The organism is Parasphingorhabdus sp., assembly GCF_048269865.1.
Lineage (GTDB): Bacteria > Pseudomonadota > Alphaproteobacteria > Sphingomonadales > Sphingomonadaceae > Parasphingorhabdus.
In genome coordinates, this window is record NZ_JBLWUA010000001.1 from 53,879 (window position 1) to 166,913 (window position 113,035).

The following is a 113,035-nucleotide window of genomic DNA, read 5'->3' on the forward strand; positions in this document are numbered from 1 at the left end:
GAATATTCCGTTGTGCAAGCGGGCGGCTTTACTTCGCCGGTCGATGCCTCGCTGGTTCCTTCCCCGACCAATTTCCTATCGGTTCTCGGTGCGGTCGGGATGACGGCCTATTTTGGCATGATCGATGATGCCAAACCGAAAGCGGGAGAAACCCTGCTGGTGACCGGTGCTGCCGGCGCGGTCGGTTCGCTGGTCGGTCAGATCGGCAAGATCAAAGGGTGCCGCGTGGTCGGCATTGCTGGCGGCGCTGACAAATGCGCGCGGCTGGTGGATGATTATGGTTTTGATGCGGCGATTGATTATCGCGGCAAGAGTCAGGCTGATCTGGAAAAGGCAATTGCAGACGCGGCTCCCGACGGGGTCGACATTATCTGGGAAAATGTTGGCGGCGAGATTCTTGATGCCGGTATTACCGCGATCAACGAACATGGCCGGGTCGTATTGTGCGGACTGATCAGCGAGTACAACAGCCCGGAACCGGTCGGCATTCGCAATCTCTGGTATCTTATCTCGCGGCAAGCCACGATCAAGGGATTCCTGGTTCGCGATTATCCACCGCGCTTCGGTGAAGGCATTGCCGAAATGGGCAAGTGGCTCGCCGAGGGCAAGCTCAAGCATGATGAGGATATCGATCGCGGCATTGAAAACAGCTATGCTGCATTCATGAAGCTGTTTTCCGGCGCTAATCAGGGCAAGATGATTCTGGACGTTTCGCCCGAAGAATAGAAGGAGAGATTGATCATGGCAGACAGCAAACAACAGGTTCTCGACTTTATCGATGCCTGGAACCGGCTGGATTATGACGCGATTTACGCGGCCATGACCGACGATATATTCTATCACAATATTCCCATGGAGCCCTGCGTCGGTATCGACGCGGTCAGGGCTTTCTTCGAAGGTTCGGGCATGGGTTCCGATGGCGCTGAATGGATCGTCCATCATATCGTCGCCGAGGGCGATACGGTGCTGACCGAGCGCACGGACAAGTTCCGGATCAACGGTCAGTGGATTGCGATCCGGGTCATGGGCACGTTCGAAATGCGCGACGGAAAGATCGCGAAATGGCGCGACTATTTCGACCTCGCCGAATTCCAGAACCAGATGGCCGCTGCAATGGGCGGCAGTGCCGCCTGATCTCAGGCGGGCTTGTAGAGCGCGCCGTTGTCGACCGGATATTCACCGGCGGTCATGAAACGCGATTCATCGCTCGCCAGATAGACGCATAGGGCTGCCACGTCATTGGGGTGACCCAGATCACCCAGCGAAATCATCCCCGTTGCCGGCGTGGCCGCGCCACCGGCACCGACTGATTCCTGCCGCACCATAGGCGTGTCTATTCCCGCAGGATGAAGGCTATTGCAGCGGATCGGATAATTTTTTTCCTTGCAATGCAAGGCAACGGATTTGGTCATCGATCGCACGCCGCCTTTGGCCGCACTATAGGCGACAAACGGTGAGTAGCCCTGTAAAGCGGCCATGGAGCTGAGGTTGATGATCGAGCTTGGTTGGTCGTTTGATTTCATCGCCTTGACGGCAGCACGGCAGCCTAGAAATACACCTTCGAGCATCACAGAATTCTGTTTGCGAAACAGTTCAAGCGAGCAATCCTCGATCGTACCGGGAATGACCAGACCGGCGTTGTTGACCAGAATATGCGGAGATCCAAAAGCGTCGGTGGTTGCCTCCATGATCTGGTCCCACAATTTCTCATCGGCTACGTCCTGTTGCAAGGCGATTGCGTTGGGGCCTATGGCTTCCGCGACTTTCTTCACACTTTCGAGATCGATGTCAGTCAGCACGAGGCGGGCACCCTCCTCTGCAAAAGCTTCGCTGATTGCTTTTCCGAGGCCGGAGCCTGCTCCCGTCACAATCGCGATTTTTCCTGTAAGGCGACTCATTTTCTCTCTCCTGTGCTCGACCAGTAGATCGCTATAGGCAGGGCGGTCCAGTTCGACGCAATTCCTATTATGGTTAGCGGCCCTGACGATTAACGGCAGGAGCCGACCAAATGTTGCGGGAAGAGCACAGTTTTCGATGGTAGCTATCAAATTGGCTAGCAGAGCCACTAGAAACTCGGGCTTAGGATAATTGCATAACAGGCGGAGAAAACCGCCAAATTTTTATTAGGGTGCGACCAGACCAGTCGGGCCAATTTTGGGAGAGAGCAATGACCAGATATACCTCACGCTACAAATCCGACTTGAAAAGCAAGGCGATCAGATCTCTATTATTGGGGTCTGCTGCGACAATGGCCTTTGCTGGCCTTGCCTCGCCCGCGCTGGCCCAAGAAGCCGATGAAATCAGTGAAGCCGCGATCATTACCGTTATCGCACGTAAACAGACGGAAACGCTGCAGGAAGTCCCGGTGACGGTGACTGCAATTGGCGGCGATACGCTGGATAAATTCCAGGTCAATGAAATTGCCGACGTGGTGAGCCGGGTACCTGCGCTGAATGTGCAGGTTGGTGGTTCCGGATCGGGCGGCCAGATCAGCCTGCGCGGTGTCGGTTCGTCCAACATTTCGGCAGCCTTCGACTCTGCCGTGGCCTTTGACTTCGACGGCGTGCAGGTGAGCACGATGCGCATGGTCCAGGCAGGCTTTTTCGATGTCCAGCAAATCGATGTTCTAAAAGGACCGCAGTCCCTGTTCTTCGGTAAGAGCGCCTCGGCCGGCGTGATCGCCATCCGGTCGGCCAATCCTACCCAGGAATGGGAAGTGGCTGGCAAGGCCTCGTACGAGTTCGAGGAAAAAGGCTATACGATCGGCGGCCATATTTCTGGCCCGATCAGTGATACGCTCGGTATCCGGGTCGCGGCGCAATATCAGGATATCGAAGATTATGTGGACTTGGCGCCTGGTACAGCCGCTTTCAATCCGGATGGTACGATCAGGACCAGCAGGGGCCTGAAAAACTTCATCGGCCGCGTGACTTTGCAATGGGATCCAGCCGATAATTTCAGCGCCAATTTGAAGCTGAACTACGTCAAGAACAAGAATGATGGCGCGATTGGGCATTCCGACATCAACTGCGGCCCAAATGGTGTTGCAGACCCCGTCTATCTGCTCAGCGGCGGTCTGGTGATTCCTTCAAACGCAGATTGTAACGATCGCGATGGCCTGTATCATACGTCAGACGGTGCACCTGCTCTGACAAGCCAGGTTCCTGATGGATCGGCAGGAAAGCCACGATTCCAAAATGGCATCCCCTTCGGCGAAACCGACATTTTCTTCGGCCGCTTGAGATGGGATCTCGACCTGTCTGATACCCTGACCTTGTCCTCGGTCTCCGGCTATCTCAGCCTCGACGCGGTCGACACCGATTGCTACGCCTATGTCGGGCAATTTTCTCCGACCTTGCCAGCGAATTCCGGGTGTAGCGATCCGGCGAACAAGACCGAACAATTTACTCAAGAGCTTCGCATCGCAAGTGATTTTGACGGAATGTTCAATTTCATGGTCGGCGCATTTTATGAAGATCGCGATATTGATTTCAATACGTCCCAGCAGGGTGTCAATATCTCGTTCGTGGGACCGGACCCGGTAACGGGTAACACCTACGACTGGTATAAAAAGCAGAATACGAAAACCGAAGCCTTGTCGTTTTTTGCCAGCGCCACTCTGGACCTGACTGAGCAGTTGGAACTCTCAGGCGGCGTGCGTTGGACGGATGAGAAAAAGGTTTCGCGTATCTCGGTGCCTTATGTTCATACGTTCCTTTCTGCGACCCCGGCGTTTATCAGTAGCGGTTTCTTCTCGGGTCCGATTACCTTCAAGGACTCCAATTTCTCGCCGGAAGTCTCGCTGAAATATCAGGCTACGCCGGATGTCAATATCTATGCTGCGTTCAAGACCGGCTTTAAATCGGGCGGTATCGACAACAGCGCGCTGCCATCCAACAGCTTGCTGGGTTTCAACGATCCTGATCCAGCTGTTCGGCAAGCGGTTGCCGATGCTCTCAAGTTCAAATCGGAAACAGGCCTTGGTGGTGAAGTTGGCGTCAAGGCGCAGTTTGCAGACCGGACAGTGACCCTCAACACCTCGCTCTTCTATTATGTCTTCGATGACCTTCAGGTGCAAAATTTCGACGCTGCCACTGTCCAGTTCCAGACCTTCAACGCCAGCCAGTTGACCAGCCAGGGTGTCGATGTTGAATGGGGATGGCGGACGCCGCTCGACGGTTTGAACTTGTCCGGTTCGTTCGCTTATACGGATGCTAAATTTACCGATCCATTCGTGACAACCTCGGGCGAAGATCTTGACGGTCGAGCGGCAGCGCGGGCGCCAAAATTTGCTGCCAATGCTGCGTTTGACTGGTCCATTCCGATGGGCGATGCCATCGAGCTGGGGCTGAACGGCAACCTGCAATATAGCAGTTCCTATTTCACCAATGAAGACTCGCTGACCGATCTCAAGCAAGACAGTTATGTCTCCGTTGACGGAGCGATCTCGGTTGGTGATCCCGACGGCAAATGGAAATTGTCGCTCATCGGTGTCAACCTGACCGACAAGCTCTGGGTGAACACCAGCGGTGGACGTCCATTTTTGGAGCCCGGTGTCGGTGACGATCTGATCGTGACCCAAAACCGCGGTCGTCAGGTCTTTGTGGAAGCCTCCTTCAAGTTCTGACCAACCTACCGTTGATCAAAAAAGGGCTGGGTTAGGACGCTAACCCGGCCCTTTTTTATGCACCCCCTCTGCGGCGAAAATAGCGAAAGTGACAGTGGCAGCCACTAAATGACCTGCTAATCGCCCCACCATGACGGCGGCAGCAACACCGCATGATTTTGGATGTACCTCGGATTTAACGCTGGGGTATTTTTTTTTGGAGAAAATGATGACTGCACAATCGACATGTCTCGATAATATTCGCCCTCGCAAATCCGTTCGGGGACTGCTGTTGGGAACGGCAGCGAGTTTGGCTTTTGCCGGAATCGCGACCACTGCCCATGCGCAGGACGCGGTTGATGAAATCGATGAAGCCAATGTCATTACCGTTGTCGCTCGCAAGCAGACGGAGACGCTTCAGGAAGTGCCGGTGACAGTTACGGCGATCGGCGGCGACACGCTGGAAAAATTCCAGGTCAATGAAATTGCCGATGTGGTGAGCCGCGTACCTGCGCTGAATGTGCAGGTCGGTGGTTCCGGATCGGGCGGCCAGATCAGCCTGCGCGGCGTCGGCTCTTCCAACATTTCGGCGTCTTTCGATTCCGCTGTCGCCTTTGACTTCGACGGCGTCCAGGTTAGCACTATGCGGATCGTACAGGCCGGCTTTTTTGACGTTGAACAGATTGACGTTCTGAAAGGCCCGCAATCTCTTTTCTTCGGAAAAAGTGCGTCCGCAGGCGTGTTTTCCATTCGGTCTGCCAACCCGACCCGTGATTGGGAAATGGCTGGCAAAGCGTCCTATGAATTTGAAGAAAAAGGGTACACGATTGGCGGGCATATTTCCGGTCCGATCAGCGATACGCTCGGTATCCGGGTCGCGGCGCAATATCAGGACATCGAAGATTATGTGAAGCTCGCGCCGGGCACCCCGGCCTTCAATCCCGATGGCACGATCCGGGATTCGCGGGGCATCAGCAGTTTCGTTAGCCGTGTCACCTTGCAGTGGGATCCCGCTGACAATTTCAATGCCAATCTGAAGCTCAACTATATCAAAAACAAAAATGATGGTGCGATTGGGCATACCGATATCAACTGCGGCGCGAATGGTGTTGCAGACCCAGTATACCTGCTGAGCGGCGCAGTGGTCATCCCGTCCAATGCCGATTGTAAATCCAAGGATGGTCTTTATCACACGTCGGACCCGGCTGCGGCCTTGGCTGCCAACGTTCCGACCGGATCGGGTGGTGATCCGCGGTTTGAAAATGGTGTCCCCTATGGCGATACTGAGATTTTCTTCGGCCGGTTGAAATGGGATCTGGATCTTTCCGATTACCTGACTCTTTCGTCGGTTTCCGGATATCTCAGCCTCGATGCTATCGATACCGACTGTTATGCCTATGTCGGGCAGTTCGCGAACGGTGCTCCCGGCAACGCAGGCTGCAGCGATCCGGTAAACAAGACGGAACAGTTCACGCAGGAACTGCGCGTTACCAGCGACCTGGATGGTATGTTCAACTTCATGGTCGGCGCGTTTTACGAAACCCGGGATATCGATTTCAACACCTCGCAGCAGGGCGTAAACATCTCGTTCCTTGGTGCTGATCCGGTAACCGGCTTCACTTACGACTGGTATAAGAAGCAGAATACCAAGACTGAGGCGCTGTCGTTCTTTGCCAGTGCAACGCTTGCCTTTACGGATCAGCTGGAGCTTTCCGGTGGTTTGCGCTGGACCGACGAAAAGAAGGTATCGAGGATCAGTGTTCCTTATGTTCACACCTTCCTTTCTTCCACCCCGGCGTTCATCAGCAGCGGCTTCTTCTCGGGTCCCATAACCTTCAAGGACTCGAACTTCTCGCCAGAGGTCTCGATCAAATATCAGGCCACACCTGACGTGAATGTCTACGCTGCGTTCAAGACCGGATTCAAATCGGGCGGTATCGACAACAGTGCTCTGCCATCCAACAGCTTGCTGGGTTTCAACGATCCGGATCCAGCGGTGCGCGCAGCAGTCGCTGACTCGCTGAAGTTCAAATCGGAAACTGGTCTTGGCGGCGAAGTGGGCGTCAAGGCGCAGTTTGCGGACCGCAGCTTCACCCTGAACACATCGCTTTTCTACTATGTGTTCGATGATCTGCAGGTGCAGACGTTCGACGCCGCTGCGGTTCAGTTCCTGACCTTCAACGCCAGCCAGCTGACCAGCCAGGGTGTCGATGTCGAATGGGGATGGCGGACTCCGGTAGAGGGTCTGAACCTGTCCGGTTCGGTGGCCTACACGGACGCAGAATTCACGGCACCGTTTGTGACGACGTCCGGCCAGGATCTGAATGGTCGTCAAGCCGCGCGCGCCCCGAAATTTGCGGGCAACGCTGCGTTTGACTGGTCGATCCCGATGGGTGACGCGCTGGAGCTGGGCCTGAACGGCAACGTGCAATATAGCGGGTCCTATTTTACTAATGAGGACTCTCTGAACGACCTGCGGCAGGACAGCTATGTGTCGTTCGATGGTTCCGTTTCGGTTGGAGACCCAGACGGCAAATGGAAATTGTCGCTGATTGGCGTCAACCTGACCGACAAGATCTGGAACAACACCAGCAGTGGTCGTCCGTTCCTGCAGCCAGGCGTTGGCGATGATCTCGTCGTCACCCAGAACCGTGGCCGCCAGGTGTTTGTGGAAGCCGCTTTCAAATTCTAATTATCCTCCCGTGGATTGAACTGGGCCGGACTAGCGCATGCTATGTCCGGCCTTTTTTTTGAACTCACTCTGACACGGGATACCCATAGTGAGAGTAGTGTGCTGCCAGAGGTGGTCTTATATGGGCGATGAACAACAACTAGCTTGAGGAGAAACTTGATGGGACGTCTGGAAGGAAAAAAAGCGGTCATTCTTGGAGCCGCTGGTAAGGACAATATGGGACAGTTGATTGCCCAGAGATTGCACGATGAAGGGGCGGATGTTCTCGTTGCCGGACGGCATGAAGACGAGCTGAAGCGCTTCGCCGAAGAGATCGATGGTCATTATGCGCTGTGCGATCTAACCAAAGAATCAGATATCAAGGCGCTTGCCGAAGCCGCCAAAAGCAAAATGGGCGGAGTCGATATCGCGATCAACGCCACCGGCATCGGTTTTCTGAAACCGTTTCTGGAAAACACCAAAGAAGAGCTGGAAATGATGTCGGCGCTGCAACTGGTCGGCCCGTTTCAATTCTATCAAGAAATGATCAAGGCAATGGAAAATGGCGGATCGATCATCCAGATCAGTTCGGCGACCGCGACGATCATGCTCAATGACCACGCCGCCTATATGGGCACCAAGGCAGCGACGGATCATATCATTCGCTGCGTTGCCCATGAATTTGGCGACAGGGGCATCCGTGCCAACAGCATTTCTCCGGGCCTGACGCGTACGCCGATGACCGCAGGCGTCGATCAGGTGCCGGGCCTGGTCGAATCCTTTGAGGCACGCTACCCGCTTGGCCGGATCGGCACGAGTGAAGATATCGCTGCCGCCGCCGTCTTCCTCGCCAGTGACGAATGTTTCATGACCGGCGAGAATTTGCAGGTCAATGGCGGCCTGTGCCTGCGCGGTAATCCGACCCGCAAGGATCAGGAACTTATGATGGGTGCAGTCGCCGCGGCGTCCTGACTTCAGCCTATCGTTTTAGTCGCTTCTGGATGCGGGGGCGGACCTTGAGGAACTGCAGGTACAGCGCTTCAAGGACCGCCAACGCTCCGGGCATCCGGGCAAGCAGACCGAAGGGTCGCAAGGCCGGGATCGCGCGCCACATCGCGGCAAAGGCCGCTGCGCCTGATAGCAGGCGACCATCTTCCGATGCATAAAACCGGTCGAGCATCAGTTGCCGGTCGATCGGGCAGGATTGCGCCGGCGATGCTATGTCTACGAAGGTGATTGCGCCGCGCCGGTCCAGATTGCGCATCAGGGCGATTTCCCGGATGCACAGCGGGCAGGCACCATCGTACCAGACGGTGACGTCGCTCACTGTGCTTTTCCGGTAGTATCGGTCATGTCCGTTCTGCTTTCATTGCAGCACGGTACTAGCCCACGCCCAGGTGATGATCGATATGGCCGAAAGGCCTAGTCTTCAGCGCCGTGGCAGAGCTTGATCAAACGTCCAGATTGGCCACGTTCAGGGCATTGTCGACAATGAATTCACGCCGGGGTTCAACGACTTCGCCCATCAGCTTGGTGAAGATATCGTCGGTGACGTCTGCCTGTTCGACGGTGACCTGCAGCAGGGAGCGCACTTCCGGATCCAGCGTGGTTTCCCAAAGCTGCTCGGCGTTCATTTCTCCCAGACCTTTATAGCGCGAGATCGCGAGTCCCTTACGCCCGGCAGCCAGCACGGTGTCGAGCAGTTCGGACGGACGGGTGATCAGCGTGCCTTCGGTACCAACGGTCGCATCCTCGCCTTCCTCGGTATCGCCAGAGGCCGATTTGACGAGGCGGCTGCCGCTGCCATAGGTCGCGGTTTCTTCGGATGCGAGGCGGTGGAGCTTGCGGGCTTCCGCGCTTTCCAGAAACTTTGCCTCGATGATATGATGATCGGTCACCCCGCGCCAGAATCGCTGGAAAAGATAGCCGCCTTCTTCCGACACCTGCCCGGACCAGCGACCCTCTTCGTCCACCTGGTCCATCCATTCGGCGGTGGCATCAACGGCGGCTTGCCGTTCTGCCCGGCCATGGTCTGGATTGAGCGCACCGGTGAGCGCCATGCCTTCTACAATGGTGCTGTCATAGCGCCGCGGGACATAGGCCATCAGGCTGCGCATCCGGCGCGCATGTTCGATCAGGCCGCGCAGATCCTCGCCGCTGCGCGCGCCTTCGCCGGTTTGCAGGATCATGCCGGAGAGGCCCGCCTGGACCAGATATTGGTCGAGCGCGTTATCGTCCTTGAGATAGACCTCGCTCTTCCCCTTGCCGACCTTGTAGAGCGGCGGCTGAGCGATATAGAGATGACCATTGAGGATGATCTCTGGCATCTGGCGATAGAAGAAGGTCAGCAGCAGGGTGCGGATATGCGCGCCGTCGACATCAGCGTCGGTCATGATGACGATCTTGTGGTAGCGCAGCTTTTCGAGATTGAAATCCTCGCGGCCGATACCGGTGCCCATAGCCTGGATCAGCGTGCCCACTTCCTTGGAGGACAGCATCCGGTCAAAGCGGGCGCGTTCGACGTTCAGGATCTTGCCCTTGAGCGGCAGAATCGCCTGATACATGCTGTCACGGCCCTGCTTGGCGGAGCCACCAGCGGAGTCCCCTTCGACCAGAAACAGTTCGCACTTGCTTGCATCTTTTTCGCGGCAATCAGCGAGCTTGCCGGGCAGCGAAGCAATATCCATCGCGCCCTTGCGCCGGGTCAGTTCGCGCGCCTTTTTCGCCGCTTCGCGAGCCGCAGCCGCATCGATCACCTTCTGGATCACCATGGCGGCATTTTGCGGATTTTCTTCCAGCCATTCGGCCAGCTTGTCGGCCATCAGGCTTTCCAGCGGCTGGCGCACCTCGGAGGAAACCAGCTTGTCCTTGGTTTGTGAACTGAATTTCGGATCGGGCAGTTTGACCGAGACGATCGCCGAAAGACCTTCACGCATGTCATCGCCGGTCAGCTTGACCTTTTCCTTCTTCAGCGCACCGGAGCTTTCGGCATAATTGTTCAGCGTCCGGGTCAGTGCCGAGCGGAAGGCCGCGAGATGGGTGCCGCCGTCGCGCTGCGGGATATTGTTGGTGAAGCAGAGGACATTTTCATAATAGCTGTCATTCCACTCCAGCGCGACGTCGATAATCACATCGTCGCGTTCGCCGTGAATGGCGATGGGCTCCGGCACCAGCGCTGTCTTGTTGCGGTCGAGATACTGGACGAAAGCGGCGATCCCGCCTTCGTAGAACAGGTCGATTTCCTTGACTTCCTCGTGCCGCGCATCGCGCAGGATGATGTGGACGCCGCTGTTGAGGAAGGCGAGTTCGCGGTAGCGGTGCTCGAGCTTTTCGAAATCGAACTCGGTGATCTTGAACGTCGCAGGAGACGGGAAGAATGTAACTCTTGTACCCTTTTTTACACCGCTTTCATTGTCGGCTGGAGGGGCATCGCCAATCACTTCCAGAGGGCGCACGGCATTGCCGAATTCGAAGCGCATATTATGCTCTTTACCGTCTCGCCAGATGTTGAGTTCCAGCCATTCCGACAGGGCGTTAACCACCGAGACACCGACCCCGTGCAGACCGCCTGAGACCTTGTAGGCATTGTCATTGGAGGTGTTCTCGAACTTGCCGCCCGCGTGGAGCTGGGTCATGATGACCTCGGCGGCAGAGACGCCTTCCTCTGTGTGCATGCCGGTCGGGATGCCGCGGCCATTGTCCTCGACCGAGACGCTGCCGTCCGAGTTGAGGGTGATCAGGATCAGGTCGCAATGACCGGCGAGGGCTTCGTCGATTGCATTGTCCGATACCTCGAACACCATATGATGCAGGCCGCTGCCGTCATCGGTGTCGCCGATATACATGCCGGGCCGCTTGCGGACGGCATCCAAGCCTTTGAGAACCTTGATCGAATCTGCGCCATATTCGTTTTGATTGGAAGATTTGGAAGCATCTTCCGGCATTTCGTTTTGATTGCTGTCATTCATGCCGCGACCATAGCCGCTGGCGCCCGCAAACCCAAGAAAAATGTCGGATTTGCGTATAATATTATATCAATATATCAACGACTTAACATATTGGGACAAGTGCGGATATTTTCTCGCGCGAAGCCGCGAAGAATGCGAAGAATATGGTGTGGAAAATTCTGTTGAACAGTTATCGGCGATCGCTGTGGAATACGGCTACAGGCTACACGCCAATCTCGGACCCGGGCTGCTGGAGAGCGTGTATGAAGCGCTGCTTGCCAAGGCGCTTTCCGATCGAAGCCTGAAAGTCGCTCGGCAGAAACCGATCAAGATCAGATATCTGGATATTGTGCTGGAAGAAGGGTTCCGCGCGGATTTGCTTGTCGAAGACAAATTGCTGATTGAATTGAAATCGACGGAACGGCATATGCCGGTGCACGCAAAACAGGTGCTTACCTATCTTCGCTTGATGGATTTACCGCTCGGCCTGTTGATGAACTTCGGTGCGCCGACCTTCAAGATGGGATGCAGGCGTATCGTCAATAACCACACCGACTTCGCTGCTTCGCGCCTTCGCGTGCATCAAGCCGGAAAAGGATCCCCTTTATGACCAATCCCGCCGATATGGTGCCCTTTGCCAAGACCATGGGCATTGTCATTACCGCAATCGACAAGGACAAGGTGCGCGGGGAAATGCTAGTGCGGCCGGAGATCTGCACCGCCGGCAATGGCCGCGGTAGCCCCAGTATCCACGGCGGCGCGGTGATGACCTTTGCCGATGTGCTGGGGGCCTTTGGCGGATTTGCCAATCTGCCCGAGGGATCGAACGGCACCACCACCTCGGAAAGCAAGACCAATTTCCTCAATGCGGCGCCGGAGGGCAGCACGGTCTATGGCGAGGCTACCCCGTTCAAGATTGGTCGGCGGCAGTCAGTGTGGCAGACCAAAATCACGCTCAAGGACGGCACGCTGGTGGCGGTGGTGACCCAGACCCAGATTATGCTGTGACCGATCGCGGGACCTGCCGAGCTAAGCCCCAACCGCCGGTCGTCAAGGCCCCCCACCGTTTGTCCTGAGCCGGTCGAAGGACGCTGGGGAGCGCTAAGGGTGCTTCGACAAGCTCAGCACGAACGGAAGTGGGTTGCTTCAATAGGCTCAGCACGAACGGTATGGTAAAGCTCGCGGGCGAACTTGACGGCGATGGGCCTCGGCAGCCCCGCACAGCTCGCCCACCGCTCCAATATATTCGCAGCTTCCCAAGCGCCCCGTTTTTGCGCTAAACCGCCCGCCATGAACAGAATCCTGCTCGCCGCTTCCCTGTTGTGCCTGGCCAGCACCGCCTGCTCCGAATCCACCAAGGTCAGCGATGACCTGCGCGAGAGCAGCGCCAATCTGGAGAATCAGACCGGCCGGACCGAGCGGGTCGAGGCCGGACCGACCGCCAAGCCGGTGCGGATCGGCGAGGGCGGTCCGCGCTTCGATGCCTGTCAGTCCGTCGGCGAAGTCGGCCGCCACGACAACGGTGCGCTGCCGGTGCTGAGTGCCCCGTTTGATGCCGCGGAAAAAACCGACAGTCTCGCCCCCGGCCAGCGCGTCTATATCTGCACCCGCAGCATCGACCAGCAATGGTTCGGCATCGTCTATGACAAGGCCCCGCCCGCCGAAGACGGCGCATCGGGACCGCGCGGCCCCGGCGACTGCGGCGTCTCCTCTCCGGTCCGCGCCAAGCGCAATTATGACGGCCCGTGCAAAAGCGGCTGGGTTGAAAGCATCTATGTGGTGCTGGTGGCGGGGTAGGGGGTTGCGGCTGTTGCAACAGTCGCCGATTTTTTGAGAGTTACTGTGAGGTTGAACCAATTCGTGTTAGCGCCAAGGATAATGTGCACTATCACTGTAGTCCTAGGGAATTAGTGCAATGTCAGCGTAATTCGTAATTCCACTGTCACCGTAATTTATTTCAGCATCGCCAGGTTTCGGGCGTCCAGCACTTTAGCGGCAGCCTGGGGGCTGATCTCGATCTGAAAGCCACGTTGGCCGGCGTTGATGAACACCGTTTCTTGCGCCATTGCACTTTCTTCGATGAATACAGGGACGCGTTTGCGCTGAGCGAACGGACTAATGCCGCCCACCTTGTAGCCTGTGATCCTCTCTGCATCTTCCACGCTGAGCATCTCTGCTTTCTTGCCGTCCATCACTCTTGCCACCGCCTTCATCGACAATTCTCTGTCCGATGGGATAAGCGCGCAGCAGGGTTTTCCAGTCACGTCCACCATAAGACATTTAAGCAGTTTTCCCGGAGCAACGCCTATAGACTGCGCAGCATGCTCACCGATCCGCGTTGCATTTGCATCATATTCGTAGGGGACGACGCGATGGCTTATCCCTTTTTTCATAAGCAGATGAGTGGCGCGCGTAGTTTTCATTCCAGAGGACCTTTCGTTTAACTTAGCGCTGCAAAAATAGACTGCTCCCCCTGCATTGCCGTGTCCGCCTCACTGTGGGATCACCGTGACAGTCTACTAAATGCGTCTATTAATTTCTATTCTGAATATGCTTCGGGCCGCGCTTTCAGGGTCCCGGCCCGTCTGGATTTCCAATTGCTTGATCTCATCATCGCTTCCGAACGGCTGGAAAGCCATTGCTTTCCCAATCGATATGCGGAATTAATCGGTTGATGAAACATATAGACCCCGCCCGCTATCTCGAGCAGCCGTTTGGCCAACTCGCCGATCTGATCAACGCGCATGCGGTCAATCAGCCCGACCGGATCGCGCTGGATGATGGCGCGGAGAAGCTCACTTGGGCGGAGACTGCCGCGCTGGTCAACCGGATCGCGGCGCAGCTACAGGCGGACGGGCTGCAAAAGGGGCAGGCGGTGGCTATTCTCGGGACGACGACGGTGCGCTATGCGCTGGCCTATCTCGGGGCGATTGCCGCTGGGGGTTGTGCGGCGCCGCTGACCACTTCGGCGACGCCGACACAGCTGGTCAATATGATGCGCGACAGCGGCGCGATGCATTTGTTTATCGACAGCGCCAAGCGGGCGGAGCTTCTGGAGAGCGGCGACGAATTGCCGCCGTTGAACCATATCATGATGGACGACGCTACGGACGACGCGCCGCTGATGGATGACTGGATGGCGGAAGAGGGCGCGATCCCTGCCGATCCCGGCGTGGGACCGAAGGACCCCTATAATATCATCTATTCCAGCGGCACCACCGGCACCCCCAAGGGCATTGTTCATAGCCGCCAGATGCGCTGGTATCACGCTGCAGTCGGCGAGGGCACCGGCTATGGCAAGCCGGGCCAGGTGACCTTGCTGTCGACGCCGCTCTATTCGAACACGACGCTGGCGCTGTTCACCCCGACCATTGCTTATGGCGGCACGGTGGTGCTGATGGGCAAGTTCGACTGTCAGCGCTGGCTGGAACTGGCGCAGAAGCATCGCGCCAGCCACACGATGCTGGTGCCGGTGCAATATCAGCGGCTGATGGATTTCGAGGGCTTCGACGATTATGATCTGGGCAGTCTGACCCACAAATATTGCACCAGCGCGCCTTTCTCGGCGGAGCTCAAGGCGGAAGTGCTGAAGCGCATGCCGGGTGGGTTGATCGAGATCTATTCGATGACCGAGGGCGGCGTGGTCTGTATCCTGCTGTGCCACGAGCATCCCGACAAGCTGCACACCGTCGGGATCGCCTGGGGCGGCAGCGAGGTGATCACGGTGGATGATCAGCTCAACCGGCTGCCCGCTGGCGAAATGGGCGAGCTGGTCGGGCGCTCGCAGACGATGATGTCGGGCTACAAAAACCAGCCGGAAAAAACCGAGGAAGCCAGCTGGTATGACGAGAAGGGCGAGCGCTGGCAGCGGATGGGCGATGTCGGCCGGGTTGACGCAGACGGCTTTATCACGCTGATGGGCCGGACCAAGGACATGATCATCTCAGGCGGCTTTAATATTTATCCGCGCGATCTCGAGGAAGCGCTGATGGCACAGCCCGGTGTTGCCGATGCGGCGGTGATCGGCGTGGCCTCGCGGCAATGGGGCGAGACGCCGGTCGGTTTTGTCGTGGCCGAGGCCGGGGTGACTCTCGATCCGGAAGCGCTGATGGCGGCGACCAATGCCAATCTCGGCAAGACCCAGCGGCTCTCCGAACTGCGCCTGATCGATGAGCTGCCGCGCAGCCATATCGGCAAGATATTGAAGACCGAGCTTCGGGATATGGTTGAGGCGTGAGTGCCCCCGCGCAGGCGGGGGCCCATCTCCCGGCGTTGCGCCTTGTTGCAATGGGTTGTTCGTCGCGCGCTGGGCAAACTGCGCGCACTGCCATTCCCATGGTGCTGAAAACAGCGTTCGGGAGATGGGCCCCTGCCTGCGCAGGGGTACGGGGAACCTGATTTGCCTTCGCGGGTAACAGCTTGATGATGATGACCATTCTCGTTGTGGCCGTTGTGTCGGCCGCCCTGATCGCCGGGGCGGTGTGGGGCATTTACGGGAAACTTTCGACAAAGACGCAGGGCTTTGTCATCGCCCTTGCAGGAGGCGCGCTGATCGTCTCGCTGGTTAGCGAGTTAATCCAGCCTTCGCTCGAACAGAGCAATATGTGGGTCGGGCTGGGATCGGTGGCTGCCGGGGCGGTGGTCTTTACCGTGATCGATTACTGGATCGATGAAAAATGGGACGCGGACGGCGGTGGCGGGTTGCTGGCCGCGATCACGCTGGACGGTGTGCCGGAAAATCTGGCGCTTGGCGTGGCGCTGATCGGCGCGGCACCGATTGAAGTCGCGGCGCTGGCCGGATCAATCCTGCTGTCCAATCTGCCGGAAGCAGCGGGCGGTGCCAAGCAGATGGTGAAGGGCGGGCTGTCCAAGGGCAAGACGCTGGGACTGTGGGTGCTGACCGCCGCGATATTGTCCGCCGCAGCCATCATCGGCAATATCGCGCTGGAAGGTGTGTCGCCGCATGTGCTCGCCGGAACGCGCTGCTTTGCGGCTGGTGCCGTGGTTGCCTCGCTGGCGACGGAAGTATTTCCGCAGGCCTACAAGGAGGATCATCATATGGCCGGAATCGCAACCGCGATTGGCGTCGTGCTCGCTGTATTTCTTGGCGACCTGAGCGGCGGCTAGAACGGACGGGTTTTTCGAGGGCCGCAGGACAAAGGCACTGGACTCAAAACGGGCGGCCCACTAAGCGGCTAAGCCATGTCCATAGCCCATGAAGAAACCATCCTGATCGTCGATTTCGGCTCTCAGGTCACGCAGCTTATCGCCCGCCGGGTACGCGAATCGGGGGTCTATTCGGAGATCGCGCCGTTTAACAGCGCAGAGGAGGCCTTTCACCGGCTGAAACCGAAGGGGATCATCCTGTCGGGGTCACCGGCCAGCGTGCCAGAGGACGGCAGCCCGCGCGCGCCGCAGATCCTGTTCGACAGTGGCCTGCCGATCCTCGGCATTTGCTATGGCCAGCAGGTGATGACGCACCAGCTTGGCGGCGAAGTGCGGCCGGGGCATGAGACCGGCGAAGGCGGCGAATTCGGCCGCGCCTTTATCGAAGTCTCAGAAGAATGCGTCTTGTTCGACGGCCTGTGGGAAGTCGGCGAGCGCCATCAGGTGTGGATGAGCCATGGCGACAAGGTCACCGAATTTGCGCCGGGCTTCCGGATCGTTGCGACCACCGAGGGAGCACCGTTCGCGCTGATCGCCGATGACGAGCGGCGCTATTATGGCACCCAGTTCCACCCCGAGGTCGTGCACACGCCCGATGGCGGCAAGCTGATCGGCAATTTTGTCCGCCATGTCTGCGGCTGTGCTGGCGACTGGACGATGGCGGAATATAAGGACGCCAAGATCGCCGAAATCCGCAAGCAGGTCGGTGACAAGAAGGTGATCTGCGGCCTGTCCGGCGGCGTCGACAGCTCGGTTGCGGCGATCCTGATCCACGAAGCGATCGGCGACCAGCTGACCTGTGTCTTCGTCGACCATGGGCTGTTGCGGCTGAACGAGCGCGAGCAGGTCGAGACCCTGTTCCGCGACCATTATAATATCCCGCTGGTGGTGGTCGATGCCGAGGCGCGCTTCATGAAGGGACTGGCCGGCGAGACCGACCCGGAGAAAAAGCGCAAGTTCATCGGCGGCGAATTTATCGAAGTGTTCGATGAGGAAGCCGCCCGGGTCGGCGGTGCCGATTTCCTCGCCCAGGGCACGCTCTATCCCGATGTGATCGAGAGCGTTTCCTTCACCGGTGGTCCGAGCGTGACGATCAAGTCGCATCATAATGTTGGCGGGCTTCCCGAACGGATGAACATGAAGCTGGTCGAGCCGCTGCGCGAATTGTTCAAGGATGAAGTCCGCGATCTCGGGCGCGAACTGGGCCTGAACGACCAGTTTGTCGGCCGCCACCCGTTCCCCGGTCCCGGTCTGGCGATCCGCATTCCCGGCGAGGTGACCAAGGAACGCTGCGATATCCTGCGCAAGGCCGACGCGATCTATCTCGAGGAAATCCGGAGCGCCGGACTGTATGATGCGATCTGGCAGGCCTTTGCCGTGCTGCTCCCGGTCAAGACGGTCGGCGTGATGGGCGACAGCCGCACCTATGACAATGTCTGCGGCCTGCGCGCCGTCACCAGTACCGACGGCATGACCGCCGATGTCTACCCCTTCGACGCCGCTTTCCTGACCCGCGTGTCGACGCGGATCGTCAACGAGGTGAAGGGAATCAACCGGGTGGTCTATGACTATACCAGCAAGCCGCCCGGGACGATCGAGTGGGAATGAATCGGAAATAGCGGGCATCCGGGGGATGCACGCCCGATTTATTCGGCATCGCAAGATGCCGCAAGGTGGTGAACGATGGTCCGAATTGTTCGGCGACGTGAGGAGCCGCTGACCAGTGCAAGGTGAAATGGACTTGAGCCTGTCGAAAGACTTTGCGCGAACGATCGTCGAAGCAAGTGGTCGCACACTTTCCGTGGACATGAAATCCGATAGGATCTTTCCGAACGCCGGAATTGGTCCCCAATCAGTCATCGCGTCAACTTGACCAACCTGCTTGGTCAAGTTATATTGGCCAAGCAATGACCATCCATGTCAATATCGGCGAGGCCAAGACCCGGCTTTCGGAACTTGTCGCAGCGGCGCTGCGCGGGGAGGAGGTTATCCTGCAAAAAGCGGGCGTGCCGAAGTTGAAGCTGGTTCCGATTGAAATCGCCGACCGAGCGGAGCGTGAAGAAATTGCGCGGCGACGGGTGCAGGCGGTGGGGGCGTTCAAAGAGGAGTTCAATGGCTTTGATCTTGGTCTCGAAGCGCTGAAAGCCGACCGGGGCGATCCCGCGGAGCGGTTCCGGAGGAAATTTGGATCTCCTGCTTGATACTCATGTGCTGGCTTGGATCGGAGATGACGACCCGCGGCTGAGCCACAAGTTTCTCGCCGAATTACCAAATGTCGACAACAGGCTGTTCGTCAGTGCGGTGACAGCCTATGAATATAGTGATCTGCTGGGGCGAGGGCGTTTTCCGGCCAGCGTTCCGCTTTCCAGATTTCAGGAAAAACTGGGTTTTCACCTGCTCGATTTTCCGGCCGATCTGTGGGAGATTGCGACCGAATTGCCCGACATTCATCGCGATCCCGTTGACCGGATGCTGATCGCTCATGCTATTGTGCTGGGCCTGACGCTGGTCACCGCCGACGAGAATATTCACCGTTATCCCGTTAAAACACTCTGGTAAGGAAAACATCATGAAAGCCATCCAACTCCAAGCTCCGGCCTCGCTCGACAATCTCAAGCTGGTCGATCTGCCGGATCCGGTGGCTCCCGGACCCGGTGAAATTGCGGTGCGGGTGCGGGCGTCCAGTCTGAACTATCATGACTATGCGGTGGTCAAGGGGATGATCCCGACGGAGGAAAATCGCATTCCGATGTCCGACGGTGCCGGCGAGGTCACTGCGGTGGGCGAGGGCGTCAGCGATTTTGCGGTGGGTGATCTGGTGGTCTCTACCTTCTTCCCAGACTGGATTGACGGTGAGCCGCCCGAAGGCGGTTTCAAGCGCGTGCCCGGTGACGGGATCGATGGCTATGCGGTCGAGCAGGTGGTCGGGCCTGAAACAGCGTGGACCACGGCGCCAAAGGATTATAGCGCCGCCGAAGCTGCGACCCTGACCTGCGCGGGTCTGACCGCGTGGCGCGCGCTGTTTGTCGATGGCTGCGTCAAGCCGGGCGATAGCGTGCTGGTGCAGGGCACTGGCGGCGTTTCGATCTTCGCGCTGCAATTTGCCAAGGCGGCGGGTGCGACGGTGATCGCGACGTCATCTTCGAATGACAAGCTCGAGCGGCTCAGGGAAATGGGAGCGGACCATCTGATCAATTACAAGGAGGTCGAAGCCTGGGGGAAGAAGGTGCTTGCGCTGACCGGCGGCAAGGGCGTCGATTGCGTTGTCGAAATCGGCGGACCGGGTACGCTCGACCAGTCGATGACCGCAGCCCGGATCGGTGGCCATATCGCCCTGATCGGCGTCTTGACCGGCTTTGCCGGACCGGTGCAGACGGGCTTGCTGATGGGCAAGAATTTGCGGGTGCAGGGCCTGACCGTGGGCAGCCGTGCGCACCAGATAGACATGATCGCGGCGATCGAAGCCAATGGCATCAAGCCGGTGCTTGACCAGCATTTCCCGCTCGCCGATCTGGCCGATGCCTTCCGTCACCAGGAATCAGGGCAGCATTTCGGCAAGATCATCATCGATATCTAGGCGATGATGCGGACGGCCAAAGGCGATGATCGCGCTGCGGTTCTCGCGCTCTGGGAGGCTTGCGGCCTGACCCGGCCGTGGAATGATGCCGCTGCCGATTTTACGCGGGCGCTGCAGGGCACGCACTCCACGATTCTGCTAGACGAGCGCGATGGCCGGGTGGTGGCGACGGTGATGGTCGGCGATGATGGCCATCGCGGCTGGGTCTATTATCTGGGCGTGGCACCCGACCATCGCGGCGATGGACTGGGCCGGACGCTGATGGAGGCTGCCGAAGCCTGGCTGCGCGACCGCGATGCACCGAAAATCCAGTTGATGGTGCGGGACGATAATGAGCCGGCTATCGGCTTTTACAGGGCGCTGGGATATGAGGTGCAGCCGGTGGTGACGATCGGCAAGAGACTGGATATATGAAGTATAGAGGAAGCAATTAGGAAGCAGTCAAGCGATGGAAAAACTGGCCGACAATATCTGGGTCGCAGAAGGTGATATTGTAGACTTTCATGGCTTCCCCTATCCGACGCGCTGCGTCATTGTCCGGCTCGCTGATGACGAACTATGGTGCTGGTCGCCGATCGCGCTGACGCCGGCGCTGAAAAGCGCGATTGACGGGTTGGGCCAGCCCAAGCATCTGGTCAGCCCCAACAAGATCCACCATCTGTATCTGCAAGACTGGAAGGAGGCGTGGCCGGAAGCCAAGCTCTGGGGGCCGGCGTCTACCATCCACAAGCGATCCGACCTGACCTTTGAGGCGCCGCTGGAGGATGAACCGCCCGCTTCATGGCAGGGAGCGATCGACCAGGTCTGGTTCAACGGATCACCGGTGATGGACGAGATCGTGTTCTTTCACCGTCCGTCGCAAACCGCAATCCTGGCCGATCTTTCCGAAAATTTCAGCGAATCCTTCATTCGCCAATATTGGAAAGGCTGGCAGCGCTGGATCGCCAGGCCCTGGGGCATCACCGAGGGCAAGGGGCATGCGCCGCTTGAATGGCGGCTTTCCTTCATCCGGCGCAAGGCCACGCGGGCTGCCCGGGACCGGCTGTTCGCCTGGAAACCCCGCCGCGTGATTATGGCGCATGGCGAAATTCAGTTAGAGAACGGGCTGGCCTTTCTGAAGCGCGCCTTCGCCTGGATCGGCTGAGCGGAAAGCGCAACGGGCGTAACGGCGGCTTGCGCCTTGCCGCTGGCTGACCCATATTCCGGCGATGCAACTTGACCTTGGCACAGACCCGCGAACCGAAATATTACGGCGGATGCACGAGCGGCTGATCCGTAGCTTCGGCCGCGTGATCCGCCCGAATGACAAACGCCGCGATCCGATCTGGACGCTGGTCCAGGGCGTCATCGGTGCCCGCGCGAAAACCGCGGTCTCCAACGAGAACAGCGACCGACTGCTTGCCGAATATGGGAGTTGGGAGGCAGTCGCGGAAGCGGATGTTGGCGCGCTCACCCGCACGCTGCAGACCGCGACCTTTCCGGCGATGGCGGCGGAGCGGCTGAAAGCCTGCCTGCAAGAGATTGTCCGGCAGTACGGCAGGGCCACGCTGGCTCATCTGGACAATCTGGATACGGCCGATGCCATGGCGTGGCTGGAAAGCCTGCCGGGGGTTGCGCGCAAGATCAGCACCGGCGTGATGAATACCAGTCATTTCAATCGCAAGGCGCTGGTACTCGATTCCGGGCATCGCCGGGTCGTACAGCGGATGGGGCTGGTGCCGCCAAAGGCCGATACGGCGCGGGCCTATGACGCGCTGATGCCGGTCCTGCCATCCGAATGGACGGCGGAAGACGTGGATGAGCACCATCTGCTCGGCAAACGGCTGGCGCAAACCATCTGCCGCCCGAAACGGGCGGATTGTGCCTCCTGTCCGGTGCGCAACGATTGCGAATTTGCCGGCCATGCCTGAGCAAGCCACTTTAGGACCGGAGCAGATCGAGACGGTTTACCGCCGCCTCGCCGAAGCGATGCCCGGACGGACCAGGGATGCCAAGGGGCCGAAAGGGCAGCCGGATGCCTTTCGCTCCTGTATTTCCTGCATGTTGTCTGCTCAGTCACTGGACCGCAACACCGCCAAGGCTGCGACTGCCCTGTTTGCCTTGGCGGACACGCCGGAAGCCATGCTGGAGCTGGATGATCGCGATATTGCCGCGGCGATCAAACCGTGCGGACTCTATAATGTCAAAACCCGGAGCATCCGCAAATTTTGCGAGCATTTGCTCGCCGCACATGGCGGAATTGTGCCGCATACGCGAGAGGGTCTGCTGTCGATGCCGGGCATTGGCCGGAAATGCGCCGATATCGTGATGAGTTTCACCTTTGGCGCCGATGTGATCGCCGTCGACACCCATGTCCACCGGGTCTGCAACCGGATCGGCTTGACCAATGCCAAGACCGCGGACAAGACCGCGCAGCAGCTGGAAGAACGCAGCCCCGATTGGGCCTTGCACGACGGCCATTTCTGGCTAATTCAGTTCGGGAAGCGAATCTGCACTTCCCGGAGCCCCAAATGTGACCGATGTCCGGTGGCTGACATCTGTCTCTGGCTCAAAGCGCAGCAGAAACAGGAACCAAGCGATGAGTAACGAAACCAAGATGTATGGCATCTCCAATTGCGACACCATCAAGAAGGCGCGCAACTGGATGGAGAAGAATGGCATCAACTATGTATTCCATGACTATAAAAAGTCGGGGATCACCAAGGAAAAGCTGGAGATGTGGGTGATGCAGGTCGGCTGGGAAACGCTGATCAACAAGCGCGGCACGACCTTCCGCAAGCTGCCCGACATGGTGAAGGAAAATATCAGCGACGATACTGCGGTCATGGTGATGGCGGAAAACCCCAGCATGATCAAACGGCCGGTGCTGGAGCATGGCGACGAACTGGTCGTCGGCTTCAAGGCTTCGGACTATGAAGCCGCCGGACTGGCCGCGCGCAATAGCTAGCGCGTCCGGCATTCTGGCGAATTTACCCTGAATGCCGTATCGCCGATCCGTCTTTCTGAACTTATCAGGGCTGCTGGCATAAAACTGTTATGTTTCGAGGTTATCCGGATATGGATGCCGATAACAGGGATTGCTGCCGCCGATATTGGTATCAGAAAAAGGACAAGCGAATGGTTCAGGCAAGATGGAATGACGTGGTGATCGCGGAAAGCGACGACACGGTGGTCGTCGAGGGCAATCACTATTTTCCGCGCGATTCTGTGTGGTCGAAATATCTCATGCCCAGCGACGCGACCAGCCATTGCCCGTGGAAGGGCGATGCGTCTTACCATTCGCTGATCGTCGAAGGTGAAATCAACGAGGATGCCGCCTGGTATTATCCGTCGCCGAAATCGGCTGCGGCTGAAATCGAGGGCCGGATCGCGTTCTGGAAAGGCGTCGAGGTCGGCTGAGAATGAAATTTTGCAACGCCTTTCTGTTCGTATCTGCGCTCATGCTGGCGGCTTGCGGCGTCCAGGCGGAATCGGGCGCACATTCGGAGAGGCAGATGGCGACACTCAGCGGCGAACCGCCGATTATTATCGCTCATCGCGGTGCCAGCGGCGAGCGTCCGGAACATACGCTTGCGTCCTATGCGCTGGCGATCGAGCAAGGCGCGGATTTTATCGAACCGGATCTGGTGCTGACCAAGGACGGCGTATTGGTGGCGCGGCACGAGAATGAAATCAGCGAAACCACCGATGTTGCGGACAAAACTGAATTTGCCGATCGCAAGACGGTCAAGACGATTGATGGCCAGCGCCATGAAGGCTGGTTCACCGAAGATTTTACGCTGGCCGAACTGAAAACGCTGCGGGCCAAGGAACGGCTGCCGCAATTGCGGGCGGCCAATGCGAAATATGATGGCCAGTTTGAAATACCGACCTTCGAAGAGATATTGCAATTGCTGCAAAGACACGAAAAGCAGCATGGCAAAAGGGTTGGTGTCTATCCGGAAACCAAGCATCCCAGCTATTTCAAGGCGCTCGGGCTCGCCCATGATGAGCCGTTGCTGAAACTGCTGAACAAATATGGCTTGGCCGACAAGGACGATCCGGTGTTTATCCAGTCTTTTGAAGTCGGCAATCTGAAAGCGTTGCACGAGAAAACCGGGATTCGGCTGGTCCAGCTGGTCGCCAGCCAAGGCGGACCACCCGACCAGGAGGGCCTGACCTATGAAACCATGCTGACAGCCGATGGCCTGACGGAAATCGCGACCTATGCCCAGGGACTGGGACCGTCAAAGGACCTGGTGATTGGTCGCAACCTTGTTGGTTTGCTGGACACGCCGACCGGGCTGGTCGAGGAGGCGCATAAGCGCGGGCTGGTCGTGCACCCGTGGACCTTCCGGCGCGAAAATTATTTTCTGCCAACCGATTTCAAGAGCGGCATCGATCCGCGCGAACCGGGTGATTTGCAGGGCGAAATCCGCGCCTATATCGCCGCCGGTATTGACGGTCTGTTCAGCGATAATCCTGCTCAGGCGGTGTCCGCAGCCGAATAATGGCGATGCGCGGTGAATGCATAGATCAATAGGGCAATGACCATCAATGTCGCGCCCAGAATGAATGGTGCGCCGGGAAAGTAAAGACCCTCGCCATCGGCATAGGCACCAAAAACGCCGGTCATCATCACCGGTCCGATGATCGAGGTCAGGCTGACCGTGCTGGCAATAGCACCTTGTAATTCGCCCTGGGCATCCTCGCTGATCCGGCGGCTCATCATCTGTTGCATGGCAGGAAAAGCAAAACCGCTGGCTGCGCCGGTGATGATGCCCAGGAACACGAACCAGTCATTGGGGGCAAAGGCGAAGATGAGATAGGCGGGAATGCCAAAGAACATTCCGAACTGACCCGCGCGCCTTTCGCCAATTTTACCGATCAGCCGCCCGGTCAGTACGCCCTGCACCAGCGCAAGCAAAATCCCGAACAAGGCGACGCTCAGCCCGATCTGCAAAATGCTCCAGTCAAAGCGTTCAATCAGCCAATAGGCCCAGATCGAAATTTGCGCTTGTGCCGCCAGTTGCAGCACAAATATGGTCGACAGAAAGCCGAGCACCAGCGGCGTCCTGCTCATCTGGATGATGCTGCCCATCGGATTGGCCCGAGTGATCGAGAAGGTCCGTCGCTTCGTTCTCGGCAGTGTTTCTTTCAGTACGACCATGCCGATCGCGGTCCCGGTGAGGGCCAGCATGGCTGCGGCGACAAAAGGCAGCCGGTCGCCATATTCTCCCAGCACGCCACCAATGCCGGGACCCAGGACAAAGCCCATCGCACCGGCACCGCCCAGGATCCCGAAATATTTGCCGCGTTCTGCGGGGGATGTCACGTCGGCGACGCAGCTGTTTGCTGCGGCCCAGCTGGCACCCATGATCCCGGACACTATGCGGCCGATGAACAGCCAGGGCAGGGTCGGTGCCCAGGCCATGATTGCATAGTCGAGTCCGAGCAATAACAGCGTGGTGAGCAATATCGGTCTTCGCCCGAATCTGTCGCTCAGGCCGCCAATGACGGGTGCGAACAGGAATTGCATCATCGCATAGGCGAACAGCAACCAGCCGCCAATTTCGGCGGCGCGGTCGATGGATGTGCCGGTGATTCCTTCGATCAGCGACGGCATGACCGGCAATATCAAGCCGATACCCATCATGTCGATAAACACGATGAACGCGACAAACAGCAATATCGACTCTGGCTTGCGGGCCACAGGCATGGGGCGTTCCTAAAACGGGAGATCAGGTTTTGATGAGTCGTGAGAGGCAGAAAGTTTGCCGGAATATTTTTTCGAAGGCAACGGCTAATCGCCGTCACAGATCACTGGCCTTATGTGACAAGGGCGGTTAAACACGGGGTATGTCCACGACCTTCAAACTCGATACATCCACCAGTCGCGCCAATCCACGTCCGCAGCCCATGCGGCGGCTTTCGGTTCCCAAAATTCAGGGCCGCAAGGTCGATGGCGTTACCGAGGAACCGGTGGTTATGCTGACCGCCTATACGGCGCGGACCGCGCAACTGCTCGACGCGCACTGCGATATGCTGCTGGTCGGCGATTCGCTGGCGCAGGTGATTTACGGCCTCGATTCGACGATCCCGGTGACGCTCGACATGATGTGCAACCATGGTGCGGCGGTGGTCCGGGGCAGCTATCACAGCGTTGTCGTCGTCGATATGCCCTTCGGCTCTTATGAACGATCGCCGGAACAGGCCTATGAAAGCGCGGCCCAGATCCTGAAACAGACCGGCGCGGCTGCGGTCAAGCTGGAAGGCGGCGAGGTCATGGCCGAGACGGTCGCGTTCCTCGTACAGCGCGGGATCCCGGTGGTTGGCCATGTCGGTTTGACCCCGCAAGCGATCAATGTGCTGGGCGGTTATGCGGCGCGGGGGCGCAGCGATGCCGAAGCGAAGAAAATTGTCGGTGACGCCGTGGCGCTGGACAAGGCAGGAGCCTTTGCGATCGTTCTGGAAGGCTTGCTCGAGCCGATTGCGATCGAGGTGACCAAGGCCGTGAAAGCGATCACCATTGGCATCGGAGCCTCCGCGCAATGCGATGGCCAGGTGCTGGTGACCGAAGATATGCTCGGCATGTTCGACCGTACGGCCCGCTTTGTGAAACGCTATCACAATATTGCCGAACAGATCGATCAGGCCGCCGAGCAATATGCCGGAGAGGTCAGGGAGCGCAGCTTTCCGGGCCCCGACCAGCTCTATCAACCGAAAAAATAGCGAAACTTGCCGACTTGTTCTTGGCCCTCCGTTCAGCCTGTAGAAATGGTCAATAGACTTTTACATTTACTATTGCGGGCGCTAAAGGACAGCCGATTGTAAATCACCTTCGTCAGACCGGCGAATAGGGGCGCGCAAAACAATATTGAGGAAGCCACATTGGCCAAAGACAAAGATAAGTCACCAGAACAGCAAACGGACCGGTCCGAACAAGTTTTCCTGCGTGAAGTCGATGAAGCGGTGCGTGAAGACCAGCTGAAACATTTTGCGACCCGCTATGGTATCTGGATTTTCGCCGCTGTGGTCATTGGCCTCGGCTCGCTGGCCGGTTTCATATTTTATCAAAACAGCCAGAGCGAAGATTCCGGGCTCCGCAGCGAAGAATATGTCGCTGCCATCGATAGCGTTCGTCAGGACAATCTCGATGGTGCCGCGACCGCGCTGGAGCCGCTCACGGAGGCCGAGCAGCCAGGCTATCGGGCCGCGGCGCAGGTGTTGCAGGCGAATATCGCGCTTGAGAAAAACGACCCGAAGAAGGCGATCGAAGGCTATGCCAAGGTCATTGCCGACGACAGTCTGCCGCAACCGTTTCGCGATCTTGCCCTGATCCGAAAGACCACGGCCGAATTTGACACGCTCAAGCCGCAGCAGGTGATTGACCGGCTGAAGCCGCTGGCGGTGCCAGGCAATCCCTGGTTCGGCAGTGCCGGGGAGATGGTGGCGGTCTCCTATCTCAATATGAACAAATCCGATCTTGCGGGGCCGCTGTTCGCCCAGCTTGCCAAAGATAACAGCGTACCAGCGACGATCCGGTCGCGTGCGTTACAGATGGCGGGCGTTGAAGGCATTGACGCGGTCGAAATGGACGGCGAAGATAAAAAAGCGGCACCATTGACCCCGGTAGCGGCTGAGGGAGAATCGAAGGAATGATTTCCGGTAAGAAACTGATGGCCGGTATGCTGGCCCTTTCGCTGCTGTCTGGTTGCGGGATATTGGGCGGCGACGGCGAGGACAAGAAAAGCACGCCAACGCTTGGCAAGCGCACCCCGATCTTGAGCGGCGAAAGCGGCGCAGAGGTTGACCCAGCGCTGTCGGCTATTTCGGTGATATTACCCGCGCCGGTGGCGAATGCCGACTGGGCCCAATCCGGTGGCAACGCCAGCAAGTCCATGGGCCATGTGGCGCTTCCCGGTGATTTGGCCCGGGTTTGGACCGCGAATATCAGCGGCACCAACAAGCGCGAACGTCTGGCGTCTGCGCCGGTGATCTCCGGTGGCCGGTTGTTTGCCACCGATACACAAGCGACGGTCCATGCCTTTGACGCAGCCACTGGCGCGAAAATCTGGTCGACCCAGATTGACGTGAAAGGCGACGGCGAGTCATCGCGCTTTGGCGGCGGCGCCAGCGTGTTTGACAATGTCGTTTACGCCACCAACGGTGTCGGTGATGTTGTTGCGCTTAATGCAGCCGATGGCAGCCAGATATGGAAAGTGCGTCCGGCCGGACCGCTGCGCGGATCGCCGACTATCTCGAACGGCAATGTCTATGTGATGACGCAGGATAACCAGATCTATGCGCTGAACATGCTGGACGGATCGGTGCAGTGGAATGAAGCGGGCACTGTCGGTCTGGCAGGCATTTTCGGAGTTGCGGCACCGGCGGCAGGCCAGGGTACGGTTGTGGCTGGCTATTCATCCGGTGAACTGACCGCTTATCGCTATGAAAACGGGCGCAATTTGTGGAACGACGCGCTGGCGCGGACGAGTATTTCGACCTCTGTTGCGACGCTGTCGGACATTGACGCCGACCCGGTGATTGACCGTGGGCGCGTCTTTGCGCTGGGCCAGGGCGGCCGCATGGCTGCCTATGAACTGGTTACCGGGCAGCGGATCTGGGAACTGAATATCGCCGGCATCGCGACGCCGGTTGTGGCAGGCGAATGGGTATTTGTGCTGACCGACGATGCGAAACTGCTGTGCATCGCCCGGCCCAATGGCAAGGTCCGTTGGATCAGCCAGCTGGCCGCCTACAAAAATGATGAAAAGAAGAAAAACCCGATCAACTGGACCGGGCCGATATTGGCGGGTAATCGTCTGATCATCGCCAGCACCGAAGGCGACGTGGTGTCGATTTCGCCGGGTGAAGGATCGAGCCAGGTGCTGTTCGAACTGGATGATGGCGTTTCGCTGCCGCCAGTCGTGGCAGGCGGCATGCTATATATTCTAGACGACAGCGGCCGGATTTCCGCGTTCCGCTGAAAATCAGAAGCAAAGGACAGGGACCGGCTTTATGCTGCCCAATATAGCAATCATAGGTCGACCCAATGTCGGCAAATCGACCTTGTTCAATCGTCTGGTTGGCAAGAAGCTGGCGCTCGTCGACGACACGCCCGGGGTTACCCGTGACCGTCGCGAAGGCGCCGCCAATCTGCTTGGGCTCGCGTTCAACGTCATTGATACGGCTGGTTACGAGGATGAGGATGCCAAAAGCCTGCCCGGACGGATGCGCAAGCAGACGGAGCTCGCGGTTGCGGGCGCGGAGCTGGCGATATTCGTGATCGATGGCCGGGCCGGCCTGACGCCGCTCGACGAAGAAATTGCGCGCTGGCTCAGAAGCGCGAAGACCCCGGTTGTGCTGCTGGTCAACAAGGCGGAAGGCAAGGCGGCCGATGCCGGTATCATGGAAAGCTATGCGCTCGGTTTTGGCGATCCGATTCCCTTCAGCGCGGAACATGGCGACGGCGTCGCCGACCTGTTTCAGGCAATTCAGCCCTATGTCGAGAATTTCAAGGCTGCGGCAGAGGACGAGCCGACCGACGAATCCGCCCCGCTGAAGCTAGCGATCGTCGGGCGTCCGAATGCCGGGAAGTCGACGCTGATCAACAAGATGCTGGACGAAGACCGGATGATTACCGGGCCGGAAGCCGGCATCACGCGCGACAGCATCACCGTTGACTGGGTCTGGCATGATGATGACCTGACCGAGGAAGAGAAGCTGGACGGGATCGAACCCGACCGGCGGGTCCGCCTGATCGATACCGCAGGTATGCGCAAGCGGGCCAAGGTCAATGACAAGCTGGAAAAGCTGGCCGTAGCCGATGCTCGCCACGCAGTCGACTTTGCCGAGGTGGTGGTGCTGCTGCTGGATGCCACCAAGGGGCTGGAAGCGCAGGATCTGCGCATTGCCGACCATGTGATCCAGGAAGGCCGCTGCCTTATTATTGGCATCAACAAATGGGATGTGGCCGAAGGGCCGAGCAAATTGTTCAACGGTATCCGGGCGGCGCTCAATGACGGGCTGGCACAGGTTCGAGATGTGCCGCTGGTCGCGGTGTCCGCCTTTACCGGCAAGGGCATAGACCAACTGATGAAAGCGGCGTTTCAGGCCCGCCGTATCTGGTCACAGCGCGTATCGACGGGTAAGCTGAACCGCTGGTTCGAGGACGCGATTACGGAAAATCCGCCGCCAGCGCCGGGGGGCAAGCGGATCAAGTTGCGCTATATCACGCAGGCCAAGACCCGGCCGCCGTCGTTCGTGATCTTCGGGACCCGGATCGACGAGCTGCCGGAAAGCTACCGGCGCTATCTGGTCAACGGAATCCGGCGCGAGCTTGGGTTTGGCGGCGTCCCGGTCCGTCTGATCATCCGGGCACCGAAAAACCCCTATCACGAAAAAGACTGATTTCTCAAAATCATCGCCAATAGCCGCCGTCGGTCGGCAAGATCGAACCCGCATCGCGGCCAATGTTCGCCGAAACGCTGGCGCTATCGGAAAAAGATGTGAGGCCGGTGTGGCAGCAACGCCAGCCGCCGGCATTTGGCCGACGGCTGGGCTGAATCAGGATCCTTCGATCGATTTCGACTGCAGCTGGATGTAATTCTCGATACCCATCCGCTCGATCATGTCGAACTGCTGCTCGAGCGAATCGACATGGTCTTCTTCGCTTTCTAGGATTTCGGCAAAAAGGTCACGACTGACATAGTCGCGGATGCTTTCGCAATATTCGATGGCGTCCTTGAGCATCGGCAGCGCCTCATATTCCAATTCCAGATCGGCCTTGAGAACTTCTTCGACGGTTTCGCCGATTTTCAACCGGCCCAGCAACTGAAAATTGGGCAAGCCGTCGAGGAAGAAAATCCGTTCCGCAAGCTTGTCCGCATGCTTCATTTCATCGATCGATTCGTGCCGTTCGAATTCGGCCAGTTTGGTGACGCCCCAATTGTCGAGCATGCGATAGTGCAACCAATATTGGTTGATTGCAGTGAGTTCGTTCTTGAGAGCTTCGTTGAGAAACTCGATGACTTTCGTATCACCTTTCATAGCGGCGTCCTTCCCGACGATAAGTAAATCTACGGAGATCGCCTATACAGTATCCGTCGCTCGAGCGAAAGGGCGAGATTGAAAGAAAATGCTGTTATTTCAATGATTTGATAACGAGAATGCTAAGCGGTCGCAACTTGGGATTCGATAATCGTCCGGGCAAATGCGAGGCATTGGCCGCATTTCGGCTTGCGACCGAGCTGGGCGTAAACTTTTGATGGCCGGTCTGCACCGCTGCGAACCGCAGTCCGCAGGTCTTTTTCCTTAATCGCATTGCAGACGCAAACAACCATTTCCGTTCCTCTCTGCGAATCGTATATCGCTATTGAGAATAGATCGCAATAGCAAAAATGCGTTAATTTGATCGGGGCGGAATCCGCATCGGCTGCAGCTGTTGCCGCGCCAGACTTCGCCACAGCCATTCCAGCGGTCCGTAGCGGAAATGGTCGAGCCACGGCCTGGACCAGAGCAGCATGAGGGCCCAGGTTCCGGCGACAAACAGATATAGCTCGGCACGGTCGACCGATCCATAGAGTCCGAGGCCCCAGCCATAGAAGACGAAGGTCATCAACAGGCTGGTGCCGAGGTAATTGGTAAAGGCGGCGCGACCGACAGCGGCGACGCGGCTTATCCAGGGTGACGCAGAGAATTTCTGAACCAGTCCAATCAGCAGCGCTGCATATCCCACCGTCATCAGCAATTGGGAGGGCCAGCTCCAGGCGTAGCTGGCGTTTGCCATCAACAATATATCAAAATCGCCGTAGATCAGCCCCGCCGTGATCGCCATCAGGATCAGCGCACCAATAGCCGTCATGCGTATGCCGAGCCGGCGATAGTCCGCTGCACTCCATTCTCCGGTCATGAAGCCATTTTTGTACAACGCCATGCCGATCATCATCAGCGGCAAGGTTTCGGCGAGATTATAGGCCAGCAAGATGACCGGGCCAAAAGGGTCATTCTGAACCTTGTCCAGAATAATCGCGACGAAACCGGATTGATGCAGGGCGATATCGGCCGCGATGGCGGCCGGCCCGGTGTCGAAGTCTGCGATGACCTGGGTGACGGCATCAATTGCGTCCGCGCTGGCACCGGGAAGGCTGGCCTGATATTGCATATATAGCAGGCTGCCGAACATGACCGAATAGCCGACAAAGCCGAGCGTGAAGATGAACAGGGCGCGGCGGAACAGGTCTTCGGCGGTCAGCCCGCTGAGGAAAAAAGCAATGAAGCCGATGGCGGCGTAGAGAAAAAGGATGTCGCCAACCCAGAGAAAGAAAAAATGGGCCAGGCCGAATATTGCTAGCCAGACCATCCGGGAAAAGTGGACCCTGGCAGGATTTTGGCCGGTCCTGTTCGCGCCATCAATGATCAGCATCATGCTCGCCCCGAACAGGATCGTGAACAGGCCGCGCATCTTGCCGTCGACGAAAATGTAGGACAGGGCCCAGACGACAATGTCGGGCCTATCGGTGCCGCCATAGACGGCCGGGCTCATATAAGCCATTTCCGGCATTGAAAAGCCGACGATATTCATCAGCAATATGCCCATGACTGCAAAACCCCGCAGGGCGTCGAGCTCCAGATAGCGGGGCGGTTTTGATGGGGCCGTCATATCCACCCCGTTCGTCCCGAGCTTGTCGAAGGACATTGTTGACAAGTAGCCGCTGCGACTGACGGTGCTTCGACAGGCTCAGCACGAACAGATTTTTGCATATTCACGATATTCACAGCCAGCTGGCGATCTGATCCAGCGGTTTCTTGATCGTTGCGTGGACAGGCACCGTGGCGTTCGCGGCAGGCTTGCCCACCACCAATATCATCATCGGTTTTTCATTGGCGGGGCGATCGCAGAGCCTGTTGAGGAATTTCATCGGATTGGGCGTGTGGGTGAGTGTCGCCAGACCGGCGTCATGCAATGCAGTGATCAGTATGCCGGTGGCGATGCCGACGCTTTCGCTGACATAATAATTCTGCTTCGTCTCGCCGGGCTTCATGCCGCCCTTGCGCTGGCCGAAGATGACGATGAGATAGGGCGCAGTCTCGAGAAACGGCTTGTCGGCATCGGTGCCGAGCGGCGCCAGCGCCTCCAGCCATTCTTCGCCCGCCTTGCTTTCGTAAAAGGCCCGTTCTTCCTCTTCGGCAGCAGCGCGCAGAGCCTTTTTCTTTTCCGGCGTTGCGATTACGGCGAAATGCCAGGGTTGATGGTTGGCCCCATTGGGGGCTGTTCCCGCAGCCAGAATTGCATTTTCAATGACTGCACGGGGAACCGGATCGTCGGCAAAGTACCGACAGGTCCTGCGGGTTTTCATCGCCTCATAAAATACACGCGACCGCTCGATGCGGTCGGCGTCGGAATAGTCCGGCAATTCGGTGTAGGGCAGGGTCTCGTGAGGCTTCAAAATTTCCGTCTCCCGCGTCGGGTTCGCCTGTCGTCTATCGAAATGCGGACAAAGAAACCCGTTTAAGAGGCCAAGTTTGGCGCTAGTCCGGATAGCGGAGCGATCTGCACTAGGAAAGCCAATATTCTATATTGACATTGATGTTAATAGTAGACATATCGGCATCATGAAAATCAACCACAATTTTTCTTCACCGACCGATTCGGCCCGACCATTTGTCCATCCGGACCGCCCGGCGGCCCGCTTTCGTCCGCTGAAGGCGATCCATCACTTTCGGGAACTGATCAAGGACAAGGAAGACACCGAGCAGGTGTTCCATATCTTTGAGTCTCTGCCGCGCCCCGGTTTTCGCAAGGACGCCAAGGCCTTCGTCGAAAGTGAAAAGGGGCAGGCGCTGTTGGCCAGCGAGCCAGAGCTTGCGCCTATGCTCGACGATCATGATCGTTTGCGCCAGATGCCCGCAGGCAGTCTTGCCCACGCCTATTGTGATTTCATGGAAAAGGAAGGGCTGAGCGCGGCCGGGCTGATTGCCGAATATGACCGTTTCAGCCCGCGCAAATATCATGACCTGATCGAATGGTACGGCTTTCGCCAGCGGGACACGCACGATCTGCTTCACGTGCTCACCGGCTATGGCCGGGACGCGCTGGGCGAAGCCTGTGTGCTGGCCTTTACCTATGGCCAGAATCCCTCGCTCGGCAATATCTTCATCGCCTATGCGGCAGGTCTGAACATGACGAAGCAGACCAGGAGCGATGCACCGATCTTCAAGGCGATCCGCGAAGCGCAAAAAATGGGCAAGGCCTGCCCACGGATCAGCGAGGAATCGATCACCGATCTGCTCGCTCAGCCCATCGATGCCTTGCGGCAACGGCTGCATATCAAGACGCCGCATTTCTACCATGAAGCGCACGACAAATTCCGGGCAGCCGATATCGATCCCTATGATATGCTGGCGCAGGCGGCGTAAATCACACTTAGTCCTGCACCGGTCGAAGGATGCCTCGAACCGACCAGTGTACTGGCATAAGTCTGGTGCTATTGGCTGAGATGGTCAGCGAAATTCCTTGCGGATCACCAGTTTCAGCCCCGACCAGATCGCATCCACGGCGCAGACCTTGATATCAACAAAGCCCATCGGCAAACCAGACCCGCATCCCGTCCTTGAGTGAGAGCTTTTTGGCGAGTGGAGCGTGGGTGGCGGGTCGGTCCTAGTCTTCCATCCAGTCGCGGAAGAAACTCTCATGGGCATTGCGGAGATCACTCACAGCCACCGGTTTGCCGTTTAGCACCAGTTGGTCGCCTTTGACCTCGCCGATCTTCTCAAACGGCACTTTCTCGCGATCCAGTTCGGCGTCGGCGCGATAGGTGATGACATAGCGGCCCTGTGCCTCGCTGAAGGCAAAGGCAGTGGTCATCTGGTCGATTTCCGCGCCCAGATTGCCCGCCAGCGCCATTTCGGCGAGGGCCACGGCAAGCCCGCCATCGCTGATATCGTGAACGGCGGTGACCTTGCCCTCAGCGATCAGTTCGCGAATGACCTGGCCGGCCCACAATTCGTCCTTCAGATCAACCTTCGGTGGCGGGCCATCCTGCAGGCCATGGATTTCGCGGAGCCAGGTCGACTGGCCGAGCTCTTCATAGTGGAAACCGACAGTGGCGATATGGTCGCCCTCGTTCTTGAAGCCGATGGTCATCATCGTGTCGAGATCGTCGATCAGGCCGACGGCACCGATCGCCGGGGTCGGCAGGATCGCATGGCTGACGCCGTCGCCGCCGGTGGTTTCGTTATAGAGGCTGACGTTGCCCGAGACGATGGGCATGTCGAGTGCCGAGCAGGCTTCGGCCATACCTTCGATACAGCCGACGAACTGGCCCATGATATGGGGCTTTTCAGGATTGCCGAAATTCATGCAATCGGTGGTTGCGAGCGGTTTCGCGCCGACCGCGCAGAGGTTGCGATAGGCTTCGGCGATCGCCTGCTTGCCGCCTTCAAACGGGTCGGCCTTGCAATAGCGCGGCGTGCAGTCGGTGGTGATCGCCAGGCCCTTGTTGGTGCCGTGCACGCGGACGACCGCCGCATCGCCGCCAGAACGCTGCGCGGTGTCGGCACCGACCTGGCTGTCATATTGTTCCCAGATCCAGCGGCGCGAGGCGAGCGCGGGACTGGCCATCATCTTGAGCAGATCTGCGCCAATATCGGTGCTGTCAGGAATATCGCCGAGTGGCTGGACATTGATATGCGCAGCATATTCCCCTCGGGTCAGATGCGGACGGTCATAGAGCGGTGCATCGTCAGCGAGTGGGCCGAGCGGGATATCGCAGACGGTCTCGCCCTTGTGGGTCAGCACCATCCGGCGGGTGTCGGTGACCTCGCCGATCACCGCGAAATCCAGTTCCCATTTGGTGAAGATCGCCTCGGCCATTTCCTCGCGGCCGGGCTTCAGCACCATCAGCATGCGTTCCTGCGATTCGCTGAGCATCATCTCGTAAGCGGTCATGCCGGTTTCGCGGCACGGCACCTTGTCCATGTCGAGGATGATGCCGACTTCGCCGTTGGTCGCCATTTCGACGCTGGAGCTGGTCAGCCCCGCGGCACCCATATCCTGGATCGCGACAATCGCATCGCTGGCCATCAGCTCGAGGCAGGCTTCGATCAGCAGTTTTTCGGTGAATGGATCGCCGACCTGGACGGTGGGACGCTTTTCATCGCTGTCATCGTCAAATTCCGCGCTCGCCATGGTCGCGCCGTGAATGCCGTCGCGGCCGGTCTTGGAGCCGACATAGACGATCGGATTGCCAACGCCGCTGGCGGCCGAGTAGAAAATCTTGTCCGCATCGGCGACGCCGACGGTCATCGCGTTGACGATGATGTTGCCGTCATAGGCGGGATCAAAATTGGTCTCGCCGCCAACCGTCGGCACACCGACGCAATTGCCGTAGCCGCCGATCCCGGCAACCACGCCCTTGACCAGATGCTTCATCTTCGGATGGTCGGGGCGCCCGAAACGCAGGGCATTGAGATTGGCTACCGGCCGAGCGCCCATCGTAAAGACATCGCGCAGGATGCCGCCGACGCCGGTCGCTGCGCCCTGATAGGGTTCGATATAGGACGGGTGGTTATGGCTCTCCATCTTGAAGATCGCGGCCTGTCCGTCGCCAATATCAATAACGCCGGCATTCTCGCCAGGGCCGCAAATGACTTGGGGGCCGGTTGTCGGGAGCTTCTTGAGATGCAGACGTGAGGATTTGTAGGAACAATGTTCCGACCACATCACCGAGAAAATCCCCAGTTCCGTGATATTCGGCTCGCGGCCCAACGCGTTCAATATGCGCTGATATTCCTCTGCATTGAGCCCGTGCTCGCGCACGGTTTCGGTGGAGATCTGGGGCTCTGCGATCAGCGTGTCTGTGGTCATGCATCGCCTTTAACGACCTGCGCCAATTTCGACTAGTGGGAATTGATGTTTCGACGCCGTGCTTTATGGATTGTCGGTAAAGGAGGGATTGCATGACCAAGACGATTGAACTGATTTTCGATTTCGTAAGCCCCAACGCCTATCTGATCTGGTCGCCGCTGAGGGCGCTGGCTGAGAAGCATGGCGCAACCATCGAAGTCACCCCGGCTTTTCTTGGCGGCATGCACAAGCTGACCGGCAATGCACCGCCGTTCGTGCGCGATGCGGACGTGAAGGGAAAGAATGACTATGCGATGCTGGAGATAAACCGGTTCATTGCCAAGCATCGCCTGACAAAATTCAAAATGAATCCCAAATTTCCGTTCAACACGATTACATTGCTGCGGATGTTGGTCGCCTTGGACCCAAACGAACGCGCCGGGTTTGTAGAAACCCTGTTACCCGCGATCTGGGAGCAGGGGCTCGACGTGACCGATAGCGAGGCGCTAGGCAAGATTCTGGATGACGGCGGCTTTGATGCTGAGGCGCTGTTTGAAAAGACGCAGGATCCGGCGATCAAACAGGCCCTGATCGACAATACCGAACATGCGGTCGAACGCGGGGCCTTTGGCATTCCCACCATGTTCGTCGATGGCGAGATCTATTTTGGCAAGGAACGGCTGGGACAGATTGACGAGCAATTGTCTGCGGCATGAAATCGCCCTGCAACGATATTTGTACGATCGACCGGCCGAGCGGCCTGTGCCTGGGCTGTGGGCGCAGTCTGGCGGAAATTGGCGAATGGGGAACGGCGACGGACGAGCGTCAGCAAGAGATATTATCCCTGCTACCGGCGAGGATGGAGGCGCTTGCCGGGGCCCTCAAACGGTGACCGTGCTTTAAGCCTTTACGAATTTCAGGACCAGAAACGCAGTCAGTGCTGCCGTCGTGCCGGTCGCAAAAGTGCCCCAGATCATGTCGATGATGGTCAATTTGGTCGACCAGGTTTTGAGCACCGCTTGGCTGGTGAGATCGAAGGTCGCGTAACAGAAGAACCCGAGCAACGCGCCATTGAGTAAAGCCGTGGCCCATTGGCCGTCGAGCAGCGCTGGCCGCACCGCAAACCACATCATCCCGCCGAGATAGAGCGCGTAGAAGGTCAGCGCCGGTGCGAGGCGAAACTGGTCCGCCATGATATCGCCAATGATCGGGCGATAGAGCGACGGCGCAGCATTGCTCAACCAGATTGCGTCGAGAATACCGAAAATGATGGCGGCAATGGCATAAGCGGCAATATATTGGGTCATGTTCGGTCCTGTCCTGATGGCTGTTTCAATATTCGCGTTCGTCCCACCCACCATGCTGCCAAGGCTGCGACCGAGAAAGCAAACAGCCCGGTCAGCTTCATCGCCGCATCCGCAGACTGCGGTTCGGGTCCGAACCAGTTGATCGATTGGAACGCGAGCAGCAATACGGCCAAAAGGCCAAGCGCATATTTCGACTGGCCGGAAATGGGTCTGGTGCGCATGACGTAAAAAGCCAGAGCACCGAACGTGATGCCAAGCTCCAGCGGCATTTCGATCATCGGATAGTTCCACAGGCCAAAACCGAATTTCGGCGGTGAACCAGCGAGCGTCAGGTCCGGTGCATGGACCAGCAGATCGAGAAACCAGTGCGACAGAACCACGGCTCCACCAATCAGCGCGCCCGTGCGGTTGCGCGTGAATATCCAGAAAAGCAGCGCAAAGCCCGCTGCCAGCAGGCTGCTGCCGAGCAGGCTGTGGGTATAAGGCATGTCGTAAAGGTCGAGCGGCACCATTTTGGTAATTCCGGGTGTGATGCGGAAATTTTCGATGCCGGTGAGGGCGAGTCCGAAGAAACCGAAATCCAGCAACTGGCCGGCAACGAAAAGGGTTCCGAGTCCGGGTGCCCTGGGATGGGATGCAGCCACCATTGCTGGCGCAAAATGACCGATGAACATATTTTCTCCCACCGTTTTTCTTGCAAAGCTACACCGGAAGTTAACGATAGTGAAGCCCAAGCCCTTGACCGCGACCCAAAGCGTCGTCATTGAATCTCGCCATGAGCGAAACCAAAGAAGATCTTTCCACGCTGAACTTTGAGGATGCGCTGAAGCGTCTCGAAGACATCGTCCGCAAGCTGGAAAGCGGTGATGTGCCGCTCGACCAGTCGATAGAGCTTTACAGCGAGGGTGAAAAACTGCGCGGTCTGTGCCAGCAGCGCCTGGAATCAGCGCAGGCGAAGATCGAGAAAATCACGCTCGATCGGGATGGCAAGCCGCAAGCCACTGTTCCTTTTGACGCGGACTGAACCGTTGGCGGCCAACAATAATTCGGACCTCTTTCGGGAGATGGGGCGAGTCGCCACTCTGGTGGACCGGCAGTTCGATACATTGTTGCAGGTTCCCAATGACGCTCGCCGTGAATTGTACGAGGCCATGCGTCACGCCGCGATCGGCGGGGGCAAACGGCTGCGGCCATTGCTGGTGATGGCGACGGCCGGACTGTTTAACGTCGATGAATCCTGCGCGATCCGCGCTGCCACGGCCGTCGAGGCCCTGCATGTCTATTCGCTGATCCACGATGACCTGCCCTGCATGGATGATGACGACCTGCGCCGGGGCAAGCCGACCACCCATATTGCCTTCGGTGAAGCGACAGCGGTGCTCGCTGGCGATGCGCTGCATGCGCTGGCCTTTGGGCTATTGTCCGACGACCGCACCCATCACGACCCTTTTGTCCGCGCCGAGATGACCGCCTGCCTCGCCCAGGCCGCCGGTCCTGCCGGCATGGCGGGTGGCCAGATGATGGATCTGGTGGCCGAAAATTCTACCTTTGACTTGCAGACGGTTACGCGGCTGCAGCAGTTGAAAACCGGTGCACTGATCGCTGCCTGCGTGGAAATTGGTGCCATTCTGGGCCGTGTGCCGGAGGAAGGCCGCGTCAGCCTGCGCGGTTATGCCCATGATCTGGGCCTCGCCTTCCAGATTGCAGACGACATATTGGACGTCGAGGGTGACGAGCAAAAGGCCGGCAAGGCGCTGCAGAAAGACGCCGTGGCAGGCAAGGAAACCTTTTTGAGCCTGATGGGTCTGGACCGGGCCAAGGAGCAGGCCCAGATGCTGGCCAATCAGGCCAAATCCCATCTGAGCGGCTATGGCAGCGAAGCGGATCTGCTGCGCGCCATCGCCGAATTTACCATCGCAAGAGATCGCTAGTCGGGGAGCAATATATGAGAATCGGCGTTTATCCGGGGACTTTTGACCCGATCACCCTGGGACATATGGATATTATCAAGCGCGGCATGCGCTTGGTCGACAAGCTGGTGATCGGCGTGACCACCAACCCGTCGAAATCGCCGATGTTCTCCGACGAGGAGCGCCTCGAGATGGTGCGCCGCGAAACCGCCGAGCTGGGCGAGGGCGTGGAAGTCGTCGGCTTCAACATGCTGCTGATGAAATTTGCCGAAAAACAGGGCGCCAGCGTCATCGTGCGCGGGCTGCGGGCTGTGGCCGACTTTGAATATGAATATCAGATGGCCGGCATGAACCAGCAGTTGAACGACGATATCGAAACCGTCTTCCTGATGGCCGATGTCTCGCTGCAGCCGATCGCGTCGCGCCTGGTGAAGGAAATTGCGATGTTTGGCGGCGAGATCCACAAATTCGTGACGCCGCTGGTGGCCGAGGAAATCACCAGCCGGGTGGAGAAAATCGGTCTCAAGGGCGACCAATAGCCGAAACAGCAATTCATTGCAGTGAAAGGTAGAATCGTTCAAAGACCAGTTGCGTTTCCAAACCCTGATGCCAAACGAGTATGCCATGCTGCGTAAATTATTTTTGACCTTCTCCGCCCTGTTTCTGGTTTCCGGAACCGGCCATGCGCAAGAAGTGGAGGAAAAGGCACCGGCCCCCGCATCGGTTCCGGCTGAAGAGAATATTCTCTATCTCGATCTTTCGACCGGCGGGCGCGTTGCGATACAGCTGTTTTCGACGCTCGCTCCCAATCATGTCGAACGGATCAAGACGCTGACCCGGCAGGGCTTTTACGACGGCCAGATTTTTCACCGCGTGATCGACGGGTTCATGGCGCAGACCGGCGACCCGACCGGCACCGGCATGGGCGGCTCCGATCTGCCCGACCTGAAAGCGGAATTTGGCAAGTTCCCGCATCTGCGCGGTGTTGTCTCGATGGCCCGCGCCCAGGGTGAGGACAGCGCCAACAGCCAGTTTTTCATCCTCTTCTACCCGCGCTTCTCGCTCGACGGCAAATATTCGGCTTTCGGCCGCGTGACCTCCGGCATGGAATATGTCGACAAGATCGCACGCGGCGAGCCACCGCTCAATCCCAGCCGGATATTGCAGGCCTCGATCGCCGCCGACAACAAGCCGCCGGTTCTGCCCGGCCCGGCGACGGAGCAGAGTGAAGCGCCGATTACCGTGGATGACCTGAACGCGCCGCTCAATCCCTAGACCAGCCGGTGCGCGTTGATCTTTTTGACTTTGATCTGCCGCCGGAGCTGATCGCGCTGCGGCCAGCGGTGCCGCGCGACAGCGCCAAAATGCTGCAGGTCGCCGGTAACCAAATGTCCGACCATCTGGTCAGCGACCTGCCGGGTCTGCTCGGCCCCGATGACATCCTGGTGTTCAACGATACCAGGGTGATCCCGGCGCAGCTGACCGGCACCCGCGGCGATGCCAGGATCGGCGCGACGCTGCACAAGCGCGTCGACCTGCGCCGCTGGCAGGCCTTCATCCGCAACGCCAAGCGCCTGCGCGTCGGCGAGACCGTCGATTTCGGGATGGACGTGGCGGCGGAGGCAGAGGACAAGTTGCCGGACGGCAGTTTCATTCTGCGCTTTCTCGGCGAGGAGCCGGTGGAACTGCTGCTCGAACGCGCCGGCACCATGCCGCTGCCGCCCTATATCGCCAGCAAGCGGGCGATCGACGAGCGCGACGCCGACGATTACCAGACCATGTTCGCCCGCGAAAAGGGCGCCGTCGCCGCACCGACCGCCGCGCTGCATTTCACCGATGACCTGCTAGCCGCGCTGAACGCCGCCGGCGTCGGCAGCGAAACGCTGACCCTCCACGTCGGCGCCGGGACCTTCCTGCCGGTCAAGGTCGACGAGACCGACGACCACCGGATGCACAGCGAATGGGGCAGGATCGACGCCGCCACCGCCGACCGCCTCAATGCCGCCCGGGCCGCAGGCGGCCGGCTTATCGCCGTCGGCACCACCAGCCTGCGCCTGCTGGAAAGCGCCACCGGCGAAGATGGCATCATCCAGCCGTTCGAAGGCGACACCGATATCTTCATCACCCCCGGCTACAAGTTCCGCGCGATCGACGGCCTGATGACCAATTTCCACCTGCCCAAATCGACCCTGTTCATGCTGGTCAGCGCGCTAATGGGCCTGGAGACCATGCAGGCCGCCTATGCCCATGCGATTGCGGGGGGGTATCGCTTTTATAGCTATGGGGATTCTAGTTTGTTGTTGCCTTGAGGGGGTCTTTGGTGATTGCGAGGTATCTATCAGAAAATTACTATTTTCGATCCCGGCAGACCGCCTAATACCTTGAAAAAGCGCAGGCTATAGGCACGCCCTGAATGAAAACTTTTCTGCGGTGTTATCAACGCGATTAATCCAAAAACATCGAGTGCCGAAATCTCCAGAACGAACGCTAAAACTGGCGATGCCCGCGCCGATTTTTCCCGCCGCTTCGGGGTGGCGGTCTATGAGTAGTCTCAAGATCGCTTCGTCAGCAGTCGAAACTTTGTCGCCGAGGTTATATCGATAAAGAATCTCTTGGAAAAATGCTACTGCATCTCCCTTCTTGGCGAAGTGGTGCTCACCAATTGTAACAGGTTTTGCCGGCATAACTATTTTCCAGTTTCATTTTCCAGTTCGATCTTGTCCAAAATCTCTTTTCTGATGAGGTTAGGAATATTCATGCCCTCAAAAAAGGGCGCGTAACTTCTAATCCAAGTGACACAACCAGCTCTGTCTAAGTCATCCTGAGCGATCTTCTCATATAGCTCAACAGCAGACATTCTAGAAAGGCCAAGTTCTATAAGAGAAAGCAATGTCTTGCTTGATACACCAAATTCGAGCGCTACGCCGATATCGAAATCATCATCGATCAGATCAGACCTTCCAATTTCCATTAGGTGATGTTTCAACACATCTACGTAAGAGGATAGGTACTTTGGCGCTTTGAAGCGGGCAGTCTGCTCTACAATATCCATCGTGTCACGAATGAGCTTGGGTAGAGTGTAGGTGCGGCGATTTCTCTTGTGATAATCTATTCGTTTACGAATAATGGTGGCGAGCGAATAACCCTTGAGCCATTCTACAACGATGACGGAATGAAGTGGAATCAAACCTAACGGCAGAAATACCGGAAATACATTCGCATTGATTCTTTCCATGATGGTTATGAACCGGTCATAGGCGTCCACGCTTTCTGATGGAGCAGGCAGTAGGTTCTCTGGGTCGTTTTTGTATATTCTAAATGCTGCCAACAGTCTTTGAAGACCTATCACATTCACTCCCGGATGACGAATTGCCAATTCAATCGGCAGATCAATTTTTTCCGCAATCTTGGCAAGCTGAGACTCAAGTATTTGAATGGTTTCTTCGCTGTGGCGCTTCGCAAATGGAGCAGCAGAGAGTGTCCCGAGCCTTAGGTAGGTGTTGACGAGGTATGCGCCAACCTGCTCAAATTCCTCGGCGTGTGGTAAGTCGCTTGGATCGTCCGATAGCCTTGCTTCCAAATAGGAAGCAAGGTCTTGATCTTGCCTGATGATAGTGTCCGTCTCTCGCTTGATCGGGTAGCGTGAACGCGCAGGAACTCCCGTAGGCCAAGCGGTCTTGTTCGATGGCTCAATGCAGATAATATTTCCCTGAAACTCATTTCCCCAACGTCCAGCCCGCCCGGCTAAATTCCAAAAGTCATGAGGTTCCATTGGGTGGCCCTTCCCTTTTCGAGGACCTCTAACAACTATAGTGCGACAAGAAAGGTTGACGCCTTCAATGAGCGTCGATGTGCAAGCAAGAAACTTGATTTTGCCCTTTCTAAATAGCCGCTCGATTTCCATGCGGATGAGCGCTGGCATGTTCCCGTAGTGAAAGGCGACTCCGCATTCGACCAATGGAGCAAGCTGATAGTCACGATGGACGGCTTTCCTTGCGAGATCAGCCAGATCAAGAAGTTCCTGATCCTTCTCGCCTTCTTCCTCTAAGAGTTGGCTAATCAGCAGGGCGACATCTTCGGCTTCCGCTGCTCCATTGCAGTAAACTAATGTCCCACCGCGCTCACCGGCTTTGGCAGCAATAAACGCAAGTCTCTTTCTGACTGTTCCCGCCTTATTGTCGAGATGTAAGATTCCAATTGGCAGTTCTCCAGCGTTGTGGACAAGGTTCAATGACCATTTCTTGGGTTTACCCTTCACTTGCTCTGCGAGAATGACATTTTGGAGAACTGTTGGAGTATCGCTATCAACTGAAGACTGGGTTATTCCGTCAGGCGCATCGGTGAGCAATTCTTCCGGATTTTGCGTCGCAGGGCTAACAAAGACTGCCTTGAGCTTTGGGTTCGCCCTTGAAATTCGTTCAATTGCATCTTGCAGTATCACACCGCGTTGATTGTCGCCGATCTTATGCGCTTCATCGACAACCAAAAGGTCGATCAAGCATTCGTCTTTGAGGAGGTTTATTAGCAGATGCAGTCGCTCTTGAGTGAAGACGAAAATCGCCTTCTTCTTATTTGAACGCGCGTAGTTATATTTCTCGACCAACGGGATTGAATGCACCGACACATCGTCTGCATTTTTCAGAATGCCTTTGAGTTCTCCCTCGATCTCGGTGACCAACGCTCGTGTTGGGGCTAGGTAGACGGCTACACGGCTCTCATTAGTGCGGATATAGTCGTTGAGCCACTGAAGGATCAGGAAGGTCTTTCCCGACGCGGTAGGGGCAGAAGCCGAGATCCAGCTATTTTCAGTAGTGGCGCCAGCCCAAAGCTTCTTTTGGAAATCATTTACGTTAAGCCAAGAACCTCCGGCTTCAACAAGGACGGAATCCTCAATATCTCGTCTCAGCGCTTCAATCCTCATTGAAACACCGAGCCGTCCGTTCATATCGCCCTCAATCAGATGGCGCTTTTCAGCCAAGTCTGCTGCCCGATGGTTTGAGAGCTTTTCAAGCAATACGCCGCCTGCATCGCGCACTTCCATCTCTTTTGGTAAGGAAATAGCAGCAGTTGCTATTCGAAGCGCAACCTCTTGATTTTGGCGCGTTTTCGATCTGGCCAGGATACTGCCAGCCAAAAGCAGTCTTTTCCAATCGCACTTTTCGCTTTCTTCTCTCTGCGCATCTTCGTTCGTAATGCCGCCTATTTCCGAAGCAACAGTGAGCCTTGTTATCACGTTAATTTCGTCGGAAATTGCGCAATCAACAAGCCAATCACATAGTTCCTCACTATTCATCTTTAAGACCTAGAGCTTGAAGGAAAGCGGTACGAAAGCCATCTGCAGATGGTACCGGAACACAGAATAGCTGGATATCAAAATGCTGCAGCTTTTCGGCAACTAATCTCGTTGAAATATTGTTGAGCAATTTTGACATCGTAGCTTTTGCAGCCGCTACGATGTCTTCAGTGGTTCCCTTTTGATCTTCCCCCGGATAAAATCCAGCATCGAACCCGACCAACGCCACACCGCAATATTCTACCCGCTTTGAAAGCGGCGAAGTTTTGTCAAAAAACTTTTTGAATGCTCCGGTAAGAGATGGATCGTTCAGGTCAGCTTTGTCGCTTAGAAGGATTAAATCACGCTCTCTCGAAGCCCCTTCATGGTCTTCCTCGGCAAGAAACGGCGCAAGAGATTTGAAACAGTCACGAATTGCCGTTGTTGCATCTTCGTAGACTTTTGACTCGCCCCAAAAGAGTTTCAGCAAGCCTTCTTCTGTCACGCTCGCATATACCCCATCCGCGCCGTGATAGTGCATACGTGAGTCTGTCTTAAGGTCCATTTTGCATAATATCTGCGGCAAGCCTAAGAAACGTTCTGCGAGCAAGTACAGCAGCATCTCGCCGCCTTCTCCCGTATTGCTAAGGTCAGTAAAAGCCGCGATCGCCTCGTGATGGAGAGCGGCGGTCGCGCTTGACGTTTTGAACTTAATATCTCTGTCACGAGCTGCCTGCATCCGACTCTTAGGTATAGCGTAATCAGCGATCGAGTTCCGTAAGAATTCCGCTAGTCGTTTGGGGCTAACGCGTCCATTACCATCTACGGTGAGACAATGGCAATGTACGCTAATCTTGCAGTCGTCTATGAATATAGATTTCTCAACAAGGTTTAGATGTACGTCGAGCTCGCCAGAATCGCCTGCGACTATGTTTTGAAGCGCTTCCGGTGAAATTTTGGACAGATATTCCCCCTAATATTTAGACCGCCAAATTATTTTTCTTCAGCATAATTCTGATAGTACTCGTTTTTTCTGTTGCTTTACAAGTGTCTCCTTTCAGTTTGGCTTTGGTAAAACAATCGCCGCTAACGTGCTGTCGGACATTCGGCGTCACTGCTTTGTACGCTCGAGGGCCGGTGCCTCAGCGTAGCTCAAGTATAATAATTGGAATCCCAAGGGTCGGTCTTGCGGCTGCGCCGATAATCGATTTGCGATTTCGTTTTTACATCCTGATGTCGCCATAGACCTGCAGGTGGCTGCCCGTGATCCGATTATACTCTTCCGCAACGCTGAGCAGGTTTTCGAAGATCGGTATCAGGGAACGATCAGCGTTGGGATATTTTGCACCCCCTTTCCTACACCACCCCCAATCCGCTATATTCTCCCCCGGGCCATCCTCACCCGCCATGGCCCGGCCCCGGTCGCGCGCAGCTTGTCACCGCCCAGCGCGAAAGGTCACACTAGGCGGGTGGTGGCGGAGTGAAGAATGGTGGAAAATTGCGGGTTTCGGGCAAAGGTCACAGTTTTCAAAAACATGCGATATTGTCAAGAATACCGGGAGGGGGAGCGCTGGTCGATTATTTTGCCGGACCGCTTTGCCGGCGCGCCGGTGCCGCGGCTGGCGGGGCGGACTGTCGAACTTGCTACTGGCCCCGCGCGGGGATTCAGGGCATAGCTACCGTGACCAGACAAGGATAAAAGCGGAGAGATGACGATGGACAACTACGAACAGAATTATATTGACGGCAAATGGGTCGACTCCATCGGCGGTACGCCGCATCAGGTCATCAATCCCGCGACCGAGGAGCCGGGCACCAGGATCGTGCTGGGCACCGAGGCCGATGTCGATGCTGCCGTGGCGGCTGCCAAGAAAGCGTTCAAGACCTTCAGCCAGACGTCGCGCGAAGAGCGGCTGGAGCTGCTCGGCCGGATCATCGAGGAATATAAAAAGCGCATGCCGGATATTGCCGCGTCGCTCGCGGTCGAGATGGGCGCGCCGGTCAGTCTCGGCAATGCGGCGCAGGCGCCCGCTGGCCTGGGCGGATTCCTGGGCACGGTGGAAGCGCTGAAGAATTTCGAATTTTCCGAAAAAGTCGGTGACAACAGCATCGTCTATGAACCGATTGGCGTGGTCGGCATGATCACGCCGTGGAACTGGCCGCTGAACCAGATCTGCCTGAAAGTGGCTCCGGCTCTGGCCGGCGGCAACACGATGGTGTTGAAGCCGTCGGAAGAATGTCCGGGAAGCGCCGCGATCCTCGCCGAGGTTATGGATGCCGCTGGCGTGCCGGCCGGTGTGTTCAATCTGGTGCAGGGTGACGGCCCGACCGTCGGCGCGGCGATTGCAGCCCATCCCGGTGTCGATATGGTCAGCTTCACCGGCTCGACCCGCGCCGGCATATTGGTAGCGAAAGCGGCGGCCGACACGGTCAAGCGTGTGCATCAGGAACTGGGCGGCAAGTCGCCCAATCTGGTCCTGCCCGGTGCCAAGCTGGAGGAAGTGCTGCCGCCGACGATCGGCGGGGTGATGATCAATAGCGGGCAAAGCTGCATCGCGCCGACCCGGGTCTTGGTGCACAAGGACCAGACCAGCGACGCGATCGCGGTGGTCAGGAAGATTGTCGAGAGCCAGCAAGTCGGCGACCCGACGGTCGAGGGCGGCCATCTGGGGCCGGTGGTCAACAAGGCGCAATATGGCAAGATCCAGGACCTGATCCAGTCCGCGATCGACGAGGGCGCGACGCTGGAAACCGGCGGCACCGACCTGCCGACCAACGTCAACCGCGGCTATTATGTCAAGCCGACTCTGTTCAGCGGGGTCACGCCTGATATGCGGATCGCGAAAGAGGAAATCTTCGGGCCGGTGGTGACGCTGATGAGCTACGACAATCTCGAACAGGGAATCGAGATTGCCAATGATACGGACTATGGTCTGTCGGCGGTCATTTCGGGCGATCCGGAGGAAGCGGTGGCCGTGGCCCCGCAACTGAAGGCCGGCATGGTCGTGGTCAACAACTGGGGTCCGTCCCCGGGCCTGCCCTTTGGCGGCTACAAGCAGTCCGGCAATGGCCGCGAAGGCGGGGTTTACGGTCTGCGCGACTTCATGGAAGTGAAATCGATCAGCGGTTTGCCAGCCTGAAGGGGCTAGCCCGGAGCAGAGAAGCTTCCATCTGCCAAAATAAAAAGGGCGGCCCGAACGAGCCGCCCTTTTTGTCGTGTTCTCTGACGGTCTAGCCTTCAGCCGGAGCCGCTGCCGGGGGAACCGGCGGATCATTGTCGGCGACTGCGGTGAGCGATCCGCCCATGGCTTCGCATTCACCGGCGTCGGTATATTTCCAGGCGTTGCCCTGATAGTCGATGACAGCGGTGCCGGCACAGCTCGTGCCTTCGCCAGCGGCACAGTCATTGTCACCCGCTTTGGCAATGCCATAGCATTTTTCCTGGTCCGCTGCCGTGACTTCGGTCACCTCGGCGGTTGTTGCTTCTGCATTTTCGCTGGTTGCTTCACTGTTTCCACCGGAACAGGCGGACAGGGCTGCGGCCGCGATCAGGGCGGATGCTGCTGCACCCAGATTGGTAGCGTTTGTCATGAGATTCTCCCGATTTAGGTCTTTGAAAATAGGCTGCCATCCTGCACAGCAAGTGCCAAAGTCGAACAGGACCGGGTAATGGATACACAAACAGCGCAAAAATACAAATTTGAACCGGTCAAATCCGGTAACATGGATGGCCTGGGACAGCTCGGTGGCTGAGCGTTTCTCCTTTTCGATCACAGCGACTGACGGCAAGGCCCGCACCGGCACCATCAGCATGCTGCGCGGCGACATTCGCACGCCGGCATTCATGCCGGTCGGCACAGCAGCCACGGTCAAGGCGATGAAGCCCGAGAGCGTTCGCGCGACCGGCGCCGATATCATCCTCGGCAACACCTATCATCTGATGCTGCGGCCCGGTGCGGAGCGGGTGGCACGGCTGGGCGGCCTGCACAAGTTCATGAACTGGGATCGCCCGATCCTGACCGACAGCGGCGGCTATCAGGTGATGAGCCTGTCGGAGTTGACGAAATTGAGCGAGGATGGCGTCGAGTTCCAGAGCCATCTCGACGGGTCGCGGCATATGCTGACGCCGGAACGGTCGATGGAAATCCAGCGGCTGCTCGGCAGTGATATCGTGATGGCCTTCGATGAATGCACCAAGAATGGAGCGTCGCGCGAGGAAGCGCTGGCCTCGATGGAGCGATCGATGCGCTGGGCGAAGCGCTCTCGCGACGGTTTTGACAGCGGTGAGGAGCATGCAGCGAGAGCGGCCTTGTTCGGAATCCAGCAGGGTTCGCTCGACAGGGACATGCGCGCGGCCTCGGCCGAGGCGCTGATCGACATCGGCTTTGACGGCTATGCGATCGGTGGGCTGGCGGTTGGCGAAGGGCAGGAGGCGATGTTCGACGTGCTCGATTATGCGCCCGGGCAATTGCCTGCCGACAAGCCGCGCTATTTGATGGGCGTGGGCAAACCAGATGACCTGGTCGGGGCAGTAGAGCGCGGTGTCGATATGTTTGACTGCGTGTTGCCAAGCCGGTCCGGCCGCAATGGTCAGGCATTTACCGCTCAGGGCGCGATCAATATCCGCAATGCCAAATTTGCCGAGGATCTGGCGCCCCTGGACGAAAGCTGCGCCTGTTCGGTTTGCAAAAGCTACAGCCGCGCCTATCTGCACCATCTGATCCGGGCGAAGGAGATATTGGGCGCGATGCTGATGACCGAGCATAATATCGCTTATTATCAGACGCTGATGGCGGGCATGCGCGCAGCGATTGCAGAGGGCCGCTTTACCGATTTTGCCAAGTCGTTTCGCAGCGACTATCTGAACATATGATCGCTGGACTACCGGAACAAACCACGCTGCAGGATGCGCTCGACCGCGCCCGTGGCGACGCGCCATTTCTGGCCATGGCGATGCAGGTGCAGCCCGAGCTGACCGATTTGCTGGCGGCAGAAAATCTGGATGCGGCGTTGGACTACGTCGAGAGCGCGGGTGAAGGGGCGCAGAATGTCCGGCAGAAATTACGCCGCGAAAAGCGGGCGCTGGCGCTCGCGTTGGCGATTGGTGATCTGGCCGGTCAACTGTCTCTGACCGAGGTCATCACGCGCCTCTCGGATTTTGCCGACCGGTCGCTGGATGAAGCGCTCGCCGATATTTACGCGACCCGCTACCCCGATGCCCCGCTGGAAGGTTTTGCCATCATTGGCCTCGGCAAGCATGGGAGCCGGGAACTCAACTATTCCTCCGATATTGATCCGATCTTCATCTATGATCCCGACAAAATTCCGGTCCGCGGTCGGGAAGAGCCCAGTGACGCCGCGCGGCGGATCGGTCAGCAGCTGGTGGAGGCGCTCAACAGCCGTGACGCCGACGGTTATGTGTTCCGGGTCGACATGCGGCTCAGGCCCTCGCCGGAAGTGAGTCCGGTCGCGCTACCGGTGGAAGCGGCGATCAGCTATTATGAATCGAGTGCCCTCGCATGGGAGCAGGCGGCCTATATCCGGTCCCGGGCCGCTGCCGGTGATCCGGCATTGGGTCGCTATTTTCTGGAAACGATCAACCCGTTCATCTGGCGGCGGTCGCTTGATTATGGCGCGATCCAGAATATCGGATCGGTCACCGCGCAAATTCGCGATCATTATGCTGCGGGCCAGAAATTCGGGCCGGGCTTTGATCTGAAACGCGGTCGTGGCGGTATTCGGGAAACGGAATTTTACGCGCAGATGCATCAGTTGATCTTTGGCGGGCGACAACCGGACTTGCGAGTGCCGGCGACGCGGGATGCGCTTGCCGCGCTGGCGCAAGCTGGACGAATCGACAAGGACAAGGCGACAGCGCTCAGCGAATCCTACGAACTCTATCGGGTGATTGAGCACCGGCTGCAGATGGTCAACGACCAGCAAACTCACAGCCTGCCCGATGAAGCGGCGATGCTGGACCGGGTGGCGCGGCTACACGGACTGGGATCGGGCCAGGCGTTGCTCGATCTACTCGCCCCGCATGTGGACAGGGTCGGCAGGATTTACGACGATCTGATCGAGCCGGAAGACAGCGCTCGCCTGCCGATGGACGAAGCGAAACTGGTCGCGCTGCTGGCGGAGAAAAAGCTGCTGGAAGCCGATGCTTTTCTGCAGGCGATCAAACGGTGGCGGAGCGGCAAGGTGACGGCATTGCGGTCCGCAGCCGCCCAGGAGTCGTTCGAAGCGATCTTGCCGGAACTGGTCGATGTGATTGCGACGGCAACGAATTCCACAAAGGCGCTGGCGCGGCTGGACAGCCTGATCGGCCAATTGCCGACCGCGATCAATTTTTTCCGGATTTTGGAGGCGCGTCCCGGCCTGCTCGAAAAGCTCGGGCAGATATTGAGCCACGCGCCGGTGCTGGCCGACGCTTTGTCTCGTCGCGCTGAATTGTTCGATGGTCTGATCGACGCCTCTGCGCTTGACCTGCCGCCGTCTGTCGAAGAGCTGGCGGACCAGTTTTCCCGCACCGAACCGGGCGATGACTATCAGATGCTGCTCGACCGGGTGCGGGCCCGTGTGGGAGAAAAACGTTTTGCGCTTGGGGTGCAGCTGATCGAAGGCCGACATGATGCGCTCGATATTTCCGCAGGCTATGCCCGTGTTGCCGAGGCAGCGATTCAGGTGTTGGCGGATGCCACCATCAGTGAGTTCGAGGCCGTGCATGGCAAGATTGCCGGTGGCAGGCTGCTGATCCTGGCGTTGGGCCGACTGGGTGGAGAGGCATTGACCCATGCTTCGGACCTTGATTTGATTTTTCTGTTCGCCGGTGATCATAGCGCCGAGTCCGATGGCAAGCGGCCTCTGGGCGGCACGCAATATTTCAACCGGCTGACGGCTCGGATCGTCACGGCGTTGTCGGTGCCGACCGCCGCTGGGCCCTTATATGAGGTCGACACCAGGCTGCGACCGTCCGGAACGCAGGGGCCGTTGGCGGTCACTCTGGAGAGTTTCTACAAATATCAGCGCGAAAGCGCGTGGACCTGGGAGCATATGGCCCTGACCCGCGCCCGTCCGGTCTATGGCAATGCGGAAGATCGCGAGCAGCTGCAGAGCGAGATAGGCGAGATCCTGAAAAAGGATCGCGAAGCAGAAGACCTGCGCAAGGCGGTCCGCAAAATGCGGCTTGATATTGTCGAGCACAAGCCGCCGAAAGGCCCGCTCGACACCAAATTGATGGAAGGCGGACTCGTCGACTGGGAATTCATCGTCCATTTTCTGCAATTGAAAACCGGCGAAGCGCTGCATCCGCAACTCGGTAAAGCGGTTCGGGTTCTGGTCGACGCTGGCCACCTCGACGAGGATATGGTGACCGCGCATGATCTGATGTCGCGCTTGCTGGTGGCTTTGCGGCTAATGTCTCCCGATTGCGATTACCCACCGGAAACCAGTCGCGCCCTGATCGCCAAAGCGGCGGGGCAGCAGAGCTGGGATGATCTTCTGGACGGCTATGATCAGGCGCGGCAATGCGTTATTGACGCCTGGAATCGGCACCTGCGGCCGGACCCTGACGAGATATTAGGAGATATATGATGATCAAAGAAGGCGATAAAATCCCGGATATGGAGCTGGTCGCGCCAGACGGAAGTCCAGTGAAAATATCGGATTATTCCGGCAAGAAACTGGTGCTGTTCTTCTACCCGAAAGCCAGCACGCCGGGCTGTACGACGGAGTCGAAGGATTTTTCTGCGCTGTTGCCTGAGTTTGAGAAAGCCGGTGCGGCGGTGCTGGGCATGTCGGCCGATTCGCCGAAGCGGCAGCAGAATTTTATCAACAAGCAGGAATTGACCGTCGATATCGCTTCCGACGAAAGCACCGAATTTCTGGAGAAAATTGGCGTTTGGGCGGAAAAGAAGATGTACGGCAAAACCTATATGGGGATTATCCGTTCGACCTTTCTGATTGGTCCCGATGGCACGGTTCTGAAGGCCTGGCCGAAGGTCAAGGTAAAGGGGCATGCGGAAGAGGTGTTGGCGGCTGTCCAGGCGGCATAGACTATCGGACATGGCCGAATATTCCGATGTAGGTTCAGCGGTCTTGCAAGTCCTGCAGACCGCTGACCCGAATGCGAAGGTGATGGCTGCGCGCCACGCAGCGAGGCAATGGCGGGTCGGGCGCCTGTCACATGACTTCCCTCACCGCATGCCGGATATGCCCGCTCGTCCCGATCGTCCGCTGTTGCTACTTCCGCGCGACATGCCACGGCGCGGCGGCGGTACGTCTTTGCCAAGACGGATCGCCCTGATCCACGCACTCGCGCATATCGAATTTGTTGCGATCGACCTCGCCTTTGACATGATTGGCCGCTTTGGCGCGCAATTCCCGCGCGATTTTACGGATGACTGGATGCGCGTCGGGTCGGAAGAAGCGATGCATTTTGCTTTGCTCGACCGGCGATTGCGGGCGATGGACAGTTTTTACGGAGCGCTTCCCGCTCATGACGGGCTGTGGGACAGCGCGAAAAACACCGCTCATGATGCATCGGCCCGTCTGGCGATTGTTCCGATGGTGCTCGAGGCTCGGGGACTGGATGTCACTTTGCAAACTGTAGAACGGTTTGAACGGCAGGGTGACAATTCGACGGCAAAGGTTCTGAATCGCATCTTTCGGGACGAGATTAACCATGTATCTTACGGCACGAAATGGTTCGAATTTGCCTGCGACCAACGCGATCAGAATCCGCATGCGCGCTGGAAAGAGCTTGTAAAAGCCCATTTTAAAGGTGGTTTAAAGCCTCCATTCAACGACTCAGCGCGCCAAGCTGCCGGTCTAACCCGCGAATATTATTCTGCTATTGAATAATTAACTGGAATGAATTTACATCACCACTCGATCAACAAACGATCGACGGGGGCAAAGGTTCCGAAAAAAATTCAAGCCATGAATTTCATGGGTCGCTAGAAAAGGTTCGATCATTATATGACCGAAAACATAGTCGCTTTATTCCGTAAATCTGTGAGCAAAATCACAGCCATTGCAATTCTCGGCTCTGCAATGATTTTTTCCACCGCCGCCTCAGCAGAAGCTGCCGCCGATTCCAGTATCCCCGTTGATGTATTGAAAAGCCAGGCCGCAGAAAGTGCCTTGGGCGAAGCGGATCCGGCCTTCCGGATGATTTTTGATAACTGGGCGAGCCAAGGCAAGCAGGAAGCCGTCAAGCTGATGATCCCTTCACGCAAGCCGGTAAAAGACTTCACGTTGACCAGCTCTTATGGTTTTCGGGCGGACCCATTCAAAAGACGCCGGGCCAATCACAAAGGCCTCGACATGGCCGGACCGATCGGCACCCCGATTTATGCTACCGCTGACGGCATTGTAGGCCGTGCGCAATGGCTGGGCGGCTATGGCAATTATATCGAAATCAATCATGGTAACGGCATCCAGACCCGTTACGGCCATATGTCCAAGCTCAATGTTAAATCAAATGCTCGTGTCAAGAGCGGCGACTTGATTGGTTTCATGGGCTCGACCGGTCGCTCCACCGGCAGCCATCTGCACTATGAAGTGCGCATCGCCGGCGAAGCGGTCAATCCCATTCCGTTCATGCAGTCCAACGACTTCCTCGTTGCCCAGAAGCTGAATTCGGGCGTTGCATTGGGCGGCCCAGCCGAATAAGACATTTTTTCACACCTTTGGGAGAGGGTGCATGAAGGGGCGGTTTGAGCTTAAGGCTTGCCGCTCCTTTTGTTTGTCCCTATCTTGAAGCCATGAACCAAGCCAGCGCATCTATCGAACAGGATATCATCCTGACCCCCAATGCCGCGAAGCGCGTCGCTGTGATCGCGGGTAAACAGGGCCGGGCCGCAATATTGCGGCTGGCCGTTGAAGGCGGTGGCTGCTCCGGTTTCCAATATCGCTTTGGTCTCGCTGACAGCATCGAGGATGACGACATCGCAGTCCAAGAATCAGGCGTTACCTTGGTCGTGGACGAAGTCAGTCTTGATCTGGTGCGTGGAAGCGCCGTGGATTTTGTTGAATCCCTGGGTGGCAGTGCCTTTCAGGTGACCAATCCCAACGCGGCTTCGGGTTGCGGCTGTGGCTCCAGCTTTTCCATCTAAGTGAAAATAGCCAGCTTCAATATTAACGGTATCAAGGCGCGTTTGCCGCGCCTGCTGGAATGGCTTGAAGAAACCAGGCCAGATGTTGCCTGTCTGCAGGAAATCAAGACGCAGGATGAAGGGTTTCCCGCCGAAAAATTTGAAGAAATCGGCTATGGTGCGATCTGGCACGGGCAAAAGAGCTTTAATGGCGTCGCCATTCTGGCGCGCGATCAGGTTCCGGAAGAAATCAAGCGCGGCCTGGATGGCGAGCCAGAAGACGAGCACAGCCGCTATCTCGAGGCTAACATCAGCAGCAGCAAGGACGGACGGAAGGTTCGGGTTTCGAGCATCTATTTGCCCAACGGCAATCCGCATCCCGGTCCGAAATTTGATTTCAAACTGCGCTGGATGAAACGATTGCGCGATCGTGCCGCCGAAATCTGGGCGGAAGAAGTGCCGGCCGTTCTGGCAGGCGATTATAACGTCATTCCGCGCGACAATGATGTCTATTCGGTGAAGGCTATGCAGGACGATGCGCTGATGCAGCCGGAAAGCCGGCAAGGCTATCGGCGCCTGCTCAATGATGGATGGACCGACGCGCTGGGGGTGACCTATCCGGCGGGCAATATCTGGACCTACTGGGACTATCGCAGCGGCGGCTGGCAGCGCGATCAGGGCTTTCGCATTGACCATCTGTTGCTCAGCCCGCTCGCTGCCGATGCTCTAAAAAGCTGCGGTGTCGACAAGGAACATCGCGGCCGGGAGAAGGCGAGCGACCACACGCCAGCTTGGGTCGATTTGTCCATTTGATGCGGGTGGTGTCGACCGGCATCGCCATCTGCGTCGGTATTTATCTGCTTCTGTTATTGCTTGTTTACGTATTTCAGCGCCAGCTTCTATACTTCCCGGATCAATCTGTACCGCCGCAAAGCCATCTTGATACAATGGGTGTCACGACGGTCGAGGTCCGTTCCGGCCTGGACGCAGTCCTTCAGTCTTTGTGGATTGCACCCAAAGCATCCGACGCTCCTGTCCTTCTGTTTTTGCACGGCAATGCAGGGTCGCACTTTGACCGGATTCCGGTTTATCAAGCGCTGGCCAGAGAAGGGGCTGCCGTGTTGGGCGTTGGTTATCCCGGATATGGCGGCAATTCCAGAGCTCCAAATGAAGCGGAACTCTATGAGGCGGCGCAGATAAATTATGACTGGCTCATCCAAAAAGGGATCAACTCGCAGCAGATCATAATCATCGGCGAATCTCTGGGTAGTGGCGTGGCTGCACATCTTGCATCACAGAATGAAGCGGCTGGCCTGATAATGATCGCGGCCCATAGCGGTATCGATGAAATGGCCCAGCGGCAGTTTCCTGTATTTCCTGCACGCTGGCTGGTCAAAGACCGCTATCCAAGCCTGGAGCACATCGACCATATCAATATGCCGTTATTCTGGATCCACGGGACAAAAGACGAATTGATTCCCTTTGCCGTCGGCCAGCGCTTGTTTGATGCTGCCAGAGAGCCCAAAGCTGCCTTTCCGATCAAAAATGGCGGCCATAATGATTTGTGGAGCAGGGGAATAGACGGGATCATCCGCGATATTTCCGTCAGGCTTGCAAGCAGCGCTTCTCCAACGAATAGCGCGTCCTAAAGCGCCTTCTCGTAGATCAGATATTCCCGGTTGATCTTCGCGCCGATCGCATCGGCAATTGCCACCATTCCCTGATTATCCTCCAATATCCAGCCGATTTCCGCATAGCGCGTGCCGAAATCGGCGACGGCGTCACGGCGGATATATTCGATCATCATGAAGGCGAGCTGGCTGGCGAGGCGCGTGTTGTGCAATTCCTTTTTGACGCCCATCAGCGGCACCCGCATCGACTGCGCCTTGGGGAATTTCAGCCACCACAGCAATTTGGCCCAGCCAAAGGGCCAAAGCGAGCCGTTCAGTTCGCGGATCACTTCATTCATGTTGGGCAGGGTCATCATGAATGCGACGGGCTCGCCGTCGAGTTCTGCGATCCGGATCAGTGCCTCTTGTACGACCGGCTTCAGGCTTTCGCCGGCATGCGCAATTTCATGGTCTGTCATCGGCACAAAGCCCCAGTTGCCCGACCACGCATCGTTCAATAGCCCCATGATGATCGCTGCATCACGGTCGAAATGTTTCTTTTCGACTTTGCGGATCCGCAGCTGCTTCTTGCGTTCGCCCGAGGCAACGATCCGGTTGATCAGTTCGGGAAAGCCGTCTGCGACCGGCAGGTCGTAGGTCACAAGGCACTTGGCGACGGTATAGCCGAAATTTTCGATCCAGCCCTGATAGTCGGCATTGTGATGGCCCATCATGATCATTGGACTCTGGTCGTGCCCCAGGGTCAGGAGGCCGGGTTCCTCCCAGATTGACATGCTGATCGGGGCCAGAATGCGGGTCATGCCCTGGTCTTTCAGCCAGCCTTCAGCAGCAGTGATAAGCGCATGCATGGCTGCCTCATTCTTGGCCTCCATCATGCCCCAATTGCCGGTTCCCGGGCCCATGCCCTGTTCCGGAGGCTGTTCCAGCGCCAATTTGTCGATATGCGCACTGATCCGGCCGATCACCCGGCCTCGCTGGATGGCGAGAAAAAACTGTACCGTGGCATGTTCGAAAAACGGGTTTTTGCCCGGCGTAATCAGCTTGGCCACTTCGGACTTCAACGGCGGAACCCAGTTCGGATCAGAGGCATTGAGCTCATAAGCAATGTCGATAAACTGCTTGATCTGGCCCTTGGTAGTAACAGGCTGAATCACTATATCCTGACCGGCCACCATATTATATCCTTCTATATTTGCGGCAGGCTGTGACGTTAATCGCGGCGCAATGTCAAGGGCAAGGGCGCCAATGCTGTCTTGTCCTTGCCATGATGTCGCCATGTTATGTTGCTCTAGGCCGTTCAACAATTATGCAGGTGTTTATGAGTTCGACAACCATCTCTACGAAAAATGCGGCGCAGGCCGCACCGTCGGCCCGCCGGAATTCGGCGTCTGTTGCCGTTCCGGAGGATAATGACCTGATCCGGACGGCCGCCAAGGTGACGCGCGATCTGAACACGCCAAAGGCTGCGATCTACTGGGCTGATTTTCTGGCTTCTGCTGCCGTTGGCTATGGATCGCTGTTCGGCGCGATCGTGAGTTCTTCTCTGGTGCTGGCCCTTGTATTCGGCTTGATCTCCGTACTGGCGCTCTACCGTGCGGGTAGCTTCATTCATGAATTGACCCATATCCGGCGCAACACGCTGCCCGGCTTTCATTTTGCATGGAATGCCCTGTTCGGTGTGCCGATGATGATTCCGTCCTTCATGTACGAGGGCATTCACAGCATTCATCACCGGACCAAGAAATATGGTACTGTGGAAGATCCCGAATATCTGCCGCTTGCGCTGATGAAACCCTGGTCGGTGCCGCTGTTTGTGATTGTTGCAGCACTGGCACCCATTGCGCTGCTGGTCCGCTATGCGATCCTGACACCATTGTCCGCGGTCATTCCACCGCTGCGCAAATTGGTGGTAGAGCGTTATTCAGGCCTGATCATCAATCCCGAGTTCCGCCGCAAGGCACCAGAGGGCGACTTCAAGCGTCGCTGGCTGATTTGCGAGATCGGATCCAGCATCTGGGCCATCGCTCTGCTGACGATGGTTGCGACGGAAATTATTCCGATGCGTGCTTTTCTGATCTTTCTCGGCGTGATGTCGGGCAGCGTTATCTTGAACCAGATTCGCACGCTGGTCGCGCACTTGTGGGAAAATGACGGCCATGAAATGAGCGTGACCGGTCAATATCTTGACAGCGTCAATGTGCCGCCCCCTTCGACCTTGCCGGCCTTGTGGGCGCCTGTCGGATTGCGTTATCATGCACTGCATCATCTGCTGCCGGGCGTTCCCTACCATAGCCTGGGTGAAGCCCACCGGCGGCTGGCCGCTGAATTTCCGGCGGGTTCAAGTTTCTACCGGGCGGATCATGATAGCCTCTGGATCTTGATCAAGGGTCTTGTGCGCGGCAGCGCCGGGCGGAACTGAAGCGTCTATTCCTCGGTGCGGACCAGCACGGTTTCACCGATCAGGAAAAACAGCAGGAACGGAGCCCACGCAGCCAGCAACGGGGGATAGGCACCGATATTGCCCATTGCCAGCGCGAAATTATCAGCGACAAAATAGGCAAAGCCGAGCGCCATGCCGATCACGGCACGGACAAATAATTGCCCCGAACGGGCCAGGCCGAAGGCGGCGACGGCGCCCAGCAGCGGCATCAGGATGGACGACATCGGCCCCGAGATTTTGTGCCACCAGCCGGCACGCAGGCTCATGGTCGGGCGTCCGGCGCGCTGCAACTCATCAATAGCACCGCGCAAGGCAAAAATTGACAGGCTGTCCGCGTCGACACTGCTCAAGGTGAACTGATCCGGGCGGATCGAATCCCCGATTACCAGTTCGGGTTTCTTCTCTTCGTCACCGGTACTGACATCAAACTGGGTCACATTGGTGAGTAACCAGCCGTTGCCGGTAAAACGGGCTTTATCGCCATGCAACAGGCTTTTCAGGCCGTTTTCTGTGCGATCATAGATGGTAATGTCCTGCAAAACGACTTTATCACCGTGGCCGGTTACGGTGCGCGCGTTGATCAGGCTGTTGCCGTCCTTGACCCATACATTGGTGCGTATGTTGCTTTCTGCCGGGATCGGTCCGAACTCGACTTTCTCCCATTGGCTCAGCCGGTCAGTTGCGGGCGCCACCAGTGTTTCATTGAACACAAAGGACAGCAGAGCAACCCCCATGCTCGCGACAATCAGGGGTGCGAGAATCTGGTGGGCGGAAAGCCCGCCCGCTTTCATCGAGATGACTTCGCTATTCTGGTTGAGCGTCGCCAAGGTGATGATCGTTCCCAGCAACACTGAAAATGGCAGAAAACGGGCGATCAGTTGTGGTGCACGTAACGAAACATAAGTCCAGAGTTCCGCTTCGCCATTGCCCGGATGGGCCAGAATCTTGCCACTCTCGCCGAGCAGGTCGAGCGCTTGCAGCACCAGCACCAGCAACGCCAGCACGGCCAGAGTGCGGACGATGAACATTTTCGCCATATAGATGGCAAGGGTGCGGGAGGGGAAAAAGTCCATGTCCGGCTATTCTTTCATCAGCGCGCGTTTGCGATTGAAGTTGAGCAGGCCCTTGAAAACGCCTCCAAATTTGGAGAACGCCTTTTCCAGTGCCCCGATCGGCTGACCGCCCGGCACATGGGCCGCGACATGATACATCCAGAGGATCAGACCTGCAAACAGGCAGAAGGGCACCCAAAGAGCGATAATAGGATCAACCAGACCCAGGGATCCGACATCCTCCCCATATTCGTTGACCTTGTGATAGGTCACGATCATCACGATCGACAGAAAGACACCAAGCGCCGAGCTGGACCGTTTCGGTGGGACCGCCAGCGCCACCGCCAGCAGCGGCATCAGCAGCATCATCACCACTTCGACCATCCGGAAATGGAAATTGGAACGGCTTTCGTTGCGCTCGGTGATCGGGCGCTTCGCATCGGCACCGACCCGCACCAGTTCGGGGATCGTATATTCGAGATCCTTGCCGCCCCGCGACCGGAACGACCCGATGTTCGGCAAATCGATCGGCAAATCGTGATTGCTGAAGCTCAATATTCTGGGCTTCTTGTAATTCGGTGCATCGTGGACCAGCACACCGTCGGTCAGTCGGAGGATTATCGTGTCAGGATCATCGGTAGCGAGGAACTGGCCACTTTTCGCGGTGACCGAGACGGTCTGGCCTTGCTTGTTTTCCGCCCGGACAAAAATTCCGTTCAATTTTGTTCCATTGTCCCGGCTTTCCTCGATCCGCAGCGTCATCCGGCTACCCAGATTGGTGAATTCCCCAACCTTGATCGACGCTCCGAGCGCGCCCGATCGCAATTCGAATCGAAGCTCCTCGTAATAATAGCGGGACAGGGGTTGGATGAAGCCGACCAAAGCCAGATTGACCAGCATCAGCGCCGCCGCGAAAATATACGGGACCCGGAGCAACCGCCCATAGCCTTGGCCGACGGCGCGGAAAACATCCAGCTCGGAGCTCAATGCCAACTGCCGGAAGGCGAGCAGGATTCCGAGCAGCAACCCGATGGGGATACCCAGCGACAGATATTCGGGAATCAGATTTGCCAGCATCCGCCAGACGACGCTGACAGGGCCACCCTCTGCCGCGACAAAATCAAACAAACGCAGCATTTTTTCGAGTACGAGCAGCATCGCTGCAATCACCAATGTGCTGAACAGCGGCACGGCGATCAATCTCGCCAGATAGCGATCAGTGGAGGTCAGCAGCTTCAACTTGTTGTCTCCCTCTCACCATGTTTTCGCCGCAAATCAAATCCATAATCATAAGCGGATCGGGGGCTGATTCTTGACCGTGTCGGAGTGTTGGCGCGGGTATAACGACTAGGAGTAACTTCGTCATGTTGAAATTTGCGACTTCTATCGCATTATCGACCACTATTTTACTGACTTCGGCCCCGGCATTTGCTGGCGGTCGCGAGATACCCAATGATATGCGCCGGTGTCAGGCCGGCAATGGCCCCGCCGTGAAGGTTCAAATCGAGGGTTTCAAGGATACGACCGGAAAAGTGCGCGTCCAAAGCTATCGCGGCACCAAGGACGAATGGCTCAAAAGTGGTGCATGGCTGAGCCGTATCGAAGTGCCGGTCAGCGCGAAAAACATGACCTTCTGCCTGCCGTTCAGCCAGGCCGGCGAATATGCGATTGCGGTTCGCCACGATCTCAATGGTAACGGCAAAACCGATATCACCAGCGATGGCGGCGGTATGTCGAACAATCCAAGCATCAACATCTTCAATCTCGGCAAGCCGAGTTACAAGAAAACCAAATTTGCGATCGGCAATGAGGTTAAATCCATCCGCATCACCATGAAATATATGTGATGCACCGGCTATCCGGCATAAATTAGGGCTATTTCATGGCAAATGTAGCACTTCTTTCCAATCCGAACTCAACCGGAAATCGGGCGATTTTGCCAGAAGTACGGTCGTATTGCGTAAAGAACAGTGATGTATTCCACTATGAAGTGGATCATGTGGACGAAATCGCCAAGGCGCTGCAGACGATTGCCCGAGTGAAGCCGAAAGTGCTGGTAATCAATGGCGGTGACGGGACTGTGCAGGCGGCGCTGACAGAGCTGTATCAGGGCGGCCATTTCGGCGACAATCCGCCGCCGGTTGCGGTTTTGCCGAACGGCAAAACCAATTTGATCGCTCTAGACCTCGGATCCGAAGGCAATCCACTCAAGGCGCTTGAGCGCATTGTCGAGCTCGCCAAGCATGATCTGCATGAACATCTGGTTGATCGCGAGCTGATCGCCTTGTCTGATGGCAGCAAGGACAGCAAGGTTGTGCTTGGCATGTTTCTTGGCGGTGCCGGCCTGTCCGAGTTCATTCTCTATTGCCGCCACAAGATCTATCCGCTGGGCCTGCCCAACGCCGCGGCTCATGTGTTGACAGTTTTCGCGGCGCTAGCGTCGGTGCTGTTCGGCATTCGCGGGAAGTTCCTGCCCAACCGGTCGCGGCCAATCAAGATATCGCTGATCCGCGACGGACAGTATCAAGGCAATTTCGCGGTGCTGATTGTCACCACGCTGGAAAAACTTCTGCTGATGAGGCGTTCGATGCGGAACCAGAATGCGATTGGCCGGATGCAATTTCTGGCGATTGATCAGCGTGCTGGCGCCATCGTACGGTTTCTGCTCTCGGTCATTTTTGGCCGTCTCGGCAAAAACACGCAAAAGGGCATTCATCTGGAGCGCGGAGACATGATCCGGATTGAAGGCGAGGGCAGCAATGTACTGATGGATGGTGAGCTGTTTTCCGCTCAGCCCGGCCAGCCGATCGTTCTGAGATCCACCAAGGCTGTGTCCTTTCTTCGGCTCGCTGCTTGAGCTAGAGCTTTTCGCGTGGGCGATCTGAAATCATTGATAACGCAGGAATTGGCGCAGCCGGTTGATCCGCGAGTTGCGGCTTTCGCTGCGTCTATTGCAGCGAAATATGGAGACGCATCGCGGGCCGTGTTATTCTATGGCTCCTGCCTCCGGACCACTGAACTCGACGGACAGATGCTTGATTTCTATCTGATCGTTTCTAACTATGAAGCGGCTTACGGGAAAAGCTGGCTGGCGGGCGCGAACAAGCGGCTGCCCCCTAATGTGTTTCCTGCCGAACATGACGGGCTGATCGCCAAAGTGGCGGTGCTCAGCGAGCGGGACTTTCACAGATTGAACCGGATTGGCGCCAGCGCGGTCAGCGTCTGGGCCAGATTTGCCCAACCATCGCGCCTGGTCTGGCACGCGGATGCACAGGCACAGGCGCAGGTGGTTGACGCAATCGCGGGGGCTCCGGTGACGCTTTTCGATATGACCTTTCCGATGATGGGTGTTGATCAAGAATATCGGATTTTGGATGTCTGGAAACGCGGTTTTGAGCTGACTTATGGTGCCGAACTGCGAGCCGAGCGAAAAGATCGTTCCGGTTCGGTCGTCGATTCTGATGTGGCGCGCTACGAACGATTTGGGACTGCGGTCGTGGCGGCGATTGCCGAACGGGCAAAGAAACGCGGAAAGAATCTGAAAATCGTCGCCTCGCGTGCCGCGGTTGAAAAAAGATGGCGGCAGTTGCGCCGCAATGGCAAGATCCTGACCCTGGCCCGGCTCGCCAAGGCTTCCGCCACCTATGCCGGCGGCATTGATTACCTGGCGTGGAAGATCAATCGCCATGCCGGGACCGATTATGTGATCAGGCCCTGGCAGCGAAAATTGCCAATCCTTGGCGCGCTGGTGATGTTGCCGCGGCTGATTCTGGGCGGGGCGATCAAGTAAACCCTTCAACGGGATGACGCCGCCAGTCCGAACCGTAGGATGGTGGCAAGCATCACAAGGTCCTGAAACAAGTTAGCTGCACTGGTCTTCGGCTTAGGAGGACGAGATGCTACCGGTCCTTGTAATCAGGTTTCCGCTTGGCGAAAAACGCCTTAGCCGCCTCGCGGCTGTCTTCGGTCATCGACAGCATCACCTGCTGCCGGTCTTCGATGGCGAGTGCCGCTTCGAAGCTCTGTGCATCGATATTGCGATTCAGCGCGTCCTTGGACAGGCGCAGGCCCATCGGGGCGGTGTCGAGCATTTCTTCGGCCAGAGCGAGCCCGGTAGACAGCAGCTTCTTTTCGTCCACCATTTCGCTGATCAGGCCGCATTTCTCGGCCCGTTCGGCGTGGATGAAGCGACCGGTCAGGATCAGTTCCGACGCAATCGAGGCACCGACCATGCGCGGCAGGAAATAGCTGGACCCCATGTCGCAGCCGCCGAGGCCGATCTTGATATAGGCGGCATTCATCTTCAGGCTCGGCGCGCCATAGCGGACGTCGCTGGCGAGCAGCAGCGAGAAACCGCCGCCGCAAGCCGCGCCCTGGGCCAGCGCGATAATCGGCTGCGGACATTGCCGCATCAGTTGCATGACCGTGGCGATCGAGCGCTGCGTGCGCCAGACATGCTGGACCTGTCCCTGCGAGCCATCATTCTTCCAGCCGCCAATATCGAGGCCCGCGCAAAAGGCACGACCTTCGGCGCGAAATAGAACCACGCGGATGTCGGGCCGTTTTTGCAGTTCGCGAAAATAATCCTGCAATGCAAAGATCATCGCCTCGTTCATCGTGTTAAGCTTTTCGGGCCGGTTAAGCGTCAATATCTCGATGGCACCGCGCTGTTCGATGAGGATCGGGTTGGTCATCTCGGCTAGATCGCTCCTACCGCCTTGCCTGCGGCTTCGAACATGCCCAGAATCTGGTCAACCTGTTCGCTGGTGTGTTCGGCGCACAGCGAACAGCGCAGGAGAGTCATGTTCGCCGGTGTCGCGGGCGGGCGGGCGAGATTTACATAGAGCCCTTCAGCGAGCAGCGCCTGCCACATCATCGCGCCTTTTTCGAGATCGGGCATGATCACGGCGATGATCGCGCTTTCCGCTTCCGGCGTGCCGAGGGAGAAGCCGAGATCGCGCAGGCCCTGGTGCAGCCTCTTGCTATTTTCCCATAGATGCGCGCGCTTGTTGCCGCTGTGCATCAGCTTGCGGATCGAGGTGCTCGCGGTTGCCATCACGCTGGGTGGCAGGCTGGCAGTGAACACATAGGGCCGGCAAACCAGCCGCAAGATTTCGAATTTCGGATGGTTGGAGACGCAGAAGCCGCCGACCGTGCCGACGCTTTTGCTGAACGTGCCGATGATGAAATCGACGTCGTCGATCACGCCCTGCGCTTCACACACGCCGCGGCCGTTTTCACCGATAAAGCCCATGCTATGGGCCTCGTCGACCAGCACCATCGCGCCATTTTCCTTGCAGATGCGGACCATGTCCTTGAGCGGTGCGACATCGCCGAGCATCGAATAGACGCCTTCAAGGACGACCAGTTTGCCGGCTTCAGCGGGCAGGCGTTTCAGCCGTTTTTCGAGCGCTTCGAAGTCATTGTGGCGGAAGGCGACAATCTCGGCATTGCCCATCGCGCAGCCGTCGTAGATCGAGGCATGGCTGTCGGTGTCGAGAATGATATAGTCGCCCTTGCCGGCGAGCGTGGAGATGATCCCGAGATTCGCCTGATAACCGGTGGAAAAGACCATTGCATGGTCCATCGCGTAAAATTCCTTGAGCGCATCCTCGCAGTCGCGATGCAGGCTGTAGGTGCCGTTGAGCACTCGGCTGCCGGTCGTGCCGGAGCCAAATTCTTCCAGCGCTTTCAGGCCGGCCTGGCGCACATCATCGTCAAAGGTCATGCCCATGTAGTTATACGTGCCGAGGAGAATGGTTTCCTTGCCATTACAAATCGCAACAGTTGGTGACAGGACCTCTTCCATCACAAGCGAGAATGGGTCTTTGACGCCGGTCGCTAGGAGGTTTTCGCGCTCCTGAATAAGCGGATCGAATTTACTGAGTAGATCGGTCATTGTTTACTTCCGTTCGTGCTGAGCCTGTCGAAGTATGAAACACCCGCTCTTGCGACCCCTAGAATGGCTCAGGGAGAACGGGTGTCGGGCCCTAGCTGTCCATCAACTTCGCAACGGCATCGGCGAGCTGGCCGACGGTCTCGATCTCGGCCTGCATGTTCATGGTGATGATGATGTCAAATTCATCCTCGACAGCGGCGACAAAGTCCATCACCGTCAGGCTGTCCCATTCGAGATCACCCTGGAAAGTTGTGGCGGGCGACAGCTCGACGCCCTTGTTGTTGAAGGGGCCGATCAGTTCGCTGACCTTGGCCATGATTTCTTCGCGATTTGCCATATAATAGTTCCAAAATTGCTATTCTTGACCTTTGCCAAGACATGCGCCCCATTGGCAAGCGAATAAGGCGCAAAAGCGGCATCAGCTTGCCCAAATCGGTCGATTATGTCACTTTCGCGAAAGCTCAAAGGGGGGATCAATATGGCGGATGAGAGAAAATGGCCGGATGATGCGGTCTATGCACTGCGGACGACCCAGCAACATCATGTGCAGCTCAGCATGATGGCCGATCACAAGGCCAATATGCTGATTGGTGCGACCTTCATTGTCTTCACTCTTGCCATCGGCCAGAGCCAGACCGGTAGCCTTTCCCTGCCACTATTGATCCTGGCCGTCGCTGCCTTTGCGTCCGCTGGTCTGGCGGCGATCGCGGTGATGCCGGCTTTTACGCCGCGCAAGGGAGGGCCAACGAACATGCTGTTTTTTGGCGGTTTTGCTGCACTTTCTGAGGAGGAATTTATCGATCGGCTGCTCAGTGAAGAATTTCAGACACAGGAATCCGTGTATCGCGCGATGCTGCGCGATATTTACCAGATGGGAACGATATTGCACCGGAAGAAATACCGGTTTCTCGGGTGGGCCTATCGGGTGTTTCTGATCGGCCTGACGCTGACCTTCATCATCTATTTCTACGAACAGCTGGCCGGACCGATCCTCTGATCGCGATTACAGCCAGTCGTTCTGGCGATACCATTGTGCGGTGTCCTTGAGGCCCTGAAGCGTATCGATCTGCGGTTGCCATAGCTGCGGTGGGAGCTGTTTTTGCGGATCAATGGTCCAGTCATCGTGGCAAAAATAACTGACCCGGTCAGCGGTGAGCTTGGCCTTGTCGCGGCGCACCAGACGGTCGGCTATTGCCCCGACGTGCAACAGTGACTTCGGTATACCCAGCGTGACAACGCGCTTGCCCATTGCCGAGCCGATCGCCTTAGCAAAGCCCCCCTGGGTCCAGCCGCCTGGCTTGCCGTCGTCGGCCTCGAATATCCGGGCAGTAAGGTCTTCCTGTTCCGGCAGAAGTGCCAGCAGCGCGCGGCACAGGTCGTGCACGTGAATAACCGACAAGCGGCCATCGGCATCGGGCGGGAGCGTGACAAATCCCAGCCTTGCCATTTTGAACAGCTCGAGCAATTCGCCGTCGCCGGGTCCATAGACGGCCGGGGGGCGAAGGATCGTCCAGTCGAGCCCGCTGGTTGCGACGATTTTTTCGGCCTTGGCCTTGGTCTCGCCGTAGATCGAGAGCTGCGGCTGGGTGGCGGCGAGGGAAGAGACGTGGACGAAGCGCTTCACTCCGGCCTGTTTGGCCGCTTCAACGACGGTCAGAGTGCCTTTGATATTGCCTAATTCGAATCCGGCGCGGTCGGGCGCATTGACGACGCCAGCAATATGCAGAACGAGGTCTGCGCTGGTGCATAATTGAGTGAGGCTCTCCTTGTCGTCCAGCGCGCCCCGCACCCAGGTGACATTGCGCCGGTCATCTTGCCTGCGACGCGTCAGTGCGCGCGCACGATATCCGTTTTCGATTATCAGATCGAGCATACGGCTGCCGACAAAGCCGGTCGCGCCGGTAATCGCGACTGTCTTTTGCGATGCTCTGGCCATGGGAACTAGACCATCACCATCTGGTTGCGATGCACAACCGCGCTGCGCGGTGCGTAGCCCAATAAGGCCTCGAGTTCCGAACTGCGGTGGCCGATGATCTTGGCGCAATCAAGCGCGTCATATTCGGCAAGCCCCCGGGCAATCGTTCGCCCGTCGTCGTCCTTGATCTCGATCACATCGCTGCGTTCAAATTGCCCGTCGATCGAGATGATGCCCGCTGCAAGCAGGCTGCCACCGGACTGGATAGCCTCTGCGGCACCCGCGTCGACGATTATTGTCCCGGCAGAGGTGAGGCGTCCGCCAAGCCAGGCCTTTCGCGCATTGGCCCCGTCTCCGGCCTTGAACAAGGTGCCAACATTGGTCAGCGCATAGCGTTCCAGCGGATGGTCCTCACGGCCTGAAATGATCGACAGCTCGATTCCCGCAAGATTGGCGATTTTTGCTGCCTCCAGCTTGGATGTCATGCCGCCGGAACCGAGCCCGGATGAAGAACTGCCGTCGGCCATTGCCATGATTGATGCATCGACGGTTTGGACGACGCCGATAAATTGGCCATTGGTTTCGCTATCCGGCCGGCGGTCGTAGAGTCCGTCAATATCAGACAGGAGCAGCACACGATTTGCTGCTGCCGCTTGCGCTACGCGAGCGGCGAGGCGGTCATTGTCGCCAAAGCGGATCTCGTCAGTGGCGACGCTGTCATTTTCGTTGATCACCGCTACGGCGCGGTGTTCAAGCAGCGTTTCCAGCGTTGCGGTTGCGTTGAGATAGCGCTTGCGGTCTTCCATATCGTCGAGCGTCAGCAGCATCTGGGCAGCGGTCATCTGATGTTGGGCGAGCAGTTCTGACCACAGGCTGCTCAGCGCTATCTGGCCAACCGATGCCGCTGCCTGCGCATCGGCCAGACTGGCCCGTCCGCCATGTTCGAGGCCCAGTTTGCGCGCACCCAGTGCAATCGATCCTGACGACACGATGATGACATTTTCGCCCGCCTGATGGCGCTTGGAGATGTCCGATACGAGCGTTTGCAGCCATGCGCGCCGGGCCTGACCATCTTCTCCGACGAGCAGTGAAGACCCGACCTTGACGACAATCGTCTCCCGCTTCGCGGCGTTCACAGCGGTGACCAATCCTTGGCTTTGTCGCCTTCATTCGAATCTTCTGTCGGCTGGCCCTTGCGCTCGATCGAACTGTTTTCGCCCACAGCCTCGATAATCTTGTCTAGCACGGGGTCCAGACCTGCGCCGGTCGCGCCGGATATCGGCAAAACATCTTTCGCGCCAGCAGCGTGCAACTGTTTGGTAATGTCGGCCATCAGCTCGTCATCCAGAAGATCAGCCTTGTTCAGTGCCAATATCTGGGGCTTTTCGGATAGGCCGCCGCCATATTTCTCGAGTTCCTTGCAGACTGTTTTCCAAGCGTCCACCGGATCGTCACCGGTTGCGTCGATCAAATGCAGCAATATCTTGCAGCGCTCGATATGGCCGAGGAAGCGGTCGCCGATGCCAGCACCGTCTGCTGCGCCCTCGATCAGTCCGGGAATGTCGGCGAGCACAAATTCGCGGGCCTTGTGGCGGACCACGCCAAGCTGCGGATGGATGGTAGTGAACGGATAGGCACCGACTTTGGCGTCCGCATTGGTCACCTTGTTGATGAGCGTCGATTTGCCGGCATTGGGCAGACCGACCAGACCGGCGTCGGCAATCAGCTTGAGCCGCAACCAGACTCCCGCTTCTTCACCCGGTTCTCCCGGCTGATGCTGGCGCGGTGCGCGGTTGGTTGAGCTTTTATAGCTGGCATTGCCGCGTCCGCCGATGCCGCCTTCCAGGAAGGTTGCGCGCTGGCCTTCGCGGGTGAAGTCGAGCAGGACATGTTGCTTGTCTTCCGACAATATCTGCGTTCCGACGGGTACCTTGATGACCAGATCATCGCCGCCGGCCCCGGTGCGATTGCGGCCGGCACCGCCCTTGCCGCGAGGGGCTTTGAAATGCTGAGCATAGCGAAAGTCGATCAACGTGTTGAGGCCTTCCACCGCAAGAAAGATAATATCGCCGCCCTTGCCACCGTTGCCGCCGTCGGGGCCACCATATTGAATATATTTTTCGCGCCGAAAACTGACAGCGCCAGGCCCGCCCTGACCGGAGCTGACATAGATTTTGGCTTGATCGAGAAAATGCATGTAGGTGCATTTAGGGACTAGGCGCGCGAAACGCTAGGCTTTGGTGCAATATAAAGAGATTGGCCGCCGCTTGGTTCCGCGCGACGGACCTATATGCTCAGGCCGCCATCGACCGCAAAGGCAGCGCCGGTCGCGAATTTGCTTTCGTCGGAGGCCAGATATACGATCAGATGCGCAATATCATCCGGTTCTCCCATATGGCCGACCGGCTGGGCCAGCTGGAACGCCTGTTCGGTTGCGGCCGGGTCCGGGGTCCCGTCGATGACGCTGCGGACATTGGGCGTCATGATCGTGCCGGGGAGCACCGCGTTGACGCGGACGCCGTTTTTCTCCCGCGCGCAATAGAGCGCGATGGATTTGGTCAGCATCGGGATTGCGGCCTTGGCGCTGTTATAGGCAACCAGATCGGGGCTGGCATTGATCGCGGCGGCCGATGAAAAATTAACGATCGAACCGCCTGTCTTGCTCATCAGCGGCAGCGCCGCCTTGCAGCCCAGAAAAATAGAATCGACATCGACATTGTAACAGCGGCGGAAATCTTCGTAGCTGACATCCGCAATCGAGCCGAACACGGTAACCGCAGCGTTGTTGACCAGTACGTCAAGCCGGCCGTAGGTTTCCTCGACATGTGCGATCACTTCGGTCCAGCGGTCGGGATTGGTGACGTCCTGTTCCAGGAAATCGACGTTGTCACCCAGTTCCGCTGCCGTTGCCGCTCCGGCTTCGGCATTGTGATCGGTGATCAGGACGCGCGCGCCTTCCTCGACAAGACGCTGCGTGGCGGCCTTGCCCAGTCCCATAGCGCCGCCGGTCAATAATATGATTTTATCCTGAACCCGTCCCATCATGCTCCTTTTCCCGGCCTTTGCCGGTATTTTTTCGGTTACTCGGCTGCTTCCAGCTGTTCCATTTCGGCCACCCGCGGGTCATTTGGGTAAACCCAATCGTCAGTTATGACCTGTTCGACGGCGAGACCGTCCGGGATGCGGTTCAGGCCGATTATCTTGTCGCAATTCTGGTGGAAGCTGTAGATGCGCGCTTCCTGATAGCTTAGCGGCACGCTCTTGAACCCGTCGCTTTCCATCGACTTCTGGATCATCTCCCCGAATTGTGTGTCCTCGAGAATGATCTGCGACATATTGCGACCATTGGGTTTGCTCTCGTCCGGGACCGTCCAAAGGTCGGGTGCCGGTCCGTCGCCCCAGTCCATTGCCATGGTTATCAGCTCGAGACGCGTGGTGTTAAGCGAGGTTGGCCAGAAGATCAGTGGCGGCACAAAATAATTGCTCAGCGGCGATACCCAGTTGGGGAACATGGTATAGCTTTGCGTGCAGGTCCGTCCGAATTCGCCGACTCCTTCAATCTCCTGCCAGTTAGGCGGACTGTCGATGGCGCGGACATGTTCGCGGTCGGTCTGCTCTGGGGCAGGGGCGATCATCCGGGCATGGCCATTGGGATAGAGCGTGTTGACGTTGCGCTTGCTGTCGACCAGCGGCGATACGGTATCGGGATGGATGAAGGGAACATGATAGACCTCCATATTGGCCTCCATCGCCACCTTCCAGTTGCAATTCAGATCAAAGCTGTGCCGCGCGGCCAGCCGGATTTTGTCGAAGCGGAATTCCTTCCACTCATCCCAGACAGGGCCGAGCCATTCTTTGAGCGGCATCGCTTCTTCATCGAAATTGACGAAAATCAGGTTGCCCAGCCGCTCGCATCGGACTGGGATCAGGCTGCGGCAGGACATATCGAAATCCGGCCCGAAATCCTGCTTTTCGGGCACGCCGACCAGCGTGCCATCGGTCTTGTAGGTCCAGTTGTGATAGCCGCACATCAGCCGCGGCGTCTTGCCCTTCTCTTCGGTGACGACCGGTGCGCCGCGGTGGCGGCAGGTATTGTAAAAGGCCCGGACTTCGCCATCCATGCCGTGGACGATAACGATCGGGTCTCCGACCTGTTCCCATTTCATGAAGCATCCGGGTTCCGGAACTTCATCGATATGGGCGGCGAACAGCCATGTTTTTTTCCACAGATACTGCTGTTCGAGGTCGTAATATTCCTGGCTGGTGTATCGGCCGGCAGGCAGGTCGGGGAGGCTGGGAAAGTCCTGCGGCGGGGCTTTTCGGGATGCTTCCCACTCCATCAGCCGTTTCATCTGATCGATATAGGTTTGCGTCATAGTCATGATTGCGGTCCTCTTCCTGTCGACAGGATAGAGCCGATCAGGAGCGACAGGTCGATTGGCAAATATGATAGAAGGGAATGCATTGTGGGCAGGATTACTATTCAACTGGCGGTTAATGACCGGAATGGGTTGGGCATCTCGGACCGTGTGAGATAGGTTCCGAGCCATGGGGGAAAATCGACAAATCCTGATCAGTGGTGGAGGGCCAAGCGGGCTAGCGGCCGCCCTATTGTTTCATGATATGGGATGGGAGGATATTGTCGTCGTGGAGCCGCGCAGCTCGCCGGAGGATTTCGAGAAGAACAAGGCGTTCAACTATCTTGTCGATGAACGCGGGCAGAGACTGTTTCGGAAACTGGGCTTTCGCGATCTTCTCTATGACCATGGAGTCGATACAAGCAGTTTTGCGGCAACGATCATCGCGCCGGATGGCAAGGCAAAGACCGTCGAGCCGCCCATTGTCGCTCCCGACCGTCCGACGGCCTTCTGGACCACGCGGCGAAACTTGCTGACGCTGCTTCATGCAAGGATCAAAGCAGCCGATGATGGCAGGATTCGGTTACTTTACGAAACGCGCGTCCAGGAAATTATCGAGGACCGGAATGGAAGCGCTTCTGTCATCGCACAGGATAGCGCCGGCAATCTGCAAAAGTTTCAACCGGATGTCGTGCTGGCCTGTGATGGAATGAATTCTGCCGTTCGGCAATCGCTCGGCAGTTGTCAGGCGACGCCGGACGGCCATTTTGATATGGCAAAGCTGGATTCAATCAGTGCTGGCCTGCACTATAAAGTGCTCAATCTGCCCGCGACGTTTACGGCGGCCGATGGCGATGTTGCGGTTGCTGATCATCGGATGAGCTACATCATTCCCTCGCGGCACAAGGGTCGTCGGAAAACTTGCACCCTGTTCGCCTTTCCGGTGGCAGATGCAGATCAACCCCGCAGCGTTAATCTGGTTCGCGATGCAGATCATATATTATGGACGATCAACAGCGCGGAAGCGCTGCTTGAATATCTGGAAGATGCATTCCCTCAACTCGACATGCGATCGCTTGTCACCGAGAAAGAGGCTGCTGATTTTGTCAGCCTGAAGCCCGGGATATTCCCCGCCCCGCAATATGCGCAACAGCTTTACGCCGTTCTCGGGCCGTCCAGCAAACCGATGCATTGTATGCTCATCGGTGATGCTGCCCATGCTTTTCCCCCAGACCTTGGCCTTGGCGTCAATTCGGCGTTCGAGGACTTGCTGATACTGGCCAAAATGTTGGAAAATCATCCCGCTCTCGATCAAGCGTTCCAGCAATATGAGCAGCAGCGCAAGCCGGAGAGTAAGGCGCTGGCCAAGCTGGTACAAACCGTTTTCCCGGAGCAATATAATCACCGCCCGCTGCGTACGATCATTTGGGCCATCGGATTTCAGGTCCGGAAAGGCCTCCACAAGGTTGTGCCCTGGCTCGTCGACAAGCCAGCCTTTTGGCTGACCCAGGATCCGGATCTTAGCTTTGTGCAAATATTGCGCATAAAACAACGCACCGACATCATTGTGCGGGGCCTGGCGATCATCACCCTTGCTATGGTGATTGCGCTAGCGTTTTGGTTGGCTTGACCAAATAGTCATCGCCAATACCGCACCTTCGTCATTGGCGGCGCATTCTTATGCCGCGCTGACTCTGACCGGTATCGCGCTTTGCAGGGCCTGCCCCGTGATCGGATCGATGTTTTCGTCGTCGGACAGCAACCGATTGGTCGATCCGCCCTTGCTCATCACTTCATCCTTGCCGGCCTCGCTGTCGCCGAATGCGTGGCTCATCGAGATGACGCCGGGACGGACTTTGTCGTCGGCCTTTGCCAGGCCGAAGATCGAGGCGGTTGGTGACGTGATTTCGATGATTGCACCATCTTCTATGCCTGCGGCAGCCAGATCGTCGGGGTTGAAAAAAGCCGGATTGGTCGGCATTTTCTCGACCAGTTTTGGAAATGTGTGGCCGTTGCTGTTGTAGCGATGCTTGGACCGGCGCGAAATGAGGCGGAAGTCGAAGCCGTCGTCCGCCGGATCATTGGCGGCATATTCGGTCAACGCGCTGGGCATCGCACCAGCGTTGAGATCGAATTTTTCCTCAGCATCCGGATCGGCAGGACCGACTACGGGGTGAAGCTCATCATAGGTGATTGCTGCGCCCTTGCGCTCCAGCGCCGCTGCGTCGGCCTTGGCCTTGCTCGGTTTGAGCAGCGAGCCTGCGGAAATCAGGTCGAGCACGGTGGCCTTGTCGGGGCATTCGTCCATCGATACCGGGCCGCCGGGGAAGTTCATTTCGATGCCCATATGCTTGGCCAGCCACCAGAGCATTTCATATTCGTCCATCGTGTCGCCGGGCGGTGGCACCATCGCTTCGGTGTAATGGGCATAGGCTTCCTCGGTGAAGGCATCAGAGACATTATTGATGTCTTCGCGTTCCAGACACATGGATGGTGCCAGGATCATATCCGCCCGTTTGGCGCTGGCCGACATCCACGGATCGACCTGAATGAACAGTTCGCATTCATCGAGCGCGCGGCGGACTTTCTGCTGGTCGGGGAAGGCAATTTCGGGATTGCCGCCGATCGAGATCAGCGCCTTGATCTGGCCTTCGCCCGGGGTCAGGATTTCGTCGGCCAGCACGTTGCAGGGCATTTCCTTGCCGAGCAGGCCAAGGCCGCGGATGCGGGATTTGGCAAAGCCCTCGCCAAAGGTCGGCATTTTTGGCGCGACTTGCGCCTTTCTCGGACCGCCCATCAACGGATTGAATACCATAGGCGCAGAAACCCGCTCGCCTTCCTGATTGAACCGGGCGCAGAGGATGTTGAGTGAGGCCACGAGATATTCGGTGAGCGTACCGTTGCCTGCCATTTCGGGACCGGTGCCGGTGACGACGCGGCCTTTATTGGCTCCCGCGAACATGCGCGCAGCGGCAATTAGTTGATCCTTGTCGACGCCGGCGCGTTTCGCTGCGACATCGGGGGTCATCGGTTTGACCGCGGCTTCCAGCTCTTCGACGCCATCGACATGAGCGGCGACGAAATTTTGATCGTAAAGCTTTTCTTCGAAAATCACGTTGAGCATGCCGGCAAGCAGGGCAGGGTCTTCACCCGGTTTTACCGGCAGATAGATATCCGCCAATTTGCCCATCTCGCTCACCCGAGGGTCGGCGACAATGACTTTCAGGCCGCGTTCCTTGGCATCCCGCAGGCCACGGGAAGGCGAGGCTGTGGGCATGCCACCGGAATAGTGGGATACAATCGGATTGTTGCCGACAAACATCGCGACGTCGGACTCGGTAAAGGCGTTGCCGCCCCCCATCCACATGCCATAGCGAGCGGTGGTAAAGACCTTTGCCGGCTGGTCGACGGTGACGCTGGTGTACCAGTTGCGCGAGCCGATGCCCTGGGCAAAGGCGTAGGATGTGCCAAGCACGGCGCTGTTCTGGAAAGCGTTGGTTCCGCAATAGACGGCGATGCTGTGGGGGCCGTGTTCTTCGACCATTTTCTTCATCTTTTCGCCGGCGAGCTTCAGCGCATCGGCGGTGGCTATATCCTTGAAACTGCCATCCGGCTGGCGAATCTTGCTGGTGATCATCCGGTCGGGAAGATTGTGCATGTCGGGAAGCTGGCGGCCCTTGATGCAGGTGTAGCCGTGGAACAGGTGATCTTCCTTGTCTCCACGGACGGAAACGACTTTGTCATCTTCCACTTCCACCACCATCGCGCAGCTGGCGTGGCAAAAGCGGCAGAAACTGCGTTTGGTTTCGACGGACATAAATCTCTCCTATTTTGCCAGTTGTCTAGGCGCGACGGTGCTTTCACGCGACTGACAAAAATGCTCGGGAGGTCGCTATCTTCTGCTCGTTTGGAACCAGGGCTTTCAGGCAAAAACGCCCAAACGTTACCCGCTGTTGCGCAAGGCAGTGGCAATCGCATTCAGCGACAACTGGATGCCTTCACCGATACGGGGGTCCTCTTCCCCGGCGCGCAGGCGTTTCATCAGCTCGATCTGGAGATGGTTCAATGGCTCAATATAGGGCAGGCGCAGTTCGATGCTGTTGAACAGCGACGGACTCTTCGCCAGCAGATGCGGCTGTTCAGTAATCTCCAGCAATATATCGCGCGTCTGAAACCAGCCGGAGCGGATGCGGCTGAAGAAAGCCTGACCCATCTCCTGATCCTCGACGAGGCCGGCATAGCGCGCCGCGATTCCCATATCGGACTTCGCCAGTACCATTTCCATATTGGAGAGCGAAGCCTGAAAAAAGGGCCAGCTTTGCGCCATATCCTTCAGCTTGGCCTTGTCCTCATAGGCCGTGAGCGCCCGACCTACGCCGTACCAGCCCGGTAGCATTACGCGGGCCTGTGCCCAGCTGAAAACCCAGGGAATGGCGCGCAAGTCCTCGATCTTGTCGCTTTTTGTGCGGCTGGCAGGGCGCGACCCGATTTTGAGTTTTGCGATTTCCGTCAGCGGCGTCATCTGCCGGAAAAATGTGCGGAAACTGTCGTCACCATAGACCAGATCGCGATATTCGGTGAAGGCAACCTGCGAGATTTCATCCATTGCCGAGGCGAAACCGGAATGCACTTTTGCATCGGTCCGGTCAGGTTCCAGCGAATTGATCAGTACCGCTGACGTCATCGCTTCCAGATTGGCTTCTGCGCTGTCTTCGGTGCCATATTTGGCGGCAATGACTTCGCCCTGTTCGGTAATCCGGATGCGCCCGGCCACGGTTCCCTTGGGCTGTGCCTTGATCGCGCCGAATGCCGAGCCGCCGCCGCGTCCGACGGCACCGCCGCGTCCGTGGAAAAGCTGCATCTTTATGCCTGCGTCCGCAAAAATTGGCGTCAAGGCATCGCTCGCCTTGAACAGGCTCCAGGTCGACGTCAGATAGCCGCCGTCCTTGTTGCTGTCCGAATAGCCGATCATCACTTCCTGATGACCGCGTGCCTTGGCCAATGCATGCATTTCCGGAATGGCAAAGAAATCGGTCATCACCTGCGGAGCATTTTCCAGATCGGCGACGGTCTCGAACAGCGGAACCGCCATCACCGGACAGGACGGTGCTGATTCATCTTCGGTTGGTGCATGATAGAGCCCGGTCTCCATCAGCAGCACATAGACTTCCAAAATGTCCGAAACGCTCTCGCCGTTGCTGATATTATAGTTGGTGATGACATCGGGACCATATTTCCGATGCGCTTCGGCGGCGGCACGGATGATCGACAGTTCCTTGGCGGTCTCTTCGCTATAGGCGATCCACGGACTGGCCAGCGGCCGGTTGTTGGCGAGTTCTGCCCGTAACAGCTCGACACGGGCGGCTTCGTCGAGTGCCAGATAATCCGGTTCAACGCCGGCTTGTTTTAGCAGTTCAGCGACAACCCGTTCGTGCACGCGGCTGTTCTGGCGCATGTCCAAAGTAGCGAGGTGGAAGCCGAACAGCTCGACGGTACGGATCAAGCGGCCCAGCGCCCCCGATGTTGCAAAAACGCCTTTGCCGGCCGATTTGAGGCCGTGTGCCAAGATGACAAGCTCTTCCCGCAGCTGCTGCGGATTTTCATAGGCCTCGGCCAAAATCGTGGATGCGCGGCCGGGCACATGGCCACATAGTTTGAGATGCGTCGCCGACAGCCTGGCGTATATACCCGACAATGCGCGCCGGTAGGGTTCGTCGATACGGCTTGGTGCGTCGTCGCCGCTGGCTTCGGCGAGCGCCAGCACCGCATCGGGCACATCGGCAAGTTCGGTGGAAATCGAAAGCTCGGCCCCCAATGTATGGACGCACATCAGATAATAGCCGATGACCGTCTCGGCCGCGCGCGAAAGCGCCTCTTCCATGGCATCGGCATCGACAAAGGGATTGCCGTCGCGGTCGCCGCCGATCCAGCTGTTGAGTTTCAGGAAACTCGGCAGCCGCGCGCCCAGGATCTGTTCCCATTTCGCATAAAGCCGGGGCAGCACCGGGAGAAACACGTCCTTCATATAGCTTTGCGAAATCTGGACTTCATCGGTTACGAACAGCCGTTCCCGGCGCAGCGGACGGGTTTGCCACAGCAGGGCGATCTGACGCAGGATCGCAGCGTCGAGCATGTCGCCTTGCGGGGTTTCCGTTTCTCCCGCGTCTTTCATCAATAAAAGTTCGGCGATCCGGGATTTATGGTCGATAATGCTCTTGCGCCGCACCTCGGTCGGGTGAGCGGTCAGCACTGGCGCGATCAGCGCTTCGTCCAGCAGGTCCAATATCGCCTGGCGGTCAACCCCCTCGCTGGCGAGCAGTTCGATCGCTTCGATCACGGTTGCTCCTTTTTCCGCTGCCACGCCCTGGCGATCTTCAGCCAGATTGGCGAGTAGCGAAAACAGCATGAAGCCGCGAACAAAAGCCAGCGTCTCGTCCAGCGACAGCGCGTCAAGGCCCGGGTCTATTGCGTCCGCATCCGCAACGCCCCGGTGACGATCGACGCTGGTTGAGCGGATATATTCGGTGCGTCGGTACAGCTCTTCCCCGCCATAGGAACGAATGACATCGCCCAGTAATCTGCCGAGATATTTGATATCAGGATTTTGGCGGACGATGAGGGACTGGGTCATACGATTATGCTGCACCGCAACAGATTCCCGGTCAAGCGTTTAGTGCAGAAGAAGAGCGGCCGGCGCGTACGGCAAACTGCACGATGCCGGGCCATCTTGGCAGATAAAATTGTTAACGAATAGTTGCTAAACGGCTATCATAAGGAGATTTGTTATGGCGCGGATAATATACGCCGAAGATGATGAGCTGATGGGCGAGATCGTTCGCGATACACTGATGGATGCCGGCCATGCCGTCGGGGTGATCGGCGATGGTGTTACCGCGCTACAGGTCGCCAAAATGAAAAATCCTGATTTGATCATTCTCGATTGCAGCATGCCAAAAATGGGTGGCGTGGAGGTGTTGCGCCGAATTCGCGCCAACCACGAACTTTATTCCACGCCGGTGCTGATGTTGACGGGACGGTCATCGGCGACCGACCAGCAGATTGCTTTTGATGCGGGCGCCACGGAATATCTGAGAAAACCATTTAATCGCGAACGGCTGGTGTTCATTGTTGAAAACATGCTTGAGGAATTCCAGAGACGATATGGTGCGCGGCCGCAGGCAAGACGGTCGCTTTGATCCGACCGTTGAGGCGTCAGGACTAGCGCCGAAATTTTCGGGCCAGAAGCGCATAGCCAATGATCAACGCCAGCATTGCCATCAATCCGACAATCCCAAGCAGGCCGCCCTCGGGGCCATAGGCTCCGCCGGTCCAGATTTCCCAGCCCGACAATTTTGCATCAAACAACGCATCTTCGGCGGCATTGCCGCTCATCGCGAAACCAAAAATCTTCGATTGGGAAAAATTCCACGACGCATGAAGGCCCACCGACAGGCCAAGCCGTCCGGTTAAAAGTATCGGCACGCACCAAACCGCTCCGTTCAACGTTAATATTGCGAAGGCCAATGCGGAGAAATGATTCGTCCCGCTGTGAATGATGCCAAATAGCAGTGAGGAGGCCCCGACGGCAGCGACCATTCCGTTAAGCTTGCCCCAACGGGTTGAAAAGCTGTTCTTGAGGTTGATCAGCAGGAAGCCGCGAAACACGGTTTCTTCCCAATAGGCGACAAGCGCCGTTTTCAGAAAAAACAGCCCAAATGCGCTATCGAACGCGTGATTCTGGAAGGACACCGACGCCAGTCCACCCGGCGCTGTGACCAGCAGAAACATCAGGGCAACACTCGCCGTTCCAATGGTCAGTCCAGCCGCCAGTTCCGCGACCATGGCGCCGCTGGGTTCGAGGCCGTAATCCCGGATGGAACGGCGATCGACCCGTCTGGACCAGGCGACCATCAGGACGGTCAAAATGATCGCCGCGAACAGAAACTGCAGGAGGCTGCTGCTCAGTAGCAACAACGGCGAAACGAGCAGAATCAACAAGACCGCAAATATGAGCAGCCGCCACGCAACGTTCAGTTCGGCAAGCTTGGACAGGATCGCGGTCACTGGCAGCGCTCCGTTCCCCTCCGATACTATGTGGAAAGGGCAAAAGAGCCAATATCAGCAAGGGCGGTGCATCAACTTTCCAGCTCGATATCCCAATAGAGCCAGTCGTGCCACGTATCATGCAGGAAGTTTGGGGGGAAAGCCCGGCCATGTTCCTGCAGATGCCAGCTGGTCGGCTTGATCGGCTGCTTGGCCAGCTGCATATGCGCTTCCTGGGGCGTGCGGCCGCCTTTCTTGAGGTTGCAGGGCAGGCATGCGGTGGCGACGTTTTCCCAGGTCGTGCGGCCTTTCTGGCGGCGCGGGATAACGTGATCGAAGGTGAGATTGTCCGGTGATCCGCAATATTGGCACTCGAACTTGTCGCGCAGAAACAGGTTGAAACGGGTAAAGGCCGGATATTCCGAAGGTTTGATATATTTTTTAAGCGCAATCACCGACGGGATTTTCATATCCAGATTGGGGCTGTGCACTTCGCGCTCATAGCTGGAGACGATATCAACCCGGTCGAGAAACACCGCCTTGATTGCGGTTTGCCAGGGCCAAAGGCTGAGCGGATAATAAGACAGCGGTGTATAGTCGGCGTTGAGGACGAGCGAGGGGCAGCTTTCCGGATGCCTCAGCAAGTCGGGGTGATACATAAGCACTGTCTCCCTTGTCCTTTACTGTCCGCCCTTTATGCCTAAGAACATGACATGACTATTACACAAACAACATTATCCGGCTCATGACGTCAAGTACCGAGTTAAATCCAGATGTTGTAGTGCGTTTCGCTCCGAGCCCCAATGGATTGTTGCATTTGGGCCACGCTTATGCAGCAATGATGGCGCATGACTACGCTCGCCAACGCGGCGGAAAGTTTCTGCTGCGGATCGAGGACATTGACGCCGGTCGCAGCCGTCCGGAATTTGTGACAGCAATCCAGGAGGATCTGCGCTGGCTCGGCCTGGATTGGGACGGTGATATCATCTTTCAGTCCGAACGGTTCGACAGCTATGCAGCAGCGGCGGACCGGCTCAAGGCAATGGGCTTGTTATATCCCTGTTTTTGCAGCCGTACGGACATGCGGCAATTGCAGGAAGATGGTGCGCTTGTAGAGGGGCCGGACGGACCGATCTATGCCGGAACCTGCAGACATCTGGATCCGGCGGCGGCCATCGAGCGAGTGGCAAGCGAACCGCACAGCTGGCGGCTTGATGTTGAGAAGGCGGTGGGCGTCAGTGGACCGTTGCAGTGGATAGACGAACGGCACGGACGGCAGATTGCGAGGCCGGAGCGGCTTGGCGATGTCATTCTGGTGCCCAAGGAATTCCCGGTTGCCTATCATCTCGCCGTGACAGTCGACGATGCCCGGGAAGGGATCACCCATGTCGTGCGTGGCGATGACCTGTTCGCATCCACTGCCATCCACCGCCTTTTGCAAGCTTTGCTGGAACTGCCGACGCCGCGGTACTTCCATCATCGCCTGTTGCTGGACGAAACAGGCGGAAAGCTCTCAAAAAGCCGGGATTCTGCCTCTTTGTCCGTATTGCGATCGGACGGTGTCAGCGGGCATGAATTGATGCAAGATTTGCGGCAGGGTATGTTCCCGGTTGGAATCTCACTCTCCCGGGGTTAAGGTGAAGATATGAGCTATGTTTTGATTTTGATGATTGTCGCGGCGGCCGCTGCTGTTGTTTATGCCCTTGTTCGCGGGCTGATTGCTTTTGCCAATATGGAGCCGGGCGATGTCGATGCGGATGGTATCACCGCGTCGCACAAGAAGCAGAATGAGATGATGTTCGCTCGCGTCAAATATCAGGCGATCGCTATTGTTCTGGTGATCATATTGCTGGTTTTGGCTGGCGGCCAGGCCTAGGCGACCGCCCGGATGGTCAAACTCAACAAGATTTACACCAGAACGGGTGATGATGGCACGACCGGACTGGTCGATGGATCCCGAATTGCAAAAAATGATCCGCGGATGGCCGCTATTGGCGATGTCGACGAACTGAACAGCGCGCTCGGTATCGCGATTTGTGAAATTGGCGATGACGCGCTGGCCCAGGAATTGCGGATCGTCCAGAATGATCTGTTCGACCTGGGCGCGGACCTGGCGACACCAGCTGAGCCAGACGACGATTTTGCCCCTTCTGAAATGGTGCTGCGCATTGTACCGGAACAGGTTGAGCGGCTCGAAGAAAAGATCGACAGCGCCACGGCCAAGCTTGATCCGCTGACCAGTTTCATTTTGCCTGGCGGTTCAAAATCAGCTGCTGCGGTGCATCTGGCCCGTGCCATTGCCAGACGGGCCGAGCGCACCTGTGTTGCCGCTGGCCGCGACATGCCGATCAATCCTCAGGCGCTCGCCTATATCAACCGCTTGTCAGATTATTTGTTCGTTCTCGGACGAGCACTTAATAATGGCGGCAAGGACGACATCTTGTGGGTGCCGGGAGGATCGCGCTAGCGCCGAAAAAAGCGATGCGCGACAATATCGTGCAACCAATGGTCGCGAGCATACGTTATTGACCTGAATATCGTTCGCGCTATGTTCCGATAAGAATTAGAGCTTCCAACGGAGTAGGATTGATCGCCAGCCAACCGAAAAGCCCGTCCATGCCTTTGGCTGACCCAGACAATAGCTTCCGCGCCAAGACCCTGCTGGACCGTTTTGAGGAGGTTCGGCGCTATTCACTTCGTCTTGCCGAAGGTTTGAGTGATGCCGATGCAACCGCTCAATCGATGGATGATGCGTCCCCGACAAAATGGCATCTGGCGCATACAAGCTGGTTTTTTGAGACTTTTCTGCTCCGCGATCATGTTGCGGGCTATCGCCTGTTTGACGATGATTATCCCTATTTGTTCAATAGCTATTATGAAGCCGAAGGAGCGCGGCACGCGCGCCCAGAGCGCGGCCTGCTAACTCGGCCGCCTCTGACCGATGTGATGGAATATCGCCGCCACGTCGATGGCGCGATGGCCCAGGCTATTCCCGGTTTTGATGAAGCATTGCTCGACCTTGTCGAGCTCGGCCTGCACCACGAGCAGCAACATCAGGAATTGTTGCTGACTGACATATTGCATCTGTTCTCGTGCAACCCCCTGAAACCCGCCTATTCTGAAAAAACCACCCTCAGCAGTGTCGATGCGAGTCCGCTAGAATGGATCGACGGTCGGTCCGGCGTTCATCAGATCGGTCATGACGGAACCGGTTTTGGCTTTGATTGTGAAGGCCCGCGCCATGATGTGCTGCTGCATCCCCATGCTCTTGCCAACCGGCCGGTGACCAATGGCGAGTGGTTGGGCTTTATCGAGGATGGCGGCTATCGCGACTCCTCTCACTGGCTCTCTGATGGGTGGGCGTGGGTTCAAGAGCAGGATATTGACACCCCCTTATACTGGAGCCGGACGGCCGACCAAGGCTGGATGGAATTCGGACTGGACGGCAATAAGCCGCTCGACCTGGCGGCACCTGTCAAACATATCAGCCTGTATGAAGCCGATGCCTACGCTGCCTGGGCCGGTGCCCGTCTGCCGACCGAAGCGGAATGGGAAGTGGCCTCTGATCACGGCTTGCCGAATAGCGGCGCTGTATGGGAATGGACTGGCAGCGCCTATCGCCCGTATCCCCGATTCAAGGCCGCTCCTGGCGCGATCGGTGAATATAACGGGAAGTTCATGTCGGGACAGTTTGTGCTGAAGGGCGCGAGCATAGCGACCTCGCCCGATCACACCCGATCAAGCTATCGCAATTTCTTCTACCCCCATCAGCGCTGGCAGTTCACCGGATTGCGGCTCGCCAAAGATCTATAGGACCAAGGATTTCTGTCATGGATATGACCACTACTCTCGTCGATCATACCTTTCGCAAAGATGTGCGCCGGTGCTTTGAACAGCAGACCTATGCGCTGCCTGCGCGCTGGCTTTATGATCGGCGCGGGTCAGAACTGTTTGAAGAGATTACCGAATTACCGGAATATTACCCAACCCGGACCGAGACCAAGCTGCTGCGTGACCATGGCGCGGACTTTGCCAAAGCGATTGGCGAGGGCAGGGCAGTGATTGAATTTGGTTCCGGCAGCTCGGTCAAAACCCCTCATCTGCTGCGCGCTGTCAATCCGGCCGCTTATGTGCCGATCGATATCTCCGGCGAGTTTCTGGAGCATAGCGCCGCGATTTTGCAGGACGATTTTCCCGATCTGCCGATTCATCCGGTCGAAGCCGACTTCATGACGCGTGTTGAACTGCCGGACGCTGTGGCGGATTTGCCGAAGCTAGGCTTTTTCCCCGGGTCGACAATCGGCAATATGATCGCGAGATCATCGGTCGATCTGCTTCGTTTCATGCGCGAAACGCTGGGCATCGGTTCCCAGTTGCTGATCGGCCTCGACCGGGTGAAGGATCCGAATGTCCTGATTGATGCCTATGACGATAGCGCTGGCGTCACTGCGGAATTTTCGCTCAATCTGCTCAATCGGATTAACCGGGAATTCGAAGGCGATCTTCCGGTCGAAATGTTCAGTCATGTGGCGATCTGGAATGATGATTACGCGCGAGTAGAAATCTATCTGGAAGCACAAGCTGACGTGACTTTCTCGATTGATGGCAAGAAACACAGCCTGTCCAAAGGCCAGCGTATCCATATCGAGAATAGCCACAAGTTCGGCTTGCGCGATGCCCGGTTGATGTTGCGAGCGGGAGGCTGGTCTCCGCTATGCGACTGGAGCGACGAGCAGGATTATTTCACGCTGATATTGGCCGAGGCGCACCCCTATAAGCACGCGCCTTGAAGCTATTGTGCTGCTGACGCTGCCGTCGGCGATTTGCGATAGTTTGCCCGCCAGGTAGTAATCCATTCATAGGCTCCGCGACATTCCGGCATCGCGCTTGCTTCTGTCAGGCGGAACATGTCGCCGTCCCAGACGTAATTTTCCGCACTACCGCAATCACCGAGACCGCGTCCCTTGCCATAGCTGCTCAATGTCTGGTTCTGGTTGTCCCAGCCTGCATTGACCAGCAGGGGATCGGTGCCTTCGCCGCCCCAACTCGGTTGACGATCGAATTTGGCGGGGCTGAAAGTCCAGCCTCCGTCGGTATTTTTATCTTCAACATATTCGCCGACAAAAGGTGCGCTGGAAAAATTATAGGCGCCCGAGCCGCAGGAAATGAGCACCAGCGCCCGGAACCGGTTGCCGCGCCGCCCCAGCGGATAGACCTGGTCCTCGACCACACCGTAGCGCTCGTCCTTGCATCGCGAATCTTCGACCAGAGAAATGATGGCACTGGTCTCGGGCACCAGCTTCGCACTTTCCCAATGGTCGACGGTGATCAGTGGGATAACGGGCGTAACGGCGTCAAAGGGTTTGGAGCCCTTGGCAACCAACGCGTTATCGGTTCCGACGCGATCCTGTTTTTCGTCGATATAGCGGAGGGCGGCCGATGAACCTGACAGAGATATTCGGATGATATTTTCACCGCCTGGCCCGCGCAGGGCAAGCTTTCTGCCCTTGATGATGGCCGTCGCAACTTTCAGGGCATCCTCGCCGACAATCTCAACCGGATAATCGCCTTGCACAATCGCGCCAGTATCAACCAGTTGATCATCGACGATCATCTGGTAGCGGTCGATGTCACCTGGTTCGAAAGAAATGTGAACCTTGAAAATATCATCGCTGCCTGCGGTCCGAAGAATCGACACCGGGCCGCCCCAGTCATCATACGCGGCACCGTCCGCCTCCGGCATCAGAGCGACCGCCCGACAAGTGCCACCATTGTCACAGCCGACGACCCAGTCCCCAAAAGTCCGGATTTTGCCTGGTTGGGCAACGGGTGTGGTGGTTGCAGCAGCGATTGTCGCAAATATTCCAGCGATGAAATTGATAGGGGACATAATTGCAATCTAGCCAGTTTGCCGGACAATCGCTAGTGGCTTGTGCACTCAAGATACGCAGCGCGAAAGGGATAGCATGAAAGCAATTGGTATTATCGGATCGGGGCAAATGGGTGCGGGTATCGCACAGGTTTCGGCGCAGGCGGGCTACCATGTCTATCTGTCGGACGTCAGCATGGAGATAGCCGAAAAAAGCAAGGCCGGCATTGCCAAGCAACTCGCGCGGCTGGTGGAAAAGGAAAAGATTGAACAGCAAGCGGCAGACACTGCGCTTGGGCGGATTGAACCGCTGGTTCAGCTCGATCCGATGGCCAATGCCGATATCATCATCGAAGCCGCCACCGAACGCGAAGAGGTGAAGCGCCAGATTTTTGCCGCTGCTTCCGAAGTGCTGGGGCATCAGGCTATTCTCGCCAGCAATACATCATCGATATCGATCACTCGGCTGGCGCAGTCGGTCAAGGATCCGTCCCGCTTTGTCGGCGTGCATTTTTTCAATCCGGTTCCCTTAATGGGTCTGGTTGAAGTCATTCGCGGCCTCGCCACCAGCGACCAGACGGCGACCATGGCCAGCGATTTTGCCAAGGCAGTCGGCAAGACCGCCGTCATGGCAAAGGATTCGCCCTGCTTCGTCGTCAACCGCATCCTGCTGCCGATGCTCAACGAGGCGTTTTTCGTGCTCGGCGAAGGCACGGCGTCGATGGAAGATATCGACCGCGGCGTGCAGCTCGGCCTCGGTCACCCGATGGGGCCGCTGACGCTGGCTGATCTGATCGGACTGGATACTTTGCTGGAAATCCTGCGCGTTCTCCAGACTGATTTTGGCGATCCCAAATATCGTCCGGCGCCGATCCTTTGCAAATATGTCGAGGCCGGCTGGCTCGGTCGCAAGACGGGCAAGGGCTTCTATGACTATTCGGGCGAAGTACCGGTCCCGACGATGTGAAAGCCTATGATGCCTGGACCCTGACCTTTTATCCGGACAAGGCAGACCATTGTGTGGACGATCATCCGTGCGATGTAGCGGGGCGTCTTCCTGCCTTTCTTGATCTGCTGTCACCCGGTGGACGGTATTTTGCGATCCAAAAGACGAGTCATGCGTAAGGCTGGGACAATCATCAGTGTTATTTGACTATCCCTCGGTGGAAGAAATGGAAGCATGTTATAAACAATCGGGCCGCTGGGCCGATTTAGATATAAGGGCCTCTATGGAAAGCGGCTTTTTTAGCGGACCATGTCGATGGCTGACGATCCAGGTGCAGAAACAGAAGCGGAGAGAAGAGCAGATATGACCGACATCAGAGACTTTATAGTCGATATTCCAAAGACGGCCCTCGACGATCTAGACATTCGCTTGCGGCATGTGCGCTGGCCCGATCCGGAACCGGTCGATGACTGGTCGCAGGGTATTCCGCTCGATTATGTCAAGACCGTCGTCGATCACTGGAGGACCAGCTATGACTGGAAGCGCTGCCAGGATGCGCTCAACCAATATTCCCATCATCTCACCGAGATTGACGGCGTCGATATCCACTTCATGCATATCCGTTCTCCGGAGCCGAACGCCCGGCCTTTGATCATGACCCATGGCTGGCCGGGTTCGATCGTCGAGTTCATGGATGTGATCGGGCCGCTCACCGATCCGGTGGCCCATGGCGGCGAGGCCAAGGATGCCTATCATCTGGTGGTGCCGTCACTGCCCGGCTATGGGTTTTCCGGCAAGCCGACCGCAACCGGTTGGGGCATCGAAAAAGTCGCCACTGCCTGGGACACGCTGATGACGCGGCTGGGCTATGACCGTTATTTCGCGCAGGGCGGAGACTGGGGCGGAATGGTGACCTCGGTCATCGGTGCGCAAAATCTCGGACACTGTGCCGGCATACACGTCAATCTGGTGATTGTCGGGCCGCCGTCGGAAGAGATCATGAACAACCCGACGCCGGAAGAACAGGCGTCGCTTGCACATTTCGCGGTCTACCAGTCGCAGGGCGCGGGCTATGCTGAAATCCAGCGGACCCGCCCGCAGACGCTCGGCTATGGCCTGGCGGATTCGCCGGTCGGTCAGATGGCCTGGATCATGGAAAAATTCCAGGGTTGGGCAGACGATGCCAAAGCGCCGGATGACAATTTCGACTGCGACCAGCTGCTCGACAATGTGATGATCTACTGGCTCAACAATGCGGGGGCTTCGTCGGCACGGCTATACCGCGAAAGCTTTGGCGCTCCCAATATTGATCCGGTCGAGATCCCGTCGGGGTGCAGCATTTTCCCCCACGAGATCATCACGCCCTCGCGCCGCTGGGCCGAGCAACGGTTCAAGAACCTGCGCCACTGGGGCGAGCCGGAACGTGGTGGGCACTTCGCAGCGATGGAAGTGCCCGACCTGTTCATTGCAGAAGTGCGGCGCTGCTTCGCCGAGATGGAGCTTTAATCCTGCTTACCTCAGGACATCCAAGCGGGTAATGGTCCGATATCGTGGCCAGCCGCTCGCGCGGCCGTCGTCGCTTGCGAGATGAACTGCCAGACGTTCGAAGAAAAGCCCGGATCAATCTGGCCCTCCCATTCGGGCATTGATTGATAAAGCTTGGCCGTGCCCTCCCACATTTCCGGGGTTGCTACCTTGCTGAACGGCTCCAGCAGCGCGAACCATTCGCGAACAAAGGCCAGCGCCTGTTCGCTGTCGGCTGGCATGGGCAATGCCGCTTCAATGCGGCCGCTCAATTCCTTCCATTGTTCCAGATATTTGTCGCTGCTGAATTCCGGCAGGATGGGCGCAGCATTTTCAAGCCAGTGCGCTTGCTCCTCTGGCGTGTAATAACGATCAATCACCTGTTTCCAGTTTTCCTGGGTCATGTTTTCTTCTCCGTCTTTGACTAGCGAACAGAGGGTCGCAGCATCGAGAGGTTCGCCGCTGTCGATGCGAGACAATGCAGTTTCGAGATTGTTTCTGGCCATGGCTATTTCGTCCGCCTCCGCCGACAGGACGGCAAGCTGACCGCGCAAAAGATGGGCCAGGTCCAGCGGTTTGTTGTCGAACAAGCGGCCAATCTGGGACAGGCTCAGCCCGGCCTTCTTGAGCGTGACGATCTGGTGGATCCGTTCGATTTGCGCGGCGCTATACACGCGCCTTCCGGACCCTGTGCGCAGCGGTGACAACAGTCCGCGCGCTTCGTAAAAGCGCAGGGCGCGGCTGGTCAGGCCGGTGCGGCGTACAACCTCGTTTATGGTCAGCGAATCAATCATATTTTCGGTATAGTCCTTGACGTTAGGTCAACTTCAAGCGGTTTATGTGGCTGCTGGACAGGCCCTGTGCTTTGCGCCATTCACCCTCAATGGGCGGATTAATTTTCAGACGGCTGATGACAGCCATACCGACATTGCTAGTCATCATATTGGCGTCGTTTTTTCTGATGCGTCTGGCGCCCGGCGGACCGTTTGACGGGGAGCGTCCGCTCGATCCAGCTACCCAGGAGGCACTGCAACGGGCCTATGGCCTCGACCTTCCGCTGTGGGAGCAGGCCTGGCTCTACGTTTCGCGGCTGGTGCAGGGGGATTTTGGGCCGTCACTGGTCTATCGCGACTTCAGTGTATCGGAGCTGATAGCGCAGGGCCTGCCGATTTCCCTGACGCTTGGCGGCCTTGCAATCGTGCTCGCCCTGATGATCGGCGTAACCGCCGGCCTTTTTGCGGCGGTGCAGGCCGGAAAGACAACCGACAAGACGATCATGATGCTTGCGACGATTGCGACCGCGCTGCCGACTTTTGTAACCGGGCCTGCGCTGGCTCTGTTCTTTGGTCTTTGGCTGGGGTTGTTGCCGGTGTCGGGAACCGGTGACGGCGTCGCTTGGCTGATCATGCCGGTCGTGGCGCTGGCGCTGCCGGTGTCGGGTGCGATTGCCAAGTTGACCCGCGCCGGACTGGCTAGTGTGCTCAGGCAGGATCATATCCGGACGGCACGGGCGCGCGGGATTGGCGAAACCAAAATATTGTTCAAACATGGACTCAGGCCCGCTCTGGTACCGGTGGCGAGCTATCTGGGTCCTGCAGCGGCTGGCCTCTTGACCGGCGCGGTGGTGGTGGAAACCGTTTTCGGTCTGCCGGGACTGGGTCGTTATTTCGTCCAGGGGGCGCTGAACCGCGACTATCCGCTCGTGCTCGGTGTGGTCACCCTCTATGCCGCGCTGATCATCCTGTTCAACCTGCTTGCTGACCTGATCTACGGCTGGCTCGATCCCAGAATGCGGGAAGGGTGAGGTGATGTTGAAACGCCATGCCCCGCTTGTTCTTGTCCTGGTGATTGTGACGCTGGCGCTGTTGCTGCCGTTCCTGCTTCCCTGGAGCTACGACCAGATCGACTGGGATGCGGTCCGTGCGCCGGCATTTAGCGGATCGCATTTCTTCGGTACTGATGAAATCGGCCGCGACCGGCTGGCGCGGCTCGCTGCCGGAACCCGGATCACGTTGATGGTGGCGGTGGCTGCGGCTTTGGTCTCGCTCATTGTCGGCATCGCCTGGGGAGCAACCGCAGGCTGGATCGGCGGCCGGGTCGATGAGGCAATGATGCGGATTGTCGACGGCCTCTATGCGCTCCCGTTCATGTTCATTGTCATTCTGCTGATGGTGGTTTTCGGCCGGTCGATCCTGCTGGTTTTCGTCGGCATCGGTCTGGTCGAGTGGCTGACCATGGCCCGGGTCGTCCGGGGGCAGGTGATGGCGTTGAAACAGCGCCCGTTCATTCTGGCGGCTGAAGCCGCCGGGGCTCCATCGATCACAATCATCGTCCGGCATATTCTGCCCAATGTTGCGGGTGTCGCGCTGGCTTATCTGATGCTGACCGTGCCGCAGGTGGTGATGGTCGAGAGTTTCCTCTCCTTCCTCGGTCTTGGCGTACAGGAGCCGCTGACATCGCTCGGTATATTGGTCAAGGAGGGCGCCGATGACATGGATATGGTGCCATTGGGTTTGGCACTGCCTGGCGGTCTGCTGGTTCTGATATTGGTCTGTCTGACCATCGAAGGTGAGCGGCTGAGAGACCGTTTCTCATGAGCCTCTATGAAATCCGGAATATGGCCGTAGATATCGTAGGCAAGCGGATCGTCGAAGAGGTCAGCCTCACCGTCGAGGCAGGACAGTGCACTGCACTTATCGGCGCGTCCGGATCTGGCAAGAGCCTGACTTGCCTGACGCCTTTTGGCCTTACCGCTGCGACGGCCTCCGGCTCGATGATATTGGACGGAATCGATCTCGGCAGCGCCGATCCCCGCCAAATCCGCGACATACGCCGCTGGCTCACCGGATTTATATTCCAGCAACCGCTGACCGCGTTGACGCCGCATCTGACCGTCGGCGCCCAACTGCAGGAGGCGACGATGCAGGCCGGGGCCTCGAGGCCTTCGCGTGAGGATCTGGCCCGCAAACTGCACCGGGTTGGCCTGTCGCGGGCTGATGAGCGTCTCGACCAGTTTCCGCATCGTCTGTCCGGTGGCGAACGCCAGCGGGTGATGATTGCAGCGGCCATTGCGCACGAACCGAAATTGCTTGTGGCCGACGAGCCGACCAGCGCTCTGGATGCCTCGCTGCGCGCCGAGATCATGGCTTTGCTCGACGAATTGCGGATCGAGCAGGGGCTGGGCCTGCTGCTGGTGAGCCACGATCTTGCCTCGGTCGAGGGGCATGCTGATCAGCTGGTGGTGATGGAAAAGGGGCAGGTGTTAGAGAGGGGGCCGGTGGGCGAAATCATCGCCAGTCCGTGGGAAGATTATACGAGACGGCTGATCGCCGCCACGCCGCGCCTAGAAGAACCACCCCCCGAGCTTAGCCAGCCTGGCGCGCTGTTGCTGGAAACGGCGAATCTTGGAGTCGATTTTGATCTTCCTGGCTGGCGTAGGGGTAAAATCCGGGCTGTGGTCAATGCGAGCATCCGGTTGCGGCAGGGCGAGGCGCTGGCCGTCGTCGGCGGTTCCGGTTCGGGGAAATCAACGCTTGGGCGTGCCATTGCCGGTATCGGACCCGTGACGCATGGCAAAATCATGTGGCAGGGGACTGTGCTTCCGGAACGCCGCAAACGGAGTCTCGACATGCGCCGGTTGATTCAGCCGGTTTTTCAGGATCCGGTCGCCAGCCTCGATCCGCAATGGCAGGTTCGGGACATAGTGACCGAACCGCTGCGCAACCTGAGGCCCGACCTGAGCCATGCCGAACATGGCCAGATGGCGCGGCAGGCTTTGTCTGATGTCGATCTGGCGGAGGATTTTTTGACTCGTCTTCCGGCAAGCCTGTCCGGTGGTCAGGCGCAACGGGTGGCGATCGCCCGGGCCATTATTGCGGTGCCGCAACTGCTGGTGCTGGACGAGGCAACCTCTGCGCTTGATCCGCTGGTTGGTGCCGAGATTCTCCAGTTGCTAGCCCGGCTACAGGTGGAAAATGGTCTGAGCCTGCTATTCATCACACACGACATCGCTGCCGCGCGCAGGTTATGCCACCGCGTTGCCGTGATGGAAGAAGGGACGATTGTGGAAAGCGGTGCTATGCAGGACGTGATTGACGATCCCCGGCATCCGGCGACGCAAAAGCTGATCGCCGCGAGTTAAAAAAAGGGCCACCCGGTTGTCCGAGCGGCCCCTTTTTCAGCGTGAATTTTGTGAATTTAGAACGATACGCCGAGAGTGAAGATAAAGGCAGAGTCGGTGAAATCTTTCTGTGCCGGGGAGTCGTCGGTATCGGTGTAGGCCACTCCCAAAGTCAGATTTTCCGTGATGGCATAATCAACGCCCAGGGACCAATCGACGTAATTGTTGTCGGTGCCCTGCAATGTGCTGAGGAAGCTGTTGCCGTCAGAATAGCCGATATGTCCGTTCACGGTCAGCGGGGTGTTCGGAATGCCGGTGCTCAGGTCGGTGTAAATATAGATATTGTCCTGGTTCGCCAGCGCACTCTGTCCGCTCCACGAATAAGCAGCACCGACGGTCGCTTCTACAGGACCCAGAGTCGCGGAAAGCGAAGCATAAGGTTCGAAGAAATCGGTTGCGCCACCACCAACGCCGCCTGCGTCAGGATAGAAATAATAGAGCAAGCCAACATCGGCGGAAATGCCCGAAGCGATTTCACCGGACCAGCCGCCGTAAATATCGATTTCCGTGCCACCGGCAAAGTTGATCGAAGAACCCCATGTTCCGACATAGAGGCCGCTTTCGTGACCGATATCGATACCACCCTGGATGGCTACGTCGCCGCCGGATTGTGCAACACCGCGAAAACGGTAGTCAGATGTAACAGCTGCGTTGCCGGAAATGGTGAAGGGGCTGGCGGATGCAGCTTCTTCATCTTGGGCGAATGCTGGTGCGGCCGTGCTGGCCAACAAGATGGCCGAAAGGCCGACGATGGTTGATTTGGCTTTTCCGCCAAGAATATTTTTACTGGACGTGCGCATGGAAATCCCTTTCTCGTTGATGCGTCTCGCCCCTCCTGATTTGTTTTGGCTGTCTTTTTATTGCGCCAGATGCCCCGAACGCGAACAGTCTCTAAACATGCAAGGGAAAGCTGCTCTATATTATTGCGCTGCACAAGAAAGAAGAGACAGGAAAGGTGACATAATTGTCGAATGTTGCACTTGCGCAACAACGGCGAAGTAGCGCGCTTAAATTTTAGGCGGATTTGGTGATCGGTGATTAAATATGCATCATTCCTGCCGCTTTTCTGCACCGTCCAGCATGTCGAAAGGGGTAGCGCAGCTTATTTGGCCGATTCCGATTCCGATTCTGCGCTGTCGATGCTTTGGCTGGCGCCGGATTCGAGGGTGAATGTTCCTGTTTTCGGCAGTGACTTGATATGAATGTCGCGCTGCGGAAAGGGAATCTCGACCCCATGTTCCTTGAACAGATCCCATACCCGTTTCAGGATCGCTGCCTTGAAATTGCCGACGCCCGATTGCGGATCCTTGATCCAGCAGCGGATCTCAAAATTGACGCTGCTGTCGCCAAACTCCAGCATCCAGACGACCGGTTTGGGATGCTGGAGCACCCGCGGCACGTCAACGCAAGCCTGTTTCATCAGGTCGATTGCGTGATCCATGTCGGTGTCATAGGATACGCCGACCGGGATGCTGATCCGCACATTGGGATTGGAATAGGACCAGTTTTCGACTTCCCGCGTCATCAGGTCTTCGTTCGGGATCAGATGCTCCTTGCCCTCCCGGGTCAGGACGGAGACGGCGCGGACGCCGATCTTGTTCACCCATCCAAAACTGTCTCCGACGGCGATGACATCACCGGGCTTGATTGAACGGTCCATCAGCAGGATGATCCCCGCGATCAGGTTACCGATCGTCTTCTGCATACCGAAGCCGATCGCCAGACCAAAGGCACCGGAGAAGACCGCCAGAGCCGTCAGGTCGATCCCGACTATGTCGAGGCCGAGGACAAAGGCTCCGCCCAGAATGGCGACGGTGGCGAGTTTCTGGCCCAGAACCTTTTGCGCGCCATCCAGTTCGCTGTTTCCGATGACATAGGTCACGAGCCGCATCAGCACACGGGCCACCGCGAGCATGATAACGGCGGTCATCGCCAGGGAGACAATCCAGAGCAGTGAAATTCTTCTCGTGCCCAAGCTGAACCCGACCCTGTCCATCGCTTCGGTAATCGGTTCGATACCGCCAACCAGTCCCGACCCGATGCTCACGAACAGGGCGAGGCCAATCGATGTACCCAGCCAGTCCGGCATCCGAACACCGCGGATCAGGTCATTGGCAAACAGGCCAACCGTGATTGCGATGGTCAGGGAAAAGACAACCTGTGCGATCAGGTGCCAAGGATAAAAGGCGAGGAAAATCCCGCACAGAATGAATGTGGTCGCGCGGCGCGTCATGTCGCGGATGCGGCGACCCGCCAGCTCGCTCTCATAGCCAGCGCGGGCTTCCCACAGATGACGAAGCTTGGGACCGATATATTTGCTGAGATACCAGCCCGCGGTCAGCGCCAATATGACGAGGCCGACGGCTACGGTGCCTTCGATATATTGCACATTGCGAGGCGTGTCCGGCGTCAGCGCCTCGATATATTTTAATGCGTCATCGATCATCGCTTCGCACTGTGATAATGTTCAAACGCTTTGGCAAGGTCGCCAATCAGATCGTCCGGGTCTTCCAGTCCGATATTGAGCCTGACCAGCGCGCCCTTGATCGTCCATTCGGTAGCCGTGCGATGCTTCCCCGGATCGACCGGGAGGGCGAGGCTCTCGAAGCCGCCCCAGCTATAGCCAATGCCAAACAGCTCCAGGGCGTCGATGAAGGCCGCCCGGCTTTGTTCGTTGCCGCCTTCCAGTTCAAAGGAAAACAGTCCAGATGCGCCTGCGAAATCGCGTTTCCATATCTCGTGGCCCGGACAGTCGGGCAGGGCTGGATGGAGGACGAGACCCACTTCGGGCCGTTGCTTCAGCCAGCTGGCGACTTTCAGCGCACTGGCTTCGTGCTGGCGCAGACGAACTTCCAATGTTCTGAGACCGCGGGAAGCGAGATAGGCGTCATCGGGAGAGACCACCTGGCCGAGTTGCTGAGCCGTCCGCCGCAGCCGTGTCCAATGGCCGCTGTGAGTGGTCACCGCGCCCATCATCACATCGCTGTGCCCGACAATATATTTAGTGGCTGCAATTATCGCGATATCGACGCCATGCTCCAGTGCCGGGAAAAAGCGGGAGGTTGCCCAGGTATTGTCGAGCAGAGTGACCACATTGGCGGCTTGAGCCGCCTTGCAGATCGCCGGGACATCCTGGACCTCGAAGGTGAGGCTGCCGGGGCTTTCCATCAAGATTGCCTTGGTGTCGGGGCCAAACAGGCCTGCAATATCCGACCCGATCATCGGGTCATAATAACGGGCGGTCACACCCATCCGCTTCAGGAACGTGTCAGCAAAACTCCTGCTGGGGTCATAGCTGCTGTCGGTCAGCAATACTTCATCGCCGGGTTCCAGAACCGCGAGCAGTGCACAGGAGATGGCAGCGACCCCGGAGGGGTAGAGCATCGTCCCGACGGCACCGGGTTCCATTTCAGTCAGCGCTTCGGCCAGCGACCATTGCGTTGGAGAACCGCGGCGACCGTAGAAGAATTTCCCGTCACCGTTGGATTTCACGCCATCCCTGAGATGCGCCACATCCTCGTAGAGATGGGTGCTCCCACGCCACACCGGCGGATTGACCACAGCGCCGGTCCATGTTTTGCGCCGACCACCGGTCACGACCTGGGTTGCAGGTCTTTTTGAACCAGAGTCGTGATCAGCCAACTAAAGTTCCAGCAGCGCCAGCATCTTCAGGCGGTTTCTTTCGGCGTGTCCGCATCGGCACCCCATTCGGCCCAGCTGCCGTCATAAAGCGCGGTCTTCTCGGCACCCGCCAAGGCTGCGGCGAAGGATACAACGGCTGCGGTCATGCCTGAGCCGCAGGTTGTGATCAGTGGCTTCGAGAGATCGATGCCGGCATCGCTGAAAATCGCCTTGATCTCGTCACTGCTTTTCCAGGTGCCATCGGCGTTGAAAAAATTGCTGTGCGGGATGTTGGTTGAGCCAGGAATATGTCCGGATGCTGTATTGCCGCGCGGGTCGGGTGTTTCGCCGCTGAACCGGTCAGCAGGGCGCGCATCGACAACCTGTTCGTCCTTGCTGTGCAGATTGGCCAGCAAATCGGCTTTGGTGCGAACGTCCTTCTCATCTTTCCAGACCGTGAAGTGGCGGTGGCGCAAAGCCTCCTTGCCGGTTTCCAGTGGCCGTCCTTCAGCTTTCCACTTGGCGATACCGCCATCAAGAATGGCCACTTCATGGGCGCCAAAAATGGTCAGCATCCACCAGGCACGGGCAGCGCTTTTCAATGGGCTGTCGTCATAAAGAACGACGCGGCTGCCATCGCCAAGACCAAGCGATTGCATCCGGCTGGCGAATTTTTCTGCCGGTGGCAGCATGTTGTCGATCGGATTGTTGGTGTCGGTCAATTCACCGAGGTCCATGAACACGGCCCCCGGGATGTGGCCGGCTTCATATTCGGCTGCTGGATTGCGCCCTGCATCGGGCATGAACTTTGTCGCATCGACGATGCGCAAATCCGATGCACCCAGTTCTTTGGCCAGCCAGTCCGTTGATACCAGCAATTCCATATTCAGCTCCTCATACCCGCAATCATTTGCACTGTTCGTATCTTCGTTTAGCGATTCGGTTTCCAGCCGTCGAGGCTATAACGCATTACCCAATGAATCTACCGCATATGTGGTTTTTGGGTCATTCATTTTATGATAGTTGATCCAGGAAGTTTTTGGCGTGGCTCCGGATATCGTCCCGGGTATGCGGGTCCATGCCCTCCCAGGTGCGATAAGGCATGGCCAGTCGATGATTGTCGCCCAGCTTTTCCTGATTCCGGTCAAGAAACTCCCAATAGAGGGCGTTGAACGGGCAGGCGTTTTCGCCAACCCGCTGTTTGACGTCATAGCGGCAATGCTGGCAGTAATCTGACATTTTGTTGATATAGTTACCCGACGAGGCATAGGGTTTGGAAGCAATGATGCCGCCGTCGGCGAACTGGCTCATTCCCAGTGTATTGGGCAGTTCCACCCATTCATAGGCATCGGCGTAGACTTCCAGATACCATTGATGCACCGCTTGCGGCTGGAGACCGGCGATCAGGGCAAAATTCCCGGTTATCATCAACCGCTGAATATGGTGGGCGTAAGCCAGATCAAGCGTCTGTCCGATCGCTTCCGCCAGGCAATGCATGTCCGTTTCGCCAGAATAGTAGAAATCCGGCAGTGGTCTCTGCGCGTCCAGAAAGTTTCGGTCGATATAGTCCGGACCTTCGCGCCAGTAGATACCGCGCATATATTCCCGCCATCCGATGATTTGCCGGATGAACCCTTCCGCTGCGTTGAGCGGTACCTCTCCATCATGATAGCGCTGCTCCACCTCCCGGCAGAGATCGAGCGGATCGAGCAGGCCGGAATTGATGTAGGGCGAGAGGATCGAGTGCCACAGAAAAGGCTGCCCGCTGAGCATGGCATCCTGATAGTCCCCGAACCGGGGCAGGGCTTCATCAAGAAATTTGCGTTTCTGGCGCATCGCTTCTTCATGCGTGACGGCGAAGTGGAACTGTTCAAGCGATCCGGGATGGTCGGAAAATTGCTCTGCGACCAGAGCCAGCACGTCGCGCGTGATTTCATCGGGACGAAAGCGGATCGGTTGCGGAATAGCAAGGTCGCCCTTTGCCGGCTTTCGATTGGCGGTGTCGTAGTTCCATTCGCCGCCTTCCGGGTTACCGTCCTCGTCGAGCAAAAAGCCAGTTTTCCGCCGCATCTCGCGATAAAAATATTCCATGCGGAGCTGCTTTTTGCCGTCTGCCCAGTCGGCGAAATCCTGATGCGTTGCCACAAACCGATCGTCCGGGCAGATAGTGACCGGAATATCGAACTTCTGTTCCCAGTTGTCGATCATCGCCATGACCCGCCACTCACCAGCTTCGGTGATGCGGATGCTATCGATATCATGCCTTTCCAGCGCCCGCGCGATTTCGCCCGAGAAACTGCCGCTATTCTCCGAATCGGACCATGCGACATAGTCCACCGACCATCCCCGTTCCTCGAGCGCTTTTGCGTGGTGACGCATGGCCGAGAATATATAGGCGATCTTTGCCTTGTGATGCCTGACATAGGCTGTTTCTTCGTTCACCTCCATCATCAGCAGTATGCATTGGTCGGGCTTTTGTCCTTTCAGCGCGGAGATGTGGACCGAGAGTTGATCGCCCAATATCGGTATGAGAGTTTTTTCAGACATGCTCGGCTTATCCCATCATCGGGCGGCCTCTGGCGATCTGTGCTTTAGGGCAGTCTGGCAGTTGTCGTGACTGATGACATCGCGTGCCGGCTGTTCTAAACGGTTCGCATGACCGATGATGAATCCGAAAAACTGGCACCACGATTTCTGGGCCAGGATAGCGCGCTCCCGACATCGCCCGAAACGGCGGAGCTGGATTATGTCCCGAACCCGCGAGCGGGCGACTTGTATCTGACCCGGTTTGCAGCACCCGAATTCACCTCCCTCTGTCCGGTGACCGGACAACCGGATTTCGCGCATCTGGTGATCGATTATGCGCCCGGTGAGACGATCGTGGAGTCCAAATCGTTGAAGCTGTTTCTCGGGTCCTTTCGCAACCATGCCGCTTTTCACGAAGACTGCACGGTCGGAATCGGCCGACGGCTGTTCGACGAAATGCAACCCAAATGGCTGCGTATAGGTGGGTACTGGTATCCTCGTGGTGGTATTCCGATTGATGTATTCTGGCAGTCTGGCGAACCGCCAGCAGGATTATGGGTTCCTGAACAAGGCGTTGCTCCGTACCGCGGCCGCGGATAGCGAGACCGTGGCACACTAAAGCGTTTTTGACTTTGCAACGTCACAAACTAACCCTAGTGTAAACATATGGGTCAACAACATCAGCATAATATCGCCATCGAGGCATCTGATATCGATTTCATGGGTCATGTGAATAATGCCAATTATCTCACCTGGGTGCAGGATGCGGTCGTGGCTCACTGGCAGAAAATTGCTCCCTCCGAAGCTGTTGCTTCCCACCTCTGGGTAGCGATCAAGCATGAGATCACCTACCGCAAGCCCGCTTTTCTGAATGATGATGTCATCGCCGAGGTGCTATTGGAAAAAGTTCATGGCGCGCGGGCATTTTACAGCACGATCATCAAGCGTGGCGAAGAAGTGCTCGCCGAAGTCCAGTCCAGTTGGTGCTGCGTTGATGCCGACACGCTCCGCCCGACTCGCCTGGCGAAAGACATCGTCGCGCGGTTTTTGGGTTAACGACCGGAGCCGACCCAATGCCGACTTGGCGTCAGTCCGCTACTCATATTTCACCGCATCAGTCCACCGATCAGATTGCGAACGAAGCGACCGGCCACCGGGCCTGCGAGATCCGTTACAACCGAACCGACCGCCGAAGTGACGCCGGATTGCAGCGGCTTTGCACGCGATTTTTTCCCCAATATCGTGGTGGCCGCCATGCCGGCCGCCGAGCCTGCCGCGACCTTGGCGCCGCGACTGAACGCCTTTTCCCATATGCTCTTGCTCTTGCGGGGCTGTTTGCCAACTTCCTCCTTGCCCTTTTCCTCGACTTCCTGCGCCGTGGCCGTGGCATCGATCACCTTTTGCGCCAATATTTCCTCGGCACTGTTCCGGTCGACGGCTTCGTCATATTTGCCGTCATAGGGCGAGATTGAATTGATGATCGCGCGTTCTTTCGGCGTTACCGGTCCGAGCCGGGACCGCGGTGGCTTGATCAGGGTCCGCTGGACGACAGAAGGGGCTCCATCTTCGAGCAGAGTCGAAACCAGTGCTTCGCCTACCCGCAATTCTGTAATGGCCTGCTCGACATCGAGATCGGGGTTGATCCGGAACGTATCGGCGGCGGCCTTGATTGCTTTCTTGTCGCGCGGGGTGAAGGCGCGCAGCGCGTGCTGCACGCGATTGCCGAGCTGACCGGCAACCTCTTGCGGGATATCAATCGGGTTCTGGGTCACGAAATAGACGCCGACACCCTTGGACCGGATCAGCCGGACGACTTGCTCGATCTTGTCTTCCAGTGCTTTCGGCGCGTCATCGAACAGCAGATGCGCCTCGTCGAAGAAGAAGACCAGCTTCGGCTTTGCGGGATCACCGACTTCCGGCAGCGTTTCGAACAGTTCGGCGAGCAGCCATAGCAGGAAGGTGGCGTAGAGTTTCGGGCTGCGCATCAACTGGTCGGCGGCGAGTATGTTGATATAGCCGCGCCCCTGTTCATCGCATTTGATGAAATCGTCAATTTCGAGCGCGGGTTCACCGAAAAACTGCCCGGCTCCCTGGCTGTCCAGCTGCAGCAACTGGCGCTGGATCGCGCCGACACTGGCCTTGGTCACATTGCCATATTTGGCCGACAATTGCTTGGCGTTTTCCGCCGTGTAAGCGAGCATCGACTGCAAATCTTCGAGGTTCAGCAGCAGCAACCCTTCTTCATCGGCAAACCGGAACGCGATATTGAGCACCCCTTCCTGGGTCTCGTTCAGATCCATCAGCCGCGCCAGCAATAGCGGCCCCATTTCCGTGATCGTGGTCCGTATCGGGTGACCCTGCTTGCCATAGAGGTCCCAGAATATCGCCGGATTGTCCGAATAGGCATAATCTGTCATGCCGAGTTCCCTGGCCCGTTCCTCCAGCTTATTAGCATGTTTGAATTGCGATGATCCTGCCATCGAAACGCCGGACAGGTCACCTTTTACGTCAGCAACGAAGACCGGTACGCCATTGGCCGAGAAGCTTTCTGCGAGGCCTTGCAGCGTGACCGTCTTGCCGGTTCCGGTTGCGCCGGCAATCAGGCCATGCCGGTTGGCACGCGACAGGTTCAGGCTCTGTCGCTCGCCACCGCCCAGTCCGAGAAAAATGTCTGTCGCATCGGCCACTGGCGGATCCCCTCAATCTTGTTGCAAACGAGTACTCTAACTTGACGCAAAAAAAAGGCCGACGTCAAGCGCCGGCCCTTTTCTGTTACCTGTGTTTAAAAGCGTTTAGTTATCCTGCAAGCGTACCGCGACGAATTGCGGATCGCGTGCACCGCGACGGATCTGAAGCAGAACCGCTTCCCGTTTGGACCGTATTGCGCTGTTTATCGCGCTATCCAATTCCGCTGCGTTGGTGACCGGTTGGCGGTTGACGCTGACAATCAGGAAGCCGCGCTTGATGCCTTTCTGACCTGCATCGCTGTTTGGATTGACCGTCGATACAACCACGCCTTTTTGCGAGGATGGGACGCCGATCTGTCTGGCGATCTGCGGCGTCAGGTCGACGACCGACAAGCCCAGCGCTTCAGCGGTGGCTTTTGCGCTGGCGCCATTATCATCCTGGCCCATTGCATCGTCTTGCGCATCAGGGTCGAACGAATTGCTGGCGAGCTCCTCTTCGGAAGGCCGCGTGCCGAGCTTGGCGTTGACTTTCATGGTCTTGCCATTGCGCACCAGCTCGATCGGCACATTGGTGCCAATCGGCAGATTGGCCACGAGATAGGACAGGGTCTGGTCAGGTGTCACAGCCTTGCCGTTCACCTTGGTTATGACGTCGCCTGCCTGGATGCCGGCTTTCTGGGCCGCTTCGCCGGGTTCAACCCGCTGGACAAATTCGCCCTGATTCTTTTCGAGGCCGAGAGAGTCCGCGAGATCTTCCGAAAGCGCACTAATCTGGACACCGAGATAACCGCGTTCGATTTTCTCGCCGTTTTTCAGCGTCTCTACAATCGGCGCGGCGACTTCTGCCGGAATGGCAAAGCCGATGCCGACGTTGCCGCCGGTTGGTGATATGATGGCATTGTTGATGCCGATGACATTGCCGTTGAGATCGAACATCGGGCCGCCGCTATTGCCGCGGTTGATCGATGCGTCGGTCTGCAAGAAACTGTCATAGGCTCCCTGGCCGGTTCTCCGGTGAATCGCCGATACGATACCGGTTGTCACGGTTCCACCAAGACCGAACGGGTTGCCGATCGCGATGATCCAGTCGCCAACACGAGCAGCCGCACTGTCACCAAATTTGACGAATGGCAGCGGCTTGTCTGCCTTGATCTTGAGCACAGCGATATCCGATGCCGCATCGCGACCGACCAGTTCGGCCTCATATTCGGTGCGGTCTGGCATGATCACGGTGATCGATTCGATAGTGGCGTTCCGGTCGCCCGGTGCGACAACATGATTGTTGGTAACGACGTAGCCATCGGCGGAAATGATAAAGCCTGATCCCAGCGACTGGGCTTCGCGGGTCTGCTCGCCGCCGCCGCGTTGGCGGTTGCCGAACAGGCCGTCAAAGGGCGTTCCGGCAAAAGGATTGTTGTTAGTCACGCGAACGCGTTGGGTGGTCGAGATATTGACCACGGCGGGCTGTAATTGTTCGGTCAGATCGGCAAAGCTCATCGGAGCCCCCGCCCGCGGCGCGAGGTTCCGTATCACCGAACTGTCATTGGCGGCGGTCTGCGCCCCGGCCGGGCCAATTCCGGTCAGGGTTGCTGCACTACCGGCCAAAAGCAAAGCTGCTGAAATTCCGTAAGCGTAACGCACTGTCATTTTCCTCTCAAATTACTGGCGGAGCAAAAATCAGGTCGCCCGTCAGATCCGTTCAAATTCTCCAAATTATTGGCGCAATTGTCATGAACGGAAATTGAATATTACCATATTTGCCCAGCGATTTTAATCGCAGAACTGCGGGCCATTCCCGATGACAACCTATTTGGGTGCGCTCCCGCCTTTTCGCAAGCCGGGAATCGCTCCCTGGTCGAAAAAAGGCCGGTTTTTGCAGAAAAACGACAATTGTGGTCGGCGTCCTGCCAATCGCGACTATTTGCCCCGGAACTGGCGCAGATATTCGTTATCCGGCGACAGCACGAATGAACTTTGTGGATCATCCGGTCCACCACCCTGGAAGGTCGTTTCGTAGCTCTTCATAGCGCGGTAAAAATCATAGAAGTCCGGGTCCTTGCCAAAGCTCTCGGCATAGGTGCGGGCAGCGCTGGCATCGGCTTCGGCACGAATGATCTGCGCCTGCTTTGCGCCTTGCGCGCGGATGGTCCGTGCTTCCTGATCGCGCGCGGTCCGCATTCTCTGATAGGCGCTGTCGAGCGGCGTGCCATCGGGCAAATCGGCCCGCTTGATCCGCACGTCGACAATCTCAGCGCCATATTGGCGAGCGACGCGGTTGAGGCCGGCCTGAATATTGTCCATCACCTGGCCGCGCTCGGGGCTAAGCAAGGCCGCAAACGGCCGCTTGCCCAGTTCGTTTCTCAGAGCCGAACCGAGGATCGGTCGCAATTCTTCCGAAACACGCTCTTCGTTACCGGCGGCAATATACATGCGCAGCGGATCGGTGATCCGGAACCGCGCAAAGGCATCGACCTGAAGCCGCAACTGGTCGGTGGACAGCACTTGCTGCTGCTCCATCTCGACGTCGCGGATACGCTTGTCGATCCATACAACCTGTTCGAGAAACGGAATTTTCCAAAGCAGGCCCGCTCCGGTCTGTCCGAATGGCACGTCGGTCTGGTAGCGGTTGATGATGCGAACCGGTTCACCAAAGCGTACGACCACACCTTGCCGCGTTTCGGGCACGATGATCAGCGTGTTCAGCAGAGTGAAAAGCAGCGCAATGACAATTATGCCAAGGGCGACGGGGTTTTTCATGATCGGTCCCATTATTTGCCCTCCGCAGTCGTAATCGCGGGTTGCTGGGCACGCTTCCTGATTTCCGGCAAGGGCAAATAAGGCGTCACACCTCTCGCCTCGACGATCGTCTTGTCGACCTTCGACAAAACGCGCTCCATCGTTTCATAATACATGCGCTGGCGAGTGACCCTCGGTGCCAGGCGATATTCTTCATAGACCTTGTCAAACGCGGCGGATTCGCCCTGCGCCTGAGCGGTCAGCTGCTGGGCATAGGCGCGGGCTTCGTTGAGATAGGTCTGCGCTGTCTGCTGAGCGGCGGACACTTCCTTGAACGCATCGTTGACCGCAGCAGGCGGATCGGCCTTCTTGATGGCGATACCGCGAATGACAACGCCGGCCCCATAGCCGTCGAGCAGTTGCTGCATATTCCGTTCCACGGTCTGTTCGATTTCCGACCGTTCGGAACCGATCGTGTCATCCAGTGTGAAATTGGCAACCGCAGCGCGCATGGACGCTTCCGCGACTTCCTTGATCGTTTCTTCCGGTTCGGCAATCTGGAACAGGAACAGCTCTGGCGCCTTGATGTTCCAGCGCACCGAATAGGCCAAATCGACGATATTCTGGTCACCGGTAAGGATCAGCTTTTCAGATTCTCCTTCAGGAATGTCGATCGTCCGAATTTCCTCGACGTCCAGCTTCGTAACCTGTTCAAGCGGTGTCGGAAGCGAGAAATGCAGGCCCGGTTGCAGAGTCCGCGAATAGGAACCCAGGAAGGTCACGACGCCGCGTTCCTGTGGACTGACCCGATGGATGCTGGTCAGCAACACCCAGAGAATGACAAAGGCGATTGCCATCAGCGGCCACCAGGATCGTCCGCCCGGGCGTTTGGGAATGCCGCCCTTGAAGCCGCCACCGGTGCCACGTTTGAATAATTCTTCGAGAGAACTGGCACCCTTGCGTCCACCGCCGGAAGGCCCGCCGCCGGGATTGCCCCATGGATTGCGGGGACCGCCACCGTTGCCGCCGCCATTGCCATTGTCGCCATTATTGCCCCATGGCCCGGCCATGTTCAAAATTGCGCCGAAAATCGATCTGCGGCGCGCTTCACCGTAAAAATTTTTATCCATCATTTCTTTATAGGTAGCGTGCTGCCAGAAAAACAGTGTCAATCCGAGAAAAGTGTAACTATGTCGATCCGATGACCGATATTTCTTCCATCGAGGCAGCGCTGGACAGCGTTGCCAAAGGCCGTTTCAGTGCCGTAAAATTTTCACAGGGCCGCGTCACTCTGGTGCTCAACGTGGGCGGTCTCGATGTCCGCGACCGCGGCCAGATCGAGATTGCCGTCAAAGGCAAGCTGCTGGAGCTGGACGGTGTCGAAAAAGTCGACATCGCCATGACCGCCGAGAAGGTCGAACGCCGTCTGATCGCCGTAGCCAGCGGCAAGGGCGGGGTCGGCAAGTCCACCCTGTCCACCAATCTGGCCATCGCGATGCAGCTGTTGGGCCGCAAAGTCGGGATGGTCGATGCTGATATATACGGACCGTCGCAGCCCCGTCTGCTGCATTGTGAAGGACAGCGGCCGGAGGCGGAGGGCAAGCAGTTGATCCCGGTGCCGAATGAATATGACGTGCCGGTGCTATCCATGGGCCATCTGGCAAAACCGGGTCAGGCCATCGCCTGGCGCGGCCCGATGGCGGGCAAGGCACTGGAACAACTGATCGACGCGCATTGGGGCGATGTCGAGGAACTTATCGTCGACATGCCGCCTGGCACTGGCGATGTGCAGCTATCGATGATGCAGAATCACAAGCCGGTCGGTGCGGTGATCGTTTCGACACCGCAAGATCTGGCATTGATGGACGCCACCCGGGCGGTGGATCTTTTCCATCAGGCAAAGATTCCGATCATCGGCATGGTTGAGAATATGGCCGGCTATCAATGCCCGCACTGTGGCGAGATCAGCGATCCGTTTGGCGCCGGCGGCGCGGAAGCGGCTGCCAAGACAATGAACATGCCGTTTCTCGGCAGAATTCCGCTGGACATCGAAATCCGCAAGTCTAGCGACGGCGGTACACCCCCAGCTTATTCCGATGGGGTGCAGGGACAGGCGTTCCGCGATGTTGCCAAAAAGCTCGCGACATGGTTGGACAATCAATAGCCGGGGAGAAGAGCATCATGCTGCTGGAAAGTGATCAGGACATTGCCGCATTGCTGACGTCGACACAGCGCATTGCTGTGGTTGGCGCATCGGCGAAATCCGAGCGCGCGAGCAACCGGATTTTTCATTTTCTGCTCGATCAGGGCTATGATGTGATACCGGTCAATCCCGGGATCGCCGGACAGTCCTTGTACGATGTTGCGGTGGTTGAATCGCTGGATGCTATTCAAGGCCAGATCGATATGGTCGACATTTTCCGCAACTCCGAGGCGGCTGGCGATGTCGTTGACGAGGCCATTGCGATCGGGGCCAAATCGGTCTGGATGCAACTTGGGGTGATCAACGAAGCGGCGGCGCAGCGGGCGACCGAGGCCGGATTGAAAGTTGTGATGGATCGTTGTCCGAAAATCGAGATTGCGCGCCTGGGCCTGTTAAAGAGTGCCCATGGCGGCTGAACCGGACATTAATCAGACAGAAAGTGCATCCACTGGATTCAATCGCCGAAAATTTCTGATCGGGGGTGGTGCTCTCGGCGGTCTCGTCGTCGCCTGGGCACTCTGGCCGCGGACCTATGCGCCCAATGTCGCCGCGACCGAGAATGAGCAGATTTTCGGTGCCTATCTCAAAATATCAGAGGACGGGCAGGTCACGGTGGTCGTGCCGCAAAGCGAAATGGGGCAGGGCGTCTATACCGTGCTGCCGCAAATCCTGGCAGACGAACTGGGCGCGGACTGGCGCACGGTTGCGGTCGAACCGGCCCCGATCAATCCACTGTACAGCAACAGGGTGCTGGCCGAGCAGTGGGCGGACCTGTTGATGCCCGCTGGCATCGAAAAATTGACGGAGAACGCAGCGGTTCGCTGGGTTGCGCAACATGTCGAGGGCCGCGACAAGTTTCAGCTGACCGCCGACTCCACCTCCATTCCGGCCTTCGCCGAAAGTTTTCGCGAAGCAGGCGCAGCGGCGCGGGTCCTGCTGACCAAGGCCGCTGCTGCCAGATGGGACATCGCCTGGGAAACGTGCACCGTGGATAATGGTGTTATCTCGAATGGTGACAAGAAACTGCGGTTCGGCGAATTGGTACGCGATGCGGTCGACGAAACTTTGCCCGATCCGGTGCCGCTACGACCGGCCGGGGCGGGCAATTTGATCGGGCAGGATGTTGCACGTCTTGATTTGCCAAGCAAACTGGATGGCTCAGCCAATTTTGCGGGCGATATCAGACTGCCGGACATGGTATATGCGGCAATCCGGCAGGGCCCGATCGGCGACACCAGCCTGAAATCCTTCAACCGCGCCGGGGCCAGCAAGATCACCGGCTTTATCGATGTGGTCCAACATGACAAATGGATCGCAGCTGTGGCGACCAATTGGTGGGCGGCAAACCGGGCGCTGGACAAAATGAGCCCGGTTTTCGAGACCAGAGGATATCTGGCCGACAGCGAAAAGATCGACACTGCCTTGCGCAAGGCGCTGGACGAGGGGCCGGGCACGCGGTTCCTGACGCGCGGTGACACCAAAGCTGCGTTCGGCAATGATGGTGATTTTCAGGCGCGCTATCATGCGGATGCGGCGTTGCATGCGCCGATAGAAACGCGGACAGCGACGGCAGAGTATAAGGATGGCGGTCTGGAACTTTGGATGGCGACCCAGGCGCCGGCGGCGGCGGTCGAGGCGGCGGCCAGAATGCTGAATATCGCTCAGGATCGGGTGACCCTTTATCCCATGTTGAGCGGCGGCTCTTTCGACCGCAATCTCGATAATGAAATTGCCGGCCAGGTTGCCCTAATGGCCAAAGAGATGGGGAGGCCGGTGCAGCTGGTCTGGTCGCGTGCGGAAGAATTGATGCACGATCATTACCGCGCGCCCAGCCAAGCGCGGTTGGATGCCGCCATGGCCAAGGCCGGTCGTGTCACGGCGCTGCAAATCAAAATCGCTGCCCCGCCCTCCGCCCGCGAACAGCTCAAACGCCTGTTCGATGGCATGGACAATGTCACAGCGATGCGGTCCACAATGGGGGAGGCGGATATCAAGGCGATCGCGGGGCTCGAAGTGCCCTATGACATTCCCAATCTGACCGTCGATCATCACCCGGCTTTTGTTGACGTGCCGACCGGCAACTGGCGCAGCAACGCCCATAGCAGCAATGTTTTCTTTCTCGAATCGTTCATCGATGAATTGGCGGCCAAGGCGGCGATCGAACCGCTATCCTTCCGGATGCAGATGATGAACAACCAGCCGAGACTGGCGCGATGCCTGACTGGCGTGGCCGCCATGGCGGGCTGGGATGGCGGGCTGGAACAGAGCGGTCAGGGCATTGCCTGTCACAGCATGCGCGGCGGGCATATAGCCGTTATTGCAAGTGCCAGCCGCGGGGGAAGCGGTCTTGAAGTCCGCCGCATTTCAGCGACCGTCGATATCGGACGGATCATCCATCCCGATATCGCGCGGCAGCAAATCGAAGGTGGTATTGTCTTTGGACTGGCGATGGCATTGGGCAGCACGACCCGGTTTGAAAAGGGATTGCCAACGGCCAAGCGCCTGCGTGATCTGTCGCTGCCGCGACTGGCCGAAATACCGCCGATCCAGATTGAATTTATCAGAAGCGAAGAAGAGCCCGTTGGCTATGAAGAGCTCGGTGTGCCAGCGGTTGCGCCAGCGGTCGCCAATGCGCTATTCTCGGCAACCGGCGTCCGGCTCCGGCAATTGCCACTTTTCGGGGAAGTATCATAAGTCATGCGTGAAACGGGACCCTTGCCAGCCGATCATCCGCCCGTGGCGGCGAAGAAAATCGGCGTTTTGCTGGTCAATCTCGGCACGCCCGACGCGCCCGACAAACAGGCTGTAAAACGCTATCTGAAAGAGTTTTTGTCGGACAAGCGGGTGGTCGAGATACCGTCCATCATCTGGCAGCCGATATTGCGCGGTGTCATTCTCAACACGCGGCCGGCAAAATCTGCCGAAGCCTATAGTCTGGTGTGGACCGAGGATGGCTCGCCGCTGGCCTTCTACACCCGCAAACAGGCAGAAAAGCTTGCCGATACGATCGATGGCGTGATGGTCGACTGGGCGATGCGCTATGGCAATCCCAGCATCAAGAGCCGGCTCGATGTGATGAAAGCGGCGGGATGTGACCGCATCCTGATCGCGCCGCTTTACCCGCAATATAGCGGTGCGACGACCGCCAGTGTGCATGATGCGGTGTTCGACGCGATTGGCGCCATGCGCTGGCAACCGGCAATCCGGATGCTGCCAGCGTATCATGATGACCCTGCGTATATCGATGCGCTGGCCAACAGCCTGGAGCGTGACGTTGCCGCGCTCGATTTTGAACCGGATGCGATTGTCGCGAGCTTTCACGGCATGCCGCACCGGACGCTCGAACTGGGCGATCCCTATCACTGTCAATGTCAGAAAACCGCGCGTCTTTTGTCCGAGCGGCTCGGGAAAGAGCTGGTCGTGGCGTTCCAGTCGCGCTTCGGCCGGGCAAAATGGCTTGGTCCCGCCACCGATGAAGTGTTGGAATCGCTGGCCGGGCAGGGCAAGAAGAATATCGCGATTTTCGCGCCGGGCTTTTCCAGCGATTGCCTGGAAACCTGCGAGGAACTGGCGATCCGGGGCAAGGAACAGTTTGAGGCGGGCGGCGGCGAAAAATTTGCCTATTTGCCTTGCCTGAACGACAGTGAGATCAGCATCGCCATGCTGGATACACTGATCCGCCGGGAATTGTCCGGGTGGATCTAGAACGGCCCGAAATCTTTCATCCGCCGGTCAAGCGCAGTGTCACGATCGCCGGGCATCAGACATCGATTTCGCTAGAGCCCTTGTTCTGGGGAATGCTGAAAAAGGCGGCGGACAGTCGCGGTCTGCCGCTCAACGCATTGGTGGCGCAAATTGATGTCGAGCGGATCGCTGCGGCGCAGCCGCCGGGCCTCGCGACCGCGATCCGTCTGTGGCTTGCCAATGATATGCTTGGAAAAATGCGTCAAGCCGACTAAGGGACGGCCATGAACGCTACCCTTCTTGTCATGGCAGGCGGTGCGATGGGTGCGGCGGGGCGCTATCATCTCGGCCGACTTGTCTTTCACCTTGCTCCCGTCGGTTACCCTATTGGAACGCTGGTGGCCAATGTGACCGGTGGGCTCCTTATGGGCGTGCTGGCGGGTGTGCTGGCCCGCGGCAATATTGTCGATGAGCCGTGGCGGCTTTTGCTTGGCGTTGGCCTGCTCGGTGGTTTTACAACTTTTTCGGCCTTTAGTTTGGAAGTTCTCACTATGATCGAACGCAGTGAATGGGGCATCGCAATATTATATGCGCTGGTCTCCGTGGTCGGTTCCGTCCTGGCCGTGTTTGCCGGTCTGATGGCAGTGAGGACACTGGCATGAGCGGTTTTGATCCCACAGCCGAAAGCGGCTCCGAGGAAGAAAAGCCGCAGGGCTCGACCAAAGAGCAAAAGCAGGCGCTGAAGACACTGGATGTCCGGCAATTCACCATCTCCGCCGATGATGACGATATCCGGGTCGATCGCTGGTTCAAGCGGCACATGGAGGAGGTGCCGTTCAACATGGTTTCGCGCTGGGCGCGGACCGGCCAGTTGCGGCTGGACGGCAAAAGAGTGGCACCGGGCGATCGCGTCCAGGCCGGACAGATTTTGCGCGTACCGCCGCAGGAAATCGAGCGGCCCGGCCGGGTTGCGAAAGCCAAGGCCGATCTGACCCAGGACCAGATCGATTTTGCCCGCGAACTGGTCATTCACAAGGACAAGTCGGCGCTCGTGGTCAACAAGCCTCCCGGACTGGCGACGCAGGGTGGCAGCAAGACGACGAGCCATCTTGACGGTCTGCTCGATGCCTTGACCTTTGATGCCAAATCCCGGCCCAAGCTGGTCCACCGGCTGGACAAGGATACCAGCGGCGTAATCCTGCTGGCGCGCTCGCCGGGCGCCGCGTCCTTTTTCTCGAAGCGCTTTTCCGGTCGCGATGTCCGCAAGGTCTATTGGGCGATTGTCATGGGTGTCCCCGAAATCGCCGATGGCGTGATCGACTTGCCGCTGTCCAAGCAGCCTGGTTCCGGCGGCGAGAAAATGCATGTCGACGAGGAAAACGGCCAGTCCGCCAAGTCGCGCTACCGGATTATCGAGCGGGCCGGCAACCGCGCCTGCTGGGTCGAGCTGCAACCCCACACTGGCCGCACCCACCAGCTGCGTGTGCATATGGCGGCGATCGGCCATCCGATTGTCGGCGACGGCAAATATGGCGGCAAGGACGCTTTTCTGACCGGCACGATCAGCCGCAAGATGCACCTGCACGCAAGACGTCTGCGGATTGATCATCCTGATGGTCACAAGCTCGACGTGACGGCGGATCTGCCGGCCCATTTTGCCGAAACCATCGACAATCTCGGCCTCGACATGCTCTTGGGAGATCTTCCGCTTGACGAGAAGAAACCGGGTGGCAAGATGTTCCGCAAGCAGCAGGCCAGGGCGCATGCCAAGATGATCCGCAAGGACAAGCGGGGCGAACGCCGCGGGCGCGGGGAAATCGACGGCAAGCCGACCAAGGTAGGCAAACCGACGAAGCGGGAACGCCCCAATGCCGGCAAGGCGACGCACAAGAAAAACATGCCGCACAAAGCCAAGGTCAAACAGGCGCTGCGCAAGAAACCGAAATAACAATGCATCCCAACCCCGCCTTTCGCTGGCCCAAATCTGCCAATGATCATCACGACGCGGACGAGCGGGCCGCTCTGGAGGCGATGATTGCAGAGATCGGCTTCGCAATGGTTTTCGCCGAAACCCCGGATGGGCCGCGCGTCGCACATGTGCCGGTATTTTCTACCGGTGACGGTGCATTGCAATTTCACCTGTCGCGGGGCAACGCCCTGACGCGGCATATCGCCGAAAACAAGGCGCTTTGCGTGATCAACGGTCCCGACGCCTATATCAGCCCCGACTGGTACGGCCTCGACGACCAGGTGCCGACCTGGAACTATCTAACGCTGGAACTGGAAGGCACCGTCCGGCAGATGGAGCGCGAAGGCCTGATCGCTCTGCTTGATGATGTG

At 57.6% G+C, this 113,035-nt stretch carries 111 protein-coding genes (2 of these 111 cut by a window edge); 69 read left to right on the top strand and 42 right to left on the bottom strand.

Features of this window, described 5'->3' with window-relative positions; all coding sequences use genetic code 11:
• A protein-coding gene (locus ACN0WW_RS00315; protein WP_417608212.1) for an NADP-dependent oxidoreductase crosses the window boundary here: on the top strand, nucleotides 1-726 show its 3' portion. 297 nt of this gene lie to the left of the window's left edge; 726 of the gene's 1,023 nt are visible here — the last part of the coding sequence; its start codon lies off the left edge, out of view; the stop codon is at nucleotides 724-726.
• A gap of 15 nt (nucleotides 727-741) precedes the next feature.
• Nucleotides 742-1,134, top strand: a complete 393-nt coding sequence (locus ACN0WW_RS00320) for a limonene-1,2-epoxide hydrolase family protein (RefSeq protein ID WP_417608214.1) — start codon at nucleotides 742-744, stop codon at nucleotides 1,132-1,134.
• Between the two features lie 2 nt (nucleotides 1,135-1,136).
• On the opposite strand, the gene ACN0WW_RS00325 is transcribed toward ACN0WW_RS00320, so the two are convergent.
• On the bottom strand, nucleotides 1,137-1,898 hold the full coding sequence (locus ACN0WW_RS00325; protein WP_417608217.1) for an SDR family oxidoreductase: 762 nt from the start codon (nucleotides 1,896-1,898) through the stop codon (nucleotides 1,137-1,139).
• Between the two features lie 269 nt (nucleotides 1,899-2,167).
• Between ACN0WW_RS00325 and ACN0WW_RS00330 the strand changes: the two genes are divergently transcribed.
• From ACN0WW_RS00330 to ACN0WW_RS00340, 3 genes are all read left to right on the top strand, one after another.
• Entirely contained in the window at nucleotides 2,168-4,627 is a 2,460-nt protein-coding gene (locus ACN0WW_RS00330) for a TonB-dependent receptor (protein WP_417608219.1), read from the top strand.
• Between the two features lie 205 nt (nucleotides 4,628-4,832).
• Nucleotides 4,833-7,298 (top strand): TonB-dependent receptor, encoded by a 2,466-nt coding sequence (locus ACN0WW_RS00335; RefSeq protein ID WP_417608221.1) that lies wholly within the window; start codon nucleotides 4,833-4,835, stop codon nucleotides 7,296-7,298.
• A gap of 159 nt (nucleotides 7,299-7,457) precedes the next feature.
• The gene (locus ACN0WW_RS00340) at nucleotides 7,458-8,249 is read left to right on the top strand and encodes an SDR family oxidoreductase (RefSeq protein ID WP_417608223.1); all 792 of its coding nucleotides are present in this window, start codon (nucleotides 7,458-7,460) and stop codon (nucleotides 8,247-8,249) included.
• Between the two features lie 7 nt (nucleotides 8,250-8,256).
• On the opposite strand, the gene ACN0WW_RS00345 is transcribed toward ACN0WW_RS00340, so the two are convergent.
• On the bottom strand, nucleotides 8,257-8,604 hold the full coding sequence (locus ACN0WW_RS00345) for a thiol-disulfide oxidoreductase DCC family protein (protein ID WP_417608225.1): 348 nt from the start codon (nucleotides 8,602-8,604) through the stop codon (nucleotides 8,257-8,259).
• Nucleotides 8,605-8,728: 124 nt separating this feature from the next.
• Nucleotides 8,729-11,221, bottom strand: coding sequence for a DNA topoisomerase (ATP-hydrolyzing) subunit B (gene gyrB / locus ACN0WW_RS00350; RefSeq protein ID WP_417608943.1), 2,493 nt, complete (start codon nucleotides 11,219-11,221; stop codon nucleotides 8,729-8,731).
• Nucleotides 11,222-11,393: 172 nt separating this feature from the next.
• Here gyrB and ACN0WW_RS00355 point away from each other — a divergent pair, with 172 nt between their 5' ends.
• The 3 genes from ACN0WW_RS00355 (at nucleotide 11,394) to ACN0WW_RS00365 (ending at nucleotide 13,021) form a co-directional block, all read left to right on the top strand.
• Nucleotides 11,394-11,834 carry a GxxExxY protein gene (locus tag ACN0WW_RS00355; protein ID WP_417608227.1) on the top strand — a complete coding sequence of 147 codons (441 nt, stop codon included), beginning with the start codon at nucleotides 11,394-11,396 and terminating at the stop codon, nucleotides 11,832-11,834.
• The gene (locus ACN0WW_RS00360) at nucleotides 11,831-12,232 is read left to right on the top strand and encodes a PaaI family thioesterase (RefSeq protein ID WP_417608229.1); all 402 of its coding nucleotides are present in this window, start codon (nucleotides 11,831-11,833) and stop codon (nucleotides 12,230-12,232) included. The genes ACN0WW_RS00355 and ACN0WW_RS00360 overlap by 4 nt, the downstream gene beginning before the upstream one ends.
• A gap of 282 nt (nucleotides 12,233-12,514) precedes the next feature.
• The gene (locus ACN0WW_RS00365; protein ID WP_417608231.1) at nucleotides 12,515-13,021 is read left to right on the top strand and encodes a hypothetical protein; all 507 of its coding nucleotides are present in this window, start codon (nucleotides 12,515-12,517) and stop codon (nucleotides 13,019-13,021) included.
• A 155-nt stretch (nucleotides 13,022-13,176) separates the two neighbouring features.
• Here ACN0WW_RS00365 and ybaK read toward each other — a convergent pair whose 3' ends face one another.
• On the bottom strand, nucleotides 13,177-13,647 hold the full coding sequence (ybaK, locus tag ACN0WW_RS00370) for a Cys-tRNA(Pro) deacylase (RefSeq protein ID WP_417608233.1): 471 nt from the start codon (nucleotides 13,645-13,647) through the stop codon (nucleotides 13,177-13,179).
• A gap of 251 nt (nucleotides 13,648-13,898) precedes the next feature.
• On the opposite strand from ybaK, the gene ACN0WW_RS00375 reads away from it, so the two are divergent.
• The 13 genes from ACN0WW_RS00375 (at nucleotide 13,899) to ACN0WW_RS00435 (ending at nucleotide 24,457) form a co-directional block, all read left to right on the top strand.
• Nucleotides 13,899-15,461: a class I adenylate-forming enzyme family protein gene (locus ACN0WW_RS00375; RefSeq protein ID WP_417608235.1), complete on the top strand. Its 1,563-nt coding sequence runs from the start codon at nucleotides 13,899-13,901 to the stop codon at nucleotides 15,459-15,461.
• Between the two features lie 185 nt (nucleotides 15,462-15,646).
• Nucleotides 15,647-16,351, top strand: a complete 705-nt coding sequence (locus tag ACN0WW_RS00380; RefSeq protein WP_417608237.1) for a ZIP family metal transporter — start codon at nucleotides 15,647-15,649, stop codon at nucleotides 16,349-16,351.
• A 75-nt stretch (nucleotides 16,352-16,426) separates the two neighbouring features.
• Nucleotides 16,427-17,998 carry a glutamine-hydrolyzing GMP synthase gene (guaA, locus tag ACN0WW_RS00385; protein WP_417608239.1) on the top strand — a complete coding sequence of 524 codons (1,572 nt, stop codon included), beginning with the start codon at nucleotides 16,427-16,429 and terminating at the stop codon, nucleotides 17,996-17,998.
• Nucleotides 17,999-18,297: 299 nt separating this feature from the next.
• A complete protein-coding gene (locus ACN0WW_RS00390; RefSeq protein ID WP_417608241.1) occupies nucleotides 18,298-18,591 on the top strand; it encodes a type II toxin-antitoxin system Phd/YefM family antitoxin in 294 nt (97 codons plus the stop codon).
• Complete coding sequence (locus tag ACN0WW_RS00395; protein WP_417608243.1) at nucleotides 18,575-18,949, top strand: type II toxin-antitoxin system VapC family toxin; 375 nt, start codon at nucleotides 18,575-18,577, stop codon at nucleotides 18,947-18,949. Before ACN0WW_RS00390 ends, ACN0WW_RS00395 begins: the two co-directional genes overlap by 17 nt.
• 10 nt (nucleotides 18,950-18,959) lie before the next feature.
• Entirely contained in the window at nucleotides 18,960-19,967 is a 1,008-nt protein-coding gene (locus ACN0WW_RS00400) for a zinc-dependent alcohol dehydrogenase family protein (protein ID WP_417608245.1), read from the top strand.
• A gap of 3 nt (nucleotides 19,968-19,970) precedes the next feature.
• Complete coding sequence (locus tag ACN0WW_RS00405; RefSeq protein ID WP_417608247.1) at nucleotides 19,971-20,381, top strand: GNAT family acetyltransferase; 411 nt, start codon at nucleotides 19,971-19,973, stop codon at nucleotides 20,379-20,381.
• A gap of 34 nt (nucleotides 20,382-20,415) precedes the next feature.
• Nucleotides 20,416-21,111 (top strand): DUF4336 domain-containing protein, encoded by a 696-nt coding sequence (locus ACN0WW_RS00410; protein WP_417608249.1) that lies wholly within the window; start codon nucleotides 20,416-20,418, stop codon nucleotides 21,109-21,111.
• A gap of 64 nt (nucleotides 21,112-21,175) precedes the next feature.
• Complete coding sequence (locus ACN0WW_RS00415; RefSeq protein ID WP_417608251.1) at nucleotides 21,176-21,877, top strand: endonuclease III domain-containing protein; 702 nt, start codon at nucleotides 21,176-21,178, stop codon at nucleotides 21,875-21,877.
• Nucleotides 21,870-22,553, top strand: coding sequence for an endonuclease III domain-containing protein (locus ACN0WW_RS00420; protein ID WP_417608253.1), 684 nt, complete (start codon nucleotides 21,870-21,872; stop codon nucleotides 22,551-22,553). Before ACN0WW_RS00415 ends, ACN0WW_RS00420 begins: the two co-directional genes overlap by 8 nt.
• The gene (locus tag ACN0WW_RS00425) at nucleotides 22,546-22,914 is read left to right on the top strand and encodes an ArsC family reductase (protein WP_417608255.1); all 369 of its coding nucleotides are present in this window, start codon (nucleotides 22,546-22,548) and stop codon (nucleotides 22,912-22,914) included. The genes ACN0WW_RS00420 and ACN0WW_RS00425 overlap by 8 nt, the downstream gene beginning before the upstream one ends.
• A 170-nt stretch (nucleotides 22,915-23,084) precedes the next feature.
• Entirely contained in the window at nucleotides 23,085-23,366 is a 282-nt protein-coding gene (locus ACN0WW_RS00430) for a DUF427 domain-containing protein (protein WP_417608257.1), read from the top strand.
• Between the two features lie 41 nt (nucleotides 23,367-23,407).
• The gene (locus tag ACN0WW_RS00435) at nucleotides 23,408-24,457 is read left to right on the top strand and encodes a glycerophosphodiester phosphodiesterase (RefSeq protein ID WP_417608945.1); all 1,050 of its coding nucleotides are present in this window, start codon (nucleotides 23,408-23,410) and stop codon (nucleotides 24,455-24,457) included.
• On the opposite strand, the gene ACN0WW_RS00440 is transcribed toward ACN0WW_RS00435, so the two are convergent.
• Nucleotides 24,433-25,665, bottom strand: a complete 1,233-nt coding sequence (locus tag ACN0WW_RS00440; RefSeq protein ID WP_417608259.1) for a TCR/Tet family MFS transporter — start codon at nucleotides 25,663-25,665, stop codon at nucleotides 24,433-24,435. The two genes, ACN0WW_RS00435 and ACN0WW_RS00440, sit on opposite strands and share 25 nt — an antisense overlap.
• Nucleotides 25,666-25,805: 140 nt before the next feature.
• Here ACN0WW_RS00440 and panB point away from each other — a divergent pair, with 140 nt between their 5' ends.
• From panB to der, 4 genes are all read left to right on the top strand, one after another.
• Entirely contained in the window at nucleotides 25,806-26,678 is an 873-nt protein-coding gene (panB, locus tag ACN0WW_RS00445; protein WP_417608261.1) for a 3-methyl-2-oxobutanoate hydroxymethyltransferase, read from the top strand.
• A 159-nt stretch (nucleotides 26,679-26,837) separates the two neighbouring features.
• Nucleotides 26,838-27,608, top strand: coding sequence for a tetratricopeptide repeat protein (locus tag ACN0WW_RS00450; protein ID WP_417608263.1), 771 nt, complete (start codon nucleotides 26,838-26,840; stop codon nucleotides 27,606-27,608).
• The gene (locus ACN0WW_RS00455) at nucleotides 27,605-28,936 is read left to right on the top strand and encodes a PQQ-binding-like beta-propeller repeat protein (protein WP_417608265.1); all 1,332 of its coding nucleotides are present in this window, start codon (nucleotides 27,605-27,607) and stop codon (nucleotides 28,934-28,936) included. Before ACN0WW_RS00450 ends, ACN0WW_RS00455 begins: the two co-directional genes overlap by 4 nt.
• A 31-nt stretch (nucleotides 28,937-28,967) precedes the next feature.
• A complete protein-coding gene (gene der, locus ACN0WW_RS00460) occupies nucleotides 28,968-30,359 on the top strand; it encodes a ribosome biogenesis GTPase Der (RefSeq protein WP_417608267.1) in 1,392 nt (463 codons plus the stop codon).
• A 156-nt stretch (nucleotides 30,360-30,515) separates the two neighbouring features.
• Here der and bfr read toward each other — a convergent pair whose 3' ends face one another.
• The 4 genes from bfr to ACN0WW_RS00480 form a co-directional block, all read right to left on the bottom strand.
• Complete coding sequence (gene bfr / locus ACN0WW_RS00465) at nucleotides 30,516-30,998, bottom strand: bacterioferritin (protein ID WP_417608269.1); 483 nt, start codon at nucleotides 30,996-30,998, stop codon at nucleotides 30,516-30,518.
• Nucleotides 30,999-31,120: 122 nt separating this feature from the next.
• On the bottom strand, nucleotides 31,121-31,291 hold the full coding sequence (locus tag ACN0WW_RS00470; RefSeq protein WP_417608271.1) for a (2Fe-2S)-binding protein: 171 nt from the start codon (nucleotides 31,289-31,291) through the stop codon (nucleotides 31,121-31,123).
• 62 nt (nucleotides 31,292-31,353) lie between these two features.
• Nucleotides 31,354-32,610, bottom strand: a complete 1,257-nt coding sequence (locus ACN0WW_RS00475; RefSeq protein WP_417608273.1) for a DUF418 domain-containing protein — start codon at nucleotides 32,608-32,610, stop codon at nucleotides 31,354-31,356.
• 112 nt (nucleotides 32,611-32,722) lie between these two features.
• Nucleotides 32,723-33,397 carry a nitroreductase family protein gene (locus ACN0WW_RS00480; RefSeq protein ID WP_417608275.1) on the bottom strand — a complete coding sequence of 225 codons (675 nt, stop codon included), beginning with the start codon at nucleotides 33,395-33,397 and terminating at the stop codon, nucleotides 32,723-32,725.
• 166 nt (nucleotides 33,398-33,563) lie between these two features.
• On the opposite strand from ACN0WW_RS00480, the gene ACN0WW_RS00485 reads away from it, so the two are divergent.
• The gene (locus ACN0WW_RS00485; RefSeq protein ID WP_417608277.1) at nucleotides 33,564-34,367 is read left to right on the top strand and encodes a Coq4 family protein; all 804 of its coding nucleotides are present in this window, start codon (nucleotides 33,564-33,566) and stop codon (nucleotides 34,365-34,367) included.
• Nucleotides 34,368-34,608: 241 nt separating this feature from the next.
• Here ACN0WW_RS00485 and purL read toward each other — a convergent pair whose 3' ends face one another.
• Nucleotides 34,609-36,816: a phosphoribosylformylglycinamidine synthase subunit PurL gene (purL, locus tag ACN0WW_RS00490; protein WP_417608279.1), complete on the bottom strand. Its 2,208-nt coding sequence runs from the start codon at nucleotides 36,814-36,816 to the stop codon at nucleotides 34,609-34,611.
• Between the two features lie 92 nt (nucleotides 36,817-36,908).
• On the opposite strand from purL, the gene ACN0WW_RS00495 reads away from it, so the two are divergent.
• Nucleotides 36,909-37,511 carry a 2-hydroxychromene-2-carboxylate isomerase gene (locus tag ACN0WW_RS00495; protein ID WP_417608281.1) on the top strand — a complete coding sequence of 201 codons (603 nt, stop codon included), beginning with the start codon at nucleotides 36,909-36,911 and terminating at the stop codon, nucleotides 37,509-37,511.
• On the top strand, nucleotides 37,508-37,687 hold the full coding sequence (locus tag ACN0WW_RS00500; protein WP_417608283.1) for a DUF1289 domain-containing protein: 180 nt from the start codon (nucleotides 37,508-37,510) through the stop codon (nucleotides 37,685-37,687). The genes ACN0WW_RS00495 and ACN0WW_RS00500 overlap by 4 nt, the downstream gene beginning before the upstream one ends.
• Nucleotides 37,688-37,694: 7 nt before the next feature.
• Here the strand turns inward: ACN0WW_RS00500 and ACN0WW_RS00505 are convergent, their stop codons facing one another.
• Nucleotides 37,695-38,102 (bottom strand): DUF2177 family protein, encoded by a 408-nt coding sequence (locus tag ACN0WW_RS00505; RefSeq protein ID WP_417608285.1) that lies wholly within the window; start codon nucleotides 38,100-38,102, stop codon nucleotides 37,695-37,697.
• Entirely contained in the window at nucleotides 38,099-38,866 is a 768-nt protein-coding gene (locus ACN0WW_RS00510; RefSeq protein ID WP_417608287.1) for a hypothetical protein, read from the bottom strand. The genes ACN0WW_RS00505 and ACN0WW_RS00510 overlap by 4 nt, the downstream gene beginning before the upstream one ends.
• 11 nt (nucleotides 38,867-38,877) lie before the next feature.
• Here ACN0WW_RS00510 and ACN0WW_RS00515 point away from each other — a divergent pair, with 11 nt between their 5' ends.
• The 5 genes from ACN0WW_RS00515 to queA all read left to right on the top strand — a co-directional run bounded on the left by ACN0WW_RS00515 (nucleotide 38,878) and on the right by queA (nucleotide 42,321).
• Nucleotides 38,878-39,126: an exodeoxyribonuclease VII small subunit gene (locus tag ACN0WW_RS00515; protein WP_417608289.1), complete on the top strand. Its 249-nt coding sequence runs from the start codon at nucleotides 38,878-38,880 to the stop codon at nucleotides 39,124-39,126.
• A gap of 40 nt (nucleotides 39,127-39,166) precedes the next feature.
• Nucleotides 39,167-40,033, top strand: coding sequence for a polyprenyl synthetase family protein (locus ACN0WW_RS00520; protein WP_417608947.1), 867 nt, complete (start codon nucleotides 39,167-39,169; stop codon nucleotides 40,031-40,033).
• 14 nt (nucleotides 40,034-40,047) lie between these two features.
• Nucleotides 40,048-40,551 carry a pantetheine-phosphate adenylyltransferase gene (gene coaD, locus ACN0WW_RS00525; RefSeq protein ID WP_417608291.1) on the top strand — a complete coding sequence of 168 codons (504 nt, stop codon included), beginning with the start codon at nucleotides 40,048-40,050 and terminating at the stop codon, nucleotides 40,549-40,551.
• Nucleotides 40,552-40,636: 85 nt separating this feature from the next.
• Nucleotides 40,637-41,287 carry a peptidylprolyl isomerase gene (locus ACN0WW_RS00530; RefSeq protein WP_417608293.1) on the top strand — a complete coding sequence of 217 codons (651 nt, stop codon included), beginning with the start codon at nucleotides 40,637-40,639 and terminating at the stop codon, nucleotides 41,285-41,287.
• Between the two features lie 8 nt (nucleotides 41,288-41,295).
• A complete protein-coding gene (gene queA / locus ACN0WW_RS00535) occupies nucleotides 41,296-42,321 on the top strand; it encodes a tRNA preQ1(34) S-adenosylmethionine ribosyltransferase-isomerase QueA (protein ID WP_417608295.1) in 1,026 nt (341 codons plus the stop codon).
• An 87-nt stretch (nucleotides 42,322-42,408) separates the two neighbouring features.
• On the opposite strand, the gene ACN0WW_RS00540 is transcribed toward queA, so the two are convergent.
• From ACN0WW_RS00540 to ACN0WW_RS00550, 3 genes are read right to left on the bottom strand one after another with little or no spacing between them, the layout of a single operon-like run.
• The gene (locus tag ACN0WW_RS00540) at nucleotides 42,409-42,696 is read right to left on the bottom strand and encodes a DCL family protein (RefSeq protein WP_417608297.1); all 288 of its coding nucleotides are present in this window, start codon (nucleotides 42,694-42,696) and stop codon (nucleotides 42,409-42,411) included.
• Nucleotides 42,697-42,698: 2 nt separating this feature from the next.
• Complete coding sequence (locus ACN0WW_RS00545) at nucleotides 42,699-45,305, bottom strand: DEAD/DEAH box helicase (protein ID WP_417608299.1); 2,607 nt, start codon at nucleotides 45,303-45,305, stop codon at nucleotides 42,699-42,701.
• Nucleotides 45,298-46,248: a DUF1837 domain-containing protein gene (locus ACN0WW_RS00550; RefSeq protein ID WP_417608949.1), complete on the bottom strand. Its 951-nt coding sequence runs from the start codon at nucleotides 46,246-46,248 to the stop codon at nucleotides 45,298-45,300. The genes ACN0WW_RS00545 and ACN0WW_RS00550 overlap by 8 nt, the downstream gene beginning before the upstream one ends.
• Before the next feature lie 751 nt (nucleotides 46,249-46,999).
• Between ACN0WW_RS00550 and ACN0WW_RS00555 the strand changes: the two genes are divergently transcribed.
• Nucleotides 47,000-48,424: an aldehyde dehydrogenase family protein gene (locus ACN0WW_RS00555; RefSeq protein ID WP_417608951.1), complete on the top strand. Its 1,425-nt coding sequence runs from the start codon at nucleotides 47,000-47,002 to the stop codon at nucleotides 48,422-48,424.
• 91 nt (nucleotides 48,425-48,515) lie between these two features.
• On the opposite strand, the gene ACN0WW_RS00560 is transcribed toward ACN0WW_RS00555, so the two are convergent.
• Complete coding sequence (locus tag ACN0WW_RS00560; protein ID WP_417608301.1) at nucleotides 48,516-48,875, bottom strand: DUF2282 domain-containing protein; 360 nt, start codon at nucleotides 48,873-48,875, stop codon at nucleotides 48,516-48,518.
• Nucleotides 48,876-49,029: 154 nt separating this feature from the next.
• Here ACN0WW_RS00560 and tgt point away from each other — a divergent pair, with 154 nt between their 5' ends.
• The 8 genes from tgt to ACN0WW_RS00600 all read left to right on the top strand — a co-directional run bounded on the left by tgt (nucleotide 49,030) and on the right by ACN0WW_RS00600 (nucleotide 57,030).
• On the top strand, nucleotides 49,030-50,157 hold the full coding sequence (gene tgt / locus ACN0WW_RS00565) for a tRNA guanosine(34) transglycosylase Tgt (RefSeq protein ID WP_417608303.1): 1,128 nt from the start codon (nucleotides 49,030-49,032) through the stop codon (nucleotides 50,155-50,157).
• A complete protein-coding gene (locus ACN0WW_RS00570; protein ID WP_417608305.1) occupies nucleotides 50,154-52,877 on the top strand; it encodes a bifunctional [glutamine synthetase] adenylyltransferase/[glutamine synthetase]-adenylyl-L-tyrosine phosphorylase in 2,724 nt (907 codons plus the stop codon). Before tgt ends, ACN0WW_RS00570 begins: the two co-directional genes overlap by 4 nt.
• Nucleotides 52,874-53,338, top strand: coding sequence for a peroxiredoxin (locus ACN0WW_RS00575; protein WP_417608307.1), 465 nt, complete (start codon nucleotides 52,874-52,876; stop codon nucleotides 53,336-53,338). Before ACN0WW_RS00570 ends, ACN0WW_RS00575 begins: the two co-directional genes overlap by 4 nt.
• A 10-nt stretch (nucleotides 53,339-53,348) precedes the next feature.
• Nucleotides 53,349-54,146: a ferritin-like domain-containing protein gene (locus tag ACN0WW_RS00580; RefSeq protein ID WP_417608309.1), complete on the top strand. Its 798-nt coding sequence runs from the start codon at nucleotides 53,349-53,351 to the stop codon at nucleotides 54,144-54,146.
• A 192-nt stretch (nucleotides 54,147-54,338) separates the two neighbouring features.
• Entirely contained in the window at nucleotides 54,339-54,959 is a 621-nt protein-coding gene (locus tag ACN0WW_RS00585; RefSeq protein ID WP_417608311.1) for a M23 family metallopeptidase, read from the top strand.
• Between the two features lie 92 nt (nucleotides 54,960-55,051).
• Nucleotides 55,052-55,402: an iron-sulfur cluster insertion protein ErpA gene (gene erpA / locus ACN0WW_RS00590; RefSeq protein WP_417608313.1), complete on the top strand. Its 351-nt coding sequence runs from the start codon at nucleotides 55,052-55,054 to the stop codon at nucleotides 55,400-55,402.
• Nucleotides 55,403-56,194, top strand: a complete 792-nt coding sequence (gene xth / locus ACN0WW_RS00595) for an exodeoxyribonuclease III (protein WP_417608315.1) — start codon at nucleotides 55,403-55,405, stop codon at nucleotides 56,192-56,194.
• Between the two features lie 8 nt (nucleotides 56,195-56,202).
• Nucleotides 56,203-57,030 carry an alpha/beta hydrolase gene (locus tag ACN0WW_RS00600; RefSeq protein ID WP_417608317.1) on the top strand — a complete coding sequence of 276 codons (828 nt, stop codon included), beginning with the start codon at nucleotides 56,203-56,205 and terminating at the stop codon, nucleotides 57,028-57,030.
• Here ACN0WW_RS00600 and ACN0WW_RS00605 read toward each other — a convergent pair.
• A complete protein-coding gene (locus ACN0WW_RS00605) occupies nucleotides 57,027-58,184 on the bottom strand; it encodes an N-acetyltransferase (RefSeq protein ID WP_417608953.1) in 1,158 nt (385 codons plus the stop codon). The genes ACN0WW_RS00600 and ACN0WW_RS00605 overlap by 4 nt on opposite strands.
• Nucleotides 58,185-58,330: 146 nt before the next feature.
• Between ACN0WW_RS00605 and ACN0WW_RS00610 the strand changes: the two genes are divergently transcribed.
• On the top strand, nucleotides 58,331-59,431 hold the full coding sequence (locus ACN0WW_RS00610; RefSeq protein ID WP_417608319.1) for a fatty acid desaturase family protein: 1,101 nt from the start codon (nucleotides 58,331-58,333) through the stop codon (nucleotides 59,429-59,431).
• Between the two features lie 5 nt (nucleotides 59,432-59,436).
• On the opposite strand, the gene lptG is transcribed toward ACN0WW_RS00610, so the two are convergent.
• On the bottom strand, nucleotides 59,437-60,525 hold the full coding sequence (gene lptG / locus ACN0WW_RS00615; protein ID WP_417608321.1) for an LPS export ABC transporter permease LptG: 1,089 nt from the start codon (nucleotides 60,523-60,525) through the stop codon (nucleotides 59,437-59,439).
• Between the two features lie 6 nt (nucleotides 60,526-60,531).
• A complete protein-coding gene (lptF, locus tag ACN0WW_RS00620) occupies nucleotides 60,532-61,737 on the bottom strand; it encodes an LPS export ABC transporter permease LptF (RefSeq protein ID WP_417608955.1) in 1,206 nt (401 codons plus the stop codon).
• Nucleotides 61,738-61,868: 131 nt separating this feature from the next.
• Here lptF and ACN0WW_RS00625 point away from each other — a divergent pair, with 131 nt between their 5' ends.
• From ACN0WW_RS00625 to ACN0WW_RS00635, 3 genes are read left to right on the top strand one after another with little or no spacing between them, the layout of a single operon-like run.
• A complete protein-coding gene (locus ACN0WW_RS00625; protein WP_417608323.1) occupies nucleotides 61,869-62,351 on the top strand; it encodes a DUF2141 domain-containing protein in 483 nt (160 codons plus the stop codon).
• Between the two features lie 35 nt (nucleotides 62,352-62,386).
• Complete coding sequence (locus ACN0WW_RS00630) at nucleotides 62,387-63,361, top strand: diacylglycerol/lipid kinase family protein (RefSeq protein ID WP_417608325.1); 975 nt, start codon at nucleotides 62,387-62,389, stop codon at nucleotides 63,359-63,361.
• 15 nt (nucleotides 63,362-63,376) lie between these two features.
• On the top strand, nucleotides 63,377-64,294 hold the full coding sequence (locus tag ACN0WW_RS00635) for a hypothetical protein (protein ID WP_417608327.1): 918 nt from the start codon (nucleotides 63,377-63,379) through the stop codon (nucleotides 64,292-64,294).
• Between the two features lie 109 nt (nucleotides 64,295-64,403).
• Here the strand turns inward: ACN0WW_RS00635 and ACN0WW_RS00640 are convergent, their stop codons facing one another.
• The 3 genes from ACN0WW_RS00640 to ACN0WW_RS00650 all read right to left on the bottom strand — a co-directional run bounded on the left by ACN0WW_RS00640 (nucleotide 64,404) and on the right by ACN0WW_RS00650 (nucleotide 66,740).
• A complete protein-coding gene (locus tag ACN0WW_RS00640) occupies nucleotides 64,404-65,198 on the bottom strand; it encodes an enoyl-CoA hydratase/isomerase family protein (protein ID WP_417608329.1) in 795 nt (264 codons plus the stop codon).
• Between the two features lie 5 nt (nucleotides 65,199-65,203).
• Complete coding sequence (spt, locus tag ACN0WW_RS00645; RefSeq protein ID WP_417608331.1) at nucleotides 65,204-66,403, bottom strand: serine palmitoyltransferase; 1,200 nt, start codon at nucleotides 66,401-66,403, stop codon at nucleotides 65,204-65,206.
• Between the two features lie 91 nt (nucleotides 66,404-66,494).
• Nucleotides 66,495-66,740 (bottom strand): acyl carrier protein, encoded by a 246-nt coding sequence (locus tag ACN0WW_RS00650; RefSeq protein WP_417608333.1) that lies wholly within the window; start codon nucleotides 66,738-66,740, stop codon nucleotides 66,495-66,497.
• A gap of 141 nt (nucleotides 66,741-66,881) precedes the next feature.
• On the opposite strand from ACN0WW_RS00650, the gene ACN0WW_RS00655 reads away from it, so the two are divergent.
• Nucleotides 66,882-67,400: a Pycsar system effector family protein gene (locus ACN0WW_RS00655; protein ID WP_417608335.1), complete on the top strand. Its 519-nt coding sequence runs from the start codon at nucleotides 66,882-66,884 to the stop codon at nucleotides 67,398-67,400.
• A 6-nt stretch (nucleotides 67,401-67,406) separates the two neighbouring features.
• Here ACN0WW_RS00655 and ACN0WW_RS00660 read toward each other — a convergent pair whose 3' ends face one another.
• The 5 genes from ACN0WW_RS00660 to ACN0WW_RS00680 form a co-directional block, all read right to left on the bottom strand.
• Nucleotides 67,407-68,339 carry an NAD-dependent epimerase/dehydratase family protein gene (locus ACN0WW_RS00660; RefSeq protein ID WP_417608337.1) on the bottom strand — a complete coding sequence of 311 codons (933 nt, stop codon included), beginning with the start codon at nucleotides 68,337-68,339 and terminating at the stop codon, nucleotides 67,407-67,409.
• A gap of 5 nt (nucleotides 68,340-68,344) precedes the next feature.
• Complete coding sequence (proB, locus tag ACN0WW_RS00665) at nucleotides 68,345-69,454, bottom strand: glutamate 5-kinase (RefSeq protein ID WP_417608339.1); 1,110 nt, start codon at nucleotides 69,452-69,454, stop codon at nucleotides 68,345-68,347.
• Nucleotides 69,451-70,515, bottom strand: coding sequence for a GTPase ObgE (gene obgE / locus ACN0WW_RS00670; RefSeq protein WP_417608341.1), 1,065 nt, complete (start codon nucleotides 70,513-70,515; stop codon nucleotides 69,451-69,453). The genes proB and obgE overlap by 4 nt, the downstream gene beginning before the upstream one ends.
• An 89-nt stretch (nucleotides 70,516-70,604) precedes the next feature.
• Nucleotides 70,605-71,363, bottom strand: a complete 759-nt coding sequence (locus tag ACN0WW_RS00675; protein ID WP_417608343.1) for a glucose 1-dehydrogenase — start codon at nucleotides 71,361-71,363, stop codon at nucleotides 70,605-70,607.
• A 35-nt stretch (nucleotides 71,364-71,398) separates the two neighbouring features.
• Nucleotides 71,399-72,700 (bottom strand): aromatic ring-hydroxylating oxygenase subunit alpha, encoded by a 1,302-nt coding sequence (locus ACN0WW_RS00680; RefSeq protein ID WP_417608345.1) that lies wholly within the window; start codon nucleotides 72,698-72,700, stop codon nucleotides 71,399-71,401.
• Nucleotides 72,701-72,866: 166 nt separating this feature from the next.
• Here ACN0WW_RS00680 and ACN0WW_RS00685 point away from each other — a divergent pair, with 166 nt between their 5' ends.
• Nucleotides 72,867-74,306: an FAD-dependent oxidoreductase gene (locus tag ACN0WW_RS00685; RefSeq protein ID WP_417608347.1), complete on the top strand. Its 1,440-nt coding sequence runs from the start codon at nucleotides 72,867-72,869 to the stop codon at nucleotides 74,304-74,306.
• 48 nt (nucleotides 74,307-74,354) lie between these two features.
• Here ACN0WW_RS00685 and ACN0WW_RS00690 read toward each other — a convergent pair whose 3' ends face one another.
• Nucleotides 74,355-76,493 carry a molybdopterin-containing oxidoreductase family protein gene (locus tag ACN0WW_RS00690; RefSeq protein WP_417608349.1) on the bottom strand — a complete coding sequence of 713 codons (2,139 nt, stop codon included), beginning with the start codon at nucleotides 76,491-76,493 and terminating at the stop codon, nucleotides 74,355-74,357.
• Nucleotides 76,494-76,619: 126 nt separating this feature from the next.
• On the bottom strand, nucleotides 76,620-79,307 hold the full coding sequence (ppc, locus tag ACN0WW_RS00695) for a phosphoenolpyruvate carboxylase (protein ID WP_417608351.1): 2,688 nt from the start codon (nucleotides 79,305-79,307) through the stop codon (nucleotides 76,620-76,622).
• A gap of 154 nt (nucleotides 79,308-79,461) precedes the next feature.
• Here ppc and ACN0WW_RS00700 point away from each other — a divergent pair, with 154 nt between their 5' ends.
• A complete protein-coding gene (locus ACN0WW_RS00700) occupies nucleotides 79,462-79,872 on the top strand; it encodes a response regulator transcription factor (RefSeq protein ID WP_417608353.1) in 411 nt (136 codons plus the stop codon).
• Nucleotides 79,873-79,894: 22 nt separating this feature from the next.
• Here the strand turns inward: ACN0WW_RS00700 and ACN0WW_RS00705 are convergent, their stop codons facing one another.
• Both ACN0WW_RS00705 and ACN0WW_RS00710 read right to left on the bottom strand, forming a co-directional pair.
• Nucleotides 79,895-80,740, bottom strand: coding sequence for a CPBP family intramembrane glutamic endopeptidase (locus ACN0WW_RS00705; protein ID WP_417608355.1), 846 nt, complete (start codon nucleotides 80,738-80,740; stop codon nucleotides 79,895-79,897).
• 71 nt (nucleotides 80,741-80,811) lie between these two features.
• On the bottom strand, nucleotides 80,812-81,378 hold the full coding sequence (locus ACN0WW_RS00710) for an HNH endonuclease (protein WP_417608357.1): 567 nt from the start codon (nucleotides 81,376-81,378) through the stop codon (nucleotides 80,812-80,814).
• A gap of 86 nt (nucleotides 81,379-81,464) precedes the next feature.
• On the opposite strand from ACN0WW_RS00710, the gene gluQRS reads away from it, so the two are divergent.
• From gluQRS to egtD, 5 genes are all read left to right on the top strand, one after another.
• Complete coding sequence (gene gluQRS / locus ACN0WW_RS00715; RefSeq protein WP_417608359.1) at nucleotides 81,465-82,355, top strand: tRNA glutamyl-Q(34) synthetase GluQRS; 891 nt, start codon at nucleotides 81,465-81,467, stop codon at nucleotides 82,353-82,355.
• Nucleotides 82,356-82,364: 9 nt separating this feature from the next.
• Nucleotides 82,365-82,595, top strand: coding sequence for an HIG1 domain-containing protein (locus ACN0WW_RS00720; RefSeq protein ID WP_417608361.1), 231 nt, complete (start codon nucleotides 82,365-82,367; stop codon nucleotides 82,593-82,595).
• Nucleotides 82,596-82,607: 12 nt separating this feature from the next.
• On the top strand, nucleotides 82,608-83,186 hold the full coding sequence (locus ACN0WW_RS00725) for a cob(I)yrinic acid a,c-diamide adenosyltransferase (protein ID WP_417608363.1): 579 nt from the start codon (nucleotides 82,608-82,610) through the stop codon (nucleotides 83,184-83,186).
• A gap of 149 nt (nucleotides 83,187-83,335) precedes the next feature.
• Nucleotides 83,336-84,532, top strand: coding sequence for an ergothioneine biosynthesis protein EgtB (gene egtB, locus ACN0WW_RS00730; protein WP_417608957.1), 1,197 nt, complete (start codon nucleotides 83,336-83,338; stop codon nucleotides 84,530-84,532).
• 17 nt (nucleotides 84,533-84,549) lie between these two features.
• Nucleotides 84,550-85,509, top strand: a complete 960-nt coding sequence (gene egtD / locus ACN0WW_RS00735; RefSeq protein WP_417608365.1) for an L-histidine N(alpha)-methyltransferase — start codon at nucleotides 84,550-84,552, stop codon at nucleotides 85,507-85,509.
• Between the two features lie 2 nt (nucleotides 85,510-85,511).
• On the opposite strand, the gene ACN0WW_RS00740 is transcribed toward egtD, so the two are convergent.
• Nucleotides 85,512-86,609: a DUF1176 domain-containing protein gene (locus tag ACN0WW_RS00740; protein ID WP_417608367.1), complete on the bottom strand. Its 1,098-nt coding sequence runs from the start codon at nucleotides 86,607-86,609 to the stop codon at nucleotides 85,512-85,514.
• A gap of 76 nt (nucleotides 86,610-86,685) precedes the next feature.
• On the opposite strand from ACN0WW_RS00740, the gene ACN0WW_RS00745 reads away from it, so the two are divergent.
• On the top strand, nucleotides 86,686-87,555 hold the full coding sequence (locus ACN0WW_RS00745) for a 3-hydroxyacyl-CoA dehydrogenase NAD-binding domain-containing protein (protein WP_417608369.1): 870 nt from the start codon (nucleotides 86,686-86,688) through the stop codon (nucleotides 87,553-87,555).
• A gap of 342 nt (nucleotides 87,556-87,897) precedes the next feature.
• Nucleotides 87,898-89,040: an epoxide hydrolase family protein gene (locus ACN0WW_RS00750; protein WP_417608371.1), complete on the top strand. Its 1,143-nt coding sequence runs from the start codon at nucleotides 87,898-87,900 to the stop codon at nucleotides 89,038-89,040.
• An 11-nt stretch (nucleotides 89,041-89,051) separates the two neighbouring features.
• Here the strand turns inward: ACN0WW_RS00750 and ACN0WW_RS00755 are convergent, their stop codons facing one another.
• Nucleotides 89,052-89,852, bottom strand: coding sequence for a MerR family transcriptional regulator (locus tag ACN0WW_RS00755; protein ID WP_417608373.1), 801 nt, complete (start codon nucleotides 89,850-89,852; stop codon nucleotides 89,052-89,054).
• A 116-nt stretch (nucleotides 89,853-89,968) separates the two neighbouring features.
• Between ACN0WW_RS00755 and ACN0WW_RS00760 the strand changes: the two genes are divergently transcribed.
• From ACN0WW_RS00760 to ACN0WW_RS00770, 3 genes are read left to right on the top strand one after another with little or no spacing between them, the layout of a single operon-like run.
• Entirely contained in the window at nucleotides 89,969-90,862 is an 894-nt protein-coding gene (locus ACN0WW_RS00760; RefSeq protein ID WP_417608375.1) for an ABC transporter permease, read from the top strand.
• Nucleotides 90,863-90,866: 4 nt separating this feature from the next.
• The gene (locus tag ACN0WW_RS00765) at nucleotides 90,867-91,655 is read left to right on the top strand and encodes an ABC transporter permease (protein WP_417608377.1); all 789 of its coding nucleotides are present in this window, start codon (nucleotides 90,867-90,869) and stop codon (nucleotides 91,653-91,655) included.
• Entirely contained in the window at nucleotides 91,652-93,199 is a 1,548-nt protein-coding gene (locus ACN0WW_RS00770) for an ATP-binding cassette domain-containing protein (RefSeq protein WP_417608379.1), read from the top strand. The genes ACN0WW_RS00765 and ACN0WW_RS00770 overlap by 4 nt, the downstream gene beginning before the upstream one ends.
• 56 nt (nucleotides 93,200-93,255) lie before the next feature.
• Here the strand turns inward: ACN0WW_RS00770 and ACN0WW_RS00775 are convergent, their stop codons facing one another.
• The 5 genes from ACN0WW_RS00775 to ACN0WW_RS00795 form a co-directional block, all read right to left on the bottom strand.
• Entirely contained in the window at nucleotides 93,256-94,038 is a 783-nt protein-coding gene (locus tag ACN0WW_RS00775) for a TorF family putative porin (RefSeq protein ID WP_417608381.1), read from the bottom strand.
• 302 nt (nucleotides 94,039-94,340) lie between these two features.
• Nucleotides 94,341-95,684, bottom strand: a complete 1,344-nt coding sequence (locus tag ACN0WW_RS00780) for a mechanosensitive ion channel family protein (protein WP_417608383.1) — start codon at nucleotides 95,682-95,684, stop codon at nucleotides 94,341-94,343.
• Nucleotides 95,681-96,880, bottom strand: a complete 1,200-nt coding sequence (metC, locus tag ACN0WW_RS00785; protein ID WP_417608385.1) for a cystathionine beta-lyase — start codon at nucleotides 96,878-96,880, stop codon at nucleotides 95,681-95,683. The genes ACN0WW_RS00780 and metC overlap by 4 nt, the downstream gene beginning before the upstream one ends.
• A 26-nt stretch (nucleotides 96,881-96,906) precedes the next feature.
• Nucleotides 96,907-97,743: a 3-mercaptopyruvate sulfurtransferase gene (sseA, locus tag ACN0WW_RS00790; RefSeq protein ID WP_417608387.1), complete on the bottom strand. Its 837-nt coding sequence runs from the start codon at nucleotides 97,741-97,743 to the stop codon at nucleotides 96,907-96,909.
• A gap of 130 nt (nucleotides 97,744-97,873) precedes the next feature.
• The gene (locus tag ACN0WW_RS00795; RefSeq protein ID WP_417608389.1) at nucleotides 97,874-99,406 is read right to left on the bottom strand and encodes a cryptochrome/photolyase family protein; all 1,533 of its coding nucleotides are present in this window, start codon (nucleotides 99,404-99,406) and stop codon (nucleotides 97,874-97,876) included.
• Between the two features lie 108 nt (nucleotides 99,407-99,514).
• Between ACN0WW_RS00795 and queF the strand changes: the two genes are divergently transcribed.
• Together queF and ACN0WW_RS00805 are read left to right on the top strand one after the other, a co-directional pair.
• Nucleotides 99,515-99,985 carry a preQ(1) synthase gene (gene queF / locus ACN0WW_RS00800; RefSeq protein WP_417608391.1) on the top strand — a complete coding sequence of 157 codons (471 nt, stop codon included), beginning with the start codon at nucleotides 99,515-99,517 and terminating at the stop codon, nucleotides 99,983-99,985.
• A 66-nt stretch (nucleotides 99,986-100,051) separates the two neighbouring features.
• Nucleotides 100,052-100,441, top strand: a complete 390-nt coding sequence (locus tag ACN0WW_RS00805) for an acyl-CoA thioesterase (RefSeq protein ID WP_417608393.1) — start codon at nucleotides 100,052-100,054, stop codon at nucleotides 100,439-100,441.
• A gap of 50 nt (nucleotides 100,442-100,491) precedes the next feature.
• On the opposite strand, the gene ACN0WW_RS00810 is transcribed toward ACN0WW_RS00805, so the two are convergent.
• The 4 genes from ACN0WW_RS00810 to hflK form a co-directional block, all read right to left on the bottom strand.
• The gene (locus ACN0WW_RS00810; RefSeq protein ID WP_417608395.1) at nucleotides 100,492-102,072 is read right to left on the bottom strand and encodes a helicase HerA-like domain-containing protein; all 1,581 of its coding nucleotides are present in this window, start codon (nucleotides 102,070-102,072) and stop codon (nucleotides 100,492-100,494) included.
• A gap of 105 nt (nucleotides 102,073-102,177) precedes the next feature.
• On the bottom strand, nucleotides 102,178-103,713 hold the full coding sequence (locus ACN0WW_RS00815) for a Do family serine endopeptidase (protein ID WP_417608397.1): 1,536 nt from the start codon (nucleotides 103,711-103,713) through the stop codon (nucleotides 102,178-102,180).
• Between the two features lie 276 nt (nucleotides 103,714-103,989).
• Entirely contained in the window at nucleotides 103,990-104,841 is an 852-nt protein-coding gene (gene hflC, locus ACN0WW_RS00820; protein WP_417608399.1) for a protease modulator HflC, read from the bottom strand.
• Nucleotides 104,841-105,878, bottom strand: coding sequence for a protease modulator HflK (gene hflK / locus ACN0WW_RS00825; protein ID WP_417608959.1), 1,038 nt, complete (start codon nucleotides 105,876-105,878; stop codon nucleotides 104,841-104,843). Before hflK ends, hflC begins: the two co-directional genes overlap by 1 nt.
• A 131-nt stretch (nucleotides 105,879-106,009) precedes the next feature.
• On the opposite strand from hflK, the gene ACN0WW_RS00830 reads away from it, so the two are divergent.
• The 8 genes in view from ACN0WW_RS00830 to ACN0WW_RS00865 are tightly spaced (at most 17 nt apart) and all read left to right on the top strand, a layout consistent with a single transcriptional unit that may run on beyond the window.
• Nucleotides 106,010-106,972 (top strand): Mrp/NBP35 family ATP-binding protein, encoded by a 963-nt coding sequence (locus ACN0WW_RS00830; protein WP_417608401.1) that lies wholly within the window; start codon nucleotides 106,010-106,012, stop codon nucleotides 106,970-106,972.
• Nucleotides 106,973-106,989: 17 nt separating this feature from the next.
• Nucleotides 106,990-107,427, top strand: a complete 438-nt coding sequence (locus ACN0WW_RS00835) for a CoA-binding protein (RefSeq protein WP_417608961.1) — start codon at nucleotides 106,990-106,992, stop codon at nucleotides 107,425-107,427.
• Nucleotides 107,417-109,705, top strand: a complete 2,289-nt coding sequence (locus ACN0WW_RS00840; protein WP_417608403.1) for a molybdopterin cofactor-binding domain-containing protein — start codon at nucleotides 107,417-107,419, stop codon at nucleotides 109,703-109,705. The genes ACN0WW_RS00835 and ACN0WW_RS00840 overlap by 11 nt, the downstream gene beginning before the upstream one ends.
• Nucleotides 109,706-109,708: 3 nt before the next feature.
• Entirely contained in the window at nucleotides 109,709-110,716 is a 1,008-nt protein-coding gene (gene hemH, locus ACN0WW_RS00845) for a ferrochelatase (RefSeq protein ID WP_417608405.1), read from the top strand.
• Nucleotides 110,707-110,970, top strand: a complete 264-nt coding sequence (locus ACN0WW_RS00850; protein ID WP_417608407.1) for a ribbon-helix-helix domain-containing protein — start codon at nucleotides 110,707-110,709, stop codon at nucleotides 110,968-110,970. The genes hemH and ACN0WW_RS00850 overlap by 10 nt, the downstream gene beginning before the upstream one ends.
• Nucleotides 110,971-110,979: 9 nt before the next feature.
• Entirely contained in the window at nucleotides 110,980-111,357 is a 378-nt protein-coding gene (gene crcB / locus ACN0WW_RS00855; protein WP_417608409.1) for a fluoride efflux transporter CrcB, read from the top strand.
• Nucleotides 111,264-112,643 carry an RluA family pseudouridine synthase gene (locus tag ACN0WW_RS00860; protein ID WP_417608411.1) on the top strand — a complete coding sequence of 460 codons (1,380 nt, stop codon included), beginning with the start codon at nucleotides 111,264-111,266 and terminating at the stop codon, nucleotides 112,641-112,643. Before crcB ends, ACN0WW_RS00860 begins: the two co-directional genes overlap by 94 nt.
• 2 nt (nucleotides 112,644-112,645) lie before the next feature.
• Nucleotides 112,646-113,035, top strand: the 5' portion of a protein-coding gene (locus tag ACN0WW_RS00865) for an FMN-binding negative transcriptional regulator (protein ID WP_417608413.1). The gene runs 246 nt beyond the window's last position; only the first 390 of its 636 coding nucleotides appear in the window; it begins with the start codon at nucleotides 112,646-112,648; its stop codon lies off the right edge, out of view.

Bases quoted from the DNA above. Each gene is read 5' to 3' on its own strand.
- ACN0WW_RS00375 (WP_417608235.1), top strand. From the start codon at position 13,899: ATGAAACATATAGACCCCGCCCGCTATCTCGAGCAGCCGTTTGGCCAA.
- ACN0WW_RS00455 (WP_417608265.1), top strand. From the start codon at position 27,605: ATGATTTCCGGTAAGAAACTGATGGCCGGTATGCTGGCCCTTTCGCTG.
- ACN0WW_RS00520 (WP_417608947.1), top strand. From the start codon at position 39,167: ATGGGGCGAGTCGCCACTCTGGTGGACCGGCAGTTCGATACATTGTTG.
- ACN0WW_RS00770 (WP_417608379.1), top strand. From the start codon at position 91,652: ATGAGCCTCTATGAAATCCGGAATATGGCCGTAGATATCGTAGGCAAG.
- egtB (WP_417608957.1), top strand. From the start codon at position 83,336: ATGCCTTTGGCTGACCCAGACAATAGCTTCCGCGCCAAGACCCTGCTG.
- ACN0WW_RS00420 (WP_417608253.1), top strand. From the start codon at position 21,870: ATGCCTGAGCAAGCCACTTTAGGACCGGAGCAGATCGAGACGGTTTAC.
- gluQRS (WP_417608359.1), top strand. From the start codon at position 81,465: ATGACGTCAAGTACCGAGTTAAATCCAGATGTTGTAGTGCGTTTCGCT.
- coaD (WP_417608291.1), top strand. From the start codon at position 40,048: ATGAGAATCGGCGTTTATCCGGGGACTTTTGACCCGATCACCCTGGGA.
- ACN0WW_RS00505 (WP_417608285.1), bottom strand. From the start codon at position 38,102: ATGACCCAATATATTGCCGCTTATGCCATTGCCGCCATCATTTTCGGT.
- ACN0WW_RS00755 (WP_417608373.1), bottom strand. From the start codon at position 89,852: ATGATTGATTCGCTGACCATAAACGAGGTTGTACGCCGCACCGGCCTG.
- ACN0WW_RS00335 (WP_417608221.1), top strand. From the start codon at position 4,833: ATGATGACTGCACAATCGACATGTCTCGATAATATTCGCCCTCGCAAA.
- ACN0WW_RS00365 (WP_417608231.1), top strand. From the start codon at position 12,515: ATGAACAGAATCCTGCTCGCCGCTTCCCTGTTGTGCCTGGCCAGCACC.
- ACN0WW_RS00750 (WP_417608371.1), top strand. From the start codon at position 87,898: ATGACCGACATCAGAGACTTTATAGTCGATATTCCAAAGACGGCCCTC.
- ACN0WW_RS00435 (WP_417608945.1), top strand. From the start codon at position 23,408: ATGCTGGCGGCTTGCGGCGTCCAGGCGGAATCGGGCGCACATTCGGAG.
- ACN0WW_RS00610 (WP_417608319.1), top strand. From the start codon at position 58,331: ATGAGTTCGACAACCATCTCTACGAAAAATGCGGCGCAGGCCGCACCG.
- ACN0WW_RS00380 (WP_417608237.1), top strand. From the start codon at position 15,647: ATGATGATGACCATTCTCGTTGTGGCCGTTGTGTCGGCCGCCCTGATC.
- ACN0WW_RS00710 (WP_417608357.1), bottom strand. From the start codon at position 81,378: ATGTATCACCCCGACTTGCTGAGGCATCCGGAAAGCTGCCCCTCGCTC.
- ACN0WW_RS00830 (WP_417608401.1), top strand. From the start codon at position 106,010: ATGACCGATATTTCTTCCATCGAGGCAGCGCTGGACAGCGTTGCCAAA.
- ACN0WW_RS00320 (WP_417608214.1), top strand. From the start codon at position 742: ATGGCAGACAGCAAACAACAGGTTCTCGACTTTATCGATGCCTGGAAC.
- ACN0WW_RS00630 (WP_417608325.1), top strand. From the start codon at position 62,387: ATGGCAAATGTAGCACTTCTTTCCAATCCGAACTCAACCGGAAATCGG.
- ACN0WW_RS00675 (WP_417608343.1), bottom strand. From the start codon at position 71,363: ATGATGGGACGGGTTCAGGATAAAATCATATTATTGACCGGCGGCGCT.
- queF (WP_417608391.1), top strand. From the start codon at position 99,515: ATGACCGATGATGAATCCGAAAAACTGGCACCACGATTTCTGGGCCAG.
- ybaK (WP_417608233.1), bottom strand. From the start codon at position 13,647: ATGAAAACTACGCGCGCCACTCATCTGCTTATGAAAAAAGGGATAAGC.
- ppc (WP_417608351.1), bottom strand. From the start codon at position 79,307: ATGACCCAGTCCCTCATCGTCCGCCAAAATCCTGATATCAAATATCTC.
- ACN0WW_RS00495 (WP_417608281.1), top strand. From the start codon at position 36,909: ATGACCAAGACGATTGAACTGATTTTCGATTTCGTAAGCCCCAACGCC.
- ACN0WW_RS00760 (WP_417608375.1), top strand. From the start codon at position 89,969: ATGACAGCCATACCGACATTGCTAGTCATCATATTGGCGTCGTTTTTT.
- ACN0WW_RS00485 (WP_417608277.1), top strand. From the start codon at position 33,564: ATGAAAATCAACCACAATTTTTCTTCACCGACCGATTCGGCCCGACCA.
- ACN0WW_RS00805 (WP_417608393.1), top strand. From the start codon at position 100,052: ATGGGTCAACAACATCAGCATAATATCGCCATCGAGGCATCTGATATC.
- ACN0WW_RS00700 (WP_417608353.1), top strand. From the start codon at position 79,462: ATGGCGCGGATAATATACGCCGAAGATGATGAGCTGATGGGCGAGATC.
- spt (WP_417608331.1), bottom strand. From the start codon at position 66,403: ATGACCGATCTACTCAGTAAATTCGATCCGCTTATTCAGGAGCGCGAA.
- panB (WP_417608261.1), top strand. From the start codon at position 25,806: ATGTCCACGACCTTCAAACTCGATACATCCACCAGTCGCGCCAATCCA.
- ACN0WW_RS00745 (WP_417608369.1), top strand. From the start codon at position 86,686: ATGAAAGCAATTGGTATTATCGGATCGGGGCAAATGGGTGCGGGTATC.
- ACN0WW_RS00510 (WP_417608287.1), bottom strand. From the start codon at position 38,866: ATGACGACGCTTTGGGTCGCGGTCAAGGGCTTGGGCTTCACTATCGTT.
- ACN0WW_RS00860 (WP_417608411.1), top strand. From the start codon at position 111,264: ATGGGGCATCGCAATATTATATGCGCTGGTCTCCGTGGTCGGTTCCGT.
- ACN0WW_RS00325 (WP_417608217.1), bottom strand. From the start codon at position 1,898: ATGAGTCGCCTTACAGGAAAAATCGCGATTGTGACGGGAGCAGGCTCC.
- ACN0WW_RS00640 (WP_417608329.1), bottom strand. From the start codon at position 65,198: ATGACCAACCCGATCCTCATCGAACAGCGCGGTGCCATCGAGATATTG.
- hflC (WP_417608399.1), bottom strand. From the start codon at position 104,841: ATGGGACCGATCATGAAAAACCCCGTCGCCCTTGGCATAATTGTCATT.
- erpA (WP_417608313.1), top strand. From the start codon at position 55,052: ATGAACCAAGCCAGCGCATCTATCGAACAGGATATCATCCTGACCCCC.
- ACN0WW_RS00560 (WP_417608301.1), bottom strand. From the start codon at position 48,875: ATGACAAACGCTACCAATCTGGGTGCAGCAGCATCCGCCCTGATCGCG.
- ACN0WW_RS00475 (WP_417608273.1), bottom strand. From the start codon at position 32,610: ATGACGGCCCCATCAAAACCGCCCCGCTATCTGGAGCTCGACGCCCTG.
- hemH (WP_417608405.1), top strand. From the start codon at position 109,709: ATGCGTGAAACGGGACCCTTGCCAGCCGATCATCCGCCCGTGGCGGCG.
- ACN0WW_RS00575 (WP_417608307.1), top strand. From the start codon at position 52,874: ATGATGATCAAAGAAGGCGATAAAATCCCGGATATGGAGCTGGTCGCG.
- ACN0WW_RS00795 (WP_417608389.1), bottom strand. From the start codon at position 99,406: ATGTCTGAAAAAACTCTCATACCGATATTGGGCGATCAACTCTCGGTC.
- ACN0WW_RS00690 (WP_417608349.1), bottom strand. From the start codon at position 76,493: ATGTCCGTCGAAACCAAACGCAGTTTCTGCCGCTTTTGCCACGCCAGC.
- egtD (WP_417608365.1), top strand. From the start codon at position 84,550: ATGGATATGACCACTACTCTCGTCGATCATACCTTTCGCAAAGATGTG.
- ACN0WW_RS00660 (WP_417608337.1), bottom strand. From the start codon at position 68,339: ATGGCCAGAGCATCGCAAAAGACAGTCGCGATTACCGGCGCGACCGGC.
- bfr (WP_417608269.1), bottom strand. From the start codon at position 30,998: ATGAAAGGTGATACGAAAGTCATCGAGTTTCTCAACGAAGCTCTCAAG.
- guaA (WP_417608239.1), top strand. From the start codon at position 16,427: ATGTCCATAGCCCATGAAGAAACCATCCTGATCGTCGATTTCGGCTCT.
- ACN0WW_RS00680 (WP_417608345.1), bottom strand. From the start codon at position 72,700: ATGACTATGACGCAAACCTATATCGATCAGATGAAACGGCTGATGGAG.
- ACN0WW_RS00580 (WP_417608309.1), top strand. From the start codon at position 53,349: ATGGCCGAATATTCCGATGTAGGTTCAGCGGTCTTGCAAGTCCTGCAG.
- ACN0WW_RS00400 (WP_417608245.1), top strand. From the start codon at position 18,960: ATGAAAGCCATCCAACTCCAAGCTCCGGCCTCGCTCGACAATCTCAAG.
- ACN0WW_RS00780 (WP_417608383.1), bottom strand. From the start codon at position 95,684: ATGATCGATGACGCATTAAAATATATCGAGGCGCTGACGCCGGACACG.
- ACN0WW_RS00425 (WP_417608255.1), top strand. From the start codon at position 22,546: ATGAGTAACGAAACCAAGATGTATGGCATCTCCAATTGCGACACCATC.
- ACN0WW_RS00415 (WP_417608251.1), top strand. From the start codon at position 21,176: ATGCAACTTGACCTTGGCACAGACCCGCGAACCGAAATATTACGGCGG.
- crcB (WP_417608409.1), top strand. From the start codon at position 110,980: ATGAACGCTACCCTTCTTGTCATGGCAGGCGGTGCGATGGGTGCGGCG.
- hflK (WP_417608959.1), bottom strand. From the start codon at position 105,878: ATGGCCGGGCCATGGGGCAATAATGGCGACAATGGCAATGGCGGCGGC.
- ACN0WW_RS00340 (WP_417608223.1), top strand. From the start codon at position 7,458: ATGGGACGTCTGGAAGGAAAAAAAGCGGTCATTCTTGGAGCCGCTGGT.
- lptG (WP_417608321.1), bottom strand. From the start codon at position 60,525: ATGGACTTTTTCCCCTCCCGCACCCTTGCCATCTATATGGCGAAAATG.
- ACN0WW_RS00555 (WP_417608951.1), top strand. From the start codon at position 47,000: ATGGACAACTACGAACAGAATTATATTGACGGCAAATGGGTCGACTCC.
- ACN0WW_RS00410 (WP_417608249.1), top strand. From the start codon at position 20,416: ATGGAAAAACTGGCCGACAATATCTGGGTCGCAGAAGGTGATATTGTA.
- sseA (WP_417608387.1), bottom strand. From the start codon at position 97,743: ATGGAATTGCTGGTATCAACGGACTGGCTGGCCAAAGAACTGGGTGCA.
- ACN0WW_RS00500 (WP_417608283.1), top strand. From the start codon at position 37,508: ATGAAATCGCCCTGCAACGATATTTGTACGATCGACCGGCCGAGCGGC.
- ACN0WW_RS00725 (WP_417608363.1), top strand. From the start codon at position 82,608: ATGGTCAAACTCAACAAGATTTACACCAGAACGGGTGATGATGGCACG.
- ACN0WW_RS00655 (WP_417608335.1), top strand. From the start codon at position 66,882: ATGGCGGATGAGAGAAAATGGCCGGATGATGCGGTCTATGCACTGCGG.
- ACN0WW_RS00740 (WP_417608367.1), bottom strand. From the start codon at position 86,609: ATGTCCCCTATCAATTTCATCGCTGGAATATTTGCGACAATCGCTGCT.
- ACN0WW_RS00765 (WP_417608377.1), top strand. From the start codon at position 90,867: ATGTTGAAACGCCATGCCCCGCTTGTTCTTGTCCTGGTGATTGTGACG.
- ACN0WW_RS00570 (WP_417608305.1), top strand. From the start codon at position 50,154: ATGATCGCTGGACTACCGGAACAAACCACGCTGCAGGATGCGCTCGAC.
- ACN0WW_RS00360 (WP_417608229.1), top strand. From the start codon at position 11,831: ATGACCAATCCCGCCGATATGGTGCCCTTTGCCAAGACCATGGGCATT.
- gyrB (WP_417608943.1), bottom strand. From the start codon at position 11,221: ATGCCGGAAGATGCTTCCAAATCTTCCAATCAAAACGAATATGGCGCA.
- ACN0WW_RS00650 (WP_417608333.1), bottom strand. From the start codon at position 66,740: ATGGCAAATCGCGAAGAAATCATGGCCAAGGTCAGCGAACTGATCGGC.
- purL (WP_417608279.1), bottom strand. From the start codon at position 36,816: ATGACCACAGACACGCTGATCGCAGAGCCCCAGATCTCCACCGAAACC.
- ACN0WW_RS00545 (WP_417608299.1), bottom strand. From the start codon at position 45,305: ATGAATAGTGAGGAACTATGTGATTGGCTTGTTGATTGCGCAATTTCC.
- ACN0WW_RS00330 (WP_417608219.1), top strand. From the start codon at position 2,168: ATGACCAGATATACCTCACGCTACAAATCCGACTTGAAAAGCAAGGCG.
- ACN0WW_RS00775 (WP_417608381.1), bottom strand. From the start codon at position 94,038: ATGCGCACGTCCAGTAAAAATATTCTTGGCGGAAAAGCCAAATCAACC.
- ACN0WW_RS00720 (WP_417608361.1), top strand. From the start codon at position 82,365: ATGAGCTATGTTTTGATTTTGATGATTGTCGCGGCGGCCGCTGCTGTT.
- ACN0WW_RS00440 (WP_417608259.1), bottom strand. From the start codon at position 25,665: ATGCCTGTGGCCCGCAAGCCAGAGTCGATATTGCTGTTTGTCGCGTTC.
- ACN0WW_RS00540 (WP_417608297.1), bottom strand. From the start codon at position 42,696: ATGCCGGCAAAACCTGTTACAATTGGTGAGCACCACTTCGCCAAGAAG.
- ACN0WW_RS00835 (WP_417608961.1), top strand. From the start codon at position 106,990: ATGCTGCTGGAAAGTGATCAGGACATTGCCGCATTGCTGACGTCGACA.
- ACN0WW_RS00515 (WP_417608289.1), top strand. From the start codon at position 38,878: ATGAGCGAAACCAAAGAAGATCTTTCCACGCTGAACTTTGAGGATGCG.
- ACN0WW_RS00685 (WP_417608347.1), top strand. From the start codon at position 72,867: ATGGGGGAAAATCGACAAATCCTGATCAGTGGTGGAGGGCCAAGCGGG.
- ACN0WW_RS00430 (WP_417608257.1), top strand. From the start codon at position 23,085: ATGGTTCAGGCAAGATGGAATGACGTGGTGATCGCGGAAAGCGACGAC.
- ACN0WW_RS00840 (WP_417608403.1), top strand. From the start codon at position 107,417: ATGGCGGCTGAACCGGACATTAATCAGACAGAAAGTGCATCCACTGGA.
- ACN0WW_RS00470 (WP_417608271.1), bottom strand. From the start codon at position 31,291: ATGGTTGTTTGCGTCTGCAATGCGATTAAGGAAAAAGACCTGCGGACT.
- ACN0WW_RS00625 (WP_417608323.1), top strand. From the start codon at position 61,869: ATGTTGAAATTTGCGACTTCTATCGCATTATCGACCACTATTTTACTG.
- der (WP_417608267.1), top strand. From the start codon at position 28,968: ATGCTGCCCAATATAGCAATCATAGGTCGACCCAATGTCGGCAAATCG.
- ACN0WW_RS00530 (WP_417608293.1), top strand. From the start codon at position 40,637: ATGCTGCGTAAATTATTTTTGACCTTCTCCGCCCTGTTTCTGGTTTCC.
- obgE (WP_417608341.1), bottom strand. From the start codon at position 70,515: ATGCATTTTCTCGATCAAGCCAAAATCTATGTCAGCTCCGGTCAGGGC.
- ACN0WW_RS00390 (WP_417608241.1), top strand. From the start codon at position 18,298: ATGACCATCCATGTCAATATCGGCGAGGCCAAGACCCGGCTTTCGGAA.
- ACN0WW_RS00585 (WP_417608311.1), top strand. From the start codon at position 54,339: ATGATTTTTTCCACCGCCGCCTCAGCAGAAGCTGCCGCCGATTCCAGT.
- ACN0WW_RS00405 (WP_417608247.1), top strand. From the start codon at position 19,971: ATGATGCGGACGGCCAAAGGCGATGATCGCGCTGCGGTTCTCGCGCTC.